Annotated in this window: 104 protein-coding genes, 1 tRNA gene, 1 other RNA gene and 1 pseudogene (2 of these 107 only partly in view); 48 read left to right on the forward strand and 59 right to left on the reverse strand. The window is 53.8% G+C overall.

Features of this window, described 5'->3' with window-relative positions; all coding sequences use genetic code 11:
* From BEQ56_01665 to BEQ56_01700, 8 genes are all read right to left on the reverse strand, one after another.
* Nucleotides 1–1,533: the 5' portion of a hypothetical protein gene (locus tag BEQ56_01665; GenBank protein ID AOH42300.1), read on the reverse strand. The gene continues 201 nt to the left of window position 1, outside the view; only the first 1,533 of its 1,734 coding nucleotides appear in the window; the start codon lies at nt 1,531–1,533; the stop codon falls past the left edge of the window.
* Entirely contained in the window at nt 1,527–3,284 is a 1,758-nt protein-coding gene (locus BEQ56_01670; GenBank protein AOH42301.1) for a hypothetical protein, read from the reverse strand. Before BEQ56_01670 ends, BEQ56_01665 begins: the two co-directional genes overlap by 7 nt.
* A gap of 26 nt (nt 3,285–3,310) precedes the next feature.
* Nucleotides 3,311–4,909, reverse strand: coding sequence for an ABC transporter substrate-binding protein (locus BEQ56_01675; protein ID AOH44353.1), 1,599 nt, complete (start codon nt 4,907–4,909; stop codon nt 3,311–3,313).
* 24 nt (nt 4,910–4,933) lie between these two features.
* On the reverse strand, nt 4,934–5,662 hold the full coding sequence (locus BEQ56_01680; GenBank protein AOH42302.1) for a dipeptide/oligopeptide/nickel ABC transporter ATP-binding protein: 729 nt from the start codon (nt 5,660–5,662) through the stop codon (nt 4,934–4,936).
* Nucleotides 5,650–6,456, reverse strand: coding sequence for a hypothetical protein (locus BEQ56_01685; GenBank protein ID AOH42303.1), 807 nt, complete (start codon nt 6,454–6,456; stop codon nt 5,650–5,652). The genes BEQ56_01680 and BEQ56_01685 overlap by 13 nt, the downstream gene beginning before the upstream one ends.
* Nucleotides 6,446–7,276, reverse strand: coding sequence for a hypothetical protein (locus tag BEQ56_01690; GenBank protein AOH42304.1), 831 nt, complete (start codon nt 7,274–7,276; stop codon nt 6,446–6,448). The genes BEQ56_01685 and BEQ56_01690 overlap by 11 nt, the downstream gene beginning before the upstream one ends.
* A complete protein-coding gene (locus tag BEQ56_01695) occupies nt 7,270–8,208 on the reverse strand; it encodes an ABC transporter permease (protein ID AOH44354.1) in 939 nt (312 codons plus the stop codon). The genes BEQ56_01690 and BEQ56_01695 overlap by 7 nt, the downstream gene beginning before the upstream one ends.
* Before the next feature lie 128 nt (nt 8,209–8,336).
* Nucleotides 8,337–9,335, reverse strand: coding sequence for a hypothetical protein (locus tag BEQ56_01700; GenBank protein ID AOH42305.1), 999 nt, complete (start codon nt 9,333–9,335; stop codon nt 8,337–8,339).
* Between the two features lie 258 nt (nt 9,336–9,593).
* Between BEQ56_01700 and BEQ56_01705 the strand changes: the two are divergent.
* The 3 genes and pseudogenes from BEQ56_01705 (at nt 9,594) to BEQ56_01715 (ending at nt 11,869) form a co-directional block, all read left to right on the forward strand.
* Nucleotides 9,594–9,986 (forward strand): annotated as a pseudogene (locus tag BEQ56_01705) (branched-chain amino acid ABC transporter permease).
* 15 nt (nt 9,987–10,001) lie between these two features.
* Nucleotides 10,002–11,021 carry a hypothetical protein gene (locus BEQ56_01710; protein ID AOH42306.1) on the forward strand — a complete coding sequence of 340 codons (1,020 nt, stop codon included), beginning with the start codon at nt 10,002–10,004 and terminating at the stop codon, nt 11,019–11,021.
* Nucleotides 11,018–11,869 carry an endonuclease gene (locus BEQ56_01715; GenBank protein ID AOH42307.1) on the forward strand — a complete coding sequence of 284 codons (852 nt, stop codon included), beginning with the start codon at nt 11,018–11,020 and terminating at the stop codon, nt 11,867–11,869. The genes BEQ56_01710 and BEQ56_01715 overlap by 4 nt, the downstream gene beginning before the upstream one ends.
* 211 nt (nt 11,870–12,080) lie before the next feature.
* Here the strand turns inward: BEQ56_01715 and BEQ56_01720 are convergent, their stop codons facing one another.
* Nucleotides 12,081–13,067: an AraC family transcriptional regulator gene (locus BEQ56_01720; GenBank protein ID AOH42308.1), complete on the reverse strand. Its 987-nt coding sequence runs from the start codon at nt 13,065–13,067 to the stop codon at nt 12,081–12,083.
* 175 nt (nt 13,068–13,242) lie between these two features.
* On the opposite strand from BEQ56_01720, the gene BEQ56_01725 reads away from it, so the two are divergent.
* Together BEQ56_01725 and BEQ56_01730 are read left to right on the forward strand one after the other, a co-directional pair.
* The gene (locus BEQ56_01725; protein AOH42309.1) at nt 13,243–13,998 is read left to right on the forward strand and encodes a nitroreductase; all 756 of its coding nucleotides are present in this window, start codon (nt 13,243–13,245) and stop codon (nt 13,996–13,998) included.
* Nucleotides 13,999–14,004: 6 nt separating this feature from the next.
* Entirely contained in the window at nt 14,005–14,871 is an 867-nt protein-coding gene (locus BEQ56_01730) for a 4Fe-4S ferredoxin (protein AOH42310.1), read from the forward strand.
* A 247-nt stretch (nt 14,872–15,118) separates the two neighbouring features.
* Here BEQ56_01730 and BEQ56_01735 read toward each other — a convergent pair whose 3' ends face one another.
* The 3 genes from BEQ56_01735 to BEQ56_01745 are packed head-to-tail and all read right to left on the reverse strand — an operon-like array spanning nt 15,119 to nt 18,262.
* A complete protein-coding gene (locus BEQ56_01735; GenBank protein ID AOH42311.1) occupies nt 15,119–16,288 on the reverse strand; it encodes a butanol dehydrogenase in 1,170 nt (389 codons plus the stop codon).
* A gap of 49 nt (nt 16,289–16,337) precedes the next feature.
* Nucleotides 16,338–17,264, reverse strand: coding sequence for an aldo/keto reductase (locus tag BEQ56_01740; protein ID AOH42312.1), 927 nt, complete (start codon nt 17,262–17,264; stop codon nt 16,338–16,340).
* 41 nt (nt 17,265–17,305) lie between these two features.
* Entirely contained in the window at nt 17,306–18,262 is a 957-nt protein-coding gene (locus BEQ56_01745; GenBank protein ID AOH42313.1) for a hypothetical protein, read from the reverse strand.
* A 159-nt stretch (nt 18,263–18,421) separates the two neighbouring features.
* Between BEQ56_01745 and BEQ56_01750 the strand changes: the two genes are divergently transcribed.
* The 5 genes from BEQ56_01750 to BEQ56_01770 are packed head-to-tail and all read left to right on the forward strand — an operon-like array spanning nt 18,422 to nt 24,809.
* On the forward strand, nt 18,422–19,147 hold the full coding sequence (locus BEQ56_01750; protein ID AOH42314.1) for a hypothetical protein: 726 nt from the start codon (nt 18,422–18,424) through the stop codon (nt 19,145–19,147).
* A gap of 36 nt (nt 19,148–19,183) precedes the next feature.
* The gene (locus tag BEQ56_01755) at nt 19,184–20,659 is read left to right on the forward strand and encodes an ABC transporter ATP-binding protein (protein AOH42315.1); all 1,476 of its coding nucleotides are present in this window, start codon (nt 19,184–19,186) and stop codon (nt 20,657–20,659) included.
* 9 nt (nt 20,660–20,668) lie between these two features.
* Nucleotides 20,669–21,262, forward strand: coding sequence for a hypothetical protein (locus BEQ56_01760; GenBank protein AOH42316.1), 594 nt, complete (start codon nt 20,669–20,671; stop codon nt 21,260–21,262).
* A gap of 41 nt (nt 21,263–21,303) precedes the next feature.
* On the forward strand, nt 21,304–23,067 hold the full coding sequence (locus BEQ56_01765; GenBank protein AOH42317.1) for an ABC transporter ATP-binding protein: 1,764 nt from the start codon (nt 21,304–21,306) through the stop codon (nt 23,065–23,067).
* A complete protein-coding gene (locus tag BEQ56_01770) occupies nt 23,061–24,809 on the forward strand; it encodes an ABC transporter ATP-binding protein (GenBank protein AOH42318.1) in 1,749 nt (582 codons plus the stop codon). The genes BEQ56_01765 and BEQ56_01770 overlap by 7 nt, the downstream gene beginning before the upstream one ends.
* A 15-nt stretch (nt 24,810–24,824) precedes the next feature.
* Here BEQ56_01770 and BEQ56_01775 read toward each other — a convergent pair whose 3' ends face one another.
* The 3 genes from BEQ56_01775 to BEQ56_01785 all read right to left on the reverse strand — a co-directional run bounded on the left by BEQ56_01775 (nt 24,825) and on the right by BEQ56_01785 (nt 27,114).
* Nucleotides 24,825–25,349, reverse strand: coding sequence for a hypothetical protein (locus tag BEQ56_01775; protein AOH42319.1), 525 nt, complete (start codon nt 25,347–25,349; stop codon nt 24,825–24,827).
* A 37-nt stretch (nt 25,350–25,386) separates the two neighbouring features.
* Complete coding sequence (locus BEQ56_01780; GenBank protein AOH42320.1) at nt 25,387–25,632, reverse strand: hypothetical protein; 246 nt, start codon at nt 25,630–25,632, stop codon at nt 25,387–25,389.
* Between the two features lie 141 nt (nt 25,633–25,773).
* Nucleotides 25,774–27,114, reverse strand: a complete 1,341-nt coding sequence (locus tag BEQ56_01785; protein ID AOH42321.1) for a transcriptional regulator — start codon at nt 27,112–27,114, stop codon at nt 25,774–25,776.
* Between the two features lie 20 nt (nt 27,115–27,134).
* On the opposite strand from BEQ56_01785, the gene BEQ56_01790 reads away from it, so the two are divergent.
* Nucleotides 27,135–27,356, forward strand: a complete 222-nt coding sequence (locus tag BEQ56_01790; protein AOH42322.1) for a hypothetical protein — start codon at nt 27,135–27,137, stop codon at nt 27,354–27,356.
* A 27-nt stretch (nt 27,357–27,383) separates the two neighbouring features.
* On the opposite strand, the gene BEQ56_01795 is transcribed toward BEQ56_01790, so the two are convergent.
* From BEQ56_01795 to BEQ56_01810, 4 genes are all read right to left on the reverse strand, one after another.
* Nucleotides 27,384–28,310: a thioredoxin-disulfide reductase gene (locus tag BEQ56_01795; protein AOH42323.1), complete on the reverse strand. Its 927-nt coding sequence runs from the start codon at nt 28,308–28,310 to the stop codon at nt 27,384–27,386.
* Between the two features lie 326 nt (nt 28,311–28,636).
* A complete protein-coding gene (locus BEQ56_01800; protein ID AOH42324.1) occupies nt 28,637–29,284 on the reverse strand; it encodes a hypothetical protein in 648 nt (215 codons plus the stop codon).
* Entirely contained in the window at nt 29,281–30,933 is a 1,653-nt protein-coding gene (locus BEQ56_01805) for a hypothetical protein (protein AOH42325.1), read from the reverse strand. Before BEQ56_01805 ends, BEQ56_01800 begins: the two co-directional genes overlap by 4 nt.
* Nucleotides 30,934–30,982: 49 nt before the next feature.
* The gene (locus BEQ56_01810; protein AOH42326.1) at nt 30,983–31,177 is read right to left on the reverse strand and encodes a hypothetical protein; all 195 of its coding nucleotides are present in this window, start codon (nt 31,175–31,177) and stop codon (nt 30,983–30,985) included.
* 215 nt (nt 31,178–31,392) lie between these two features.
* On the opposite strand from BEQ56_01810, the gene BEQ56_01815 reads away from it, so the two are divergent.
* From BEQ56_01815 to BEQ56_01835, 5 genes are all read left to right on the forward strand, one after another.
* Nucleotides 31,393–32,445, forward strand: coding sequence for an isopropanol dehydrogenase (locus BEQ56_01815; protein ID AOH42327.1), 1,053 nt, complete (start codon nt 31,393–31,395; stop codon nt 32,443–32,445).
* A 146-nt stretch (nt 32,446–32,591) separates the two neighbouring features.
* Nucleotides 32,592–32,939, forward strand: coding sequence for a hypothetical protein (locus BEQ56_01820; GenBank protein ID AOH42328.1), 348 nt, complete (start codon nt 32,592–32,594; stop codon nt 32,937–32,939).
* Nucleotides 32,936–33,967 (forward strand): hypothetical protein, encoded by a 1,032-nt coding sequence (locus tag BEQ56_01825; protein ID AOH42329.1) that lies wholly within the window; start codon nt 32,936–32,938, stop codon nt 33,965–33,967. Before BEQ56_01820 ends, BEQ56_01825 begins: the two co-directional genes overlap by 4 nt.
* A gap of 143 nt (nt 33,968–34,110) precedes the next feature.
* Nucleotides 34,111–34,398, forward strand: coding sequence for a hypothetical protein (locus tag BEQ56_01830; protein ID AOH42330.1), 288 nt, complete (start codon nt 34,111–34,113; stop codon nt 34,396–34,398).
* A gap of 126 nt (nt 34,399–34,524) precedes the next feature.
* Nucleotides 34,525–36,099, forward strand: a complete 1,575-nt coding sequence (locus BEQ56_01835) for a hypothetical protein (protein ID AOH42331.1) — start codon at nt 34,525–34,527, stop codon at nt 36,097–36,099.
* A 95-nt stretch (nt 36,100–36,194) separates the two neighbouring features.
* On the opposite strand, the gene BEQ56_01840 is transcribed toward BEQ56_01835, so the two are convergent.
* Together BEQ56_01840 and BEQ56_01845 are read right to left on the reverse strand one after the other, a co-directional pair.
* The gene (locus BEQ56_01840) at nt 36,195–37,367 is read right to left on the reverse strand and encodes a hypothetical protein (protein AOH42332.1); all 1,173 of its coding nucleotides are present in this window, start codon (nt 37,365–37,367) and stop codon (nt 36,195–36,197) included.
* Between the two features lie 49 nt (nt 37,368–37,416).
* A complete protein-coding gene (locus tag BEQ56_01845) occupies nt 37,417–37,749 on the reverse strand; it encodes a hypothetical protein (protein ID AOH42333.1) in 333 nt (110 codons plus the stop codon).
* A gap of 50 nt (nt 37,750–37,799) precedes the next feature.
* Between BEQ56_01845 and BEQ56_01850 the strand changes: the two genes are divergently transcribed.
* Together BEQ56_01850 and BEQ56_01855 are read left to right on the forward strand one after the other, a co-directional pair.
* Nucleotides 37,800–38,768, forward strand: a complete 969-nt coding sequence (locus tag BEQ56_01850; protein AOH42334.1) for a hypothetical protein — start codon at nt 37,800–37,802, stop codon at nt 38,766–38,768.
* A 221-nt stretch (nt 38,769–38,989) separates the two neighbouring features.
* A complete protein-coding gene (locus BEQ56_01855; GenBank protein ID AOH44355.1) occupies nt 38,990–40,297 on the forward strand; it encodes an oxidoreductase in 1,308 nt (435 codons plus the stop codon).
* A gap of 4 nt (nt 40,298–40,301) precedes the next feature.
* Here BEQ56_01855 and BEQ56_01860 read toward each other — a convergent pair whose 3' ends face one another.
* On the reverse strand, nt 40,302–40,583 hold the full coding sequence (locus tag BEQ56_01860; GenBank protein AOH42335.1) for a hypothetical protein: 282 nt from the start codon (nt 40,581–40,583) through the stop codon (nt 40,302–40,304).
* A gap of 182 nt (nt 40,584–40,765) precedes the next feature.
* Here BEQ56_01860 and BEQ56_01865 point away from each other — a divergent pair, with 182 nt between their 5' ends.
* Nucleotides 40,766–42,142, forward strand: coding sequence for a hypothetical protein (locus BEQ56_01865; GenBank protein ID AOH44356.1), 1,377 nt, complete (start codon nt 40,766–40,768; stop codon nt 42,140–42,142).
* A gap of 252 nt (nt 42,143–42,394) precedes the next feature.
* Here the strand turns inward: BEQ56_01865 and BEQ56_01870 are convergent, their stop codons facing one another.
* Nucleotides 42,395–43,324: an integrase gene (locus tag BEQ56_01870; GenBank protein ID AOH42336.1), complete on the reverse strand. Its 930-nt coding sequence runs from the start codon at nt 43,322–43,324 to the stop codon at nt 42,395–42,397.
* Nucleotides 43,325–43,507: 183 nt separating this feature from the next.
* On the opposite strand from BEQ56_01870, the gene ffs reads away from it, so the two are divergent.
* The 7 genes from ffs to BEQ56_01905 all read left to right on the forward strand — a co-directional run bounded on the left by ffs (nt 43,508) and on the right by BEQ56_01905 (nt 50,424).
* An RNA gene (ffs, locus tag BEQ56_01875) (signal recognition particle sRNA small type) lies at nt 43,508–43,607 on the forward strand.
* Between the two features lie 29 nt (nt 43,608–43,636).
* Nucleotides 43,637–44,569 carry a hypothetical protein gene (locus tag BEQ56_01880; GenBank protein ID AOH42337.1) on the forward strand — a complete coding sequence of 311 codons (933 nt, stop codon included), beginning with the start codon at nt 43,637–43,639 and terminating at the stop codon, nt 44,567–44,569.
* An 81-nt stretch (nt 44,570–44,650) separates the two neighbouring features.
* Nucleotides 44,651–45,343, forward strand: a complete 693-nt coding sequence (locus tag BEQ56_01885; protein ID AOH42338.1) for a hypothetical protein — start codon at nt 44,651–44,653, stop codon at nt 45,341–45,343.
* A gap of 181 nt (nt 45,344–45,524) precedes the next feature.
* Nucleotides 45,525–46,094, forward strand: a complete 570-nt coding sequence (locus tag BEQ56_01890) for a TetR family transcriptional regulator (GenBank protein AOH42339.1) — start codon at nt 45,525–45,527, stop codon at nt 46,092–46,094.
* 129 nt (nt 46,095–46,223) lie between these two features.
* The gene (locus BEQ56_01895; GenBank protein AOH42340.1) at nt 46,224–47,960 is read left to right on the forward strand and encodes an ABC transporter ATP-binding protein; all 1,737 of its coding nucleotides are present in this window, start codon (nt 46,224–46,226) and stop codon (nt 47,958–47,960) included.
* Complete coding sequence (locus tag BEQ56_01900; protein ID AOH42341.1) at nt 47,957–49,681, forward strand: ABC transporter; 1,725 nt, start codon at nt 47,957–47,959, stop codon at nt 49,679–49,681. The genes BEQ56_01895 and BEQ56_01900 overlap by 4 nt, the downstream gene beginning before the upstream one ends.
* Before the next feature lie 140 nt (nt 49,682–49,821).
* Entirely contained in the window at nt 49,822–50,424 is a 603-nt protein-coding gene (locus tag BEQ56_01905; GenBank protein AOH42342.1) for a hypothetical protein, read from the forward strand.
* Between the two features lie 162 nt (nt 50,425–50,586).
* Here the strand turns inward: BEQ56_01905 and BEQ56_01910 are convergent, their stop codons facing one another.
* The 3 genes from BEQ56_01910 to BEQ56_01920 are packed head-to-tail and all read right to left on the reverse strand — an operon-like array spanning nt 50,587 to nt 54,389.
* Nucleotides 50,587–52,188 (reverse strand): ATPase, encoded by a 1,602-nt coding sequence (locus tag BEQ56_01910; protein AOH42343.1) that lies wholly within the window; start codon nt 52,186–52,188, stop codon nt 50,587–50,589.
* A 12-nt stretch (nt 52,189–52,200) separates the two neighbouring features.
* Nucleotides 52,201–52,893 (reverse strand): L-ribulose-5-phosphate 4-epimerase, encoded by a 693-nt coding sequence (gene araD / locus BEQ56_01915; GenBank protein AOH42344.1) that lies wholly within the window; start codon nt 52,891–52,893, stop codon nt 52,201–52,203.
* A gap of 23 nt (nt 52,894–52,916) precedes the next feature.
* The gene (locus BEQ56_01920) at nt 52,917–54,389 is read right to left on the reverse strand and encodes an L-arabinose isomerase (protein AOH42345.1); all 1,473 of its coding nucleotides are present in this window, start codon (nt 54,387–54,389) and stop codon (nt 52,917–52,919) included.
* 81 nt (nt 54,390–54,470) lie between these two features.
* Here BEQ56_01920 and BEQ56_01925 point away from each other — a divergent pair, with 81 nt between their 5' ends.
* Nucleotides 54,471–55,508, forward strand: a complete 1,038-nt coding sequence (locus BEQ56_01925) for a hypothetical protein (protein ID AOH42346.1) — start codon at nt 54,471–54,473, stop codon at nt 55,506–55,508.
* A 74-nt stretch (nt 55,509–55,582) separates the two neighbouring features.
* Here BEQ56_01925 and BEQ56_01930 read toward each other — a convergent pair whose 3' ends face one another.
* The 17 genes from BEQ56_01930 to BEQ56_02010 all read right to left on the reverse strand — a co-directional run bounded on the left by BEQ56_01930 (nt 55,583) and on the right by BEQ56_02010 (nt 73,529).
* A complete protein-coding gene (locus tag BEQ56_01930; protein ID AOH44357.1) occupies nt 55,583–56,542 on the reverse strand; it encodes a ribose ABC transporter permease in 960 nt (319 codons plus the stop codon).
* Between the two features lie 23 nt (nt 56,543–56,565).
* Entirely contained in the window at nt 56,566–58,065 is a 1,500-nt protein-coding gene (locus BEQ56_01935) for a ribose ABC transporter (protein AOH42347.1), read from the reverse strand.
* Between the two features lie 13 nt (nt 58,066–58,078).
* Entirely contained in the window at nt 58,079–59,047 is a 969-nt protein-coding gene (locus BEQ56_01940) for a branched-chain amino acid ABC transporter permease (protein AOH42348.1), read from the reverse strand.
* Nucleotides 59,048–59,172: 125 nt separating this feature from the next.
* Nucleotides 59,173–60,297: a hypothetical protein gene (locus tag BEQ56_01945; protein AOH42349.1), complete on the reverse strand. Its 1,125-nt coding sequence runs from the start codon at nt 60,295–60,297 to the stop codon at nt 59,173–59,175.
* A gap of 447 nt (nt 60,298–60,744) precedes the next feature.
* Nucleotides 60,745–61,338 carry an abortive phage infection protein gene (locus BEQ56_01950; GenBank protein ID AOH42350.1) on the reverse strand — a complete coding sequence of 198 codons (594 nt, stop codon included), beginning with the start codon at nt 61,336–61,338 and terminating at the stop codon, nt 60,745–60,747.
* Nucleotides 61,339–61,510: 172 nt separating this feature from the next.
* Nucleotides 61,511–62,497, reverse strand: a complete 987-nt coding sequence (locus tag BEQ56_01955) for a hypothetical protein (GenBank protein ID AOH42351.1) — start codon at nt 62,495–62,497, stop codon at nt 61,511–61,513.
* Nucleotides 62,494–64,599 (reverse strand): hypothetical protein, encoded by a 2,106-nt coding sequence (locus BEQ56_01960; protein AOH42352.1) that lies wholly within the window; start codon nt 64,597–64,599, stop codon nt 62,494–62,496. The genes BEQ56_01955 and BEQ56_01960 overlap by 4 nt, the downstream gene beginning before the upstream one ends.
* An 86-nt stretch (nt 64,600–64,685) precedes the next feature.
* Nucleotides 64,686–66,119, reverse strand: coding sequence for an ABC transporter substrate-binding protein (locus BEQ56_01965; protein ID AOH42353.1), 1,434 nt, complete (start codon nt 66,117–66,119; stop codon nt 64,686–64,688).
* Between the two features lie 37 nt (nt 66,120–66,156).
* Nucleotides 66,157–67,038, reverse strand: coding sequence for an ABC transporter permease (locus BEQ56_01970; protein ID AOH42354.1), 882 nt, complete (start codon nt 67,036–67,038; stop codon nt 66,157–66,159).
* A 2-nt stretch (nt 67,039–67,040) separates the two neighbouring features.
* Nucleotides 67,041–67,964: a protein lplB gene (locus tag BEQ56_01975; protein ID AOH42355.1), complete on the reverse strand. Its 924-nt coding sequence runs from the start codon at nt 67,962–67,964 to the stop codon at nt 67,041–67,043.
* 18 nt (nt 67,965–67,982) lie between these two features.
* Nucleotides 67,983–68,297 carry an acyl-CoA synthetase gene (locus BEQ56_01980; protein ID AOH42356.1) on the reverse strand — a complete coding sequence of 105 codons (315 nt, stop codon included), beginning with the start codon at nt 68,295–68,297 and terminating at the stop codon, nt 67,983–67,985.
* Entirely contained in the window at nt 68,294–69,685 is a 1,392-nt protein-coding gene (locus BEQ56_01985) for a 3-methylaspartate ammonia-lyase (protein AOH42357.1), read from the reverse strand. The genes BEQ56_01980 and BEQ56_01985 overlap by 4 nt, the downstream gene beginning before the upstream one ends.
* Nucleotides 69,675–70,397 carry a hypothetical protein gene (locus tag BEQ56_01990; protein AOH42358.1) on the reverse strand — a complete coding sequence of 241 codons (723 nt, stop codon included), beginning with the start codon at nt 70,395–70,397 and terminating at the stop codon, nt 69,675–69,677. The genes BEQ56_01985 and BEQ56_01990 overlap by 11 nt, the downstream gene beginning before the upstream one ends.
* A gap of 187 nt (nt 70,398–70,584) precedes the next feature.
* Nucleotides 70,585–71,151 (reverse strand): hypothetical protein, encoded by a 567-nt coding sequence (locus tag BEQ56_01995; GenBank protein ID AOH42359.1) that lies wholly within the window; start codon nt 71,149–71,151, stop codon nt 70,585–70,587.
* A gap of 87 nt (nt 71,152–71,238) precedes the next feature.
* Entirely contained in the window at nt 71,239–71,853 is a 615-nt protein-coding gene (locus tag BEQ56_02000) for a transcriptional regulator (GenBank protein ID AOH42360.1), read from the reverse strand.
* Between the two features lie 438 nt (nt 71,854–72,291).
* Nucleotides 72,292–73,284 (reverse strand): hypothetical protein, encoded by a 993-nt coding sequence (locus tag BEQ56_02005; protein AOH42361.1) that lies wholly within the window; start codon nt 73,282–73,284, stop codon nt 72,292–72,294.
* A 44-nt stretch (nt 73,285–73,328) separates the two neighbouring features.
* Nucleotides 73,329–73,529: a hypothetical protein gene (locus BEQ56_02010; GenBank protein AOH42362.1), complete on the reverse strand. Its 201-nt coding sequence runs from the start codon at nt 73,527–73,529 to the stop codon at nt 73,329–73,331.
* Between the two features lie 307 nt (nt 73,530–73,836).
* Here BEQ56_02010 and BEQ56_02015 point away from each other — a divergent pair, with 307 nt between their 5' ends.
* From BEQ56_02015 to rbsC, 4 genes are all read left to right on the forward strand, one after another.
* Complete coding sequence (locus BEQ56_02015; GenBank protein ID AOH42363.1) at nt 73,837–74,601, forward strand: short-chain dehydrogenase; 765 nt, start codon at nt 73,837–73,839, stop codon at nt 74,599–74,601.
* 100 nt (nt 74,602–74,701) lie between these two features.
* A complete protein-coding gene (locus BEQ56_02020) occupies nt 74,702–75,742 on the forward strand; it encodes a hypothetical protein (protein ID AOH42364.1) in 1,041 nt (346 codons plus the stop codon).
* Nucleotides 75,743–75,855: 113 nt separating this feature from the next.
* Nucleotides 75,856–77,361 (forward strand): D-xylose ABC transporter ATP-binding protein, encoded by a 1,506-nt coding sequence (locus BEQ56_02025; GenBank protein AOH44358.1) that lies wholly within the window; start codon nt 75,856–75,858, stop codon nt 77,359–77,361.
* Nucleotides 77,358–78,305, forward strand: a complete 948-nt coding sequence (rbsC, locus tag BEQ56_02030; GenBank protein AOH42365.1) for a ribose ABC transporter permease — start codon at nt 77,358–77,360, stop codon at nt 78,303–78,305. The genes BEQ56_02025 and rbsC overlap by 4 nt, the downstream gene beginning before the upstream one ends.
* Before the next feature lie 199 nt (nt 78,306–78,504).
* Here rbsC and BEQ56_02035 read toward each other — a convergent pair whose 3' ends face one another.
* From BEQ56_02035 to BEQ56_02045, 3 genes are all read right to left on the reverse strand, one after another.
* Entirely contained in the window at nt 78,505–79,530 is a 1,026-nt protein-coding gene (locus BEQ56_02035; GenBank protein ID AOH42366.1) for a hypothetical protein, read from the reverse strand.
* Nucleotides 79,531–79,577: 47 nt separating this feature from the next.
* Entirely contained in the window at nt 79,578–79,769 is a 192-nt protein-coding gene (locus BEQ56_02040; GenBank protein ID AOH42367.1) for a hypothetical protein, read from the reverse strand.
* Between the two features lie 78 nt (nt 79,770–79,847).
* Nucleotides 79,848–80,090, reverse strand: a complete 243-nt coding sequence (locus tag BEQ56_02045) for a hypothetical protein (GenBank protein ID AOH42368.1) — start codon at nt 80,088–80,090, stop codon at nt 79,848–79,850.
* Nucleotides 80,091–81,347: 1,257 nt separating this feature from the next.
* Between BEQ56_02045 and BEQ56_02050 the strand changes: the two genes are divergently transcribed.
* From BEQ56_02050 to BEQ56_02070, 5 genes are all read left to right on the forward strand, one after another.
* The gene (locus tag BEQ56_02050) at nt 81,348–82,331 is read left to right on the forward strand and encodes a hypothetical protein (GenBank protein AOH42369.1); all 984 of its coding nucleotides are present in this window, start codon (nt 81,348–81,350) and stop codon (nt 82,329–82,331) included.
* Nucleotides 82,332–82,409: 78 nt separating this feature from the next.
* On the forward strand, nt 82,410–83,900 hold the full coding sequence (locus tag BEQ56_02055) for a lipase (GenBank protein AOH42370.1): 1,491 nt from the start codon (nt 82,410–82,412) through the stop codon (nt 83,898–83,900).
* Nucleotides 83,901–83,916: 16 nt separating this feature from the next.
* Complete coding sequence (locus BEQ56_02060) at nt 83,917–84,906, forward strand: hypothetical protein (GenBank protein ID AOH42371.1); 990 nt, start codon at nt 83,917–83,919, stop codon at nt 84,904–84,906.
* Between the two features lie 6 nt (nt 84,907–84,912).
* Entirely contained in the window at nt 84,913–85,902 is a 990-nt protein-coding gene (locus BEQ56_02065) for a hypothetical protein (GenBank protein AOH42372.1), read from the forward strand.
* Nucleotides 85,903–85,996: 94 nt separating this feature from the next.
* Nucleotides 85,997–86,869: a dolichol monophosphate mannose synthase gene (locus BEQ56_02070; protein ID AOH42373.1), complete on the forward strand. Its 873-nt coding sequence runs from the start codon at nt 85,997–85,999 to the stop codon at nt 86,867–86,869.
* Between the two features lie 128 nt (nt 86,870–86,997).
* Here BEQ56_02070 and BEQ56_02075 read toward each other — a convergent pair whose 3' ends face one another.
* Nucleotides 86,998–87,207, reverse strand: coding sequence for a cold-shock protein (locus tag BEQ56_02075; GenBank protein ID AOH42374.1), 210 nt, complete (start codon nt 87,205–87,207; stop codon nt 86,998–87,000).
* Between the two features lie 347 nt (nt 87,208–87,554).
* Between BEQ56_02075 and BEQ56_02080 the strand changes: the two genes are divergently transcribed.
* Nucleotides 87,555–88,661 (forward strand): hypothetical protein, encoded by a 1,107-nt coding sequence (locus BEQ56_02080; GenBank protein AOH42375.1) that lies wholly within the window; start codon nt 87,555–87,557, stop codon nt 88,659–88,661.
* A 305-nt stretch (nt 88,662–88,966) separates the two neighbouring features.
* Here the strand turns inward: BEQ56_02080 and BEQ56_02085 are convergent, their stop codons facing one another.
* The 4 genes from BEQ56_02085 to BEQ56_02100 all read right to left on the reverse strand — a co-directional run bounded on the left by BEQ56_02085 (nt 88,967) and on the right by BEQ56_02100 (nt 92,834).
* A complete protein-coding gene (locus BEQ56_02085) occupies nt 88,967–90,538 on the reverse strand; it encodes a hypothetical protein (protein AOH42376.1) in 1,572 nt (523 codons plus the stop codon).
* 54 nt (nt 90,539–90,592) lie between these two features.
* On the reverse strand, nt 90,593–90,886 hold the full coding sequence (locus tag BEQ56_02090) for a hypothetical protein (GenBank protein AOH42377.1): 294 nt from the start codon (nt 90,884–90,886) through the stop codon (nt 90,593–90,595).
* 171 nt (nt 90,887–91,057) lie between these two features.
* The gene (locus BEQ56_02095) at nt 91,058–91,792 is read right to left on the reverse strand and encodes a hypothetical protein (GenBank protein AOH42378.1); all 735 of its coding nucleotides are present in this window, start codon (nt 91,790–91,792) and stop codon (nt 91,058–91,060) included.
* 166 nt (nt 91,793–91,958) lie between these two features.
* Nucleotides 91,959–92,834, reverse strand: coding sequence for a hypothetical protein (locus BEQ56_02100; GenBank protein ID AOH42379.1), 876 nt, complete (start codon nt 92,832–92,834; stop codon nt 91,959–91,961).
* A 128-nt stretch (nt 92,835–92,962) separates the two neighbouring features.
* Here BEQ56_02100 and BEQ56_02105 point away from each other — a divergent pair, with 128 nt between their 5' ends.
* From BEQ56_02105 to BEQ56_02135, 7 genes are all read left to right on the forward strand, one after another.
* Nucleotides 92,963–93,562, forward strand: coding sequence for a hypothetical protein (locus BEQ56_02105; protein AOH44359.1), 600 nt, complete (start codon nt 92,963–92,965; stop codon nt 93,560–93,562).
* The gene (locus BEQ56_02110) at nt 93,559–94,272 is read left to right on the forward strand and encodes a cobalt transporter (GenBank protein AOH42380.1); all 714 of its coding nucleotides are present in this window, start codon (nt 93,559–93,561) and stop codon (nt 94,270–94,272) included. Before BEQ56_02105 ends, BEQ56_02110 begins: the two co-directional genes overlap by 4 nt.
* 6 nt (nt 94,273–94,278) lie before the next feature.
* Entirely contained in the window at nt 94,279–95,769 is a 1,491-nt protein-coding gene (locus BEQ56_02115) for an ABC transporter ATP-binding protein (protein ID AOH42381.1), read from the forward strand.
* 34 nt (nt 95,770–95,803) lie between these two features.
* Nucleotides 95,804–96,058: a hypothetical protein gene (locus BEQ56_02120; GenBank protein ID AOH42382.1), complete on the forward strand. Its 255-nt coding sequence runs from the start codon at nt 95,804–95,806 to the stop codon at nt 96,056–96,058.
* Entirely contained in the window at nt 96,048–100,250 is a 4,203-nt protein-coding gene (locus BEQ56_02125) for a hypothetical protein (GenBank protein ID AOH42383.1), read from the forward strand. Before BEQ56_02120 ends, BEQ56_02125 begins: the two co-directional genes overlap by 11 nt.
* Entirely contained in the window at nt 100,247–101,242 is a 996-nt protein-coding gene (locus tag BEQ56_02130; protein ID AOH42384.1) for a hypothetical protein, read from the forward strand. The genes BEQ56_02125 and BEQ56_02130 overlap by 4 nt, the downstream gene beginning before the upstream one ends.
* A 43-nt stretch (nt 101,243–101,285) precedes the next feature.
* Nucleotides 101,286–101,360, forward strand: a tRNA-Arg gene (locus tag BEQ56_02135).
* Between the two features lie 5 nt (nt 101,361–101,365).
* Here BEQ56_02135 and BEQ56_02140 read toward each other — a convergent pair.
* From BEQ56_02140 to BEQ56_02170, 7 genes are all read right to left on the reverse strand, one after another.
* Complete coding sequence (locus BEQ56_02140; GenBank protein ID AOH42385.1) at nt 101,366–102,208, reverse strand: AraC family transcriptional regulator; 843 nt, start codon at nt 102,206–102,208, stop codon at nt 101,366–101,368.
* 168 nt (nt 102,209–102,376) lie between these two features.
* Nucleotides 102,377–103,858, reverse strand: a complete 1,482-nt coding sequence (locus BEQ56_02145) for a hypothetical protein (protein ID AOH42386.1) — start codon at nt 103,856–103,858, stop codon at nt 102,377–102,379.
* A 12-nt stretch (nt 103,859–103,870) separates the two neighbouring features.
* Nucleotides 103,871–104,695, reverse strand: coding sequence for a hypothetical protein (locus BEQ56_02150; protein ID AOH42387.1), 825 nt, complete (start codon nt 104,693–104,695; stop codon nt 103,871–103,873).
* A 199-nt stretch (nt 104,696–104,894) separates the two neighbouring features.
* Entirely contained in the window at nt 104,895–105,518 is a 624-nt protein-coding gene (locus BEQ56_02155; GenBank protein AOH42388.1) for a hypothetical protein, read from the reverse strand.
* On the reverse strand, nt 105,515–106,444 hold the full coding sequence (locus BEQ56_02160) for a homoserine kinase (protein AOH42389.1): 930 nt from the start codon (nt 106,442–106,444) through the stop codon (nt 105,515–105,517). The genes BEQ56_02155 and BEQ56_02160 overlap by 4 nt, the downstream gene beginning before the upstream one ends.
* Nucleotides 106,445–106,446: 2 nt before the next feature.
* Nucleotides 106,447–107,505, reverse strand: coding sequence for a threonine synthase (locus BEQ56_02165; GenBank protein ID AOH42390.1), 1,059 nt, complete (start codon nt 107,503–107,505; stop codon nt 106,447–106,449).
* 139 nt (nt 107,506–107,644) lie between these two features.
* The gene (locus tag BEQ56_02170) at nt 107,645–108,505 is read right to left on the reverse strand and encodes a phage antirepressor protein (protein AOH44360.1); all 861 of its coding nucleotides are present in this window, start codon (nt 108,503–108,505) and stop codon (nt 107,645–107,647) included.
* 293 nt (nt 108,506–108,798) lie between these two features.
* Between BEQ56_02170 and BEQ56_02175 the strand changes: the two genes are divergently transcribed.
* Nucleotides 108,799–109,716, forward strand: a complete 918-nt coding sequence (locus tag BEQ56_02175; GenBank protein AOH42391.1) for a branched-chain-amino-acid transaminase — start codon at nt 108,799–108,801, stop codon at nt 109,714–109,716.
* A gap of 76 nt (nt 109,717–109,792) precedes the next feature.
* On the opposite strand, the gene BEQ56_02180 is transcribed toward BEQ56_02175, so the two are convergent.
* Nucleotides 109,793–110,896, reverse strand: coding sequence for a hypothetical protein (locus BEQ56_02180; GenBank protein AOH42392.1), 1,104 nt, complete (start codon nt 110,894–110,896; stop codon nt 109,793–109,795).
* Nucleotides 110,897–110,972: 76 nt separating this feature from the next.
* Here BEQ56_02180 and BEQ56_02185 point away from each other — a divergent pair, with 76 nt between their 5' ends.
* The 3 genes from BEQ56_02185 to BEQ56_02195 form a co-directional block, all read left to right on the forward strand.
* Complete coding sequence (locus BEQ56_02185) at nt 110,973–114,416, forward strand: hypothetical protein (protein AOH42393.1); 3,444 nt, start codon at nt 110,973–110,975, stop codon at nt 114,414–114,416.
* A 209-nt stretch (nt 114,417–114,625) separates the two neighbouring features.
* A complete protein-coding gene (locus BEQ56_02190) occupies nt 114,626–115,318 on the forward strand; it encodes a repressor LexA (GenBank protein ID AOH44361.1) in 693 nt (230 codons plus the stop codon).
* A 4-nt stretch (nt 115,319–115,322) separates the two neighbouring features.
* Nucleotides 115,323–115,343, forward strand: the start of a protein-coding gene (locus tag BEQ56_02195; GenBank protein AOH42394.1) for a hypothetical protein. The gene runs 1,140 nt beyond the window's last position; 21 of the gene's 1,161 nt are visible here — the first part of the coding sequence; its start codon is at nt 115,323–115,325; the stop codon falls past the right edge of the window.

The following is a 115,343-nucleotide window of genomic DNA, read 5'->3' on the forward strand; positions in this document are numbered from 1 at the left end:
CGCCTCCTGGATCAGGAGCTCATTTTCCGAATCGATATTCACCGTCGCTTCGTCCAGCAGGATGATCGGCGCGTCCTTGAGCAGCGCACGGGCGATCGCGATCCGTTGGCGTTCCCCGCCGGAGAGCGTTACGCCGCCCTCCCCGATCACTGTCTGGTATCCATTCGCCATTTTTTCGATAAACTCGTGACAGTGCGCTTTTTTGGCTGCTTCCCGGATATCCGCAAAAGCAGCGTTCGGATTTCCAAAACGAAGGTTGGCTTCGATTGTGTTATGGAAAAGATATACCTTCTGAAAAATAAAACTGATATTCCTCAGGACAACATCGCTTCTCATCCTGCGAACGTCCACGCCGCCGATCTCAACAGTTCCACTTTTCGCGTCATGGAAACGGGCGATGAGAGAAAGCAAGGTGCTTTTTCCGCTCCCGGAAGGACCAACAATTGCCGTCAACGTTTTTTCTGGAGCGTAAAAGTCGATTCCCGTCAGGACTTGCTTTTCGCCATAAGAAAACGAGACGTTTCGAAACCTGATATCAAAAGCAGCAGGCGTAATCGATCCCCCTTGTTTGTCCATATCTGGGGTCTCCAATACCGTTTCCATACGATGGATGCATTCGTTCATCAAGCGCAAAATTCCAGAGGTCATGCCTAACGTTTCCATTGGGGCATAAACCGAAAAGGCAATAATCACAAGAAGGAGTGTTTTTTCCAAAGGAAGACTGCCGTCTGAAAAAAAGAACGCGACGGCGAACAGGATCACAGCGGTAAACAAATTGAAAATTACGAAATACAGCGTCATATACGGCATTCCGGCCATTTCAAAATCATAAGAGGTCATTTCCAGATTTTTCAGGACGCCTTCCAATCTTTTTTTCTGGATACCCGTGATTCGGAAAGCCTTAACGACATAGATCCCATGTAGATACTCCAGCATGACGGAGGACGTCGCCGCATGAGCAGTCTGACGTTCTTTTGATTTTCTTTGATAAATCTGTTGTGTCTGATGATGAACCAGGATAGCGAACGGGTAAGCCAAAAGAGCCAACAACGCGATTCGGAAATCCAATATCAACAACGTAAGCATTAAAAGAACGATGCTGATCATTGCGCTGATGATTTTCGAAAGGAAAGACATCGCCATACCTTCTACGAAAACAAGATCATCGTTAACAACGGAAGATAATTCGCCGGCGTCGGTATCATGATAAAAACTCATGGGAAGATGAAGAAGTTTTTCTCCCAGTGCCAAACGTTGGTTGCAGACCATTTCATACCCGGCGCCGCTCTGTAGCCTGTACTCCAGCAACTTGAAAATAAATCTTAAAACGAGAGAACATAGCAGGAAAAGCGCGACCCAGATGATACGCTTCATTCGAATATCTCCTGCCAAATACCAGCGAAAGGAGAAGAACATGAACAGCAAGGAAAGGCTCGGCATGACGCTTTCCAGGAACCCGACCGCAAAGGAAAGAAGCAGCTTGCTCTTCGTTTTCCCCGACAGGCGCAGAATTCTGCGGATGATGTCTAACATTGGACGCCCCTGTTCGTCATTAGCGCCCAGTTTTCTGATTCTTTGTATGCGCTGAACAGCGATTGATAGGTCGGACAGTCTTTCAGCAGTGCTGAATGCGTTTCCTGCGCGATAACCTTGCCGCCGCTGATGACCAGGATGCTGTTGAGATGTATAATCGTGCGGATCCGGTGCGCTATGACAATGAGGGTCTTCCCTTTAGCGAGGGCGCTGATCGCCGCTTGGAGATGCTCCTCGCAATCTGGATCGATATTCGCCGTCGCTTCATCCAGAACAAGAATCGGCGCGTCCTTCAAAATCGCCCGCGCAATCGCGATCCGCTGCCGTTCTCCGCCGGAAAGCCGGCAGCCGTCATCTCCGACCAAGGTGTCGTAGCCCTGTTCTTTCTCCATGATGAAATCATGGCATCTCGCTGCTTTAGCCGCGGCGATAATTTCCGCGTTTGTTGCGTCTTGTTTTCCGATTCGGATATTATCCGCAATAGAAATATTAAAAAGAAAGGTGTCCTGGAAAACGAAGCTGACGATTTTCATCAGAGTATCCATCGAAAAATCATGGATATTCACCCCGCCGATCTGTATACTGCCGCTCCGGACGTCCCAGAACCGGCAGAGCAATTTGGCGATTGTGGATTTTCCGCCTCCGCTTTCGCCAACGATCGCCAATGAGCTTCCTTCTTTGACCGTAAAGGAAACGTCCTTCAATACATCCGTAGCGCCGTCATAGCTGAAAAACACTTGCTGAAACCGAATCTCTTTATCCGCGGGAACGGTCGTTTGCGAACCTTCGGTGAGCTCTGGTTCGGAGAGGATACGGTAGATATTCTGTTCCGCCGTTGCGACCATCGTGATGCTGTCCGCGAATTGCGCCAGCTTGATCAGCGGCGCGGCGAAGCTCAGCGAGACCAGCAAGAACAGGGTAAAGGTAGAAAAGGACAGGCTTTCGCGGTCAATCAGATAAAGTCCGAATGGGAGAACGGTAACGAATGATGACTGGATCAGCACAAAATAGGCGCTCATATATGGCCAGGAAGCTTTGAACCAATCTAGGACGTATTTTTTATAGGCGTAAACCGCCTCGCGGAACCTGATTAGAGAGCTTTCGCCTTGATTAAATGTCTTGATCTCCTTCATCCCGTTGACATACTCGACAACGACCGCGTTCATGAAGTCGACCGAATCATAATATCGGCGCATCTTCTCTTTGCTGCCGCGCATCATCAGAAGATAGAACAACACCGCAAACGAAACGCAGAAAAGCAGCGCCAACGTCATGCGCCAGTCGATCAAAAACAGATATACAGTGACCGCAAACGGAACCAGCGCGCTGGAGACGGTTTCTGGGATATTATGCGCCAGAAACCGTTCCAGTTCCTCGACGTCATTTTCCATAACCTTTTTAATCACTCCAGTATCCCGATCCAGAACGTAGCCAAGTGGCAGTCTCGTCAGCTTATGGGCAAGCCGCATCCGCGTATGATACAGGATCCGATACGCCGCTTTATGCGAAAGAGTCGTCGACGCAATGAACAGCAGCGATTTCGCGCTCAGGCTTATTCCGATGAAGCAGGCATATCGGTAGAGCTTGATCCTTGACGGAGCCTCTGCGATGAGTTGGGTGAGAAAATCTCGGACCAGGAAATAGGGGATGATCCCGGCTGTCACGCTGAAAACAGCCAGTACGATGCACAAAACCATATGCCATTTATACGCGCCGGCTATCGTAAAAAGCCGTTGAATACTTTTATGCATGCCTCATCCCTTTCTGAACGGACTTCTTATTTAAGTACGATCTTGTTGATATAGCAGGTCGACGGATCGTTGGCGAAGACAATGCTTTCGATTTTATCGCTGTTGAAAGCCGCGATCTCGCGCATTCCGGAGACAGGAACGTTGATTGCCGCTTCCTGCAAGGTGGTCAGAATATAGGTATAGGCGTCTTGAATGACGCTTTCGTCCGCTGTTGTCAGCATGGCGCCGATTTTCTCATCAATCTCCGCTTTTTTGTCCAGCCCCTGCTGGGCCGTGTAATCCAGCGCATAGTCCAGCATGGCTGCGATAAAAACCTGGGGATCCTGCGGAAAACCGTAGGTATCGTTTACGGAAATGTCAAATTCTCCGGAATAGCCCAACTCAAACCAGGTATTCGTTTCATACGCCAAAACGTTAACCTCTATGCCGATCTGAGCCATCTGTCCCTTGAAGGCCATTAAGATCTGTTGATCAAGGGCGTGCTCGCTCATGCAGATCGCCTCAAGCGTAAGGCGCTTTCCGTCTTTAACGCGGATCCCATCCTCGCCGATTTCATTCCATCCAGCCTCTTCCAAGAGCTTTACGGCGAGCTCGGGATCATAGGGATAGACTGTCTGCTCAACGTCACAAAAAGGGAGCGTTTTCGGGAAGAGCGTATCCGCTTGACGCTCCATTCCATGGAGAACCGTGCTAACGATCTGTTCCTTATGGGTTCCATGCTGAATCGCTTTTCGCACACGCGCATCCTCCAGGAGATTCCCCGACGTATTGAGCAGCAGGTTTCTCGTTGCGTAAACGGCTTGCGACTGCGTAGTTTCGATCCCCTCCTGAGCCGTAAGCGTTTCGTACATGTCATACGTCAGTTGCGCGCTTCCATACAATAAATCTATTTCCTTATTTTGAAGCGCCAACATGCGAGCGTCTTCATCCTCGATCAGTTTTACGGTGAAATTATCCGGGCCATGGCTCTCCCCCCAGTATTCCGCATTGCGGGAGAATTGATAAGAGACTCTTTCCGTATAGTTTCTCGCTTCGATTTTGTAGGGACCCGTCCCAGCCGTAGCCGTGACCGTCCCGTATGGCGTCGCCCCATTTTCGAACAGTTTCGGCGAAAGAATTCCGAATACCGCGGCGCTGAGCTCTTCCAAAACAGCATAATAAGGCTGGCTATAATGAAAACGGACGGTATATTCATCAACGACTTCGATTTCGGTCATTCGAGAAATCGCGCCATAATACGATATGCTGTCCATCATGTGCGTCTGAAGTCCCTCAAAATTCGTCTTCACCGCTTCTGCGTTAAATGGCTCGCTATCGGTAAATTTCACATTTTTCCGCAGATGAAAGGTCCACGTCTCACCGTCCTTTTCCCAGCTTTCCGCCAGAACCGGAACGGGCTTCCCGTCTTCATAGTCTACCAGCGTTTCATAGACCATCTTATAGTAATGAAGGAATCCTTGCCCTTCAATCGCACCCAACGGATCGAAAGTAGAAAACGTCCCCGATTCCCCAATGATAATGGCCTTCCGATTGCGTTCAGTATTCGATGAACTGCACGCAGTGATCGATAGAATTACCAGAATAGATAGGAACATCGCCCAAAAACATTGAACACTCTTTTTCATGATGATTTTCTCCATATATTTTTTCTAAAAACTATTCCGGATCAGACCGGTCGAAAACGGGTGCGTGAAGCTGAAGCCTGCGGATCCCTTCTTTGCGACTTCGATAATTTTCCCGTCTTTCATCACAGCAATTGTTTTTGACATAAATACAGCGGCCCGGATATCATGTGTAATGAATAGATAAGCGCAGCCGATTTCATTCTGAAGCTCTTTCAGCAGCGATAAAATCCTGAGCATGACCGTTATATCCAATCCGCTGACAGCCTCATCCAACACAATCAGCTTTGGGCGAACGGATAAAGCGCGCGCGATGCAGATTCTTTTTCTCTGTCCTCCGGATAATTCATGAGGATAACGTTCGGCTATGCTTGATTCGAGTCCAACCAAAGAGAGCAGTTCAAGGCTTCTTCTTTCGCGTTCCGGGGCGGACAATCTGAGCAGATTTCGCATCGGTTCCATCAGGCTTTCTCTGATTTTCCTTCGCGGGTTAAAGCAATCGGCGTTCGACTGGAAAACAGGCTGGATATCTCCGTACAAGCTTCTCCGGGGAATACGCCACACATCGTTTCCCCTCCAGAATACTGATCCTTTCGTCGGCTTATCCAGCGCCAGGATCAGGCGGGTGAGCGTGCTCTTTCCGCTGCCGCTCTCGCCGATCAGCGACACGCATTCTCCGTCCCGAATCTGCAGCGATACATCCTCAAGCGCCGCCACCTTCCCATAAAGCTTACTGACATGCTCTACCTGAAGCACTGGATACCCTCTTCCAGCCTGTGGTCGGCGTCAAAAAGCTCGCGCGTATAAGCATGTTTTGGCGACTTCTCTAAAGAAAGATATGGCCCAGTTTCAATGATCCTTCCGTCCCGCATGACGACAATCTCATCCGCCATCTTTTTCAGCACGCCGATATCATGCGAAACGAGCAGCATCGCCGGTTTATATTCCCGCATCACGAATTGCAGGAGGTTGATGATGATATGTCGGCTGCTCGCGTCCAACGCGGCTGTAGGTTCGTCAGCAATGATCAGGACCGGATTCAGCGAAATCGCCAGCGCAATCATGATGCGCTGCAGCATGCCGCCGGAAAGCTGGTGCGCGTAACTGCTCATGACGCGATTTCCGTCAGGAAGCCCAACCTTGGCAAGCATTTCAATCCCATATAGCAAGGCGTTTTTCCTGCCGCAGGAGAGATGCGTACAAAGTGTCTCGATAAAATGCCCGCTGATTCTCATGCACGGATCAAAGGACACAAACGGATCCTGCAGGATGACGCCGATCTCTTTGCCGTTGATTCGGGAACGGTCACTCCAGCTTAGATGGAGGATGTCTTTCTCCGCGAGGCGGATAGATCCTTCGAATGTAGTGGTCTTATCGTTCAATAGCCCGAGGATCGCGTTGCACACAGTCGTTTTCCCACATCCGCTTTCTCCAAGAATACCTGAAACTTGGCCGCGCGCGATTGAGAACTGAATATTCTCAACGCCGAGCCCAGTATTCTGATAATGAACGGTCAGGTTCCGGACTGCTAAGATTTCTTCACGATCCATGGATGACTTCCCCCATGCCTATGGCTTTTCGCATTCCTTCTCCCAGAAGATTGAAGCCGAATACGGAAAAAACAACGCAAATTCCGGGATATACAGTAAATTGTGGCGCTGTGACCAGGACGCTTTTCGCTTCATTCAGCATTGCACCCCATTCGGGCGTTCCGGACGGAAGTCCGATTCCGAGGTACGAATATCCGGAAAGCGTCAGGATCATGTCGCCGATCCCCAGGCAAAACAGAACCAGCAGGTTTGGCGCGATATTAGGAAAAACCTGAATCCCCAGAACAGAAACAGCGGACGCGCCTCCAGTTATCGTGTACGTTACATAGCTCTTGGATAATTCTTCCATGGTGTAGCTTCGAATCATTCGACCATACCAGCCAAAATATGAAAAGAAGCTGCTGAATAGCAGGTTCGCCGCTCCGTTGCCAAGGATGCCGGTCATCGCCAGAACGAGAACGATTGGCGGAAGCGCCATGCTGACGTCGCAGATCCAACAAAAACATTTCTCCGTAAGCCCCTTTTTATAGGCAGCGCCCATGCCCAACGGAATGACGCTGCAGGCAAGTCCAAGCATGACGATCCCCGCTAAACCAAGAGAGTATCTCGCGCCGTATAAGAGGCGGGATAGAATACAGCGTCCAAAGCTATCGGTTCCAAGCGGAAACGTGTCGGAAGGTTCTTCGAAACGATGATCCATATCAATGTGAACCGGGTTCCAGGGCGCCAACGATTCCGATAGTACCGCCGCCAAAACCACAATCAACACCATCGCAAAGCCCAAAATCATGCTCATATTTTTTTGCGGTTTTTTCACGATTTGCTCTCCCGCGTAAGCTTCGGATTCAGCAGCGTGCCAACATGCTCCGCCGCCATGTTAAAAACGGCAAAGCAGAGCGCCATCAGCACGAGATAGCAGTTGATCATCGGGAAATCCCGATTCAGCGCGGCTTCTAAAACGATTTTCCCCACGCCAGGCATCGTGAAAATATTCTCGACGATCGCCGTGCCGGCAAGAAGATAGCCGAGATTCTGCCCGAACAGAATGATGCAGGGAGGAGCGGCGTTGCGAAGCATATGCCATATCATAATTTGACTCGGACTGACCCCGCGGGCCCGGGCATACAGGACGTAAGAACTATACTGATTTTCAAGCAGAAGGGAGCGCAGAACCCGGGAAAGCGATCCGATCATTGGGAACGCTAACACGAAGGACGCGCACAGCGTCGATGCGAGATTTCCATGTCCAATAATCGGAATCGCGCGCAGCCGAATTCCCAAAATCATGAGGATGAGCAGGCCAAGAAAATAGCCCGGGATCGAAACGGACAGGAATGAAAACACGGTAACTATGCGATCGATCCATCCACCTTCTTTCTGCGCGGCGAGGATCCCTAACGGAATCGCAAAAATCAGGATAAGGATAGCGGAAAGACCCGCGAGAAAAAAGGTCGGTGGAGCAACCGATAAAAGCGCCTGCACCACCGGTTTCTTCGTCGCGTATGACTTTCCGAAATCCAGATGAATCGCTCTGCTCAACCACTGAACGTACTGCTCCGGGATTGAGCGATCGAAGCCAAACGCTTCATTATATTTCCTGATAACTTCTTCCGAAGGGGCTTTCGCGATTCGCCGTGCGTAAGCCTCCGCCGGACTGGTGGGCGCGATATTCGCAAGGATAAAGGATAAAACGGAAATCCCGATCCATACAGCCAACAGGTAGATTAATTTTCTGACAATCCGCTTTCCCAGTTCCCTCAAGTTTCCACCGCCAGCGCGAGTTAGACAACTCTGTTTTCTTTAGCTAAAGAAAAGAGCTTTTTCTCTCAGTCCTCATTTTATAAGGATTCTTCGATATCTTCCGCCCCGCACGGGAGTTTTCAGGACCCGATCCGGAATTTTTTCGGATTGATCCCGAATTCATTTCGAAACGCTCTCGCGAAATGGCTTGCGTTCGCATACCCGACCATGGCGGCGACCTGCCCGATACTCATGGAGCGATCTTCGAGCAAATCCCGCGCGTGTTCCATGCGGACGGAGCGGGCGAACTCATGGATACTTTTTCCAAAAGCAAGACGAAATCCCTGTTTCAGAGTATATTCATTCATAGCTACCATGCGTGCCAGTTTATAGATAGTCGGCGGTTCCATGTATCTTTGACATAGGATATTCCGGGCGTTCATCAGCGCCTGCATATCCAGATCCGTTCGATTGATTCTTGAAATAGCGGACAGTCGTTCCACAATGTTTTCCTGCCATATTTCGGCCAGCAGCATTTTTGACGTTGCCTCCAGGTAACTCTGCAGGAGGCTTCCGGTCATGTTATTTTCCAGAATTGAGCGGAACCGATTGTGGATTTTCGCAGTAGCTTTGACTGGTTTGGCCATGCTATAAACCAGCGCCTGAACCGCGGGATCATCAAACTGACTGCATTGCGCGACATGCGGCAGCTGTTGATGGAATTTTCCGTTTGATTCGATGGATACTAAAAAAATTCTTTCGCCGGATGGGAGCATCATCATCCCCCGGCTCCGGGGCATCGCGTAGATTCCGATCTCGTTTTTTCCGAGCTCAGCTTTCGGCAGCCCCGTTTCAGAGTATGCCACGTGCCCGGACAGACAGTAGGTCACTTCGCACGTGTTGGCGTAGCTATCGTAGTAGGCAACCAAAGGTATATTTAGAATGATATCTATGGTCCCGATCGTTATATCGTCGCTTACTTTTTCGATTTTTATGTACCCTGTCCCCAGGTACGAAGGGACCCGGAGGATGATTGCCGTGTTTTGTTCTGTACAGGAAAAACCGAATTGCTGAATCAGCTCAGAAATAAATTCCTGTTTTGTGTTGACCGATATGGCTCGATTTTCAGGACGATGCACCTTCGATTAGTTCCTTCTAACCGGAGTATACCATGAATTCAAGGAGTGGAATAACCCCGCTTGGGCAGGTTCGAGAAACATTGCAAGAATCTTCATCATTAATTCTATAACAGTAGCATTTAAAAAGAAAACACCTTGAAATAGGCGTTTTCTTCACTTGAAACTCCTGACGATATACGGTATCGACCCTATCGTTGTTTACTGGTTCATACGCTTCTGCGGAGTATTTTCCCTCATCCCAATCTATTTTTTCACTTCGGGCGGCGGATCGTCGCGATCGGCGGAAACGAGAAGAACGCCTTCCTTTCCGGGATTAACGTTGACCGGTATAAAATTATGATCTATTCGATCGCCGGTTTTTACTGTTCGGTTGCGGCGGTTATTTTCTCCTCTCGGATCGACTCGATTACCGCGAACGCCGGGATAGGGTACGAAACGAGCGCGCTGACGGCGGCGATTATCGGCGGAGTGACCTTCGACGGCGGGAAGGGAACGGTATTCGGCGCGTTCCTCGGCTGCGTCCTGATGGGCGTTATCAGCAACGCGATGAATATATTGAAGGTTAACTCATACGTTCAGACGATTATTACCGGTCTGATCATCGTTGTCGCCGTCGTTCTCAGCAACGTCAACAATATTCGCAGGAAATAAGGAGGAAAGGCTGACATGGTAAAAATAGCGATTATTGGCGCTGGTTTCATGGGCCAGACGCACGCGGCGGCGTACGCGGAAATTGAAAATGCGGAGCTGACGGCGATCTGCGACCGGTCGCGGGAGAGCCGCGAAGCGTTCGCGGAAAACTTCGGCTGCTCCGCGTTCGCGGATTTTGAGACGATGCTGGCGGGGGCTGAATTCGACGTCGTCGATATTTGCCTGCCGACGTTTCTGCATGAGGAATACGTCGGTCTGGCGGCGCGGGCGAAGAAGGATATTTTCTGTGAAAAGCCGTTTACGCTGAGCGTCGCTTCGATGGACCGCATGCTCGAGACTGTCCGGGAGAATCAGGTCCGGCTCTTCGTCGGTCAGGTCCTGCATTTCTGGCAGGAGTACGTCCTGGCGAAGCGGATGATCGACGGCGGCGAGCTGGGCGAAATTCGCTATGTCTACGCCGCCCGCCTCTCGGAACATCCGAACTGGGGCGACTGGTACCGGCGTCCGGAGAACAGCGGCGGCGGCCTTTTCGATCTGCACCTACATGACGTTGATTTCATGATCTGGACGTTCGGGGAGGTCGAGAGCGTCTACGCGGCCGGGAAAAAGAACGCGGCCGGCTGCTGGAACTATGTCAGCAGTATCCTCAACTTCAGGAACGGGATCTCGGCGACGGTTCAGGGGGTTATCGAAATGGAGAAGGGGTACCCGTTTACGATGGAGCTTCGGCTTGTCGGTTCGGAAAAGACGTTTGATTATGTGATGCGAGCTGGGGATAATCTCCGGAACCGCGATTCCGCGCTTCGGATAACGCGGATTTATGACGACGGAGCTGCGACCGTCCCGTCGTTAGAAACGAGGGACGCGTATACGGTTGAGCTTGAGGATTTTGTCGGCTGCGTCGCGAAAAACCGGGAATCCGGATGGGTCCGGAACGAGGACGTCCGGAAGGTCCTCTGCACGATCGAAGCGCTGCGGCTGTCGCTGGAAAGCGGAGAGAAAGTTCCCGTGAATTACGGAAGGAGAAACGGATGAAAACTGCGGTCAGCATGTTCTCGTTTGCGCAGGACGCCGATCTTCGCGAAAAATTCGCGCTGATCCGGCGCGCGGGGTACGACGGCGTGGAGCCGGTCATGAGCGAGGCGGGCTACCTGACGCATTTGTCAAGCGAGGCCGAGATTCGGAAGATTGGGAAAATCGCGGCGGATAACGGACTGGAAATTCCCAGCGTCGGCGTCTGGTCGCTTTGGGAAAATAACCCGTTGTCCGACGATCCGTCGATCCGGGAAAAAGCGAAGGCGATCCTGATACGGCTTCTTGAGGCGGCGAAGATTCTCGGAGCGGATACCGTCCTGGCCGTTCCGGGGTATGTCGGCTGCGAATTCGCGGCCCGGCCGGAACGGATCCGTTACGATATTGCGTATGAGCGGTGTGTGAAGCTGTTTTCGGATCTGGCGAAGACCGCGGAAGCGCTCGGCGTCTCGATCGGGATCGAGAACGTCTGGAATAAGTTTCTGCTTTCGCCGCTGGAAATGAAGCGGTTTATTTCCGATACCGGTTCGTCGTCTGTCGGCGTATATTTTGACGTCGGAAATATTCTGTATACCGGCTACCCGGAGGATTGGATCCGGATCCTTGGCCCCGCGATTAAGAAAATTCATCTTTCCGATTACCGCAGCGGCCAGGCGGGATTGGGCGCGTTCGTCGATCTTTTCGCCGGCGACGTCGATTTTATGGCGGTAGCGGCCGCGCTGAAGGAAATCGGGTACGACGATTACCTGACGTTGGAGATGCTCCCCAATTATAGGATGTTCCCCGACGTCTCCGTTTTTTCGAATCGGCCGGCGGTCGAAAAAATTCTGGAGCTTTGCCGCGCGGCTTAGCGGAAAGTTCACAATTTGGATGGCTTATCTGACAGCGATTCGGGGGTTTCTGGAAAAAAATTTAATAATTTATAACTGCAACGCTTATTTCATAACACTGTTTAAGTTGTGATTTAGCATATTATATATTAATTTTTTAATGCATTTTGCATTTTTAATGGAAAAGGAGTTATTCATTATTTCTGATTACTCTTGTCGTCAAATAGTTTAATCAATCTTTTATTAGCAATTGCATTTTATCTCTGTATTCGGTAGGCTTCATTCCTGTATGCTGTCTGAACATATTGGATAAACTGCTGATATATTTATAACCTACCATTTTTGCAATTTGAGATATTGGTAAAGCTGTGTCTTTAAGGAGATGCTCAGCATGTGTAATACGGCGCGTAACAATATACTGCTGAATACTCATATGGTACGCATCTTTGAATACATATTTCAGCTTAGCCTGACTCATGTATGCAATTTGAGCAAGGAAATCTATTCTGATATCTTCAGCATAGTGATCATCAATATAATTAGACACGGATATTATGGCATCTAAATCATCATTAGGTATTAAAAAACGCCGTTGACCATGTTCTTTGTTTTGTTTTTTTGCTTTTTCGAGAATTACTGAGAGAGCTTCATTCACCTTGCTTTCATAAAACAGCTTTGCCGATATGCCGTCTCCCATATAATTTTTGAGCTGATTGAAAATCATGACCAGTTCAGGAAAATCGGAACAGCAGTCTATCTGCCTGAATGCTTCTGAAGGATTTTCATAAATGTCAGGGTATTGTTCATTTAAATATTTCTTATAATATTCGGGCATAAGAGTAATACTTACACTATTGATAGGAATATTTTTGTGAAGTATCATACGATATTCACTCTTTTTCCCTAAATATGCCTGGATTGTTCCGGATGTTAAGCGATGATAAGGTGTCAGTATTTCACCGGAGATGGAGTAGAAATAGCCGACACAGATATATTCCGGTTGTTCAAAAACACAACATGTATCCTCATAGTGAATCTGATCCATAATGGTAATGGTCACATATGGATTGCATTGATAAACCCAACAATATCCTTTACCAAACTCAGGATTCATTTTATAAAATTCGCCATTCGGATTAAATCCCGGAACGGGTTTACATGGAATAACGCCCCTGCCCGCAAAAATATCCCTATACATTTTTTCTAACTGTTTGCTCATAAAATTCCATTTTCTCCGTTCGATAAATAATTTATGCTAATAGCTAATCACTGTCATTTTTCATTGACGCTAAAGGTATGAATAAGTAAAATAAAAAACAAGTTAGATAAAACTAACACGATTATACATTAAACAAAATAAGTTTTCAAGATTTTCGTGCGAAGGAGGAGAAAAAATGGAAATCAAAAAGTATCTTTCTGCCATGAAAAAAAGATGCTCCCGCAGGAAGTATATAGATAGGCCGATTGATTTAAAGTATGTAAAAGAACTCGAAGATAGCATCGCTTTGTACAATAGAGAATCCGGACTTAATATGAAATTGATAATTGGAAATGGAGGGAAGCTTTTTGACGGGTTTCGAAAAAGCTATGGTCTGTTTGTAGGCGTTCAGAATTACATTGCCATGATTGGAAGCAAAACCCTTCCCAATCGTTTGGAAAAAGCAGGTCGTTTTGGCGAAAAGCTAATTCTTGAAGCAACTGCAATGGGTCTATCCACATGCTGGGTTGGAACAAGTTATGACAAAAATGCAGCGATGGACTTGTGCGAAAGAGATGAAGTACTGGATTGTGTTATAACTGTTGGGTATTCAGATAAAAAACATTCGCTTAAAGAACGAATGATGGAATATGGTATGCACAGGCAGAATAAAGCTAATAAAACTTTAACAGAAGCAGAAGAGCCTGTGCCAGAGTGGTTTAAGCAAGGGATGGATGCCGTTTATCTTGCCCCTACCGCAAGAAATTTACGGCCATTTGTATTCAAATATAAAGATGGACAGGTGACTGCTTCCATTACCGTACAAACGGAAATTGCGATGATTGATCTTGGAATTGCCAAATTGCATTTTGAATTGGGCGCAGGAACTGAAGGTTGGGATTATGGCGACGGAGGTCATTATTATTTTGGTCGTAAACGGGAAGGAAAGTGATATATAATGAAAGCTGTTTTTATTGTATTCAGTCCATCAGGGCATACACTCATTGCGGCACGAAAATTCATGCATCTGCTTGAAGATAATGGAATTTCCTGTCATATGATTAACATCACAAAAAACGATAAGTATCTTCAGGACTTCACAATTACAAAAACACTGGTTAATGATCTTGGAGAACATCATCTGCTTATTCCATGTGCACCGGTATATGCCGGACACTGTGAACAGAATATGCTCAGGATAATACGGGCGCTCACCCGGGAAAAGGAAAAACAGATACCTGCAATTCCGCTTGTGACATATGGGGGAGTGCACAGTAGCGTTGCGCTGGAAGAAATGGGTAAAGCGCTTAATGACAGAGGCTATATTCCGATTATGGGCATTAAGATTGCTGCAGAGCATACGTTGACCGCTACTTTCAAAAAACAAATCAATCCAGGTCTGCCAGGAAAAGTTGAGGATCAAATCCTTGCAGAAGCAGCAGAAATAACGGAAAAGGTTTTGAACGACAAGATAGCTATGGTTAATGTAGGAAAGAAACTTGCATATGCGCCGTTTTTAAAACGCATTATGTTTCGCAGTTTCAGCCAAGAAAAAATTCATGGAAAATATAAGAAAGTCGCAATCAATACAGAAAAATGTATTGGCTGTGAGCGATGTGTTGCAGCCTGTCCTGTCAATATGTTTGCACATATTGATAACACAATACAAACGGTTCGTGACAATAAACATTGTATTTTATGTGCTGAGTGTTATCATCACTGTCCTGTAAAAGCCATCGTACATCCATATATTGAAGTTGCAAGAAAGAGACTTTCGGACGGTTTTGCAGAGCTTGAAAACCCACAATCTGAAATTTATCGATAAAACTGATATCCGCTAAATATAAAATGAAAAAGTTATACCGCAAATAAATAAACGATAAATTGCTATAATTAACAGAATAAATATTTATGAACAGCTTGCAACACTACCATATCTCTCCGCTTATCAGCAACTGATACAGAGTACCATCGAATTAGATGTATTTTCTAATTTAGCGAGGCCTATCACCACAAAAGAGCTATCTGAAAAAATGAACTGGGACGAAGGTTTGTCGTCTCCACGGCTCGTTTTACAGGCAGGCTTTATAGATTTCTACGATGTCCTCGTTCGTCAGAGCAACGAACGAGTCTTTCAGGTAACCGCCGGCGTTGGCATGCGCCGCCATCTCTTCAAAGTATTCGTCCGTGATCCCCAGCTCGCTCAGCGTCATCGGGATTCCGGTCGAGCGGAAATAGGCTTCGAGCGCGTCGATTCCGGCCATCGCGAGATCCTTCTCGTTCTCCCCAGTCAGTTCCATGACGTTCCGCGCGAAGCGGACGAACCGCGGCGTCGCCGAAGCGTCTTTTTTCAGGATATGGCGCATCCAGCGCGGCGTCAGGATCGCCAGTCCGACCCCATGGGTAATATCGTAGTAAGCGGATAACTCATGCTCCATGCTGTGGCACGGCCAGCCGGTTCCCTGCTTCCCGTATTCCGGGATCCCGGAGCAGGCGACCGATGAATCCGCCATCAGGTTGGCGCGGGCGGCGTAGTTATCCGGCTCTTTCAGCGCGATCGGAACGTTCTTCATGACCGATTTCAGGATCGTTTCTGCGATTCCGTCGGAAAGGTCGCTGTCGTCCGTCCGCGAAAAATAGCCTTCGAAAATATGGCTCATGATATCGGCGGAACCCGCCGCGGTCTGATACGCCGGGACGGTAAACGTATACGTCGGGTCGCAGATTGAAACCGCCGGGTACGTGTACAATCCGCCCAGCTTCTCTCTGGTTTTCATATTACTGATGACGCCGCCGCCGTCAAATTCGCTTCCCGTCGCGCTCAGCGTCAGGACGTCGACGAGCGGCAGCGCTTTGCGGAGGTGATCCGCGGATTTAACCATCGCCCAAAGATCGTCCCCTTCGTAGAAAACGCCCGCGGCGATCGCCTTGCAGCAGTCGATCGTGCTTCCGCCGCCGACGGCCAGGATCACGTCGATTTCGTTTTCTTTACAGAGGCGGACGCCTTCCTCGACCGATTCAATTCGCGGGTTCGGTTCGATCCCGGCGAGCTCGGTCGCCTTAAATCCGCCGCGGTTCAGGATATCCATGACGGTATCGTACAGGCCGGTTTTCCGGATCGAACCGCCGCCGTAGGCGAGGAGGACCTTCTTCCCGAACGGGTCCAGCGCGTCCGCTAAATGACGGATCTGACCTTTGCCGAAGTAGAGCTTCGTTGGAATATTATGTACAAAATCCAGCATAATTTTTCTCCTTTTTTGTTCCAAAACGGGACGATATTCGCGGCGGTCGTCAGGGGAGCTTTTTCCCCGACGCCAGGTACAGCCGGTACCACTCATGATGCGTCAGGCCGACGTTCGTCGCGGCGCAGATATCCTTCAAGTGGCTGGGGTTCATCGTTCCGGCGATCGCCTGTATTTTCGCCGGATGACGCAGGATCCAGGCGATCGCGACGGCAGTTTTCGGAACGCCGTATTTTTCGCCGATCTCGCCCAGCGCTTCGTTAAGCTCCGGGAACGCCGGGTCGTCGACGAAGCAGCCCTTAAAGAAGCCATGCTGGAGCGGCGACCAGGCCTGGATTGTGATATCGTTCAACCGGCAGTAATCCAGAATTCCGCCGTCCCGGTCGATCGAGCGTTCTGTCGTCAGGTTATTCATGTAAAGCGCCTGGTCGATGAGCTGCGACTGCTCGATTGAGAATTGAAGCTGATTGAAGACCAGCGGCTGACGGACGAATTTCTTAAGCAGCTCCAATTGGAAAACCGGGACGTTGCTGACGCCGAAGAAGCGGACCTTCCCGTTTTTCTCCAATTCGTCGAACGCCTCCGCGACCGCTTCCGGTTCGAAAATCAGGTCGGGCCGATGCAGCAGCAGGACGTCCAGATAGTCGAGCTTCATCCGGGTCAGGCTGTCGTCGACGCTGGAGAGGATATTTTCTTTTGTCCAATCGAATTCGTTCCGCTCAAAGCATAACCCGCATTTCGTTTGGATCACGACGTCTTCCCGCCGGAGCCCGGTCCGCTTGAACGCGTCGCCGAATCGGGTTTCCGCTTCCCCGTTTCCATAGCAGGTTGCGTTATCGAAGAAGCTGACGCCGAGCTCCGCCGCCGTCCGGATCATCTCCGCGGCTTTTTCAACCGACAGCGCGGGCATCCTCATGCAGCCGAGAATAATCGCCGACGCGTTTTGCGGTCCGTTTATGACATTGATTGTTTTCATGTGTGTTGCCTCCTTTGATATGAATTTATAATGCTGTTCTTTTAAGCGCTGATTTTATTCAACCTGTAAGCCAGCGGGAGAAGCCCCATGCTTTTTTTGAACTGAGCGGAAAAGCTGCCCGGGTTTTTATATCCGACGAGGCGGGCGATCTCCGCAATGTACAGGCTGCTGTTTGTCAACAGCTCGCAGGCGTATTCCATCCTTTTTTGCGTTACATACTCTGAAAGGGTCTGTCCTGCGACCGCTTTAAACACGTATTTGAATTTGGAAGCGCTCATGCAGGCGTCAGCTGCCAGGATCTTTAACGGCAATCTCTTTGACAAGCTCTGATTTAAGGTTGTCATGACTTCCGAAATCGCATAACGATCCGCGGCAGAGACATTCGCGGATAAACGGCGGAGTTCATCTGCTTTTTGAATCAGATTCGCGGTCAGTTCATCGATCTTACTCCTGAAAAACAGTTTCGCACTGGACTCGTTCCCTTTAAAGCTGCGAATCTGATTAAATATGGAAGATATTTCAGGAATTGAGAAGCCATGAGGAAAAACCTGAAGCTCCGTTTTCAGGTCGATATTTCTGATTCCCACCTCCTTTTTCAAATAAGTTTCGTAATATTCCGACGCCAACTGGACCGCGATAACCTTCGCGGGAACATTCTTTTTGATGACATACCTGCACAGTTCGTTATCGGAAGTGTGACCAATATACTGTAGTCCCGAATAAACGTCGCCCCTGAGATAACTGCGGTCCGAGTCGATGGAATCGTACTGATGTATGCTGATGGACTCATCCGATATGATAGCGTACTCGAAATCCCGATGATATGAATGCTCCGCGATGCAGATACTGGCAAAAGCATTCAGCTCATATATGGAAGTATACCCTGTTCCAGATTCGGAAGAAAATCGATAGGTGCTGAAGCATGTATTCGTTGGAAAACTGTTTTTTGAAAGTCTGCTGCCGGTGTGCTCGATGAAGCTTTGGTACCCTTTGTTCAAGAAAAGCGCTCCTCTCCAGTTCCAATAATTGGAAAAGCCAAAAAATATGGTCCGAAGACAATTATTGGCGCCCGGTTAGATTCTGCTAACAATAATATGCTAGTATATCATGGCGTCTGGCGCAAAAACAGGCTTGTCTGCCTGCCAGGAATACTGATCATGAAAGGACATCTGGAACCGGTGATTGAAAAGCGTAAAACCCTGGATTTCAGGACAATCCTTTATCTGAATATATTGTTGATTCTCTTCCTGATTATTTCGGGAAAGCAGGAAGTTCTGCTGCTGTCCTTTCTGATTGCGATTGCGGCGGTGGCGGATATGAAAGATTTCGAGCTCATGGCGAAATTGGTCGTCGGGTTCATTCTTCTGCAGATCGTTCACTACGGCTTAATCAGGGTTTATCAGGCGCGATGGCAGGCTTCATTTATCCTACTGCTGGAGATTGTTATTTTCCTGGCGCAGCGGATTTATCCTTTTATTGTTCTGGGGATGGTACTGAAAAGAAGCAAAAATCTCGGCGAAATTACAACATCCTTATGCGAGCTGCGTCTTCACAAAGGGGTAATCCTGAGTCTTATCGTTATGATCCGTTACCTTCCGGCCATAAAAGACGATTTTTATGTCATCACGGCGGCAATGCGGATCAAAGGAATTCCCATTTCTTTTGGATATGCAATCTCTCATCCCATAAAAGCGATAGAGTATTTCATTGTTCCATTGCTGTTTCGAAGCATGCGGACAACCGAAGAATTTTCGGGAGCCGCGCTGGTGAAAGGATATGCGTTTAACGGGAAGCGCACCTCTTATTTTGATGTACGAATGACGGAGAAAGACATTGTCATGATCGTTCTTTCCACGTTCTCGCTGGCCTTCTGCGCCATGTAACTTGAAAATAGCTCCGCGAAGTAAAGAGCTGGCAGAATGATAGATTTGCAAAAAGCAGGTTTCCAATATGAAAAGAGCGAACGGAAAAGCATCCATGCGATTTCCTGTTCTGTTCGCAAAGGGGAAATCATTGTTGTTACGGGGGAGAGTGGCTGCGGAAAATCGACCTTATTACGCTGCATCAATGGCCTTTGTCCCGGTTTTTATGAAGGACTTGTCGACGGGAATATTTTTATCATGAACAGAAATTGTTCCGACATGAGCGTCGGGGATATTTCCCGGCTCGTCGGGACGGTATTTCAGAATCCCGAAAATCAGTTTTTTACATTGGATGTTCTGTCGGATTTGGTTTTCGGCTGTGAAAACTTCGGTATTGCAAAGGCGGAGATCGAACGCAAACTGGATTATGTCGTGAATCTGCTGAAAATAAAGCCTTTTTTAGGCAGAAAATTGGCGGAGCTTTCCGGTGGGGAAAAACAGAAAATTGCGATCGCTTCGGCTCTGATGATGGAGACGGAAATTCTTTTAATGGACGAGCCGTCGGCGAACCTGGATTATCAATCCATCCAGCTGTTGCGTGAAACAATCGCTGTCCTGAAATCCCGCGGGTACACACTTCTGATTGCGGAGCACCGCCTGTATTATCTCAATGATCTTATTGACAGGCTTTTGATTATGGCGGACGGAACGATCAGGCAAACCTGTTCCCGGAAGCAGCTGAAATCTCTTGGCGACAGTATGCTGCATGCGCAGGGAATACGCGGGATAAACCTTTTTCAGCATGGGGCGCCCTTAATTCCTTTGAATAAAAAGCGCGATCAGGGAACAGTATTGTTGTCGCTGCAAAATATATCATTCGGGTATGACCGGAAAAAGAAAATATTGCATGATATCAGCCTCGATATAAGAAATGGCGATCAGGTAGCGCTGTTAGGGAAAAATGGATGCGGAAAGAGCACTCTTGCAAAAGTGCTTTGCGGTCTTCTTAACGAAAACGGCGGAAAGATTGTTTTTCAAGGCGAAAACCAGCCGGCGAAGAAAAGAACTCAGCAGATAAGCTACGTTATGCAAAATGTGGATTTTCAGCTCTTCGGATGCAGTTTATACGATGATCTTTTATTAGGAAGCGAAAATATTCCAAACGTTGATATGAAAATAAAGGAGGCGCTTGCAAAACTTAACTTATTGAATATGATAGACGATCACCCTATGACGTTGTCGATGGGTCAGAAACAGCGATTGATTATTGCGTCATCCTATATCTTGAGGAAGAGGATCAGCATATTTGATGAACCTACCAGCGGTCTGGATTATCGGAGTATGAAGACCGTCTGTTCGCTGATCAGTAGCTTCGCCGGTGATCAAAACGCATCGATCGTTATTTCTCATGACTATGAGTTCATCATGAACTCCTGTAATCGAGTTGTTCTTTTGGAGAACGGACGGATAGCCGAAGATTTTCAACTGAGCAACAGGATGCAATTAGAGCATATTTTCAAAGAAAGGTTATAAGGCGGCAAAATGGAAAGCGAAAAATGGAAAATCAGTGATTTTGTAATGATCGGAATTCTTTCGGCGGTGTACGGGGCGGTAACTTTAGGTATCGGGATGCTTACGGCGACAGTGAATCCGTTTCTGCATTTATTCAGTCCTGCAATTATCGCGATCATTCTCGGAACGGTCGTTTTGTTTGTTGTGAAAAAAATCAATAAGTTTGGCGCGCTGACCCTGTTTATTACCGTCAGCATTGTGTTGTTCTCAGGCTTTTCCGGGATGTTTTACCTGCCCTTAGTCGGCGTGGTCGCGGCGACGGCGCTTGTCCTGGAAATTATTATAAAGCAGATGAAATACAGCATATTCGCATTGGCCATCGGATATGGGGTAATTCAGAGCTCCTATATCTTTGGCGGTTGTATCCCGGTCCTTTTCTTCCTGGACCAGAATATCCTGCATTGGCAGGAAGCGGGCATGGATGCGCAGACAATCGAGAATTTTGTGAAATACAGCAGCGGCTGGTATCTGGCGATTGGGATGCTTGGCTGTTTTATTGCCGGGATCATTGGGATTTATATCGGAAAAGGTATTTTGAAAAAACATATCAAAGAGATTTCCTGAACCTGAAACGATCAGGATTTAGCAAAGGAGCGTGAAAAAATATGGAGCAGTTTCGAAAAAAACGTTTCGCGGATTTCGTAAAACCGCAAGCTCCGGCATATTTCGTTTCCGTATTTCTGGCAATCGTCGGCGTATTTTTTGGATTGTTGCCATATGATATGGTTTATCGAATGCTGATCAGTATTTCTGAGGCCGGAGATGTCAGGGCGGTTTTTATCTATGCCGCTCTGATTTTGCTTTCTTTTGCGCTCCAGATCCTGATGCATAGCCTTTCTACCGCAATCTCGCATAAGACAGCATTTTCTATTTTAGAAAAGGTAAGGCTTTCCATTATGGAAAAAATGATGCGCATGCCGCTTGGGTATACGCAGGCCAAAGGAAGTGGTTTTTTTCATAACATGCTGGTCGACAGTATCGAGCGGCTCGAATTTCCGCTCGCTCACGCTATCCCTGAAACGACGTCTAACGTGCTGCTGCCGTTAGGCATTATCGGGCTGCTTTTTGCGGCTGATTGGAGAATGGGGCTGTCGGTCCTCGTTCCCGCGTCGCTGACGTTGATCTTTTATTTGCCTATGTACGTCGGGATCATGAATGAATTTGCCGATACGTACTATAAAATGCTTGAGAAGATGGACGGCCGGGTTATCGAGTACATTCGCGGGAACAAGGAAATCAAAATTTTCGGAAGAGAAGACGCGGCGTTTTCAAAGTATGAAGCGTCTATTGACGATTATGAAACGGCCACGTTGAAACTGTATAACCGGATGCATTTCGCCGTTTCTCCGGCGACCGTTATTTTATCCTCGCTTTTAGTTGGCGTACTTTGCGTTGGCGGGTTGCTATACTGTAAGGGAGAGCTCCCGGCGTATCTATACCTGTTTTCCATGTTGATTTCCATGGGTATTGGAAACTCACTTTTGAAATTCGCCGAATTTATGGATAATTTTTATCATATCAGGAACGGAGCTCGGCTTATTAACGAAGTGCTCTCTGCTCCGGAGCTGCGGGAGCCTGATAAAGATCTGAACGAAATACCGGATAACGAAATTATTTTGCAAAGGGTATCTTTTGCTTATGAAGAGACACAGGTTCTGAAGGATATTTCGCTTGTTTTTCCGGAAAAAACGAAAACGGCGATTGTCGGACCTTCCGGATCCGGGAAAACAACCATCGCCAACCTGATCTCCAGGTTTTGGGATATCGACGAAGGAAGAATTATGATCGGCGGGATCGAGTATCAGAACCTGTCGTTAGCGCAGCTCACGCAACGTGTCAACTATGTGACGCAGGATACTTTCCTGTTCAACCTGTCGATCATGGAAAATATACGGCTGGGGAAGCCCGACGCGGACGATCCTGAAATTATAGAAGCGGCAAAAAAGGCGCAATGCCATGAGTTTATTCTTGCCCTGGAAAAGGGATATGAGACGGTTGTCGGAGACGAAGGATCAAAGTTGTCCGGAGGTCAGCGGCAGCGTATTATCATTGCGCGCGCAATCCTGCGTAATGCGCCTGTGTTGATTCTTGACGAAGCCACCGCCTACACGGACATGGAGAACCAGCAGAAGCTCCAGCGTTCGCTGCAGGAGCTCTGCAAAGATAAGACATTGATTTTAATCGCGCATAGATTGTCTACGGTTACAGACTGCGATCAGATTATCGTGATGCAAAACGGGAAAGCAGACGCAGTCGGAACGCATGAAGAGCTGCTGAAAAAATCGCCTTTATATTTGCAGATGTGGGAAACGCACGAAAAAAGCCGGAACTGGAAGTTACAGAAAAGCAGCGAGGCGTCGTTATGCTGAAGACGGTAAAAAACTTAATCGACCTGATGGGCGAGCAAAAAAGACCGCTCTATATTTCCCTTGTTTTAAGCGTTTTTGACGGCGGCCTGATGATAATTCCGCTCCTTGCGGCGTATCAGATTACCGCGCGAATGCCGGAGTTTAATCATGCTGTCAAAACTCCGCTGACGTCGCGGGAAATCATGGCGTATACGGCGATGATGATCGGATGCATTATTATTCGTATAATTCTACGGTACTTTACTTTGCGTTTTCGCGGCGGCGCCGGGTATAAGTGCATGTGCAGCGAGCGCAAGGCGTTGGGGAAAGAACTCCGGAAGGTTTCTCTGGGATTTTTGAACGAGAAGAATTCAGGCGATCTGGTTTCGACGATTACGTCCGACGCGGCTTTTTTGGAAATAGAAGGGATGGGCGTCGTTGAAAAGATCGCGGTCGGCATTCCTACATTCATTATAGGGCTTATGATATGCCTCTCTTTTGATTACCGGATTTTCCTGCTGGTGGCGGCGCTGCTGCTTCCGACCTGGTTTGCTTATCGTTATCTTTCAACGCGTCAGGATAAATTGAATATTAACAGGCAGGAATTTATCGGGCAGGTTGCGGAGGCCACGCTTGAATTTATCAAGGGACTGCATGTACTGAAATCCTGTAACATGGCGGATAAGCAGTTTTATAAAACGCAGGAGATATATGAAGAACTTCGCAGATTTTCCATAAGAGCAGAATTTGCGCATATACCGCCCGCCGGAACTTATCAGTTCTGTTTTCGCCTGATGACTACGGGGATCATATTCCTTTCCGGGATTTTTGTCCTGAACGCGGATTTTACTTTCCCTCAGGCGTTTTTATTGATGCTCGCTTCCTTCAGCCTTTTTACAGGCGCGGAAGCCATGGGTATCTTCAGTATTTTCGCCAAAATGACGCAGCAGTCGATTGACCGGATGAACCGGATCAGGGACATTCCCGAAATGCAGGATATTTCGGGGATGGATACCCTTGATCGTTATGATATTTGTTTTGAACATGTGAGCTTTGCATATGACCAGACGTCCGTATTAAAAGACGTCAGCTTTCGCGTGCCGGAGCGGACAACGGCGGCGCTTGTCGGTTTATCCGGAAGCGGAAAAACGACAATTACAAATTTAACGGTTCGCTTCTGGGATATCGAGCAGGGAGCTATCGACATTGGCGGGAAAGCGGTAAAAACTTTATCTTATGGAAATCTGCTGAAAAATGTCAGCTGCGTTTTTCAGGACGTTTTCCTTTTCAACGATACGGTTCTGAATAATATTCGATTAGGACGGCCGGAAGCAGCTTTGGACGAAGTATACGAAGCGTCCCGAAAGGCGGGCTGCCACGATTTTATTCTGGCGTTGGAAAAAGGCTATGATACGGTTATTGGAGAAGCGGGGTCGAGACTTTCCGGCGGCGAAAAACAAAGAATCGCGATTGCCCGGGCATTGATTAAAGACGCTCCGATTGTGCTTTTAGACGAAGTTACCGCAAACGTAGACGTGGAAAACGAACTCATGATCCAGCGGGCGATCCAGGAGCTGTTGAGCGATAAGACTGTCATTATGATTGCGCATAAACTTGCGACAATCCAGAACGTGGATCAGATCCTTGTGATCGAAGCGGGCAGGATCCGTCAGCGCGGATCGCACGATGACCTGATCCGGCAGGACGGGCTATATAAAAAACTCTGGGAGATTCAGTATCAGGCGGAAAAATGGAAAGTATGACGTTGGAGAATTGAATCAGTCCTTGTTCAGTATCCGGATCAGGAGGTCGTAGCCGGCTCTCGTTTCTTTGGCGACCGGGAAAAACGGGTAACAATGGAACAGTCCCTCGCCGACGATCGTTTCATGCGCCGCGCCGTATCGATTCAGCGCGGCTTCAATCGACGGCGCGATTCCGCAGAACGTCTCGTTGCCCCCGTAAATCAGCGTCGCCTTCGGGCAATTCGTGAAATCGCCGCGCTGCAAATAGATCATGTAATCCGGGACGGTATCGTCCCCATGGCGCAGGGCCGCTTCAGTCTCCCGCATGAACAGAGCCGGAATGAAGACGTCCTTTTCCGATCGCGGACGCATTCGCAGCACCGGACAACCGCAGACCTCGGTCCGGGTGACTTTGATTTCGAGGTCGCGGATTTCCGGAATGTGGTTCTTTGCGTTGAACCGCCTGGCGATGGCGATAATCTCGTCCGCGCTTCCGGAAAGCATTTTCCGGATTCCTGACGCGAGGATCGATTTCCTGATGAGCTCAATTCGAATCGACATGACGCCTCCTTCCGCGCGATTCCTGCGCTGATCATGGTTAGGCGTTAACGTTGGCGTTGTCGAAACGCGGACGTACGCTCCGGGCGGGGGTGAAGCCCGAAAGCAGCTGGAAGTAGATTTCGTCGCGAATTTGGGCGGGAAAACGGTTTATATTCAATCGGCATGGCGCATGGAGAATCCTGCGAAGCGGGATCAGGAAATCCGGCCGCTCGTTCGGATCCCGGATTCGTTTAAAAAAAATCATTGTCGTCAGGGACCATATCGTAACCTGGTATGACGACAATGGGATTTTATATATCGGAATCCGCGATTTCCTGCTGGACGCTGCGGGTCTGGACTGAGAATAGCCGCTGGCGGCGATAAAAAGCGTGCATCCTGATTTCGTTCTATGACTGACGTATAATCAGCGCAAGCCTATCCCGCATCATTTTATCTTCCAGTAACCTTTCCGATCTGAACCGATACGCTCAATGATGTTTTTTTCTTTAAGCTTTTTCAGCCATAATGCGATCGTTTTTCTGCTCAGTGATAGTTTCTCTGCAAGAACCGAAGAAGTATAGGCAGGATCTTCTTCGATAAGTCCCAGGATTTGCAGTTCGGTGTCGGTCAATTGATCTGTCACCTTTTCTGTCACCTCACGGGTAACAGAATGGACGATCCTGTCCTTTGGCGCCTTGAAAAGAATCATAATGTCGCCGGGATTGATCGTGTAATCTGGCAGCGGAAGGCCCTCCCTTTCACAGGAAGAACAGATCTTTTCGATGCCCCGTCCCCAGCTTTCAATAAATCCGGCCAGATATAATACGTGGGCAATATTCGGATTATAAGGTCTGGAAGCATGCTTTTGCATCAGATTTTCCTGTGTCCAGTTCTCTGGAAGACACCCGCAGTTTGCAATATACAGCCTGTCTTCATATATGCTGATCTGAACTGGAACGCCGGATTGATATTGTTTGTGGCAAATCGCGTTTAGAATTGCTTCGCGCAGCGCCTCTTCAGGAACAAAGTAACGTTCGATCCTCTGCATTCCCACATAGGAGATTTTTGCTTTCATGTACTTCAGATGAACCAGCTCAACAACTTTATCGATTTGTTCTAAGATGGATCCGTGGATTTCGTCCTGATATAGAAGGTCAGCATCGGTCTCAAAATATCCGAGCTTGATATAAGCGCCAAGTTGCCATTTTTCGGGCTCTTTACTAAACAAGAGCATAGCGGCATTTGTCAGATAAGAACCATTCATCAGATGGAGCTTTTCCATCAGGATATTTTTCGGTTCATCAAGCACACTTTGATCGATACGACCTTTTTTTATCCCCCATTGTTTAAAGCGGTCCAGGAGTTCATCATTCACATCTTCGAGGGAAAAAGCAGGCAGAGGCAGGTTATCCCATGTAGCGCCGCGTTTTCGCATCAGGAAGGCTTCAAGTGCGGGGCCGGTCAGTACTTGCCTTGTGCTCCCGCTACGGTAATAGTAGATTCCTTTACAGGAAATGCCAATGGGATATGGGGGTACGTCAATTTCAATGTATTCCTTATCTTTATCATTCAGAAGATTCACTCCAACAACGATACCCAATGCGTCACGAATCTTGTTTGGAATATCTTCCAGAAGTTTATGTGAGTTGGGTGTGCCGATCGCATTGCCGCTGTCATCGCAACCAATATAAATTTTTCCGCCCTGTGCATTGGCATAACCGCAGATCCATTCCAAATATTCATCTTTCCACTTACTTTTCCATTCTGTGTTCTGGTTTTCAGGCATGGTCTTTACTTTCTTGTTTCTTGTCCTTTGTCCGCTTCTTGCAGACATTATATCGATTCTTACATTGGGCGCTGTATAAGACGAAGCGGGATCAGGAAATCCGGCCGCTCGTTCAGATCCCGGATTCGTTTAAAAAAATCATTGTCGTCAGGGACCATATCGTACCCTGGTATGACGACAATGGGATTTTATATATCGGAATCCGCGATTTCCTGCTGGACGCTGCGGGTCTGGACGGATAGCCGGTTTTTCCCGTTCGGCGCTCGCGGTTATTCCCCTCGATCTTTAATCAGCGTCATCGCGGCCTGCGCCCCGGAAGCGGCTGACACGATCAGCTGACGATAGTCGCCGTCAACGGTTTCCCCGGCGGCGTAGACGCCCGGAATTTCCGTCCGCATGCGCGCGTCGATCGGGATCAGCCCGTTTTTAAGCGAGAGCTTCCCTTCATACAGCTCGGAAACCGGCTTATGCCCGATGAAAACAAAGACGCCGTCGAACGGGAGCCGCCGCTCTTCACCGCTCTTGACGTTTTTTACGTTCAACGCTTCAACGAAGTCCTTCCCGACGACCTCGGTCACGACCGAGTCCCAGAGGAAATCAATTTTCGGGTTGGCCTTGGCTTTCTTCTGCGCTGATGCGTCCGCGCGCAGCTGGTCCCGGCGATGAATAATCGTGACTTTATTCACGAAACGCGTCAGGAAGACCGCTTCCTCGACCGCGGCCGTTCCGCCGCCGACGACCGCGACGTTCTTTCCGCGGTAAAACGCCCCGTCGCAGGTCGCGCAGTAGGAGACCCCCGCGCCGGTCAGCTCTTTCTCGCCCGGGACGTTCATCAGGACGGCTTTCGATCCGGTCGCCAGGATCAGGCTTTCGGCATGGTAGATTTTTCCTTCCGTCTCGACGACGAACGGACGTCGGGCGAAGTCGATCGATTCAGCGCTCGTGTAATCGATTTTCGCGCCGAATTTTTCCGCCTGATCGGCGAATTTCATGATTAATTCGGTCCCGGAGATTCGTTCTGGAACGCCGGGATAGTTTTCGACGTCCGCCGTCAGCGTGATCTGGCCGCCGAGCGTCGGCCCGGTCAGGACGACCGGCTCCAGCTCGGCCCGCGCGGTATAAATCGCGGCGGAAAGCCCCGCCGCGCCGCTGCCGACGATTAAGACTTTGGTGTCAAGATGTTTTTTTTCGCTCATGTGCTTTTCCTGTTTCTTTTCTTACAATCGTACTTTTTATATTGTTCGGTTGAAGCTTTTCGTCTTAACGAGGACGATTCTTCCGCCGTTGGATTCATTTTACCGTGACGTATTCCTGGTTCCCGCGGGTCGGTTCATCCGGGATCGTTATCGCGATCCGCCTTTCGTTCAGGCGGGCCCGGACGATCCGTCTGGCGCTTTTCCGTTCTTTATAGCCGAGATATTCCCGAGTCTCGGTCAGGCTTTTCGGCTCCAGGCACAACACAACTTAAGAAGACTGCCCCGTTAAAAGCGTTTCTCCGCGCCTGGGCAGCGGTGGATATCGTCTATGGCGTTATTCGCCGCGCGTTTTCCTCCAGGTTCCCCGAAAATGCGTCCGCTGTACTTTGATTGTACACGACTTTAACCGCAGCTTCGTCCGAGTCAGGGCCGTTTTCCAGCGCGAACGTTACCAGCAGGAAAGAGGTTTCTTTCGGAAGCGGTTCGAGCGACAGGAGCGCATGGTAAATTTTCGCCAGATCCGCGTCGGCCTCGCTGTCCGTGATGCGTTCGGTCGTTTTATTGAAGATTTGATCATATTCGATCATGGCGCGCGCCATGATCTTCGCCGTGTCGAGCGTTTCGATCTCGACCTCGCGGACCGGCGAACCGTCGAATCCGGGTCCGGCGATCGATACGAGACGAAGCGATTCGGCGATTTTCCGCCCGAATTCGTTCGCCGGGATCCGAAATGGGACTTCCTCGACGATCAGCGCCCGCGCCCGTTCCTCATCGCCGGAATTCAGCGCGGCGATCAGGCTGCGGAGGGCGGCTTCCTGATCCGCGGATGTCATCAGCGGCTTTTCGTCCGGCGCGGGCGTCCAGGCGTTGGTCAGCCGGTACGCGATCCAGAACGCGGCGGCGAAAAGAAGCGCGGCGGCAATCAGGGCGATTTTCTTTAAAGCTTTGCCTTGGAGGTTAACGGGAAGGTTCATGGTTTAAACGTCCGATTAAAATAGGAGTAGGAGAAGACGGTTTTCAGCAGTTTCGCTCGCTCGGCGCCGCTCAGGAACTCGATCTTCATGTCGTCGTTTCGTCGGATCGTTTCGATTCGCACGCCGAGATATTTCCCGTCGTAGAAATAATGCCGGTCGAAGAAGGAATCGCGTTCGATAGACGAGGTCTGGTCGAAAAGGAAATTCCCCAGCCCGAAATGCATAAAATGGTCGCCGATAAAGCCGAACCCCTGCGGGATATGCGCCTGCGAGCCGGAGACGATCGTCGCGCCGGCCTGAGCTAAATGATAAAACGCGGCGAATTGGATCGTTGGCACGGAATAATAATCATGCTCAACCTGCTGGAAGGTGACGATTGGGAAATAACCCTCCTGAATCAGCTTTTTCACTTCCGCGATCAGCTCGTCATAGTCGCAGAGCGCAGCGCCGGGGGTTTCTTCGGTTGCCCATACGCTTTCCGGCCCGACCGAGTTGCAGCCTGAAAAGGCAAATCGGTTGCCGTTATGCTCAACGAGGAGCGGCGCGCGCGCGTCGGAAAGCGTCAGCCCGCCGCCGTAGGTTTTCATTCCCGCGCGCTGGAATAATCCGTATGCGTCGATAAACGCCTGCGCGCCCCAGTCCAGATTATGGTTCCCGGTCAGCTCGACGATATCGACGCCGAGCGCGGTCAGAACCCTGAAATACGCAGGCCGGGCGCAGAATTTCGGATCATGGCGCAGCGGGATTCCCGAAGGGCAGCCGCTGAAAAAAGACGCTTCGCTGCTGACATGCGCCAGATCGGACTTCCGGATCGATTCCGCGATTTCGCTGATCGGGAAATCGGTCCCCTCGGTTTCGAGCTGGGCCGCGAGGCGGCGCGACAGCGCGGTCGTCCCGGTCAGCGTCACGGTTGTCAGGCGCGACGGATCATAATTCGTCGTCAGCTTCAGCGTTCCCGGACAGCCGCCTTTCCGCAGCTCAGTTACCCGGTAGCGGATTTTCAGCGGATAAGCCTCGGGGTCAAAATCGATCGCGAACGGATCGCTGACGTCCTCCTCGCTCAGGCGAAGTCCTAAAACCTTCCAGCGCGGATCGAGGTCGTCGAACGGGACGATCGCGACCGTATTCGCCGCGCCCCAGGTCGCTTTCAGCAGCTCCCCGCCGTCGATCGCGCGGACGGTCTGGCTCGGCGGTCCGCCGAAGAGCGCGGTCAGCGTCTTCCGATAAGCTTTCGGGTAAAAAACGGATTGGCAGCCGTTCTCCGGGCAGAGCCCCAGCCAACTCTGGCGGATGCCTTCGAAGTAGATTTCGTCGCTGATCGTTGGAAACGGCGCGGCGGCGGCGAAGAGCCGCGTTCCCTCGCCGATTTTCCCCGCGCTGTCGGTGGGCGCGATCTCAACGCTGCAGCTGGCCCGGTCGCGCGCGTAAACGCGTTCGCAGCCGTTCGGGATCTTCTCGACCAGCCCGATCGGGGCGGAACGATCGATCCACACGCTGCATCCGGCTTTGGACGCCGCCGCGGCCCGCGCAGCGCCGCCGAAAAGAAGCGCACACAGCGATAAGGCGAAAAGAATAGCGAGGCGCGAGGCTGCGCTCCGGAAGGCGGAGAATTTCTTCCTGGAAATGGATATGGGATCATAAAGTTTCATTCGGTTAATCGATCCGGGCCGCGATATTCCGCGGCAACTCCTCCTGAAATTATAGCAGGTCGCGCGGGTCCATAGCCGCGTACGGCCCCGAAAGAATCACGCGCGAACGGTACTGCGGGAAAAATCGATCGGCGGCGGACCCCGGCGCGGTTTTGCCCCGCGGATAAACGAATCTTTTCGCCTGTTCACCGACGATATTAAGATGTGTATGCTTTACATGGGAATCTGGGCGTTGTAAAAACAACGTAGCGACGGCTTATCCGCCGGCCCATTTACCTCCATTTGTCGGACAAACGCCGCTGGGTAAGATGAAATCAGTTTAATAGTTGATCTATTGTATAGTCTTAAATTTCAATTAAGCTCCGGCAGAAATTGTGAAGAGCTATTACAATCTAAGTTGGGTTCGGCTAACGGTCGGATCTCAACAACATATTATTTACTCTAATAGGAGATGAAAAGATGAAAGCTTTTGCGATGTTGAGTATTGGAAAAGTTGGATGGATTGATAAGCCGATGCCAGTCTGCGGACCGTTGGACGCGATTGTGAAACCGATTGCGCTGGCTCCCTGCACCTCCGACGTACATACCGTTTGGGCGGGCGCGATCGGCGATCGCCATAACCTGACGCTGGGCCATGAGGCCGTCGGCGAAATCGTCGAAGTCGGTTCCCTCGTTAAAGATTTCAAGGTCGGCGATAAAGTCATCGCCCCGGCGATTACGCCGGATTGGAATTCGCTCGAAGCTCAGGCCGGGTACTCGATGCATTCGGGCGGCATGCTCGCGGGCTGGAAATTCTCGAATATTAAAGACGGCGTTTTTGCTGAATATTTCCATGTCAATGACGCTGACGGCAACCTGGCGCTGATTCCCGAGGGAATGGATCCTGCCGCCGCGGTGATGTTCTGCGATATGGTCCCGACCGGGTTCCATGGCGTCGAGCTTGCCGGCGTTGAATTCGGCGATACGGTCGTTGTTGTCGGGATCGGTCCTGTCGGCCTGATGTCGGTTGCGGGCGCTGCGCTGCATGGCGCCGGGCGTCTTTTCGCGGTCGGTTCCCGTCCGAAATGTATTGAAGTCGCGAAAGCCTATGGCGCGACGGATATTATCAATTATCGCAACGGTGATATCGTTGAGCAGATTCTTAACCTCAACCATGGTCCGGTCGATAAAGTCGTCGTTGCCGGCGGCGATGTCGATACCTTTGATCAGGCGCTTGCGATGCTCAAGCCGGGCGGCGCGATCGGCAACGTCAACTATTTAGGCGAGGGCGACTATATTAAGCTTGGCCGTCTGAACTGGGGCGTCGGCATGGGACACAAACGCATCAACGGCGGTCTGATGCCCGGCGGGCGGCTGCGCATGCAGAAACTGACGTCGATGATGACGTCCGGACGCATGGACACCGGATTAATGGTGACGCATCGCTTCAACGGCCTTGCCAGCGTTGAAACCTGCCTGGATATGATGAAGGATAAAGCGGCTGAATTGATTAAGCCGGTCGTTATCGCGTAATTTTCTTCTCCTTTCTCTGCAGCCTGAATCCCTTCGCTTCCTCCTTTCGGCGGAGGGATTCATTTTTCCGACGCCGGGCATTCGGGCCCGGCGTCGACGCTTGCGTTACAATAATAGATGAATTTCATGAAGCGGAGGACTTGATCATGTACATGGTATTTTTAGTTTTACACGACCGGAAGCATACCGACGCGGTATTGGCGGAATGGACCAGGGTGGGCGTTAACGGGGCGACGCTGATGGATTCGGTCGGCGCGTATCGCCTTCGCAAGCGCATTCCCGGCCGTTACGCTTATACGACCGCGAGTACGGAAGAAATCAACCAGTCGATCTTCGCGATCGTTCCGGACGAGGCGATGGCGCTCAACGCGTTAGCCGCGACCGAGGCCGTTATCGGCGACCTGAGCCGCCCGGAGACAGGCGTCTTCTCGTATTGGCCGCTGACCAGCGTCAAGGGCATTTCAAAAGCTCCGCAGGGAGGTAAGGGGGAATGAGCGCGACGATTCTGGACTTCTTCTTAGCGGGGAATCGCTTTTGGGCAACCTTTATCCTGAGCGCAGGATTGATTGTCGCCGCGGCCATGCAGCTGGCGCGGTCAGGCGACGTTCTGGCGGCGCGGACCGGCATCGGCGGGATGTTTATCGGCGTGCTGCTGCTGGCCGGGGCGACGTCGCTGCCGGAGATGCTGACCGGGATCAACGCCGTGCTGATCGGTTCGCCGGATATCGCCGCCGGGAACTTCTTCGGTTCCTCGGCGTTTAACATGCTGATTCTCGCTATTCTCGATATTCTCAGCCGTGATCGCCGGATTTTACGCGAAGCCGCGTATCGTCACGTTCTTTCCGGCGGACTGGGGATCTTTATCTGCACGATTGTCCTTTTCTTCATTGGCGCAAATCCGATCATTGAGACGTTCGGATTTAAGGTCGGCTGGATCGGGCTCGATTCGCTGATCATCGTCGCAGTTTATGTCTACTCGATTCGCCTGATCGATCAGGAGGGAAAGGAACAGGTTTCGGCAGAAATGAGCGCGGAGGAATTAGCCTCGGTCCCGTCGCTTCGGAGCGGGATTCTCAGCTTTGTCGGCGCGTCGCTCGTTCTGGTTATCGTTTCGCCGCTGATGGTCAACGCGGCGGATAAGATTGCGGTGGTAACGCAGCTGGGCGAGTCGTTTGTCGGTTCGACACTCGTCGCGATGATTACGTCGCTTCCGGAGTTGGTAACGTCGATCGCCGCGCTGTCGATCGGCGCGCCGGAAATGGCGATGGGGAACCTGTTCGGCTCGAATATGTTTAACATGCTGGCGATTTCGATTACCGACCTGTTCTACGTTCCGGGACGGCTCCTGGGAGCCGTGAGCCCTGCGTTTATCGTGACCGGGATGCTGGGGGTCATGATGATGGCGCTGGCGGTCATCGGAAACGTCGCAAAGCTGCGCCGCTTTAAATTCATGGAACTGGATTCGATTTTGATGGTGATGCTGTACCTCGGCGGGATGTACATTCTGTATCAGATACGATAAGCCGGGAGATTTTTTCCGGTTTTAAGCTTTCAATAAATTGGCGTTATACCGTTTTTAAACCGCGTTCGATTTTTATCCGGGTATCCTTATCTCTGCCGGGCGGAAACGAAATTGCCTGGAAGAAGAGGAGATAGGAAATACATATGAACATGAGCGCAACGAAGATCAGGTTTTTCGCCCTGCTGCTCGGGATCGCGCTGACGGTCATCGTCGGGATTGCCGCGGTCAGCGTTTACGCTTTCGAATGCAGGCTGTCCCTTCTCAGTGCTGGACCCGGGGAGGCGGCTGCGGAGCTGTCGGCTGAATGCGGAGAGGCTGATCGGGGCGGGGTCGAGAGTGAGGAGGATGCGGGATGTCCGCCGTTCACGAACGGTTCGGACGCGGCGCCTGAGAGCCGGGCGGGCCGTTCCATGGATTGGACAAGTTTTTAAGGCGCGGTTAAGTTGGGTTTAAATGAAAAATTAACCATTTTCAAATAAAACAGGCGTATTCTTTTTTCGAAGAAATGAATGGGAGCAATCACCGAAGACCAGATACAGTGTAAGGAGAAAGAGATTATGAAAAAAATTTATGTCGTGTTCAGCCTGATTTTCGCGTTCGTTTTGGCGGCCGGGAGCGTTCCGACGGCGGCCGTGTTCGCCGACAGCACTTCCGCGCGGGAAGAGATCCTTGAAGCGTCGACCGAGCTGGGGCGGTTATACAATCAGATTAATCCGTCGGTCGTTTATATCGCGGTTAAGTCGACCGCCGACTCGTCCAATGGCCTGGACATGGAGCAGTTTCAGGAGCTGATCCCGTTCTTCCGGCAGTATTTCAATACGCCGGAACAGGATTATCAGCGCTCCGAGCCGGAGAAAGAACGCTATACTTACGGATCGGGGACGGGGTTCGTCTGGGACGACGAGGGACATATCGTCACCAATTATCACGTTATTGAAAACGCCGTCGAAGTGACGGTGACCTATCATGACGGGATCGTCCGCGACGCGGTCGTTGTCGGCGAGGACCCGGATTCCGATCTGGCGGTACTGGAGGTTGAGGATTATGAAACCGGGCTGACGCCGGTCAGGATGGGCGATTCGAACGCGATCGAAGTCGGCGAATTCGTCGCCGCGATCGGGAACCCGTTCGGGAATACCGGGACGATTACGACCGGGATTGTCTCGGCGCTGGGGCGGTCGTTTGATCTTGAAGACGGATCGACGTCCAGCGGCCATTATCAGATCCCGGACATGATTCAGACCGACGCGGCGATCAATCCGGGAAACTCCGGCGGCGTCCTGATCAATTTGGACGGCGAAGTCATCGGCGTCGTGAATTCGTTCTCGTCGACGACGTACGCTTCGGCGGGGATCGGTTACGCGATTCCGGCGAATCTGGCGAAGCGGGTCATCCCCAGCCTGATCGCGACGGGATCCTATGAGCATCCCTGGATCGGGTTCAGCGGCATTGCGCTGAATCGGGAGCTGAGCGAGTCGCTGGGATTTGACCGGGACCAGCGCGGCGCGTTGATCCAGCAGGTGATCAAAGGCAGTCCTGCGGAAAAAGCGGGTATTCACGGCGGAAGCGAGCCGTTCTCGGAAAATTCGAAGGTTTTCGTCGACGGAGACGTCATTACGAAAATCAACGGTGAACCCGTTTCGGGCATGGACGATATTATTGCCTATCTGGCGTCGAATACGAGCGTCGGCGAAACGATTACGCTGAAAGCGATTCGCGGCGGCCGGGAAATTTCGTTCGACGTAACGCTGGCGGCGCGGCCGACGGCCGCCGAACGCAGCGGCGAAACGGCACGGAACGGCGCGGAGATCAATCGGGCCGTGGCGGGAAAACCCTGGCTTGGGACGTCGGTCCGCAATCTCGATATCCGGACGCGGGACGAGCTCGGCCTTAACGACGAAGTTCGCGGCGTTCTTGTGACGTCGGTCAGCGACGACAGTCCGGCTTCCGACGCCGATATCCGGGCCAACGACGTGATCCTGGCGTTTGACGGCGTCGAGGTGAAGACGGTTGAAGAATTGAAGACGCTCCTGGAGGATTACCTTCCAGGCGACCGGGTGTCGCTGACGATTCAGCGCGATGACGAAGAAATCGAGCTGCGCCTGACGCTGGGGAACCAACCGGGGCTGTAGAAAAGCGGGGCGCGCGGTAAGCCTGAGCGGCAAAAAAGGATTCGGGGATTTATCCGAATCCTTTTTTTATCGCTTCCGTCCAGTTTCAATCCGTCCTACGCTAAAATCAGCGGCACGAGCATTTCCTCCGCGGTCAGCCCGGCATGATGGCCGATAAATTCCGCCGCGGGCTTGCCGCCTTCCGGTACGTACAGGAGGTCCCATTCGCCGACGCCAAGGGCGAGGAAATCGCCCAGAAAGCCTTTCGCGCGCGGATGGATTTCCGTATCGCCGAAAAGACCGTTCGCGATCGCTTCGTCGGTATCGATTAACCGGTATTGATCGTTGGGGACGAGCGCTTCGAAGCGGGCTGCGAAAAGGTCTTTTTTCCCCGGTTTGATATAAAACGCTTTGCAGCGCGGATCGCCGCCCGGATAAGAACGCATCAGCTCCGTCAGGCCCGGTTCCCGATTGATATGGAAATGCCGGCGCATGTCCGTCAGACCGTGGTCGGCGCTGATAAAGGTCGTCGCGTCGGCGAGATTCGGGAGCGTCCGTTCGAAAAGATCGTTCGTCTCCTGAAGGAACGAGCGGACCTCCGGCGCGGTCATTCCGTACGGATGGATCAGCGCGTCGGGGCTTTTCCAGTAGGCGATGATGAAATGGTTCCCGGGCTCAGCGCATTTTGCCTCAACCGCCCCGACCAGCTCGGACATGGCGCCACAGAGCTGGTAGCGGTCCCCCGCCAGTTCAAGGATCCGCGGCCGCGCGCTCTGCGTCAGGAAGAGGTCGATCGAAACGCTCTTTTCCGTTGCGGCGTCGATCTTGTCGAAAACGCGCGGCGTTTCCATGAAGCTGAGAACGTTGTGCGTCTGATAGTTGAGCTTCTCGCCGGTAAAGGTATCGCGGAATGGGAACATGTCGATACACATATCCCAGTCAGAAAAGTATAGCGTCCAGCCCAGCCAGGCATGTGAAATGGGTTGAACGCCGGAGAAGAACGACGTCATGACGGCTGTCGTCGTGCAGGGAAAAACCGCGGTCAGGTCCTGACGCTTCCGGCGAAGGAGCCAGCTTTCCGCCGGCAGGTTCTTTTCCAGGACGCGGGAGCCCATTCCGTCCATGATAAACCAGACGGTATTCCGCGACCGGCGGCGGTCGAGCTCGGCGTCGAGCGCCGCGATCGGTTTTGTCGGGATCCTTGCGCCGTAGTATTTAACGATCGACGACAGGATGCCCAGGTTGCAGTTTCTGTAATCGGGTAAGACGATCGGATTTTCAGGATTCATCATTTTTCCTTTCAGAACTCAAGTAAAAAGCCTTGCCGTCAGCCCGTGATCAGGTTGGCTGCCTGCTTCGCGAGCAGCGCGAGGACGACGACGATAAACAGGACGCGGAATAAAGTCCGATCCTTTCAGAGTCGCTGATTTTACCCCAAAAAACGCCCTGGTTAAAGATAGCCATCGTTAACCCCAGCGCGACGTAAACGGTTACGGCGATTCCGAAAAGATCAGTCATCATCGCCGTCCGAATGAAAAGTCGTTGGCAGCTCTGGATCCGGCCGCGAATCCGCTGGAAATTATAAGGTTGCGGCGCGGCGGGGCGGTCCGATTCGCGTTCAGATGTATGACCGGCGGGCGCGAATTCGCTTTTCGCGCTTTTTTTCCTCACAACCGCAGTAAAACGGTTAAGATCGGTTGTCGTTCGGTTAGAATTTGGGCATGGGGAAAAAAAATTCGCTGATCCGATTCCGGGACCCTGACGGCGGGCTGGATTCCCTGTTCGCCTCGCTCTTTCCGTCGGAAGGCGGCGCTGGATTCGAAACGATCCGAACGATCGATCGCGATCCCGAAGGAGAGGCGGGAAAGTTGACGGATCGGGAAACGGCGCGTTTGGGCGAAGCGCTGCGCGAAAATGAGATGCGCCCGGTCTGGATCGTGCTGGATCATCCGGACCTGAAACCGTCGGACGTTGCCGCGATTTCCGCGGATATTGAAGAGGATCCGGAGCGGATCGCCGCGTTGGCGCTGCGCGTTCCGGTTCCTGAAGGCGAGTCCGTCGTGCATCGCGCGCTGCGGGGGCTGGTTGAGAAATCGACGCTGCCAAGGGTCATGGTCTGGTACCTGCCCGCGGGCGCGCTGGGCTGTCTCCGCGAGGACCAGATGTTCGCGTCCGTTTTCCCGCTGCGCTGGCTGATCGGCTGCCGCTGCGCCGGGAAGAAGGCATGCCTGCGGGTTCGGCGGAAGAATTGGAACCGAACGTACAGATCTCAGAAATTCAGTTTTCCCGCGCTCCTCTGGTATTACTTCCACCGGTTAGTGCGTTATTCGACCGCGTCGCTGTTCTCGGTCCTGTTGGATTATGTGGTCTTCATGACGGTTTTATTTTTCGGCGCGCCGTCGCTGGCGGCGCTGATCGTAGGGCGCGCCTTTTCAATGGCGGTGAATTTTACGCTGCTCCGGAAGTTCGTCTACCGCGACCGCCCGGAGCTCGCGCGCGCCTGGCTCCGCTATCTTGGGTTGACGCTTTTTTCTTCCGCGGCTGCGTTTTTCGCGATCGAAACGCTCCGGCGCGTGGTTCCGCTGCCGGTCGTAATCGTCAAGGCGCTCGTTGAAACGACGCTCTTCTTTTTTAATTACACGATGTCGCGCGAATGGGTTTTCCGGAAGAAATCGGAAGCTGACGGCTGATTTCAGGCGGAGCATAATCAACTTAAATATCGCTTTAAAATCAGGCAATATAAAAAGATACACTCCCCCTAATATGAATCAAATGCAATTTCTGTGCTAAAATTTTGGAAAATCATGACGCGCTTCCGTTGCGGCGAAACGCGGACGCCGGAATTCCGTCCGTCGGTTTCACTGGCGGGCGGATGAGCAGGCGCAAGACGAAGGATAGAAGGGACGAGGGCATGAGGACAGCGATTATCGGCGCGGGATTTACCGGGCTGACCACCGCGTTGGCGTTAGCGGATCGGGGTCATGACGTCGTTATTTTCGAACGCGGCGCGATCGCCGGCGGCCTGGCGGCGGGGTTTAAAGCTCCCGGCTGGGAAGATTCGGTCGAGATGTTCTATCATCACTGGTTCGCGGGCGACGAGGCGATGAAGCGGCTCGTCCGCCGTCTCCAATTCGAGGATCAGGTCCGCTTTTCCAAGCCGAAATCGGTGATGTTCCATGCGGGAAAGTTTTATCCGTTCGACTCGATTCCCGCCGCGCTGGCGTATCCGGGTCTGGGATATGGGCTGAATAAGATTCGCTTCGGCTTTATCGGACTTTATTTACGGTTGACGAAGAACTGGCGCGCGCTTGAAAAAGTCACGGCGCAGGATTGGATGAACCGATGGGCGGGGAATTTCGTTTATCGGACGATGTGGGAGCCGATGATGATCGGGAAGTTCGGCGAACGCTATGCCGCGCGCGTGAATATGGCGTGGCTTTGGGCGCGGATATCGGCGCGGACGACCGCGCTGGGAACGTTTAGCGGCGGATTTCAGGCGCTGATCGATCGGCTGGTCGAAGAGCTGCGTTCGATGGGCGTAACGATCCGATTTAAAACCGACGTGAAAACGGTATCGCGCGCGGCGGACGGGAGCTTTTTGCTCGATGTTTTGACGGACGGCGAAGAGGCCTTGGAAACGCTGACGGCGGACCGCGTGCTGGCGACCTGTTCTCCGGCTGCGTTCGGGGAACTCGTTCCCGCGCTCCCGCCTGATTTCAGGGCTTCGCTGGAAGGGCTCGAAAGTATCGGCGCCGTCGTTCTGGTCCTGGCGCTGCGGCGGCCGCTTTCGAAGGAGGGCTATTACTGGTACAACCTGCCGAAGAGCGAAGGCTATCCCTGTCTGGCGTTGGTTGAGCATACGAATTTTGTCCCGCGGGAACGCTTCGGCGGTCAGACAATTGTCTACGCCGGCGATTACCTGGAACCGGGTCATCCGAATTTCGCGCTGTCGAAGGAGGCTTTACTCGAAAAGATGATCCCGGGCCTGAAGAAAATCAACCCTGATTTTACCGGGGATTGGGTGATCGACTGCTGGAAGTTCTCGACCAGATATGCGCAGCCGATTCCATTCGTGAACCATTCGCAGCGGGTCCCTTCGATCGAAACGCCGATCCCGGGCCTGTATTTCGCATCGATGAGTCATGTGTATCCGTACGATCGCGGCACGAATTATGCGATTGAATTGGGGGAAAAAGCGGCGCGGAAAATCATGGGTTAACCTGTTACAGCAAATTCGGAATTCCCGTTATTTTTAAGCTTGTGAAAGATTTCACCTGTTCTTTTCCTGATTCATCGAACTTTAAATCTAACCGGTATGCGAAATTTTCGCCGCGGGTTAAGGTCCCGGGGTCGGTTCTTCGGGACGAGCTCCCGCCTGCGTTCAGACATTTAATCAACAGAAAACGCGAAATCTTAACCGATTCGCCGTTCTTTTTAAGATTTCCGCACCTTAAAGAACTTCCTTTTTTTAGGCGCTTAAAAACGCTTCCCCGATTTTTTCCCATGTTAGAATAGGGCAAGTTTGATCAATACGGAGGTGCGTCCTCCGATAATACGCCCGAAACGTGCGATTAACGATATGCGGATAGGGACTCTGGTCCGGGTTTATTCCTATTAAAGCTGATAGGGTGTATTTGCTATGGGAACGGTTACGATAGCGGGTAAAAAAGGATGCGAGATGAACGGGATGATGAACACGATGACAGCTGAAGAAATCTGGGACGCGACGCTTGCGCAGGTGAAAGCCACGGTCGATAAGCAGACGTTTTCCACATGGTTTAGCAAAACCTCGTTCGCTTCGACGGAAGAACGCGCCTTTATTGTCCACGTTGAGAACGCGTTTATCCGCGACATGCTCGAAAAAAGGCTGACCGGGATGGTCGAGCGGCTTCTTCAGGCGCAGACCGGCGATCCGGCCAGCACGGTTGAATTCAGGATCGCCTCGTCCCAGCCAGACGAAGCGGAAACGGCTGTTCGCCGCGAGACGGCCGATTTCGGAGCGAAAACGACGGGGCCCGAACGCGGTCCGGTTTCCGCTTCCCGTTATACGTTCGCGAATTTTATTACCGGCGGGTCGAATGAATTCGCCTGTTCCGCCTGCAAGGCGGTCGCGCGTGGAAATAACGCATCGTTTAATCCGCTTTTTATTTACAGCGGCGTCGGCCTCGGCAAGACGCATCTGCTCCGCGCGATCGGCAACGAGATCGAGGCGACGACGGATAAAAAGGTTTTATACGTGACATCGGAAGAGTTCACCAACGATTTTATTTCGTCTCTTCAGAATCATGAAGCGGTCGCGTTCCGGGAAAAATACCGGACGGCGGATGTCCTGCTGATCGACGATATTCAATTCATTATTGGGAAGGAAAGCACGCAGGAAGCGTTTTTCCATACGTTCAACGCGCTCTATCTTCAGGATAAGCAAATCGTTATTACGTCGGATCGTCCGGCTCGTGAGATGATTACGTTGACGGAGCGGATGCGCTCCCGTTTCGAATCTGGGCTGGCGGTCGATATTCAGGCGCCGCCTCTCGAGCTTCGGATCGCAATCCTGAAATCCAAAGCGGAGAAAACCGGGCGGAACGTTCCGATGGAGGTCCTGAATCTCATCGCGCAGCGGGTCCAGACGAATATCCGCGAGCTGGAAGGGGCGTTGACCCGGGTTCTCGCGCTGTCGGACCTCTGCGGGATTGCGCTCGACCGCGATATCGTGAACGCGGCGCTCGGCGAAATGGAGCTGAGTTCGGACGTCCGGCCGGTCGACGAGATCCTCGGCGTCGTCGGTTCGGTTTTCGGGGCGGAGCCGGAGGCGATTTTATCGCGGAACCGCTCGAAAACGGTCGCGCTTGCGCGTCAGGTGGTGATGTATATTCTGCGAACCGAAGAAAACTACTCCTATCCACAGATCGGCGAGTTCCTCGGCGGCCGGGACCATTCGACGATTATCCATGGGATTGAAAAGGTAACCGGGCTGCTGAATCGCGATCTCCGCTTTCAGAAGCAGTATGAGCGCGTCTTCACCCGCCTTTTTGGGACGGATGCGAAGGCTGCCGCGTTGAACTGAATATAATAGCGTCATGTCGGCGTTCCTTTGCTGTTAATATTTATATAAGAAATTAGCAGCAAAGTTTGAGTTTGGCTATGAGCCGCTTTTCGTTTTTGAATCGTATCTGAGGAAAATCGTTGCTGATGCCGCGAACGCCGCGCACAGGCTGCGATCAGGGGACGGATGCCTTTTTTTATTGTCGACCGGGCGCGGCAGGATGGTGAACAATGCGCGTAGTTCGCGATCCCCTGTTGGTTTGTCAATGATGCGTTACAAGTTTGAAAGATGAATCTTAAGGAACTGAGAAGGGGAAAGCCAGGCGAGAGGACGCATCGGGAAATTGTTGTACCAATGGTTATGAACCTTCAGTTGTTTCTTAAAATCGTTTAGCGAATAGAAGGGATGAGTTGCGTAAAAGTACTCATTATCTTTACGGTGTGAACGTTCGACCTTACCGTTATGACGAGGGGTATAGGGACGAATGAGTTTGTGGACGATGCCACGCTGTTTGAGCAGCTGCTCAAACAGCGTGGGGCGATCGCGATTCGAGGTAAATCGGTTTGTGAATTCGGTACCGTTATCGGTTTGAACGCATTCAACCTTGAATTTGAAGGCTTTAAGCATATTCTCCAGGAAGACAGCAGAGGAAAAGGTACTCAGCTCATCGAAGCCTTCAACGTAACGAAAGCGAGAATATTCATCGATAGCAGTATATTGGTAGTATTTCTTACTTCCGAATGAATTAGAAGCAATACAAGCGGCAGGAACGTGCTTGACATCAATTTGAACGCGTTGTCCCGGATATTGCATCGCTTCGTATGTCTTAGGAATATATTTTGGATTTTTGACCTTGATCGCCATTTTTCCACTTTTACAGAGGATGCGGTACAAACCTGTAATGGTGCGGGTATATCCTCGCTGGCGCAGTTTTACCCAGAATACGACTAATCCGGCATGAGGATTCCGTTTTCGCATGTTATGAATCAGCTTGAGCTCTTCTTCTGTATGCTGATTCGGATGACTTTTAGGTTTATGAGAGAAATCCCGCAAAGAATCCTGTGTCCCGTCATACCGTTTCATCCATCTGTATACAGTTGGGCGGCTGACCTTGTATTTTCTTGCTGTTTCACTAACTCCATGCTTTTCACAATACTTTACCATGGACTCCCTGAATCTAAGAATTTGTGTTATCGTCTTCATAGCGAATGGGTATCTCCTTTTCTTTGGTTTTCGCAGACTCAACTATAAACGAGATTTCTTCATTCGCTTTTCTTTTTCTCTAATTTGTAACGGATCAATGGTAATCCTACAAACAATGCGCGTAGTTCGCGATCCCCACATTTGACGAGCGGCGCACCCTTATGATATGATTAATCTGCGTTCGGGCGGGACCGACGCGGCGGATACCAGCGAACCTCGTCAGGTCCGAGAGGAAGCAGCGATAAGGTGGACCATTCGGGCGCCGTCGGGAATCCTGTCCGACGTTTTTTCTTTAAATCAGTGGAGTTTCGCATGACTAAAAGACAACCGCAAAATCAGACCCCGGCCTTTTGCAACTATGATAATTCGACCTATCAGGAGGATTTCTGGGGCGGCGGCAAGCGGGCATACGAAGACGCGGCGGAAGCGATGGCGCTCGCGCGGCTTCTCCCCAAAAGCGGAAAGCTCATGCTCGAGATCGGCGCTGGCGCCGGCCGGAATACGCTCCGCTACGAAGGCTACGAGCGGATCGTCGTCCTGGATTACGCGCTGACGCAGGTTCAGCAGGCGCGGCAGCGTTTAGGCGCTTCTCCTCGTTTTATCTACGTCGCTGCCGACGTCTACCGGCTCCCCTTTGTCAACGAGCTTTTCGATGGCGCGACCATGATCCGCGTCGTACATCATCTCAGTCAGCTCGATCCCGCCTTCGCCGAAATTCAGCGCGTCATGCAAACGCATTCGACCCTGATCCTCGAATACGCCAATAAACGCAACCTGAAAGCCATTCTGCGTTGGCTGACCGGGAAACAGAAATGGAACCCGTTTTCCCGCGAGATGGTCGAGTTCGCGACGCTCAATTTTGATAACCATCCGGGAACGGTCGAAGCTGTGCTCAGGAAGAACGCATTCGCCGTCGAAAAAGCGTTATCTGTATCGAGCCTTCGCGTCAGCGGGCTGAAATCCAATCCCGCGAATTTGAATTGGATGATGAAGCTTGAATCGATCCTGCAATACCTTGGCGCAGGAGTTAAGCTCAGTCCATCCGTTTTTCTGCGCTGCAGGTCGATCGAAACGAAAACCAAATCGCGTTTTGATCAGTTTTTTATCTGCCCGAACTGCCGAAGTTATTCTCTGACGCACCTGCTGAATAAGGAGGTTTGCCAAAGCTGCGGCTACGAATATCCGATCGTCGACGGCGTATATGATTTTCGCGTCATCCCCGCCGATCAGAATCGCGCCGCCTGATTCTTCGGCGCGGTTTAACGTTATGATTAAGAAAATCGTTTGAGGTAAAAAGAATTAAACGTCATTCAGGAGGAATTCAAAATGAAAAAAGGTTTCGTTCTTCTCGTCTTTATCGCGGCGCTCTCGATCGTTCTGATTGCGCCTGCGTCCGCGCAGATCGAGTTTATTGAACCAACTGCCTCGGCCGCTGACGAGACGGCTCGCGATGTCTCGCCTGAATTCGCCGGGATCGTCGCCGATTTAGCCGCGAGCGGAAAAATTCCCGGTACGAACGGCGAATATTACTATTTGGATAATTTCTCTGACGAATGGGCGCAGCTGCAATGGTATCAATGGATTCGCCGCTCGGGGATCACGATGACGAATTTTGTCCTGCGTTCGAAGATTCAGTATGAATCCGCGTCGGATACGCCGAATTGGGGGGACTCTGGCTGCGGATGGTACTTCCGTGGAAAAGACACCAACAATCACCTGACCGCCTATTACGCAATGGATGGGAACGTTCGCGTCATTGGGTACAAGGAGGGCAGGCTTCTTTCATATGGTCAGAAATCCGTCGGAGCGAGCGCCGTTCGCGGCGATATTGATTTCGTCCTTTACGCGAATGGGAAAAATGTTGGCGTCCTGATCAACGGCGCGCCGGCGCTCGAACGGGACGACGTCGTGGTCGATGATATTGAATCCGCGCTTTTTTCGGTGACGTTCTCCGGAACGAATAAAGACTTTGGGATCCGTTGCAAATATTCCGAAGTCGAGTTTCTGGTTCTTCCGTAGATCCGGACGCTGCGCGCGTAGAGAATATCGGGAAACGGCATGTTGGATGGGCATGTCGTTTCTTCGTTTTTGCGATCGGCAGGCGCTTCTCAGCCGGGAAATGGACCAGGAATGATCAGGATTATAATAGGATTGTCTTAAAGCTGAATATAGATTCTATTTCAAAGGGAAGGAGATGCGCATGCCGCAGGTTCTGAAGGAAGAAATCTACGAGCGGATTTTTCAGGCCGGTATCGATGTCTTTTATGAAAAGGACTACCGAAGCGCGAAGATGCAGGATATCGCGGATAAAGCTCAAATTCCTGTCGGGCTGATTTACACGTACTTCAAAAACAAAGAACAGCTCTTTACGGAAATTGTTTCATCTGTCTCGATTGACTTTGAGCGGATTGTCCGCGAAGAGGAAGCGGAAACCGGACTGCCTTCCGCGAAATATAAAAGGATTGCCGAGGGATATTTATTCGAACTCTTGAAGCAGCATAAAATTTTCGTGATTCTTATGGATAAAAGTCATGGGACGCGTTACGAAAACGCAAAGGAGGACCTGATCGCGTCGTTGGGCGCGCATATCCAGCGGGAACTCTCCAGAACCGCTCCGGCCGTTTATCATCCGACTTTGATTCATATTTTGGCGAGCAACTTTGCGGAAAGCCTCCTGGAAGTCGCGCGGCATTACGAAAGTCAGGCGCTCGCGAAAGAGCTTCTCGGGCTCGTTGCGAAATGCTACTATGAAGGGGTTAATTCGTTGTAATCGCCGATTTTTTCGTTTTGCTTAATACTGAATTTTAATTCAACATTCATTGGCGGGAAATTAACCGGGTAAACTATTCGCAGGCTAATATTGAATTTAGATTCAATTTATACGCCCAGGAGGATTTACATGAAAAATCGAATGGACCTGATCGCCGAAGTCAGGTCAAAAAATACGATGACAAATCTGCTCATCTGCTTAAAAGTTCTGTTCGATCTCGTTCCGCAGCTGCTCGTTGTTCATATGATTAGCTCTGTCTTTACGGGCGGAACCGCTCCGAGTCGGGTCGCGATCGACGCCGGCCTGATACTGGCCTGTTTTATCCTGAAAGCGGCCTGCGGCGGTGCGGCTGTCTGGAAGGCGCATGAAGCCGCGTATAACGCGCTGACCGATCTCCGTCTTCAAATCATCGCGCACCTGAAAAAGCTTCCGCTGGGTTTCTTTCAGGAACGCAAAGTCGGCGACCTGACCAATATCGTTCAACATGACGTCGAGCAGGTCGAAATCTATCTCGCGCATGGGCTTCCTGAAATCATGGCGGCGAAGATCCTTCCTTCCGCTATCTTTGGGATCATGCTGATTCTTGATTGGCGGCTCGCGGGGCTCATGATTATCGGACTTCCGTTCATGTGGCTGACGAAGACAGTTTCCGCGCCGCTCTGGAAAAAGAATTTCAAAATCTTCGCGGACAGTACGAAAGAAATGCAGGAAAATCTGATGGAATACATTGCCGCGATCACCGTTATCAAAGCGTTCTCCAAAGAAGAGCGGAAAACGGAAAAGACGCTTCGCTCAGCCAAAGACTATGTCTATTGGGTAAAAAAATCCATGGCGGGTATCAGCGTTCCGATGGGATTCATTGACCTGTTCATGGAATCGGGCGTTGTTCTGGTTATGATCTTCGGGATCCGCTTTTTAGCTTCCGGCGAAATATCGACCGAAAGATTCATCCTGTCCGCGATTTCAGGCGTGGCTTTCACTTCGTCGATCGCGAAAACCGCAACCTATCAGCATTATGAAATTGTCTTCAATCAGGCGATGTCTGGGATTGGGTCAATCCTGAACGTCCCCGCGCCCGAAAAAAACGACGCGGCCACCCCTGTTTCAAGCGGTGATATCCGGTTGTCAGAGCTGAGCTTCGCCTACGCCGGCCGGAGGGAAGCAATCGCCGGGGTTAATATCGTTTTCAAGCAAGGGAGCAAAAACGCGCTCGTCGGCGCTTCCGGCTCCGGAAAAAGCACGCTCGCGAACCTGATGATGAGGTTCTGGCGGCCGGACGAGGGCGTTATCGCTATCGCTGGAAGGAATATTCAGGAACTTTCCGAGCGTCAGGTCAACTCGCTTTTTTCAATCGTTCAGCAAGACGTTTTTCTGTTTAACCTGAGCATGGAAGAGAATATTCGAATTGGGAAACCGTCCGCGACACGCGAGGAAATTATCGACGCGGCGAAAAAAGCGCGGATTCACGATTTCATTCTGTCACTCCCGAACGGTTATGAAACGCTCGCCGGAGAAGCCGGGGTCAGGTTCTCCGGCGGCGAGAAACAGCGCATCTCGATTGCGCGCATGATCCTTAAAGACGCGCCGATCCTGATCCTTGACGAAGCGACCGCGGCCGTGGACGCTGAAAACGAGGTGCATATCCAGGCTGCGATCGAAACGCTCAGCCGTGACAAGACGCTTATTGTCATTGCGCATCGCATGAATACGATCCAAACCGCGGATCAGATCGTCGTCATGGACCGGGGAACCGTGATTCGGAGCGGAACGCACGAATCGCTTCTGGGATGCTGCGAGTTGTATCGGGCGATGATCCAGGCGCAGCGCAAAGTCGACCGTTGGACGATTCAGGAGGGAGCCGCATGATCCGGGAAATCTGGGATACGCTTACAAAAGAAGGAAAGCGTTCGCTTCTTCGCAGCGTTGCCGGCTTCGTACTTTACGCGCTGTTCGGGGCGGCGATGATACTGCTCATGCTGAACGGGCTGATGGCGGTTTTCGTCGAGGGCGTCGTTCCGCGCGCTTATCCCTGGCTGCTTTGTTGCTGCCTGCTCCTTAAAGGGAGCGCGAACATGCTCGCCGATCGGCAAAAGCATTTCGCCGGGTTCGATCTCGTCTATGAAATTCGGGCGAAAATAATCCGACGGCTGAAAACTTTTTCGCTCGGCTTTTACACGAACGAGCGTCTCGGCGAAATCAGCACCATGATTCATAAAGATGTCGACAACATGGAAATGGTTGTGGGCCACATGTGGACGCGGATGGCTGCCGATTTTATCGTTTCGCTTGTTTTGCTGATCTTCCTGCTTTTCGTCAGCGCGAAAATGACGCTGATCCTGATCGCGCCGCTTCCCGCCGCGCTGATATACCTGGCGAGCGGATTAGGAAAAGCGTCCCGCCTCGAAGCGGAATCCGGGGACAGTCTGGCCGACATGGTCAGTCTCTTCGTCGAATACGTCAAGGGGATTCCGCTCCTGAAAGCGTTCTCGGAAAGCCGGAAATTCGATCAAAAGCTTTCGTCCGCGGCGGCGGATTTCGGCGAACGCAGTAAATTCAGCGCAAAGTATAAGGCCTCGGTCCTTTCGCGGTATGCCCTCTGGATCGATCTGACCTGGGCGGCCGTCGTAGTCAGCGGAATCGGATTCATGATTCGCGGGACGCTCTCTGCTACGGGCTGCCTGATCTTCGTGATTCTTGGACGGGAATTCTTTAAGCCGTTTATCGCGATGGAAGCGCATTGGATGAACTGGCTGAAAGTTACGGATAGCTTCCGCCGAATCCGGAAAATCACGGCTGCGCCGTCGATCGTCGAGCCAGCGCGGACTTCGGTTCCGGAAACGTTTTCGATCACGTTTGAAAACGTCGGTTTCGCATACGAGGCGGGAGGCTTTAAGCTGGACGGTATCTCGTTTCAGGTCCCGAACCGAACGCTGACGGCCCTCGTCGGCGAATCCGGTTCGGGGAAGACGACGGTAACGAACCTGCTGCTTCGCTTCTGGGACGTGGACTGCGGGAAAATCCGGATCGGGAATGTCGATGTCCGCGACATGCGATACGATGATCTGCTGGGGTGCGTCAGTATCGTGATGCAGGATGTTCGCCTGTTCGCCGATACGATCGAGGGCAATATTCGAATTGGAAAAGCCGGCGCGACGCGGACGGAAATTATCGAAGCGGCGAAAAAAGCGCGGATCCACGATTTCATCCTCACGCTTCCAGAGGGTTATCAGACAGTTGTCGGGGAAAACGGCGTCGGCCTGTCCGGCGGCCAGAAACAGCGGATCTCGATTGCGCGCGCCTTCCTGAAAGATACGCCGATCCTGCTTCTGGACGAGATGACCAGCAACGTTGATCCTGTCAACGAGGCGCTGATCCAGGAGGCTGTCTCCGAGCTCGCAAGGGATCGGACTGTCCTTGTCATAGCGCATCATCTCAGTACGATTCGTTCGGCGGACCAGATTCTCGTTTTCAAAAAAGGAACGATCGTTCAGGCGGGAAAGCACGAAGACCTCCTCTCCGATCCCGAAGGAACCTACCGGAAGCTCTGGCTCAACGGGATTGGGGCGCTTACATCGGAAGGAGGATGACGGGGGAAATCACGGCTGATCTGAAGCCCAGGGCATGCATGTATGACCTTTGGGCAGCGTTGGCGCTTGCTCGTGTATCGTCCGATTGCCGTAAGCGCTTTCTTTCAAAACCAACAGAATAAATCAGGAGAAATATAGAAATGAAAACAGAATATCAAAACAATATGAATACCCGCGACCTGATTGCCATCGGTGTTTTTGCCGCGATTTCGCTGGCGATCTTTTTCGTTGTCGGCGGAATCGCGGCGTTTACCGTGGTCGGGACGGTCGCTAATATCCCGATTGTCTGCTTTTTTACGTCGATCGCGTACATGCTATTAGTTTCCAGAGTTCGAAAACCGGGAACGTTCCTGATCATGGGCCTGCTGAACGTTCTTCCCGGCCTGATGGCGGCCAACGCAGTTGGCGTCGCGTTATCCGTGTTCGGCTGGGGAATCGCCGACCTGATTGCGTCGTTCGGAAAATATACCGGACGGAAGCTCGTGGCAATCGCCTATGTCGTCGGCTGCACACTGCAATCCGCGCTTTATACGCTCCCAATGTACGCGTCCGGCGGAGCGTACCTGATCGAGCGGCAGGGAATTCTTCGGTTGAGCGACATAGTGTTAGAAACGTACCTGCGTTGTTTTACCTGGCCGCTTTACGGCAGTATGATTGCGCTGACCGCGCTGACGAGCTTTGCCGGCGCGATGATCTCGATTCGGATCCTGCGGAAACATTTTGAAAAAGCGGGGCTGGTCTGACGCGCCGGGTGGAATCGAAAACGCGGGGGACGCCCCATTTTTCAGCGACGTCCCCCATGCCGTTTTTCACGCCCGCCGATCTGACCCAGGCCCGGCGGCCCTTGGAAAATCGCGGGCAGGTCCCGGGCGAGCAGCGGGTTTACACTGCCGGCTCCTGTCGGTTCAGCGCAGGCTTTCGATCGCCGCGCGCTCGATTTTCAGCCCGGCCTGATACGCCGCCATGAATCGCGCGAATGCTTCAACGTCGGCGGGATCCGGTTCTTGCGTCGTCGCCGCCATCGTGGCAAAGACCTCCTGATTCAGGAACTGATCCAGCGCGACGCCGGATCCGGCCCGGCGGAGATACCCCGCCAGGAGCGCCATTCCCCACGCGCCGCCCTCGCCCGCCGTTTCCATGACGGAGACGGGCGCTTCTAAAGCGGCGGCGGCATAGCGCTGACCGACTTCTTTCGTCTTGAAGAATCCGCCATGTCCGTAGAGACGGTCGATTTTAACGTTTTCCTTCCGAAGCGTCTCCATGCCAATTTTCAGCGTTCCCAACGCTGAGAAAATCAGGGAGCGCATGAAGTTCGGCAGCGTGAAACGGCTATCCGGAGCGCGGACGACGAGCGGACGTCCCTCGTCGAACCCGGTGATCGGCTCGCCGGACAGGTAGTTATACGTCAGAATCCGACCGCAGTCCGGATCTCCGGACAGCGCCGCGCTGTAAAGCGTCGTAAAGAGCCGGCCCGGATCGATTTCCAGCTCCAGCGCCGTCGTAAACTCGCCGAAAATCCGGCTCCAGGCGTCGATGTCAGACGTGCAGTTGTTGCAGTGGACCATTGCTACGGGCGAACCCGCGGGGGTCGTCACGATATCGATCTCCGGATAGACGCGCGAAAGCTCCCGTTCTAATACGACCATGGCGAAAATCGACGTTCCTGCTGAAATGTTCCCGGTGCGCTCGGCGACGCTGTTCGTAGCGGTCATCCCGGTTCCCGCGTCTCCCTCCGGCGGGCAGAACGGGATCCCGGCTCGAAGCTTTCCGCTCGGATCGATCAGCCGCGCTCCCGCTTCGGTCAGGAATCCGGCGTTTTCGCCGGCGCGGAGAACCTTCGGGAGGATTTCGCCGAGTTTCCAGGCATAGCTCTTCCCGGCGATCAGCGCGTCGAACGACGCGATATCATCTTCGTCGTAGTCTCTCGACGCGCCGCGGATCGGGAACATTCCTGAAGCGTCGCCGACGCCGAGAACTTTCTCCCCGGTCAGGAGCCAGTGAACGTACCCTGAAAGCGTCGTCAGGAACGCGATATCCGAAACGTGCGGTTCCTGATTCAGGATCGCCTGGTAGAGATGCGCGACGCTCCAGCGCAGCGGAATATTAAAATTGAAGCGCTTCGTCAGGATCTCCGCGGCCGCTTCCGTCGTCGTATTGCGCCAGGTCCGGAACGGCGCCAGGAGCCGCCCGTCCCGGTCGAACGCGAGATATCCATGCATCATCGCGGAAATGCCGATCGAGCCAACCGTCGTCAGCTCAACGCCATACTTCGTCATGACCTCAGCGCAGAGCGCCCGATAGCAGGACTGAAGCCCTGCGGCGACATCCGTCATCGCGTACGTCCAAACCCCATCAACGTAAGCGTTCTCCCAGCCGAAACTGCCGGAGGCTAACGGCTGGTAATCCGAACCGATCAAAACTGCCTTGATCCGCGTCGAGCCGAACTCAATCCCAAGCGCGGTCGATCCGCGCTCGATTTCGTTTTTTACCTTCGAAATGTCTATCATAGTCCTCTTCCTCTAATTCTGTCCGTAATACGCGTTCGCGCCGTGCTTTCGAAAGTAATGTTTATCGAGAATATGCTGCGGCGTGCGCGGGCAATCTTCCCTCAATAATACCGTTGAAAGCGCGATTTCGGCGACAGTTTCAAGAACGACTGCATGATAAACCGATTCCGCCGCTGTCTTTCCCCAGGCGAACGGGCCGTGATTCCTGACAAGGATTCCGGGATTCGAAAGCGGGTCGCCGACGCCGATCGTCTCGGCGATAACTTTTCCTGTATTCAGTTCATAGGCGGATTCGACCTCTTCAGCCGTCAGTTCGCGCGTACAGGGAATATCGCCGTAAAAGTAATCGGCGTGCGTCGTCCCAAGGGCGGGGATCGGGAGTCCGGCTTGCGCGAAAGCGGTCGCGGTCTTCGAATGCGTATGCGTGATCCCGCCGATTGTCGGGAACCTTCGATAGAGCTCCAGGTGTGTCGGAGTATCGGAGGAAGGCTTGAGTCTGCCCTCGACGCGTTCGCCGCTTAAGAGATCGACGACGGCCATGTCCTCCGCTTTCATTTCCGCGTAGGAAACGCCGCTCGGTTTAATCACGATCAGATTTCGCTCCCGATCGATTCCGCTGACGTTGCCCCAGGTATAAATAACGACGCCGCGCGCCTGAAGCTCAAGATTCGCTTCCAACACGTCCTGCTTAAGTCGTTCCAGCATATCTACCGCCTTATTTCCTTAATCTATCGCAGCTTCCAGGCAAGATCCATTAAAAACAACTGATTTTTCAAGCCTTCGACCGTCGTATCTTTATCAATATGAACGAATTCGATCCCCATCAGCTCCGCCCAATCTCGCATCATCTCCGCCGTCGCGTCATACGATAAAACCGAATGATGCGCGCCGCCGGATAAAATCCAGCAGTGCGTCCCGTCGATCAGGTTCGGTTCAGGCCGCCACATGACGCGGGCTACCGGTAGATTCGGCATATCCATGCCCGGATCGACCGCTTCAACGTCATGAACGATCAGGCGGAAGCGCCCGCCCATATCGACGAGCGTTACCAGAATTGCCTTCCCGACGCGTCCCTCGAAAACCAGTCTCGCGGGCGGGTTCCGGTCGCCAATCCCGAGCGGATGGACCTCGATACGGGGTTTGCCGGCGGCGATCGTGGGGCAGACCTCGAGCATATGCGCGCCTAAGCATCGTTCTTTTCCCGGTTCGAGATCATAGGTATAGTCTTCGATGAAGGAGGAGCCCCCTTTCCCGTCGGTCATCTGCTTGATAATATGCGTCATCGCGGACGTTTTCCAGTCTCCCTCCGCGCCGAAACCGTACCCCTGCGCCATGAGGTGCTGCGTCGCTAACCCGGGCAGCTGGTCTATCCCGTAAAGGTCCTGAAACGTATCCGTGTAAGCGCCAGCGCCTTCACGATCCAGAATGCGCTTGATCGCGATTTCCTCGCGCGCCTGGTAGCGGACTGCTTCAAGATCCTCCGTGGCAATTTCGTAAATCTGGGCGTACGTGCGCATGAGATTGTCGACGTCCCCGTCGTTCACGTTCGCGATCTCTTCCGCGAGCGCGCCGACGGGCCAGGTATTCACCTGCCAGCCAAACTTCAGCTGTGCTTCGATCTTATCGCCTTCGGTGACGGCGACCTCGCGCATATTATCGCCAAAACGGACAACTTTAAGGGCCTTGCTGACGCAAAAGCCGATCGCGGAACGCATCCAGCTGGCGATTTTCGCCTGGACCGGCGCGTCCTGCCAATAACCTGCCACGACCTTGCGGGCGGATCGCATCCGCGCGTCGATAAAACCATGCTCGCGGTCGCCGTGCGCTGACTGGTGCAAATTCATGAAGTCCATATCGATTTCCAGGTTCGGGATCCTGCGTTCGAACTGCGTATGCAGGTGCAGATATGGTTTCTGGAGCAGGGACAGCCCGTTAATCCACATTTTTGAGGGGCTGAAGGTATGCATCCAGACGATAACCCCGGCGCAATCGTCGCGGTAATTGGCTTCTTTCACGATCCGCGTAATTTCTTCCGCGGTTTTAACTGTGTCTTTATAAACGATTTTGCAATTCGCCGGGATCGATTCGGAAGACTCGAGCTTTTTCGTAATGACGCGGGCGTTCTCCGCAACCTGCCGTAGCGTTTCCGCGCCGTATAAAAATTGCGACCCGACGACAAACCAAAATTCATAATTATTCATGATTATTTCTCCGATTATTTCCTTCATAAATCATTACTTGACCGACAAATCAAGTATAATACTTCCAAGAGAATGACAGCCATGCAACAACGCTCAAAACCTAAAATAACGATTCGCGATATTGCCAAAGGCTGCGACGTTTCAGTTCAGACCGTATCCCGCGTTATCAACAATCGGCCGGACGTTTCTCCCGCGACGCGTCAGAAAATCGAGAGCTTCATCTCAAAATCGGGGTACCGGCCGAACGCCGTCGCCCGCTCCCTCGTTTCCCGCCGGAGCCAGACGCTCGGGGTCATCATCGGCGGCCTTCGCTATATCAGCGTCGGTTACACACTGAACGGCATTAATGAAGCCTGCAAAAAAGCCGGATATTCGCTGATGATAACCGAGTTCCTCGAAACGGAATCCTCGGATATTTCCCCGCTGATTCTGACAATGGTCGAGAACCAGGTCGAAGGGATTATCTACGCGGCGCCCGACCTGAACGACAACGTCGCTTTCTTTCAGGCGCACCTGCCCGTCGCCTGTCCGCCGATTATCTTTATCAAAAGTCAGCCGAACGAAAAATTCACAACCATCAGTATCGACAATTATGGCGGCGGCTGCAAGGCCGTTGAACATTTGATCGAAGTCGGCTGCCGGCATATCGGGCATATTTCCGGTCCGCTTTCCTGGCTCGAAGCCCGGGAACGAAAGCAGGGGTGGAAAGATACGCTGCGGAAGCATGGACTCAAGCTGCATGACGCCAGCTGCTTCGAGGGCGACTGGACGGGCGAGAGCGGGATCGAGCTTTTCCCGCGCCTTCTTCAGCGTTACCCGAATCTTGACGGCCTTTTCGTCAGCAATGACGAGATGGCGATGGGCGTGATCCGGTACGCGCATTCGAACGGAGTCCGGATCCCTGAAGACGTCGCTATCGCGGGCTTCGATAATCAGAAGGAAGGCGCGTTCCTGACTCCGTCGCTTACAACCGTGTCGCATCCGCTGCGCGAGATGGGGAAGTTAGCGACCAATACGATTATTTCCATCATCGAAAACGAGGATGAACTTTACCAACCGATTCAAATCACGTTGGAAACGAATTTGATCGTTCGGGAAAGTTCGTCCCGACCGCGGTAGCGATTCGTTATTTTTATTCGGTTTTCAAGGTGCTTTGAGCGTTCAAGCCTGAAAACAGGCGGATCAGTTTCTCCTTACTTGATAACCCGAATCGCCTTTCGATCGATCGTCAGCGCGACGACCGCTAAGAAAATGACGCCTTTGATAAGCTGCTGAATTGCCGTGTCGTAGCGCATCATAACCAACCCGTTATTCAGAATTGCGTAAATCAGGGAGCCGACGATAATATTTGAAAAGCGGACTTTCGCTCCGCCGGAGATCGGCATCCCGCCTAAAACGAGCGAGATCAGAATTTGCGTTTCGAGCTGGTTACCGGCCGTCGCCGTGATCGAGCCGACGCGGATAACGTTCAGGAATGCGGCGATCCCTGTAATTGCGCCTGCGGACATGAAAACCATGAACTTCGTCAGGTCAGTCCGGATTCCAGCGAACCGGGCCGCTTTTTCGCCCGCGCCGATCGCTTTCAGGTTGATTCCGACTTTTGTAAAGGTAAAGATGAAAAAAAGGATGAGGAGAACGACGATAACCGTCGCAATTTTCAGTCCATCCAGATTCAGATCCGTTATCTCGCGCGAAGCCGCGACCGGGGCGTTCGTCGTAAAATAGGCGCAGAAGCCGCGAAACAGGAACATCGAACACATCGTGACGATAAACGACGGGATCTTAAACCGGACATGGAACAAACCGTTGAACGCGCCGATCGCCGCGCCGGTCGCGACGCCGGCGATAACCGCAAGGGGGATCGAGTAGAACGATAGATAACTGATAACAATGGAGACGATCCCGAGAAGCGATCCCTGAGAAAAATCTAAACCGCCGACGGTCATGATCAGGAAGACGCCGGACGAGGCGATCATGGGGACATAGACCTGGCTCAGGATTAATTTCGCCGCCGCCGGCTTCAGGATCCGACCGTTCGTAAAGATCGCGAAAAAGATAAAAATAACGATCAACCCAATGAGTGGGAAGAGCTCCCGAACCAGCGCCGCCCGATTCGCGCTGCGCCGTTGAGCGTTTTCGCTCGCTTTTGAAATGGAATTCTCTGCCATATCTGCCCCTACACCATTTTCGCGATCAGGTCTTCTTCGTTCAGCTCCGGTCTCCGGAGAAACTCGCCGCTGAGCGAACCGTTCCTCATAATTAAAATCCGATCGCACATTCCAATCAGCTCCAGAATTTCCTCGGAAATCATGATGATCGATTTTCCCTGATTCCGAAGTTCCGTCATTAAGCTGTAAATATCCGCTTTGACCTTGACGTCGATTCCGCGCGTCGGGCTGTCTAAGATCATGATATCGGAACCTTTTCCCAGCCAGCGCGCAAGAACGACTTTCTGCTTATTGCCGCCGGAGAGTTCCGAGACGGATTGCGCAATGCCGGTCATTTTGACGCTGATCCGGCTTGCGTTATCATCGGCGAATTTATCGAGGTTCTTTTTGAAAATCAAGCCGTTTAACGATAAATCTTCGATGGACGGGAGGCAGATATTGTCGCGAATGCTCGTGTTGCTGACGAGCGATTCGCTGTCGCGGTCCTTGGACGCGTAGGCGACGCTGCGCGAAATCGCGGTCGGGATTGAATTAATTTCCGTCCCGTCCGCGAGCGTTACCTTTCCGGTCCGGCCGTAGGAGCCCGCGAAAAGCGCTTTCCCGAGCTCATGCATCCCGCATTCGCTTAAACCGCCGAACCCGATGATTTCGCCTTGATGCAGGTCGAACGATACGTTCGAAAACGCTTTGGGAACGCTCAGGTTCCGAACGCGTAGAACGACGTCGGACGGTTTCGCCTCGTCATAATCGGTCCGATAATAATGCGTTCCCAGCTCGCGTCCGACCATGAGACGGCGAAGGTCGTCCTCCGTAACGTTTTTCGTCTCGACCGTATCGATATACGCTCCATCGCGGAGCACCGAGATTCGATCTGTATGCGCGATGACTTCGGCGAGGTCATGCGAAATAAAGATCACGGTCCGCCCGTCCGCGCGGATTTTATCCATCAGGTCGTATAGTTCGAGACGCCCTTCCTGGCTCAGCGCGGTTGTCGTCTCGTCGACGACGACGAGCTTCGGGTTGAAATAGGTCGCCTTGACCATTTCGATCAGTTTTCGATCCTCAAAGTTATAGTGATCGATGACGACTTCCGCCTTGATCCGGTCATACCCATATTCCCTGAGGAGCCGCTGTGCCTCATGGTTCATCCATGTGGTATTCTTGACGCCGAATTTTACGAACTGATCTTCCTTTCCAAGAAAGATATTCTCCGCGACGGTCAAACTGTCAACCGTCCCGGTTTCCTGGACGATAATCGAAACGCCTTTGCGGTTGGCTTCGATCTGGTTCCCGGCGCGGTATTCCGCGCCGTCTAAAATAAATCGTCCGGAGTCGATCGTGTAAATTCCGGTCAGCATCGCGGAGAACGTCGATTTTCCGGATCCATTTTCGCCGATGAGCCCATGAATCTCGCCCTTCCGGATCGAGAATGAAACGTCTCGTACCGCTCTCGTAATTCCGAAGGATTTACATAAATTTTCAGAAGTCAGAAGAATAGAATCGGTCATGTCTGCCTCCCGCTTACTTGACGACCGCGCCCTTTTCGGGACGGGCGGTCAGGGTCACGATGATCAGGAGCGCGGCGCCGGTTACAACGTTCTGGATCGTCGTCGGCGCTCCGATCGCGATAAATCCATTGAAGATGATCGAGATGATAAACTCGCCGATGATAATCGCCAATACCGGAATGCCATATTTTCGGAAAGCGAGCCCGAGGAACGTCCCCATTAGCGGCGTGAAGTTCCGTCCCATGGATTCCATTCCGGTAATCGCCGTCATCGACCAGCCGTAGCTGACCGTCAGAACCGCCATGATTCCGACGAAGAAATGGGTCAGGACAAAACCGATCAGCTTGTATTTATCGACGTTGATGCCCATATTTTTAGTGATGTACTCGTTGCTTCCGATCGCGCAGCAATAAGTTCCGATTTTCGTGTTGCGCAGGATAAAATTCATCAGGAGAAACGCGAAAATGGCGAGGATAAGGCTCGCCGGCGCTTTCCCGAACGCACGGAGCGCCGTATCGAGCGTCTGCTTTTTTCCGCCTGCGACGAAGTACGCTGTACTCTCGAAAATCAGCATCAGGCCGACCGTGACGATCATGGAAGGGATCCGCAGCTTGATATAGAGAAAACCGTTCAGGAACCCGATCAGCGTTCCGCAGGCAATACAGCCAACCAATAACCCCGGATAGCCGAAACAGGTCGAGGCGATAACGCCGACGATCGAGGACAGAATGACGTTCGCTCCGATACTGAAATCGAACATTCCCATGACGACGATAAAAAACAACCCGCAGCCGCCGACGGAGTAAATGATGCTGGACAGGAAGTAATTCACCAGCGCCGACGTGCTGCCAAAATTTTCAGGGGTGATAATCTTGAATACGCCCCAGAAAAAGACCGCAAGGAACAACAAGATCATAACGCCGTACGCTGGCCCGACCGTTAATCTCTTTCGTAAGGTTTCGAACCTTTGGCTTAGACTCATAAGGGACTCCCTGATCGCTTTTCGCGGATCGCGAATTCAGACGGATCATGTACGACCGCAAGACTGAGCTACAGGACTTCTTTTCAGCCTTGCGGTCCTTCGTTTATAAAATCAGCTTGAAATTATTAATTGCTGTGGCGGGAGACGACATCCTCAACCGATAAGGATTCGCAGGCTTCATTCAGCTCTTCATAGCTGTAATCCGCCATCGCCCGGATTTCATCCGCGTTATACGGAAGCGCGTCGCCGGTAAAATATTCGGCGTATTTGGCGTAGTCCTCTGTCGAGGCCACGTACATGTACGGGAAGACCATATCATGGAAGCTATCTTCCGGCGTTTCATATTTTCCCTTAATCGTATTATAGATCATCATGAACGCGAAGAACGGATCGGCGTAGTGACCGCCGGATTCGACCGACATTGCGCCTTTCGCCAGCTGTTCGTCGAGATCGGGGAGGAAATCCGTCGAGGCGACCTGAATCTTACCGGTTAAGCCGAGCCCGTCGATCGCCGCTAATCCGCCGATCAGCGTATCGCCCCCGCCGCCTGCAGCGATTAAGGCGTCGATGTCCGGGTTGGCGTTGATAATCGCTTCGGCGGTTGCGCGGCCGGTATCGGAGGTCGTCCCGCCGTACTGCGGTTCAAGAAGTTCGACCGGATCGTCCGGGTGCGCGGCGTTCCAGGCTTCGACGCCCGCCTGATACCCTTCCCAACGGCCGAGGAACGTCGCGTCGCCCGCTTCCCAGCCCATCAGGCCGATCTTGCGCGCGCCCTTCTCGGCGAGAATCGTAACCAGGCGCATCCCATTGTCAACTTCCGATTCATGAACCGTGCCGACGTAATATTTCGACTTTTTGGCTAATTCATATTCGTTCGGGTTCGCTTCCGGGTTAATCGCGCGGAAGAACTGCGCGAGGTAGACCCCGTATTCGTCCGCCGTGTTAATCGCCGCGTTCATCTCAGCGGTGGCGGAGTTGCAGAGAATAATCCCATCCATGCCAGCCAGCGCCAGCTGCTCAACGGAATCGGTGACTTTTTCGGAGATATGGCCCTGATCGACGTAAGTTACGTTCACGTCGCCCAGCGCTTCGGCGGCCGCGTCGATCATGCGCTTGACTTCGCTGCCGAGGGTATCGGTCGAGCTCCAAATCGAGACGCCGATGTTGATTTCAGCCTGCGCGGAGACCGCGAACGTCGCGGCGGTCAACGCAAAAACGAGAACGACCAAACTCAAAACAATCTTCTTCATGGTAATCCTTTCTTGATAATCCTTTGTTACTCATCAGCGGAAATTCCGCAAAAACACCTGAATTTTTTTCGATAACGTTCACGGGATCGTTATCATTAGTGTATCATGGGCGTGAACCGACGTAAATATGATTTAAGTCATATTCTGTTAAGCTTAAGTTCATTGAAATTGAGTTGGAACATATATCCATGCTCTATGATTCGTGGGAAAGCTGGGAATATATTGACAGGTGGATGATGAGGGGATTAAAAAAAAGAGGGGGACGTCGCTGAGAATAGTGTGACGTCCCCCTTTTTTTCAGCGGATCAGCTCCGCCAGCATGCGAATCGCGCCGATCGTCATTTCCCAAGTCACCTTATCGGCATAGGTATATTTCTTACGGTACTTCCCCCAAAGGTCAATCATTACAGGACTTCCGTACGAGCGCTTTCAACTGCGTCGACGTTTTCATAAAAGCACCTCCAAATAGCTTCTTAAGCGCCTGTCGACGTTGAACGTCTCCGCCATCTGCATGAGCGTATTCAGATCCTTATCCTTGCGTCCGGCATAACGTTTTATAGCGTCGGTCATGACCGCAATATCCATCCGGTTCTGACTTCGCAGGATATCGCAGATCGTGCGCTCCAAGCCATAAGCTTTGACCGTATGTCCGAAAAGTGTGATAAGTCCTGTGGCTCCCAGATCGTGCAATTCCCGTTTGATCGTGAACACCGTGAAACCATCGCGACGCAGATTTCTGGCGTTGTATCCGGTAGGAACGGTCACTGTGTAGTGGATTGGATCACGGTCGGTCAGGTCATGTAGAAACAGCGCTGTTTCATGTGAGTAGATCATTTTCGGCCGCCTTAACTGCGCGGCGTACATCTTGTCTGCGAATTCGTCAGGGAGAACGTAAACGCCATAGGCTGCCCGGTTAAGATTGCCGGACTTCACCAGCAGACGCAGACGTTCGTTGGAGACGCCGGCAGCGTTCGCTTGCGCGGAGGTGACCATACCGCCATACTGCATCAGAACAGATTGGAGTTTAACGGGTATTGTCATGTCTTAAGCTTTCTGTTGACAGTCATGCTCTTTTTGTAACCGAAATGAGCATGTTTGTCAACAGGCGATCCTCTCGACTCGGATCCTCAGGAAACATTTAAAAAAAGCCGGCCTAGCCTGACGCGCATGCGGGGCGTCCCCATGACGGCGGACGCCCCTGCGCAATTCATCCTCAGCGGATCAGCTCCGCCAGCCGCTCGCCGATCTCGATCAGATCAATACCCTTCGTGAACTGGAGGCAGGTCCCGGACGGATAGCGCGTTTTTTCGACCCAGTCCGCCGGAATCGCGCTGACCCCATACTTCGCTCCTAAAATCGCGCCGCAGACCGCGCCGATCGTATCGGCGTCGCGTCCGAAATTCGCCGCCAGCGTTACGCCTTTCCGGAAATCCGCGCCCGCCAGCCGCAAGCAGGCGAATGCCGACGGGATCGCTTCTGCCGTTGTCGCCCATTTCGTGGTCCGCAGACGGTCATGCAGCTTCATCCAGGCTGCAGCAACGTCATAATTCGCCGCTTCGACGATTTCGAAGGCTGCCGTCAGGTTCGCATACAGCCATGAATCCTCCGGAACACAGTCCATCGCGGTAGCCAGGATTTCATCGATCGTCCCGTCGACCATCGCGACCGAAACCGCCGCCGCTACTGCCTGCGCGCCCCAGATCCCATCCATCGAATGGCTGATCGAGGCGTCAATCTCTGCCATCCGGGCGGCGGCTTTTGGATCCCCGGCAGCGGCGATGCCGATCGGCGCAATCCGCATCGCCGCTCCATCGCTCAGGTGATACGTATTGAACATGCCCGATTGCGGCGGGCGCAGTCCGCGCCGCAGGTTATTCGCCGCTTCAACCTCGCTGTCGCCGCCGCGTTTAAATTCGTCCTGAACCGCGACGTTTTCAAGCCAGGCGGCTGTAACCGCTTCCTGCGTGAGTTCCCCGCCGCAGCGGATCATCGTCTGCGCCGTGAGGAGCGCAAATTCGGTGTCGTCCGTGCTCCAGACCGCGCCTCCCGAGAAATCGGTGATGAATCCGTAGTTCGCCCGATTCTCCTGCGTCCGCGCGGCGTCGCCGAGCGAATCGCCGATCGCCAATCCACAGATTGCTCCGACTGCCTTCTCGCGGCGGAACGCACTGTTTTTCGCTAAATCTTCCCGTGTAATCATGCGTTTTCTAATTCCTTTACCCGAAAATTTCCAAACGAGCTCCTTCCCCCTTCGCAGCTCGCCAATCCGACCATGCCATATTGAAGCGTATCGTCGGTAACCGATAATTCATCCCGTCCATCGACCGAGAGCGTCAAACGCTCGGCTTCGGCTCGAAATCCAAGTTTTATCTCGCGATCGAACGTCCAGTCACAGGCCTTCTCGGCCAGCTCAATCCAGCGACCCGCTGTCTTTCGATAAATCGCCAGCCCGCCTTTTTTCAGCCCGGCGTAATAGCCGCGCTGCGCGCCCTGGACCCGGAGGGAAATCAGGTGGCTGTACCCGTAGCAGGGAATAACCGAAGCTTCGAGCTGAACGTTCCGGGTAAAATAATTTCCGGTCATCGCCTCGCCGCCGTTCAGGCTGAACGTTTCGAGCCGCCCGTCGACGAGGTTCCAGGCGCCGTGATCGTGGGAAAACGGGATGATTGAGTCGAACTCTTTCACGCACTGCGAAAAGTCGATCCGGTAGTTCGCGGGACCGAAGATCTCAAAGTCATCGAGATAGACGCTTCGGAAATCGCGATTTTTCCGGGATGAATTCGACTCGATCCAAAACCCGATCTCGTCGGCTACCGCTCCGCCCAGATCCGGAATCTGGAAAATGACGTGGCGCCAGCCTGGTTTTTCGAGCGAAAATCCGCTGATTAAGACGTCGCGCCCGGTCGCCGTGTTTCGGACGTACGGACTGATCAGGAGGTCTTCGCCGCCGTGTTTCTCGGCCATGAGCCAAAACGAGACCGTTTGGCCCGGATACGCCGTCGGAGAAAAGACGGGACTGTAGCGGGTGTCGTTAAAGTCGTCTCGTCGATAAAAAGGCTTATAGAAGACTTTCCCTGACTGTCCGCGCTGAAGGCGGTCGACGAGTATTTCGAGCGATCCGCTGCCCGAATGTGAGAAACGGGTCGACTGTCGAAGGCTGAAAGCGTTCGGGTCCGAGAGGCGGAAATTATGCGTCGACCCAGGCAGTTCAAAATCGAAATGAATCAAACCGGATTTGTTCAGATCGATTGGGACCGGCGTTTCCTCATCCTCGCGGAGGAACTGGCTGATCTGATACAGTTCTTTCGCGAACGACGGAATATCCAGAATATTCAGATAGCCGGAGATCCCCGAAAGGACGATTGCGTCGTTAATTGGGTCGCGGTAATGGGTTGGGATACCGGCGAGGCCGTCGGCAACGCCCATGATTGTACCGACATTTCCAGCGTTGCAATCGGTGTCCCAGCCCGCCATCGTCGCAATTTCAACCGCGCGCGCAAAGTTTCGTCCGTAAACTAACGCCATGGCGCAGACGCCGGCGTTCGGAATAATATGGCAGACGCCGGGGAACTTATCGTATCCCCAGGTCTGCTGTAAGTACGCTATGCAGGACCGCCAGTCGTCCGGCTCTTCGTTTCGAAAGCGGACGACATCCCGGACGACGCGCGCGTAATCGCTCTCTTCCGGGATCAGGCTGAGGCCAATCTCGATTATCCGATCCACGTCGGACGTCTCAAACGCGGCGGCAATGCAGCCGGCGATAAACGCCGCCCCGTATAAGCCGTTGCGGTCATGCGAAACGGAAGCGGCTGTCGTCGCATAAGCCGCCGCTTTTTCCGGCCGGCCGGGGAAAATCAGCCCCCAGGTATCGATAAAGATCTGGCCGCCAATCTGTTCCGCGATCGTCATCCCGTTGACCTTCGCCGAGCCGGATTCCGGCGCGCTCATTCCATTTTTCAGGTTCAGGTATGCGGTATGCTCCGTGCTGACTCCGTATCCGCCCCACCAGAACATGCCAACGCCTTCGCGGGCATAATTCAGCCATGCTTCCGCAACATCGTTCGCGGTCATTCTCCCGTTCCCGGCGCGATCCTTCAGCGCCCGCAGGAAGTAAACGGGGCCGTTCGCGTCGTCATCCGCCGCGAAGTTCTTGAACGATTTTACATAATCGGTAATTTCTCCGTAATAATGCCGAATTCGCTCATAGGTCCAGACCGTCGGTTCTACCGGCGCGCCCAGGCGAATCCCGATATTCATTCCAAGAAATCCAGCGTAAATTTTTTCTAAAATTGATTGTGTCATAAATGCGTACCGCGTGGTTCCTCCTCCGGTTTAAAAAAATCCCGGACGCGCTGAAAAAAAGCGGCGTCCGGGTCAAATTAGAATCTTTAGTTCAAAACACTGTTCAGATATTCGGTAATCTGCGTTCCTCCGGCTTCGTTCCATTTCGCAACGAATTCGTCGAAGTCTTCGATCGGGCGGACCCCGCGGATAATATCGGTCGAATACTCAGTGTACAGCATATCCATCGCATCTTTGAGCGGAAGCAGGTCCTCAGGCAGAATCACGTTGACGTCGGCGGCGAAATACTGATCGGCCTTGGCGAGCGAATCCAGCGCCGGTGCGGTCAGGACTTCACCATCAACCTTGCTCAGGTCAAGTCCATTCATCGTTGGCCAGAAGCGCGCCCACCATTCCGGAAATTTATCGGTCAAAACATATCGATCGCCGTCCATCGTATAATGAACGTCCTTGAGTCCGAGTTTATCAAAAATACGTCCCTCCGGGCTGGCCATGAAGTCGAGAACCGCCCAGGCCGCATCTTTGACTTCTGAATAGGCGTTGATCGCAAAGCCGCGCGGTTCTTTGGAAACGTCGAGTGACTTGTACGCCTGTGAGATACCCTTCGCTGGCGGAAGCGCGATCAGTTCGGTCGCGTCGCCGTTCGTCTGGATCATTTTGTTATTGTAGACGTTGACGACGTCGCCCGCTGTCCCGGCGACCATACAGGATTTCCCTTCGTAAAACGCCTGCTCCATCGTGTCCCACTGTTTCGTGACGTATTCGTTATCAAGAAGCCCTTCGGCGTACAGCTTCGCGTAAAATTCAAGCTTATTCTTCTCGGCTTCGGTCGCGGCGGCGTAGACCCAGTTTTCACCGTCTTTGACGATCGTCGCCGTGACGCCGAACGCATGGTTGAATATATTATCCAGCCTGATAATCCCGCCGTCGGTCGTAATCGCGTAGTCGCAAAGGCCCTTCTCTTTCATTTCCTTGAACATCGCGTAATAATTTTCCGTCGTTGGATCTTCGGCGACTTTCTTCGCGCTGTCCAGCTGCTCATAGTGGTCCTTGCGGATAACCGGGATCTGGACCCGGCCGGGGGCGAGCCAGAGCAGGTACGGATACGATTTAATTGCCGCGCGGTTATGGTCGCCCATCAGCGCCTGAACATTTTCTGAGCCGGCGATAAAATCGGTTAGATCTTCGAGGAGGCCTTCCTGCGAAATCGGGAGATCGCCGCCCTGAAAATAGATAATATCGGGGTTGATTTGCTCCGTGCGGAACGCGATCGGTACAACGTCCGCATATTTCCCAGCTGGAGCTTCGAGGACTTCAATATCAACATAATTCCCCATCTTCGCCATCGCGGCTTCAACCTGATCGATCAGCTGAATCACGGACTCTTCGGTCGGGACGACGTCTTTGCATAAATACGTCACCTTAACCGGGCTTTCCGGACTTCCGATTCCCTGCGCCGCGGCAGAACCAACTACGCAAAGGACCGCCAATACAACGAACAACCACATACTTTTCTTCATTGTCTTACTCCTTTATAAACAGATAAAAATAAACTTATTATTCTTTGACTCCGCCTGCCATGACGTCTTTCGCGTAATAGCGCAGGACAATCGGGTACAGCAGGAGGATCGGAATAATCGAGACGACGATCGTTGCGCAGCGCAGCGCGTTGTAGTCTATCCGCGCTAATTCGTTGTAGTTGTACAGATTCTGCTGTCCAACGATCGAGGTCGTATCGCCAAGAATAACGAACTGGCGGAGGATAACCTGAAGCGTCGTGTCCTTCGTTTTCGTCAGGTAGATACCAGCTCGAAAATATTCGTTCCAGCGGATCACCGCGTAGAACATCGTGATTGTCGCGATTCCGGACTTCGCCAGCGGAAATACGACCCGGAAGAGCGTTGTCCAATGCCCCGCCCCGTCGATCTCCGCCGCTTCGTAAATTTCCGACGGAATCGCCTGATAATAGCGCATCAGGATAATCAGGTAGTAGACGTTTACCGCCATGACCAGAATAACGGACCATCGGCTTCCCATCAGCCCGATATCCTTAATGACGAGGTATTCGGGGACCATTCCGGGATCGAAGAGCATCATGAAAATCAGGAAGACCATCAGCGGCTTTTTCAGCGTTAATCCGCGTCGGGTCAGGACGTATGCCGCCGAGCAGGTCAGCAGGATATTGATCGCCAACCCGACGATGGTAATAAAAATTGAATTCATCAGCGCCCCCATCAGCGCCGGATGATTGAAGACGATTCGATAGTTAATCAGGTCGAAGCTGCGCGGGAGGATCGCCAACCCGCCCATGCGAGCCGATTCTTCCGGGGAGGAAAATGATTTTGCGATGATGTTTAGGATCGGAACGATCATCGTCAGCGTGACCAGGAAGAGAATCGCGATCAGGAAAAGCTGTGAAAGGGAGAGTTTTCGCTTCATTATTACCAGACTCCTTCTCCGGTAAAGCGCTTGGAAAGGAAATGGGTAACCAGGACGAGGACGGTCCCGGTTATGCCTTTGAGGAGGCCGACAGCGCTTGCCAGCGAATACTGGCCGTTTTCGATTCCGATCCGATAAATATACGTATCTAAAATATCGATCGTGCTCAGGATCGCGTTATTCGAAAAATTCAGGACCTGATCGAAGCCGGCGTTCAGGAAAAAGCCGAGATTCATGATAAACACGGTCAGCATCGGTGCGACGAGCGCCGGCAGGATTATCCTGCCGATGACCTGAAGCCGGGTCGCGCCGTCGATTTCAGCCGCTTCGAACAGGTGAGCCGGAATGCTTAGAATCGCAGTAAAGTAGAAAATTGAGTCCCAGCCGATGCTGCGCCACGCTTCGGAGAACATCAGAATCCAGCGGATCGATCCCCGGTCGGTCATGAAGTCGACGCGCGGCAGGTTGAAAATCCCGAGAATCTGGTTGACGCTGCCGTCGAGCGAAAGCGCGAGGATCCAGATTCCGGCGATCACAACCCAGGATAAAAAGTGCGGCAGGTAGGTAACGATCTGGACGTATTTTCGGAAGCCGGACGAGCGGAGTTCGTTTAATAAAATTGCAAACAGGACAGTAAACGGGAAAAGCAGAACGTACTTCATGAAGCTGATGATCAGCGTATTCTGGAGGATGCTCATGAAGCCGGGCGTGCTGAAAATCAGGTTGATATATTTCATGCCGACAAATTTCCACGCGCTGCGGGAACTGTAGCTGTAAAACGCCAGGCGCATATTCCAAATCGGCCAAAGCCGGAACAATATAAAAAAGATCAGCGTCGGGAGGATCATCAGGTACAGGATCCGCTCGTCGTAGATTCGACGAAAGAAGCCGCGTTCGTTCAATCTTCGAGGCAGGTTATCTTTCATGCCAGTTCCCCTTTCTTTTCATGGAATTTCGATATTCAGAAGCGGGGCGTGCTGCTGCGCGCCGTAGACGTCGCGCTCGCCGACCGCTCCGGACGACGGCCCCGTCCGGTCGTAGGTAATCTTGATTCCCAGCATGGGCTCGAAGAAAACGAGTTCGGCGATATCTTCGACCCGGATCCGGTAAAGCGACGCGATCCGTTCTCGCGTCAGAGCGCCGCTCCGGACGACGCGGCGATAATCTTCGGCGTTCTCGAAAAGGACGTCCAGCGTGATCTGAAACGGGCCGCTGTTCTTGCTTCGGAGAACTTTCGCGATATCGTACAGCTTTGTCATTTTGTCCCGCCGATCTCCCGGTAAACGATCGGGAAAGGCGCTTTTGGATCGTCAATTTCCATCAGGTGGTACACTGAAAATTCGTAGACAGCGCCGAATTCGACGTCGCTTGGCGCGAAGGGAAAAGCGAGGTTGCCGGCGGTTGACTTGCGTCCGGAATAGCCGTAGTGTAAAAAAGTTGAACGCACTGAAGCGCAGACGGTTGAAGCGATTTCCTGCGTTTCGGCGACGACTTCGAAGAGAACGCCGAGCTCATGCGCCGGGGTATCGGCCGGTTCCGCCTCGCCCATGACCGCGTTTTTCCCGTAATTATAAAAATTGACCTGATAAGCTTCCGGATTGAGATCAGCATATTGAGCGCGGATACTTTCGCGGACAAGCGTTTCGACTTTCTCAATTTCTCCAACCAGAAGCGGGTCGCGGACACCGGCGATCGTGAACGTCCGATATGCTATCCGACGTGCGCCTTCGAGCTTAATCCGATACGGAGAAACGGGATGGAGACGGCTGCCGCTGACGCGGATAACGCCGGGACGGACTTCGCTGAATTCGCAGCGTTCCAAATCAAGCAGTTCGCCGGGGCCGGGGAGGAGGTATGGGTGGGCTTTTTCGTAAAACGTATGCGCTGCGACGGAGGTTTTCGTACAGCGGAGCTCGGGATTCAGCGAATGTACCTCGAAACAATCCTGTTTTATCTCGCCGAGAATGCAATCTTTTGCTGTTCCCGGATCGGCGCAAAGCGCTCCGCATTCGAGAATTTTTCCCATATGATACGCCAGCCCCGGATCGAAGCCGGCTCGAATCGCGGCGGCGGCGAACGGCGCCGGATCGTACGCACGGCCGCAGATCACGATATCCGCTCCATTTTCAAGCGCTTCCAGAATCGGTTCGTGACCCATCTGCGCAACGATGCCGGTTGTTTCAGCGATAGCCTCTTTTGTCAGGATCGGGACGGTCCGGCTCATCGGTGTAATTTTTCCTTCCGCAAGCTTTTCTCTAACGAGCTTCTTGGGGATATCCGCGGAGATCACGGCGATTTTGACGCGGAGATGTGATTCGCTATTGTTAAGGTCTTCAAGAATTTCATCGAGAATCGAGAGCGTCCAATCGACATGCGCTTTCGCGCCGCTCCCTCCCGCCGAACCGACGATAACTGGTATTTTGTGGGCGAATCCCGCATGAATCAAGCGTGATAAGTCTTTTTTATATGCGCGGCGGCTGACGATCGCGACGTTCGCGCCTAACTTATGCGGCCCAGCGTCGGTCGATCCGGCGTCGACGATAATTGCGTCCGGATTTTCAGAGAGGCCCCTGTCGAATGATGCGTCCGGGAAACCGTACCCTAATATCCCGCAGGGCGATAAGATCCTGAACGACTCAGCTTTCATCCGCGCCGCCTTTTTTCATCCTCCGGGCCGTCGACGCTTTCAGCCGGCGCATGTGATTCTGGACCGCTTCGCCGGTCCCGCGCCGGTCGCGACGGCGGATCGCGGTCGCGATCGCCAAATGTTCCTGCATGATCTCGATTCGGCGGACCTGGTTCGTATGTCCCATTTCAGCGATTTCGCTGATCAGGTCGTAATACGTATCGATAAAATTCATGAAGAAGTTATTCTTCGTCAGCTCCGCCATCCGATAATGAAAATAATGATCGATTGTGCGCTGTGTCCGGTCGTCCTCAGCCAGATCCTCCGCCGCGGCGACCAGCCCGGCGATTTCTTCGTCAGTTGCGCGCTCAATAACGAGTTCCGCGATTTTCAGCTCCATCGCTTCGCGGAACTCGATCAGGTCAAAATAGGTTGCGTCGCGGAGAATTTCGCCAATCGGGAGAGTGACCGTTTTGGATGGAAGCGTTTCTTCGATAAAGGTGCCTTCCTTCGGGCGTCGACGGATATAGCCCTGCGCCTGAAGAATCGTCAGCGCTTCGCGAATGACCCCGCGGCTGATTTCGAGCTGATCCGCAAGTTCGGTTTCGCTCGGAAGGCGGCTCCCTGGGGCTAATTCGCCGGAGTGAATTTTTTCCAGCAGCTGCTCAGCGACTTTATCGGAAAGCCGGTCGCTGCGAATCGGCCTGAACTTCAGTCGTGTCTCCGTCGTCATTCCAAATCGTCCAATCCTTTATTTGTCCTACAATAAGACTATTGTACCTGAGAACCACGATGCCTGGGGGCATGGTTGTCATGAGTCTTGTCATAGAATTTGGGTGACGATTGACGTTGACTGCAAATCCGCTGGCTGGCGAAACGGCGCAGGCGAGGATTATTATCGCGGATGCATTCCTTTCGTTTTACGCTCTGTCAAGCTTGAACAGCTTTGCGGTAATATTTGCAATTGCTATCGATAAAGCAATGCCGATAATCAGAACCACAGGGAGGGTCCATGCCGGGCTGTACGACATCAAGGTATCCGCATAACCCGCGGGCATATCTTCAACAGCAACTTCATAAGTATAAGCACGATGGAACCATATCTGGCTATAATATCCGAAAGTAGAAAAAGTCATTATCACGGTTCCCGCAAGATTTCCCGTCCAGTTATACTTGAATGCACAGCGAAAAAGTTCTGCAGCGAGCGCAATGATAATCACAGGAATAAGATGCCAGCGCGTCGCATCCTGGATAATGAAAAGCATGATCACTAGTCCTGCCGATAAGAACGCCGCAGCTCCCGGCGCTTTTACTCTGTCAAAGGCTTTAAGAACGATACCGGTAAGCAGTATTCCCGCTGTAGCCTGGTATAAAACGAAAAAAACCGGATGTATCATTCCCGTCACGCACACAAGCGCTGTGCCGATACCATACAATATCGTGTAGAGAAGCATCCACAATACATTCTTTAAGTTCCACTTGTTCATGGTATTTTCCTCTTTCCGCCAGATGAGTCTGACTTATGATGATTTTTTATAGCGGCAGCGCCGCTATCGTTTAAAACTGATCTGCAATCAATAGCCAAAAAACGCCTTCCAGCTGGGGGTAAAAAATTTATCGAGCGTTTCGGCATAATGAAATGCCTCGTCTCTTGTGAAATTGTGCCGTACCGCCTGAAAAATCGCGTCTACATAGGTCGTTGTTAACAGATGAAATTCTTTCATGCTGAAATCGTTCAACTTTATCCCCATGGACATAAGCTGCTCCATGAGGTTCAGCGTACTTTCTTCCCCCATCTTTGCCATGTTATGCAGAAAATTCTCATACCGGGTCCCTTCAGCTTTGCAGACAATCAGGCTGAAAGCGTCGAAATGTTCATAGATATACTTCATGACTCGCGTAATCTCGTCAGAATGCTCCCAGATATGGGAGGGATCCGTCGTATTCAAGGTCCGGTGCGTTTCATCAGCGGCTTTACGGTACAGTTCGACAAAACCGTCATACACAGGCTCTACCAGGGCAGCAAACATGCTCTCCTTGCTGGGGAAATGCTTGTACAGGCCGGACACGCTCATCCCGGAATCCGATGCGATCCGCCGCATAGAAGCATCTTTAAAGCCATAAATCATAAATTCCTTCTTTGCGGCTGTAATTATCTTTTCATGATTCTCAATTTTATCTTTTGGCATCAATCGCTCCTTACAGCCGAAAGCGAACAGTGTACGCTAACGATTAATAGAATACACTGTTCGCTTTCATTTGTCAAGGCCATACAGGAATCCGGACCAGCAGGATTTACAGGATTCCCATGGATGCGTTACAGGGCGCAGGAAAAAACAGCGGATGGAGAAATCTCGTTTATCGTTGAGTCTGCGAAACCCAGAGAAAAAGAGATATCCATTCGCGACGAAGACAATAACGCAGAAAATCGGGTTTCGGAAAGCAATGCTAAAGTATTGTGAAACATAATTTAAAACGGCTCGTGAATCGTTCGTTCGAGATCAGAAGCGAGAATATTTCCCAATTCAGGGGAACGTCGGGCGATATCGCGGACTTCTTTGTCCCTGCCAATCCGCCTGCCGGGGTATCGTGCCAGCGATCGAAGCGCTGACCTTTTTTGGACGACGCTAACGCGTCGTGCCGCGCCCGACGAATTCTACCGGCAGGATTGTTTTCTGATTTGTCGGGTCCCCGGCGATCATCCGGATCATGGACTCCCCCGCGATTCGCCCCATCTGTGGGATGTCCTGACGGATGGTCGACAGCGACGGAACGGTCAGCTCGCCTAATTCAATCCCGTCGAAGCCGATAATCTGGACGTCGTCCGGGACGCGCACGCCGATATCGTTAAAGCCTTTGATCGCGCCGATCGCGAGCAGGTCGGTTCCGCAGAATACAGCGTCGAACGGTCCTTCTGCCCAGACCTGACGGACGGTTTCACGCGCTGCGGCCGCGGAAATCGGGAGCAGGATTTCATGGTAATCGCTGCCTGGAATGCCGTTTTGAAAGAGCGTCTCAGAAAAACCGATCCGCCGGCGCCGCATGGCGCGCATGTTGCGATGATCCCCCATGAAAAGGAAGCGCCGCGCGCCGCGCCGGAGGAACGCTTCGGCGGCGATTTCTCCGCCTTTGCGGTTGTCGCTCTCGATCATGACGCAGCCCGTTTGGCCGGGATCATGGCTTAACCGGTCGATCAGGACGATCGGGATATTCGCAGTAAGAAGGTCGTCTTCCGGCGGGTTCCCGGCGGAGACGATAATAATTCCGCGGACCTGATTCCCCATCAGCGATTCGATATAGCGGTTCTCGATTTCCTGATTCTCAGTCGAGTTGCAGAGGAAAAGGCTGTATCCCTGCTGACGAATCGTTTTTTCGATCGTACTCGCGAGCGACGCGAAAAATTCGTTCGCAACGTCGGGAACGATCAGCCCGATATAATTCGATTCCCGGCTGCGCAGGGAATGCGCGATGCGGTTCTGCCGGTAGCCGAGTTCTTCCATCGCAGCGTTGACTTTTTCCCGCGTTGCGCCGCTGACGTACCTTGAGTTATTCAATACGCGCGAGACTGTGGATATTGAGACGTCGGCTTTTTTCGCTACTTCATGAATTGTTGTTGCCATATTGATATTCTGAGCGTGCTCCGATTTGATGAATATGATAAAGTTTACCATATAAATGGCTCTAATCTGAAAAGGAGCGGCGTATTTTCCAGCCGTTTCGCGGGAATCCGATTCCAGATCAGTCCGGCCAAAATCGTTTTCCGAAACGAGCCTTGAGCCTGGATTAAAACATCAGCGGAAGCCGAAAATCTCTCAACTAAAACGAGATTTCTCCATTCGCCTTTTTTTTGTGACCTGTAACGCATCAATGGTAACCCTACAGGTAAACTCGCCAATACATACCCTTGACATTCAAATTCTATGCAAGTATATTTGTACTTAACAAGATGTACCAAAGCGATAGCTTGTCGGATTAATCGTATATTCAATCGCTGAATTATGTCGTTTTAGATTAATTTCAAAGCAGAGCGGCTGATAATACGTAAGGTTATCTTTTTTGTCGGCTTTATTTATTTGACTTTAATTTAAATAAAACAAATCAATATGTTGGCTTTCAAAAGCCGTTTTTGTATTGAAAAATTGTTATTCATTTTGACAAGGAGGTCAATTCAAATGAAACATGATATCTTCTCCCTGAAGAACAAAGTATGTATTGTCACCGGCGGATATCAAGGGATCGGTGAAATTGTCGCGGGGTATATCGCCGACGCAGGAGCCGACATTGCGATTTTCGATATGAATGACGCTCGCGAAGTCGCGGATCGGATATCTAATGAATATGGAGTCAAGGCGAAAGCGTACGTCTGCAACGTGACAGATCCTGAAATGGTAAAGAATTGCATAGATCAGGCCGCCAGGGATTTCGGGACGCTCGATCTTCTATTCAACAACGCCGGAATCTGTTTACATAAGCCCGCGCTTGAATGCGATCCGCAAGATTGGCTCAAAGTTATCGACGTCAACTTAAACGGCGTCTTCTACGTTGCACAAGCTTTCGCAAGATTCCTCGTCGCTCATAACAAAACCGGCAATATCGTCAATACGGCGTCCATGTCCGCAACGATCGTCAATATCCCGCAAGGGCAAGCGTCCTATAACGCCAGTAAAGCCGCGGTAAAACATCTGACAAGTTCATTGGCAGTCGAATGGGTCGATAAAGGGATCCGCGTTAACAGCATCAGCCCCGGTTACATCCGAACCGCAATCACCGGGAATTCGAACCCGGATTGGCAGAAACTTTGGATTGAATCAATTCCGTCTAAGCGCATGGGAACGCCGGAAGAATTAGCCGGAGCGGTCATCTATCTTCTCTCCGACGCGTCGACCTATACGTCCGGCGCCGACCTGATTATCGACGGCTGTTTCACCAACGTCTAAATCTAAAAGGGAAGATTCATATCCGGAATAGCCGTTTTTTCAGTTTGAGACAACAGGAATTCGCCTGTGCGTCGTTATGAAAATAGACAAAGGACATACTATGAAAAAATACTTAATTCTGTTTTTATCAGTTTTAGTCATTATTGGTGTCTTTACGGGCTGCGCAACTTCCGAACCGGCCAAAGATACCAAGACAGACGCCGCTGAACCGGCAATGGAAAACGACGGCGCAGGAAAAGGCGAAATGAGCGATAAGAAATTTAAAGTCGGGATTACGATCCAATCGCTCGAAAACAGTTTTTGGGCCGGCGTTTTCGGCGAAGTTGAAAAGCTGATCAAGGAGAAAGGTTGGGATTATACGATTCTGTCCTGCGAAGATAATTCCGCGAAACAGATTTCGCAAATCGAGAATTTCATTACTAACGAAGTCGATCTCATCATGGTTCATCCGTCCGATCCTCAAGCGTTGGAAGATTACCTGAAATCGGCTCGGGACGCGGGTATTAAAGTCATGTGCTGGGATGACCGGATGCAAAATACGGACCTGAACTGGGTTCTCGACAATACGAAACTCGGCTACGCGATCGGCGAAGTTGCGGCCAACTTCATCAACGAACACTACAGCGCGGAGAAGAAGGCGCAGGTTGCCGTCATGAACTATCCGCAGACGCCGATTCTTCTCGAGCGGGAAAACGGAATTCTTGACGCGTTAAAGACAATCGCGGACGGCAAATACGATATCGTCGCGCAGCAGCCGGCGCTTGACGCACAGACGGCTCTCTCGCACATGGAAACGATTTTCCAGGCCAACCCGGACGTTAAAGTCGTTTGCTCCATCGGGGCCGGCGGCGACATCGGCGCGAACGAAGCGTTCATGTCGGCAACAGGCGGAAACATTCCCGACGATATGGGAGTTTTCTCGGCTGACGCAACGCTCCAACAGCTGGAAGCGATTAAAAAGGGGCAAGCCTCACGCGCTTCCATCGGATTCGAAGGCTCGAGCAAACGGACTGCGGCCGCGGTCGTGGACTTATATGAAAAACTGCTGACCGGATACAAATTTGAGGATCAGAATCTTGTGCGTCCGCTGCTGGTAATCGACGCAACCAATGTAGATACCTATCTGGCTGACTATCAATAGAATCGCGTATCCGAACCTTTCCGGAAGGATCGTAAAAAGCAGTTTCTGACAAAAATGCGGGATGGTTCATCGTGTAATCCCGCATTATTTATTGAAAGCAGGCGGTTGTAATGATGAATGAAGAATACGTTTTACAATTACAACATATCCGCAAAGAATATCCGGGCGTCATAGCGTTAAAAGACGTTTCAATCGAAGTAAAGCCGGGAGAAATTTTAGGATTAATCGGTGAGAACGGCGCCGGTAAATCGACCTTGATCAAATGCTGTTCAGGCGCGGTTATTCCGACTTCCGGAAAAATCCTTGTGAACGGGAAGGAATTTACCAGCATGACGCCGCAGTTAGCGGCGGAAAACGGGATCGCAATTATTTACCAGGAATTCAACAATGTCAAAGGACTGTCCGCAGCTGAAAACCTTTTTCTCGGAAATCCGATTCGGAACGGGATCGTCGTTGACCAAAAAGCAATGGAGAAAAAAGCGAAAGAAGTCTTTGCGCAGCTGAACATCAATATCAATCCCAAAACGCTCGTCGGGGATCTTACCGTCGGATATCAGCAGATGGTAGAAATTGCCAAAGCAATTAAGCAGGACGCCAAAGTTTTAATCATGGACGAGCCTTCGGCCCCGTTAACGAGCGCTGAGGTGGAAAGCATGTTTAAAATCTGCCGCCTCCTGCAATCGAAAGGCGTATCGATTATCTACATCTCGCACCGGCTCGAGGAAATTTTCGAACTGACGGGTCGGATCGTCGTTCTTCGCGACGGGAATTATATTACGACGCTTGAGACAGCCAAATCCAACGTGAACGAATTGATTCGTCACATGGTCGGGCGTGACCTGACAGAGTCGTTTCCGCCGCGCAAAGATTGTATCGAAAAAGATCAGGTCATCCTGGAACTCCGGAACCTTAACGGAAACGGCGATCAAAATATCAGCCTGAAACTTCGTAAAGGGGAAATCCTCGGACTGGGCGGATTGGTAGGAGCCGGACGAACGGAGTTAGCGCAAATGATTTTCGGCTGCGCCGCGGTCGAATCGGGAAAAATCTTTTTTCATGGTAAAGAAATCCTGCCCAAAACGCCGCGGGAGGCGATCGATTTGGGGATCGCGCTCGTACCGGAAGATCGGAAACGGCATGGCGCACTATTGGAAATGTGCGTGAAAAATAATATCAACATGCCGATTTATCCGCGGATTTCAAAATTTTCGGTAATCGATTCAAAGACGGAAAAGAAAACCGCGGAAAAGTATAAAGATGACTTGCGAATCAAAACGCCGACGTTGGACCAGCAGGTCAAAAACCTCAGCGGAGGAAATCAACAGAAAGTCATCTTAGGAAAATGGCTGGCCGCGAACTCCGAATTGATTATTTTCGACGAACCGACGCGCGGGATCGACGTCGGCGCGAAATTCGAAATATACAAGTTAATGAATGATCTTGTCGAGAGCGGGAAAACGATCCTTCTGATTTCTTCCGAGCTGGAAGAACTGATGGGAATGTCCGACCGGATCGTCGTCCTTTCGCAGGGAAAAATAACCGGAGAACTCCAAAAAGAAGAATTTGACCAAGACGCGATTATGAAACTGGCGTTTTCGGTGAAGGAGGAAGTCGAATGAAATCAACTGTAATGAATACGATCAAAAGTAAAGCGATCTGGTTTGTCTTAGCTTTCCTTTTTATCGGCTTTACGATCGCGAATCCGAGATTCATCTCAACAAAAAACTTGTTCACAATCGCGCGCCAAGTATCTATGTACGGGATCGCTGCCGTCGGGATGACTTTCGTTATTCTAATTGCGGGAATCGACCTCTCGGCCGGATCCGTAATTACGCTGGTCAACATTGTTTGCGCTTATTTAATGGTTAAAGCCGGGTTTGGCATGGCGACCGCGGTTATTTTGTCCGTCCTGATGGCGACGCTGATCGGCGTTTTAAACGGTTTTTTCGTCTCGACGATTGGAATCCCGGCAATTATCGCGACCTTCGCGTCGCAAATTATCTTCGAGGGCGCGGCTTATCTGATCAGCGGCGGTATTCCGATTTACGGTTTCGACGAACGGTTCAAGGTCATCGGACAAGGTTTTATCGGTCCGGTCCCGGTGCCGGTTATCATCATGATCATTTGCTTTGGGATTGGTTCCTTTATCTTAAATAAGTCATATTTCGGCCGGAATTTTTACGCGGTCGGCGGAAACGAGGAAGCGGCCAAATTATCCGGGATCCAGGTCGGAAGAATTAAATATATGATTTATTCGCTGTCTGGATTTTTCGCCGGATTGGCCGGAATCGTTATGCTGTCCAGAACGAATTCCGCTCAGCCGACGGCGGGAAGCGGTTATGAATTCGACGTGATTACCTGCGTCGTTCTTGGCGGCGTTTCGGTCGCGGGCGGTCATGGCTTCATGTCGAACGTCGTCGCCGGAGTCATGATTATCGGATGCCTTACGAACGGTATGATCCTGATGAATGTGAGCAGCTATACGCAAATGATCATTAAAGGTCTCGTTCTGCTTTTCGCGGTCGGATTTGACTGTCTCCAAAAAAGAAAAACACACTACTAACAGGAATCCTTCAGAACGATTCGCCCGTTCCAATTAAAGACAGATTGGAACGGGCGATAAAAGGTTCGGAATCGCGGACGGCAGATTTCTCAACGCAAATTAGACTCGCAAAAACAATCAATTTACGGATATGCTTGAAGAGCTCAGCGATCGAAGCCTGGGAAAAGGCGCCCGCTATTCGAAAGCGCCCTGCTCTCGGCTATACGCCCGGGGTCACAATAATTTTTCCCCGTTTTCGATAGGAAGAATCCGTAAAAATTTTTACGCTTTCGGATAACGGGATCCGATCCGTAATAACCTGATCCATATTAATCGCGTCAGCTTGCAACAAACGAATCACCCGGCTGGCGACAAACGGATTAATAAACGACGCGGTTAACGTCAGCTCTTTTTTAAACAAATCGTCGAACGGGAATATATCCATGCGTTCTCCTTGCGGCGCTAAACCAAAAAGCATAATCGTCGCCTGTCGGGAAGCCAGCCGCAGCGCCAATTCCATTGTGACCTTTTTCCCCACGCACTCGATGACGCTCGATACCGGTTCCGGATGGTCTTTCCGATAATTGGCTAACGACGCTTCGTCCGTCCCGTACGCCGCGGCGGCGCCTGACGAAACGGCTTTTTCCCGTTTAGCGGCATCCAGTTCAAAAACGACGACCTTTGCCGCGCCGGCTTTCAACGCCAGCATCAGCATCATTTGTCCTATTGAACCCGCTCCGATCACTAAAACAACGGATCCCGGCTGAATACCGGAACGGTCTATCCCATGCAAACAACACGAAACAGGCTCCATCATCGCTGCGACCTCAAACGGCAGAGAATCGGGAACCTTATATACCGCACGCGCGTTCACAAGCGATTTTTCAGCGAAACCGCCCGGTTTCGTCGTTCCGTATCCAGTCATCCGCTCGCAGAAATGAACGCTGCCTTCGCGGCAGGGTTCGCAAACGCCGCAATAAAGATTGGGATCGATACTGACATGATCGCCGATTGAAACATGACGGACATTCTCGCCGGCAGCGGAAACGATCCCGGCGTATTCATGCCCCATAATCAGCGGGTATTCGTTCGCGAACGCGCCGCCCTGCCCTTCGAACAGATGAATATCCGTTCCGCAGACACCGCAAGCCTTCACGTCGACGACAACTTCGTCCGGACCGGGAACCGGATTCGGCAGATCCCGAATTTCCAATTTTCGTGGTCCCGTTAAAACTAAAGCTTTCATAAAACACCTCAATTCATTTCACGATTAGATAAGAACGCATTTCTCTATTAGCGCTTCCGCCAGACTTCGAATTTTTCCGCCGCGCGAACTAATTCCTCCCGAAAGTCCGGATAACTGATCGAAATTAACGCTTCGGCGCGTCCCCATGGACTCAGTCCTTTCAACTTCGCTTTCCCATATTCCGTAACGACATAGTGAACTGCCGTTCGCGTATCGGTCACAATCGATCCCAGCCGCAATATCGGCACGATTTGGGAATGAATCCGCCCGGATTTATCGCAATCAGTCGAAGAGAGGCAAATAAAACTCTTCCCGTTTCACGAATGACTCGCGCCGATTACAAAATCGAGCTGACCACCCGGGCCGCTGATCTGGCGTCCGGCCATCGATTCAGCGTTAACCTGACCGAATAAATCGATCTTGATCGCGTTATTGATCGAGATAAACTGATCGTTTTGAGCGATAACGTACGGATCGTTGGCATAATCGACCGGCGCAATCATCAGCTCCGGGTTATTATTGATAAACGAATAGGGTTCATCCGAACCGGCGGCAAACATATAAACCTGCTTTCCTGGGTCGGTCGTTTTTCTTCTTCCGTTGATCTTTCCCGCTAATGTTAATTCTATCAAACTATCGACATACATTTTTCGAATGGACCCCTAAATCGGTCAAACCGGAATCAGCAGGCATCAGCCGACTGCGTTCGGCATGTTGCCGATGCCCCGTCCGAAATTTCAGTCCTGATTTCCGCCGCAATTTCCCGATCAATCTCCATCGGTTCTTTCTTCCCCAGCGTCGAAAGCGCCCTAACCTTTTATACGGCAAAACAGGAGAGAATCGAAGCGGAAGTGTTATATGGCGGATCAAACGGCGTGTTCATTCGTTTGCAAAAGGACACGGCGGGGAAAAGCAAGCGGAAATATGGACAGCGATCGCGTATACGGGCAAAGTCTGGTTATCCGGAAACAGAAAGCGGTTAGAAGATAAGCTGACGCTTGCCGCAATCGATGTTTCAACCTTGGAATGGCAGGAAATGGTTCGCAATCACCTGTATGTGCGCTATGATATGGGCGCGGTCAAACTGATGACGGTCGGCGGAGACGGGGGATCATGGGTCGGTTCATCGTTTGACTTTGGGGCGTCAGAAGGATCGAAAGGGTCTTAGCTCCCGTTCCATATCAGGAAGTATGTTCGGAGCGCCTTTAGCGTTGAATTAGCTGTATGACGTCCTGTTTCAGGAAGGGTTTGACGCTGTTTCCGACCAAGTCTTGCCGTTGACATCAAAAGGAAAAGCGTCCGCCCCATTTTATCACTTCTTTAAGAATATAATCAACCCGAAGAAACTTCCTTAAAATTCCATGGAAATTTGAAACAGGCATGTGGCGCGCTGGTAAGATCTGACAGAGCCGTCATAAATCGGTACCCGCCGTTCTGTCAGCGCAAAAGCGGCAGGCGGTCGGGCTGGCTGCGGAGGACACTGCTGAATTGCCTGAATTGATATGACGAACGTCATGTTCTTTCCGCTGTGAAGCGCCAGCGGGCGGCCGCGCAGGGTAGAAATCGTGTGGAATTGAGCCAAAAAAGGGAGCTTTCTATAAGGAATTTCGGCCTTAGCGCGGAGGCCTGAAAAAGCTTGACAATCCAAAAATCTGTCCTTATCATTACAACCGTAACGTGAGCGGTTTTTTGTTATCCATAATATGAAAACGTTTTCATCCATCGTTATGCAGGAGGTGCTTTTTCGAACCATACTATACGTTTGTGTTTATTAACTTGTAAAAGTGGACAGGCTAAAAAATAAAAGAGGAGAAATTATGAAGAAAGTTCGTTTTGTTTTGGTTTTTGTCGTTCTGGCGATGGCGCTGGCCGCGATCGTTCCCGCGTTTGCCGCTGATCCGTATGAGATTATTTTTGTTCCGAAGCTGATCGGGATTCCCTGGTTTACGACGATGGAAAAAGGGTTCGTTGACTATGGCGAGAAGGACGGTACGCTGAACGTTACGACGATGGGCGCGACGGACGCGGACCCGGCGGCGCAGGCGCGTATGCTTGAGGACGCGATCGCGAAATCGCCGGACGCGATAGTCGTCGTCCCGAACGATACCGCGACGCTCGAACCGCTCCTCCGGAAGGGGAAAGAGGCGGGGATCCTGATGATTACGCAGGAAGCGCCGACGGTTAAAAACGCCGATCTTGATATTGAATTCCTGCTTCTGGATCAGGAGGGCAAGGACGTTATCGAGCTGCTGGCTAAAAATATGGGGACCGAGGGCGGTTACGCGATTATGGTCGGCGGCCTGACGGTCGAGGGTCATAACAACCGCGCCGACGCGATGGTCAAATATCAGGAAGAGAAATATCCGGATATGTATCAGGTGACGACCCGCGTCGAAGGCGGCGAGAACGTTCAGGTCGCTCATGATAAGCTGCTTGAATTGAGCACGGCGTATCCGGACATGAAAGGCCTGATCACGATCGGAAGTTTGGGCGGGATCGGCGCGAGCCAGGCGGTTCGCGAGAAGAATCTGATTGGAAAATTCTATGTGATCGGCTGCACGACGCCGTCGGAAGCCAAGGCGTATCTCGAGGATAAATCGATGGCCGCGAACTATATCGGCAATCCGTATCGCATCGGTCTCGATTCGGCTTATATCGTCGAACAGATTCTCCAGGGTAAGAAGCTTGAAGAGCTGACGGAGCTCCCGGAATACGGAGAACCGATGATTGAAGACGGGATCATTACGTTCCATGCGGATTCCGAGGTTACGGTCGAGAACGCGGATTCGTTCGGGTTCTGACTTGATGCGGAAAGAGATGGATCCTTCCGAGAGGGGATCCGTCTCTTTTTTTCGTCTCTGGTACGGGGGAGGGAAACCGTGGCAAATTACATCACAATGAAGAATATCTGCAAAAATTATATCGGCGTCCAGGCTTTGAAGAATGTGGATTTCTCCCTCGAAAAAGGCGAGATTCATTGTCTTGTCGGCGGCAACGGTTCCGGAAAATCAACGCTGATTAAGGTCCTGTCCGGCGTGAATCGGCCGGAACCGGGCGGCGAGATTGTCATCGACGGAAAGTCGTTCGCGTCGTTGAGCGTTCAGGAGTCGATTCAGCAGGGGATCCGCGTTATTTATCAGGATCTCGCTTTATTTCCGAATTTATCGATTCAGGAGAATATCGCTTTTCAGCTTTACGGCGAAACGAAATCGCCGATTGTCGATTGGCGCGCGGTCGAAAAACGGGCGAAAGCCGCGATGGAGATTATCGGGCTGAAAATGGATCCGGATCGGCTCGTCGGGTCGCTTTCCATCGCGGAACAGCAGCTCGTCGAAATTACGCGGGCGCTGGTCGGGGAGTTGAAGCTGCTGATCCTGGACGAGCCGACGGCGTCGTTGACGCGGAAGGAGGTTAACGCGCTGTTTGCGGCGATTCGCCGGCTTCAGGCTCGCGGCGTGACGACGATGTTCGTGAGTCATAAGATGAACGAGATTTTTGAAATCGCCGAACGCGTGACCGTGATCCGCGACGGCGAGATCATCGGCGCGTATCCCCCGTCTGAACTCGACGACGACAAGCTTGTGTACCTGATGACCGGGAAGACGTTCAAGACGGAGGCGCCGGACCCGGTCGACCCGAACGCCGCCCTGATTCTGGAGACGAAGAACCTGACGAAGGCGAACGACTTCGAAGACGTTTCGATCCAGCTCCGTAAAGGCGAAATCCTCGGGATCACCGGCCTTCTCGGCTCGGGGCGGACCGAGCTCGCGCTTTCGATTTTCGGAATGAATCCGCCGGACTCCGGCGAAATCTGGATCGACGGTAAAAAGACAGAGATCCGAACGAACGTTCAGGCGCAGAAGCTTCATATCGCGTATGTCCCCGAGGATCGTCTTTCTCAGGGCGTTATTCTCGATCAGCCGATTCTTGAGAATCTGACGGTTACGGTTTTCGAACAGTTCCTCGATCGATTCGGGCTGATGAACCTGACGAAGCGGCGGTCCGAGTCGGAAAAAATGGTCAGGGATTTATTGATGAAGATATCTTCGCTGGATGCGCCGATGCGAACGTTATCCGGCGGGAACCAGCAGAAAGGCGTTCTGGCGAAATGGCTGGCGACGCGGCCGCGGCTCCTGATCCTGGACGAGCCGACGGTCGGGATCGACGTTTACGCGAAGAACAGTATTTATGAGCTGATCAAGCGTCTGGCGAAGGAGGGCATGGGAATTATCCTGATTTCTGATGAGATCCTCGAAGTCTTATCGAACTGCCATCGCGTTCTGGTCATGGAAAACGGTAAGATCGTGCATGAGCTGACGCCGGACGAGAACTCGGCTTCGGAACTGCTTGAAAAATTCAACCTGGCGTAGGCGGAGGAAGGGGCTCATGTCAAAAGCAAAATCATTCCTTACCAGCAGCAACGCGTTCCTGGTATACCTCCTGGTCGTGATGATCGCCGTCGTGACCGCGATCAATCCGAATTTCCTGAGCGCTGAAAATTTTCTGACGATCCTGCGGAGCTCGGCGTATTCAGGGATTTTCGCGATCGGCTTCCTGTTTGTCCTGATTTGCGGCGGGCTGGACGTTTCGTTCGCGGCGGTTGCGACCGTCGGGCAGTATATTGCGGGGACGGTCATGATCCGGGCCCCGGAGGCGCCCTGGATTTTCGTCGTGATCATTCCGCCGCTGACCGGCGTCATCCTGGCGAGCCTGAACGCGTATATGATTCAGAAGCTGAACGCGCCGCCGTTGATTATTACGATCGCGGTTCAGAATATCCTGTTCGGCATCCTGCAATTTATTACCGACGGACGCTGGCTTTCGAATTTCCCGAAATGGTTCAACGAGTTCCCATTGAAGCTGGTTATCTCGGCGGAGAACCGCAACGGCGTCCTGTATGGACTGTCGGTTCTGACCGTGATCTGGTTCGCGGTCGCGATTCTCGGCGATTTTATTTTGAAGAAGACGGTCCATGGACGGCGGCTTTACGCGATGGGCGGGAATATTGAAGCGGCGCGGCGCGCCGGGATCGATATCCTGAAGTATCAGGTCTTCGCGTACGGGTTCCTGGGCTTCTGTTCCGGGCTGGCGGGTCTGGTTCATACGATGGTGACGCAGACGGTCGCTCCGAATACGCTGATCGGGAACGAATTTTATACGATCGCGGCGGTCGTCCTCGGCGGGGCGAGTATCTTCGGCGGATCCGGATCGGTTTTCGGGACGGTCATGGGGGTCGTTATTATGGCGGTCCTGTCGAACGCGCTGACGATCATGCGCGTTCCAGCCTACTGGCACCAGGTTTTCACCGGCGCGATTCTGATCGCCAGCATGGCGGTTACGGCCGCGCACGCGCGGCGGGCGTTAAAGAAAGGATAAGCTGACATGATAGATAAATTGCGCGACTGGAGTCAGAAAAATCCCGATATCGCCTCGCTCCCGTTTATTCTTCTTGCGGTAATTTTGCTGATGACGCTGGCGACGTCCGGTAAGTTCCTTTCTAAAGGAAATCTGAACGCGTTCGCGTCGCAGATTCCCGAGCTGGGGCTATTGTCGCTTGCGACGATGGTCGTCATGATTACCAACGGGATTAACCTGTCGATTATCAGCAGCGCGAATCTCGTCGGCGTGACGATGGCGTTGATGATGACGAACTGGGCGAGCGACGGGATGGGATCGGGAATGATCGTCCTGATCGTTCTCGTTACGTTGGCGGTCGGGTTGCTCCTGTCTGTATTTTTGGGCTGGATCAATGGCGCGCTGATCGCGTACGTCGGGCTGCCGCCGATGCTGGCGACGCTGGGGACGATGCTCCTCTACGAAGGGGTTACGCTGACGATCACGAAGGGCTTCGTGATTTCCGGAATGCCCGATATTTTCGTTGAGTATAACTACGCTAAGGTCTTCGGAGTCCCGCTGCCGCTGCTGACGATGATCCTGGCGCTGGCCGTGGTCGCGGTGATCCTGATCCGGCGCCCGTTCGGGCGGACGCTGTACATGATCGGGTCGAGCGAAACGGTGACGCAGTTCTCGGCGATCGATACGCGGAAAGCGATCGTCAAGGCGTATATCCTGTCGGGGATTCTCTGCGGGATCGCCGGGATGATCATGCTGGCGCGGTTCAATTCCGCGAACGCGCGCTCCGGCTCGTCGTTGCTGCTGCTGACGATCCTGATTTCTGTTCTCGGCGGGACCGACCCGAACGGGGGTTTCGGCCGCGTGATCGGATTGACGCTGGCGTTGTTTATCCTGCAGCTGCTGACGAGCGGGCTGAACCTGCTTGGCGTTACGCAGTTCATCACGCTGGCGCTGTGGGGCGTGCTGCTGATTGCCGTGATCGCCTATCGGCGTTACAGCGAAAGCCGGCGTCATTGAGCGGCGGGTCGGGCCCGGCGCGGCGGTTTCACGTTGAAGACCGGGCGTTTTTAAAAGGATGGCGGATTTATAAAAGACTTTACGGAGATAAAAGATGAAATTCGGTATTTATTTTGCGTTTTGGGAAAAGGAATGGAAAGTATCGTACGAGAAATATATTAAGAAGGTAGCGGGCTTGGGGTTCGATATTCTGGAGATCAGCTGCGCCCCGCTTCCGGGTCTCTCGGACGAGGAGCTGTACCGGCTCCGCGACATAGCGAAGGACCATGGTATTATCCTGACGGCGGGGTATGGCCCGACCGCGGACCAGAACCTTTCGTCTCCCGATCCGGCGATTGTCAAAAATGCGAAAGCGTATTTTACCGATCTGCTGAAACGGTTGGAAAAGATGGAAATCCGGTCGATCGGCGGCGGACTGAACAGCTACTGGCCGGTTGATTACTCGAAGCCGATCGATAAAAAGCGCGACTGGGAAATCGGGGTCCGGAACGTTCGCGATATCGGGAAGGTCGCGGCGGACTGCGGCGTCGATTATTGTCTGGAATGCTTGAATCGGTTCGAGGGGTACCTGCTGAATACGGCGGCGGAGGGGGTCGCTTTCTGTGAAGAGGTCGGCCTTCCGAACGTGAAGCTGCTGCTGGATACGTTCCACATGAATATCGAAGAGGATTCGTTTTATGACGCGATCGTCACGGCGGGCGCAAGGCTGCGCCGGCTGCATACGGGCGAGACGAACCGCAAGGTTCCGGGCAAGGGACGGATGCCCTGGCGCGAAATCGGGGACGCTCTGGCGAAGATTGGATTCGACGGCGACGTGGTGATGGAGCCGTTCGTGAAGCAGGGGGGGACGATCGGGAGCGAAATTAAAGTCTGGCGCGATTTGTCGGATAACGCCGACGAGGCGAAGATGGACGCGGACGCGAAAAACGCATTGCTGTTCTCTCGGTACGTGATTGGGAAAATGTAAGCGACGGGAACGGCCGCGGGATTGAAAAAAGCCTCGTGAATTTTTTTTCACGAGGCTTTCATAATTAATCTACCTAAGTACAGATTTGGAAGCTTCCGCTCCAAGTCCTCTTTGGGTATTGACGCGGCTCAGAGGACGGTGACGTTGCTGGCCTGAAGGCCCTTCGGACCGTTTTCGACGACGAATTCAACTTCGCTGCCTTCCTTCAACGTGCGAAAACCGGTTCCCTGAATCGCGGTGTAATGGACGAAAATATCGTCGCCTTCGGGCTGGGAAAGGAAACCGTAACCTTTTGATTCATTGAACCACTTGACTGTACCTTTTACTTTTTCACTCATTTCAGAAAATCTCCTAAAAACCCCTGTCGGGGGCTACTGAATATTGAGATGCTGCCATCTCACTGAATCAAGAAGATAGCCATAAAAAAACCGCCTTCAAGAAAATTTCCGAAAACGGTCCTCGTTCCTGCAATCTTCTTACGAACAGTTAATACTATATCACAATTTCCGGTTTTGACAAGTTTTTCGGGGAAAACTGGATGGAATTCCACGGCGGGCCGATTGGGTAAATTCACAGTGAATTAACAGAAAAATTCCGAAAAAGTTTGATATGATTAAGGTTACCTTCCCGGAATTCCCGGGGAAAATTCCAAATTTAACGAATTCAGAGCAAAAGGAGCGGAAGGATGACGGACGGGAGTATCAAAACGATCGGGCGGTACGAAATCGAGCGGGAGATCGGGCGCGGCGGCATGGCGGTGGCGGGACGGCCGGCGAAGCCGTCGGGAACGACAACGACAGGAGAGATCCGGACGGAGCTCAGGAGCGGACCGGGAACGGACAGCTCGATCCGCTTCGGCAGGACGGATCTTCAGAAGGTCCGCGCCGGCGTCGCGGGAGCGGAGCCGGCCGGGGGAGAGCGGTCAGCGGGTAAAGCTCCGGACGCCGCGGCGGCCGGAGCGTCGGCCATTCCGCCGGAGCGAAAGAAACGATGGGGGTACGCGATTTTCGCGGCGCTGGCGATCTTCGCCGCGGCGATCGGGATCCGGATGGCGGCGACGCAGCGCGCGGGGACGGCGGTCGGGACGGCGGAGGCAGCGAAGACGATTGAAGCCGGGCTGGGCGAGCCGCAGACCGTTTTGGCGGGGCTCAGGGCGGCGTCGACGGAAACGGCCGAAGCCCGGAACCCGTACGTGAACCTGAAAACAGGAGACCGGATCACGTTCGGATCATACGAGCAGGATAATAAGCTCTCGAACGGACCGGAGCCGATCGAGTGGCGGGTGCTGGAGGTGAGTGACGGGAGCGCGCTGGCAGTCAGCGAATACGCGCTGGACGCGAGAGCGTACAACGAGGATTACGAATCGGTAACGTGGGCGGAATGTACGCTGCGGGAATGGCTGAACGGAGAATTTTACGATACGGCGTTTAATGAAGAAGAGAAGGGACGGATCGCGCTGACGGAGGTGGAGAACGCGGATAATCCGGAATATGGGACGGAGGGCGGGGAGGATACGGAGGACCGGATATTCCTGCTGAGCTTAGGAGAAGCGGAGAGATATTTTGAAGACGACGAGGACCGGCGGGCCTTTCCGACGGAGTACGCGATCGCGAGAAACGTTTGGGTTAGGGAAAAGACGGGAACGGTGTGGTGGTGGCTTCGTTCGCCGGGCTACAATGGTTTTGGCGCTGCGGGGGTCGCTTCCGGCGGCTCGCTCGACTTCCGCGGTTTCAATGTCGGCTACTACGGGTACGCAGTCCGTCCCGCTCTCCGGCTTAAAATGACGCCGTAATAGATCCGGGGCGCGGGAGAACGCCTCGCTTTGCGTCTGATAATAGAAAATTAGATCTATTTACTTTGCGGGCGCATCTGCCCTCCGGCCTCTTCACATCCGTCCCGCGAAGGCGGGACAGGCCCGACCGGAAGGGAGGGGCCGGGGAGGAAATCCCGCTTGCGGGACGAAAATTTTTTGCAGGTTGAAACGCGGGCAGATTTTTCCCGGGATGTCTGCGACAAAGCGGAATAGCCTGCGAATCCCCCCATAAAAAAAACCGCCGTTCTCTCGAGGGAGGACGGCGGTTCGTTTTACCTCTTTCCCTACCGCAGCGGAAAATACACCTCGCAGAACGGCGCGCCGTTATTTTCCAGCCGGAATTTTGACCAGATCGGTTCCGTTGAAGCGGGGTCTTTGACGTTTACCGTAAACGAGACGCGCGTTTCTTCGCCCGGCGCGGTCGGCTGCAGCGCGATATCGGCGGCTACCGACTCGACGTTGGGACTGTTTTCCAGATTCACGATCGCGTACGCAGCCGGGTTCCAGGCGCTCGTCCCCGTGTTCGTCAGGTACCAGTTGACTTCGTAGACATCCGGGGCGATGAGGTTGATTTCGGAATGCTGATCGCCGCAGGCGTTCTCACCCGGGGCCCCGACTATGACCGTTTTCGCGTCCGTCTCTTCCATCAGCAGCGGCGCTTCGATCGCTTCGCCAGCGCCTGCCTCGAGCACGGAAGAGACAAGCCCCGAAGTGGCGAGCGGCCCGGGCTCGTCTTCGATCAGGACCGTCGCGTCAGATTTCGACGCCGTTCCGCCCTGAACGACGATATCGACCCAGAACGCGCTGTTCGCGTAAGAGCCGTACCCGAACGTGTAGCCGAGGCTGTCCTGAACCATGTAATAGCCGCGGTAGCGGCCCGGGATCGACGGCGCCTGAAGATCGATACTGATTTCGACGCGTTCTCCCGGATAGACCGTTCGCGGGAGATTGACCATGCGTTTTCCGCCCATCGCGTCCCCACCGGTGAAAATCAGCGTATATCCCTGGTCCCAGATACAGGTCCCGCCGTTCTTAAACGACCAGGTTTTCCGGAAAATTTCGTTCGGCGCTAATTTCGTCCCGTCCGGAATGGTCAGGTCGTTGATCGAGCGGATCTTATTGTTGCAGTACGGATTCCGCGTGTTTCCCTGCGGAACAGTCAGGCCTGTCCCGTAGGGCTGTTTCTGCGCGGACCCGTACCCGTAAGAATACGCCGGCTGCACCGGCTGGCAGGCCGTCTGGCAGATGGGGAGGCAGTTCGGCTGAACGGCGACCGGATTGCAGCAGCCGGAACAGGACGTATACGCCGTCGCCGTTATAATACTTGCCCAGACCGGAACCTGCCCGCTGCAGCCGACGCCGAAGAGCTGACCGTTCGCCGAGCGCAGCATCCAATTCGATTTGAACGCGCCCGCGCTCATTGGGGCGACCATGCTCACGGAGATATCAACGTACTTTCCGGGTGCGACGGCATGCGGAAGGCGGACCGCCTGAACCGAACCCAGCGCGGTTCCGGAAACGTAAACGAGCGCGAAATCCGTCGTCCAGGTACAGCTTCCCGCGTTACGGATTCGCCAGGTTTTCGTGAACGCTTTCCCCGGGCTGATAAACGATCCGTCGGGAATCGTGACGTCACGGACGAATTCCGCGCGGATACATGCGTTGAACGCGCACCCGGGCCCGTATCCGGTCCCATACCAGGAGCCCCAGGTTACCGGCGGCTTTTTCCCCAGCTCGCCGAACGGGACGAACCAATCCGATTGACGGCCCGGCGCGGCTTCGGCTGCCGCGCTGATCGTCAGCGTCAGAATCAGCGTTAAGACTGCTGTTATCCAAAAACGACGCATGCGTTTCATTCTCAACCTCCTGATTTCGTCGGGCCCATGAGCCGTCCGAATCTTTTCGCTCTATCACATTCGGTATCGTGCAAGAAATGCGCCGGATTGGCGCGCCGGGTGGATCCCATTCAGCGGCGCATGGGCCGGTGCGAACGGAAAGAACGTTGAAGAGGCTGTCTCAAAACGAAGTTTGTTATAATAAAATTCACCTTCTTGATCGTCAGTATATCGAATGACCCCCGTTCGGCCAAAGGTCTCTCGCTGCGCGCTAGGCCAGGAGGGGACCTCAATGCACTTGACTTTGGGTATTTTTTTGTGGAAACCGGGGTTTTCCCCGGTTTCCACGCCAATTGCCCCTGTTTTCATCTCTGTTTTCTGCGCCATTCGCAAAAGCGGCGGCTATTCTCCAATCAGAAGAACACTTGGACAATATTCACACTGAAAATTTAGAGATTCCGACTTTTGGGACACTCTCTTCCTCATAAAATTCGATTTGCGGCACGCTCGTTTCATACGTTTCTTCCAACGAAGACGGTTTTACCACCAGGGCGTGAAGTCCTGCCAGCCGTTTCCCCAGTTCCAATATGGATCCGACCAGTTCCAGTATGGGCCGTAATACCAGCCGCAGTATGGATCATACGGGTACCAGCCGCAGGAATAATCCGGGTACAACGGCTGCGAGACGGCGTAGGTCCGGATATCGGCGTAAAACGCGACGGCGCAGTTCGATCCGACGCCGAAGGTCTGGCCGTTTTCCGCCTGAAGCTTGAAATTCGCGCGGTATGAACCCGAGGCCGACGGCGCGGTCAGTGTGACGGTGATATCGACCGTCTGGCCGGGCGCGACTGCGTGCGGAAGCGCGAACCAGCTTGGCGCGCCCATCTGCGTCCCGCCGGAAAAGATCACCTTATAATTCGTCGTCCAGACGGTCGTCCCATTGTTGCGAAGGCGCCAGGTTTTCGTAAACGAAGTGCCCGGCGCGACGTAGGATCCGTCCGGAATCGTCAGGTCGGCGACGAACGACGCGCAGTTCGCCGAATAGCAGTAGGACGGTACGGTGCAGTTCTGCCACCCGTAGCAGTTGGGCTGGCAGCTCGCCGGCGCCTGAACCGTTCCGGGGTACATCGGCGAAGTATTAACGAAAGGGTTCCCGGTATTGCTCGGGAGATTGTTCCAGGGATTGTTCCAGTAGTTCTGCGCGGAGACGATCCCCGCCGTCATGAGACTGACAGATACCAGGAGCATCAATAAAACGAAAAAACGCTTAGTCATAAGAATTTCTCTCCTTTCTGATAGATTTCCGCCCGATGACCGGTTCGGATCATGGATTAACTCGTGCAAGTTTTATACTCAGATCCCGTTCCCCGCGTTCGCCGGATGACAGAAAGTTCTATTCAAAATACGAAATCCGCGCGAAAAAAGTTCCCGGATGGCCGGATTATCGCTGATTCAGCAGTCGGGTCGTCAGATCGAGCGCGGCGAGCGCGGTTAAATTCCGGACCGGCCAGCCGTACGCTCGGAGCTCGTCCGCGACAAAGTCGCAGAATCGCGGCGAGCTCGCGCTTGGATGGGCGTTGTCGCCGCGCAGCCCATGATTCGGGAGCGGGCGGAAAACTTTCCAGAGATTGACGAGCGGAGCTTCAAACTCCGCCGCGATCCGCGCGATCGCGCGGTTGAACCCGTCGTCCTGATTTAAATCGTCCGCCTTCGTGAACAGGACCGGGACCGCGCCGGCGTCGATAACGGCCCGAACGACCGACCGGAGCGACGTTTCGAACGCGGGCAGTCCCCGGTAAACGTCGTTCGTCCCCACCGCGATCAGAACGATCGACGGCCGCCACAGGCGCAGCTCGCAGGCCGCCGCCGATTCGTCTTCAAGGCATTCGCCGTCCCCGTCCCAGCCCGGGCCGATCAGGTCGCCCGCGACGAGCCCGTTTCGGGCAGCCTGCGAGCTACGCGCGAAGGAGCCCTGATAACGCTCGACCGTCCGTGCCAGGATCGGATACGCCCCGAGGTCGTACGCGTCCGCGCCTGAATCGAAACAGCCGAGGAAATACGTATGGATACTGTTGCTGTCGCCGAATTTCGAAAAGCGGGCCGGGTCGTTCCCGTTTTCGATCCCGGCGCGGTACAGCTCTTTCATCGCCGCGCTGATCTCCGTCGGAAAGAGCGGCGCGCTCCGCCAATCTTCCGCTTCAGGAACGATCGGCGGGACCAGCGTTCCGTCGGGCTCGTTCCGTGCGGCCGCCGCGCGCGAGACGCAGGCGGCGAAGGTGCAAACGACCCAGAAAAATCCGATTCCCTGAAGCTTCATGATGCGATTTTACCTGATTGCAGGGGTAAAAGGAAATTTCCGATCCGCGGGTTTGTTATAATTGGCTCGGTTAGATTCGTCTAATAAAAAATCTGAATCCAGTTGCGGAGGAAAGAATGCAGAATCATATCTATGAAGAATCGCGCGGATTAACGATCCGGGATCTAATTACGATCGGAATCTTCAGCGCGCTCTATTTCGTCTTTAACATGATCGGCGGGATGCCGTTTGGGATCAATCCCGTGCTGACGTTTTACCTGCCGATGGGCTGCGCGCTGCTCTGCGGCCCGGTTTACATGCTGCTGGTCGCCAAAGTGCATAAGCGCTGGTGTATTACGTTTTTAGGCCTGCTGATGGCGCTGATCGTTTTCGTAACAGGGATGCACTGGGGCATGGTCGTCGGTTCGATCGTCATGGGCGTTCTGGCCGATCTCGTCGCCGGCGCGGGCGGTTACCGGAGTATCCGGCTTGATATCCTGTCGTACGCGGTTTTTTCGCTCGGTTATACCGGAACGTACGTCGTCTATTTCCTGAATCGCGAATCCTGGATCGGCAGCATGCTGGATGGCGGGACGGAGCAGGCGTATATCGATACGATGAACGCGTCGGCGCAGCCCTGGACGCTGCCGGTGATCCTGCTGGGGACGGCGGCGGTCGCGTTGCTGAGCGGCTGGCTCGGGAGCCTGCTGCTCAGGAAGCAGTTTGAGAAGGCCGGGATCGTCGGATGAGCCGGCGGGTCTGGGCGTCAGGGCTGATCCGGCCGGACCCTCGGACGAAGTTCGCCCTGATCCTGATCTGCGTGATCGCCGCGACGATTGCGCCGTCGCTGAAGTATGAGCTGCTGGTCGTGGCCGCGGTCGCGGTCTTCGGCGCGCTGATCGGGAAATGGCGTTCGGCGCTGACGGGGCTGGCAGCTTACGCGTTGATTTACGCGCTGACGCTTTGGACCGTGGGAAACGTGTCGGGGCTTGCGCGCGGATTCCTGATGGCGTTTTTCGGGATCCTTCATAAGGTTTACCCTTGCGGGATGATCGCCGGGCTGGTGATCCGGACGACGAGGGTCAACGAGTTCCTGGCGGCGATGAACCGGTCGCGCGTTCCGAAGAAGATCGTCATTCCGATCGCAGTGATGCTCCGGTACCTGCCGGCGATCCGCGAGGACTGGGTCTCGATTCATGATGCGATGCGGCTGCGCGACGTGAACCCGTCTCTGGCTGGGCTGATAACGAGGCCGCTGCTGACGGCGCAGTGCGTCTATGTTCCGCTTATGATGGCGGCGTCGAAAGCGGCGGACGAGCTGGCGATCGCGTCGCTGACGCGCGGGATCGAAAACCCGTCGCCGCGGACGAGCCTGATCGAGATTCGAATGGGAGCGGCGGATATCGCGCTGATCGGCGCGTTCGCCGCGGTTCTCGCCGTCGCGGCGGTCTGGAAATAACGCGGCATGATTGAATTTGACAACGTTTCATTTTCTTATCCCGGTCAGCGGGAAGGCGGGCTGGATCGAATTAACCTGACCGTCGGCGCGGGCGAATGCGTTCTGCTCTGCGGAAGGAGCGGCTGCGGGAAGACGACGCTGACGAGGCTCGTTAACGGCGTTATCCCCGGATTCTATCGCGGCGAGTTCAGCGGGAGCGTCCGGATCGACGGGCGCGAGGTTTTTAAGACGCCGATGTTCGAGCTGGCGAAGCGGGTCGGCTCGGTCTTCCAGAATCCGCGGACGCAGTTTTTCAGCGTCGATACCGACAGCGAGATCGTCTTTGGGCTGGAAAACGAAGGGCTCGCGCGGCCGGAACTGCGGGAGCGATTGGAACGGACGAGCCGGGATTTACAGCTCGCCCCCCTTCGCGGGAGAAGTATTTTTGAACTTTCGGGCGGCGAGAAACAGAAAATTGCGTTCGCCTCGGTTTACGCGATGAATCCCGACGTTTTCGTTTTGGACGAACCGTCGTCTAACCTCGATCTCCGTTCGATTTACGAGCTCAGGGAGCGGCTGCGCCGGGTCAAGGCGCAGGGAAAAACGATCCTGATCGCGGAACATCGGCTTTTCTACCTGCTCGATCTGGCGGATCGGATTGTTTATCTCGATCAGGGAAAGATCCGCTCGATTTTCAGCCCGTCCGCTTTTCGCGCGCTTTCGGCGGAGGCCCGGGCGGAAAAAGGACTGCGCGCGGTCGATTTATCCGAGGAGGGCCCCGCCGCGGTTCCGCAGGATACCGGGACGGGAGCAGGCGAAAAAGCGGCGCTGACGCTTCGCGGCGTTGGCGTCTCGTTTCAGGACCGTCCGCTTCTCGATCGGATTAACGCGGAGGTCGGCCGCGGCGAGATCGTCGCGATCTGCGGCGAGAACGGGGCCGGGAAAACGACGTTCTCGCGCTGCCTTTGCGGGCTGTACCCGCTCCGGACGGGACGCGACGATGGTATTTTCCGGGAGGGGCGGCGGGCGGACGAGCGCGAGCGGCTGAAACGCTCGTTTTTCGTGATGCAGGACGTGAATTATGAGCTGTTTGCGGAGAGCGTCGAAGCGGAATGCAGCTTTGGGATCCGGAATGCCGACGCGGCCGAGGTCGCGCTGACGCTGGAGAAGATCGGGCTCGCTTCTTTTAAGGATCGTCACCCGAATACGCTTTCCGGCGGCCAGAAGCAGCGCCTCGCGGTCGCGGTCAGCCGGATCAGCCGCAAAGAGCTTCTCGTCTTCGACGAACCGACCGCCGGGCTGGACTACGACGGCATGCGCCGGGTTTCGGCGCTGATCCGCGAGCTGGCCGGCGAGGGGAAGATCGTTTTCGTCGTGACGCACGATTACGAGCTGATCTGTCATGCCTGCACCCGCGTTTTCCATTTCCAGTCCGGAACGCTGGCCGCCGATCTTCCGGTGACCCCCGGAACCGCGGCCCCGATCCGCGCGCTGCTGGGGATCGAGCGGGGGGAATAAAAAACGATCGGAATCAGTGTCGAGACGGCTCGGAATGAACGGGGCCGTCTTTTTTCGTCCTTCGCGTTCGATTTTCAGGAAAGCGTTCCTTACTGTGCGTTTCAGAATTTCTTTAATTTCCGGACGATCCGGCGTGACGGATCCTCAAAATGGGTCGCAAAGTGGTAAGATTCTATCCGATAGACAGGATCCGATCGATCATTCAGGCGGCGATCGCGGGACGGGAGCCGTTCCGCGGCTGGAAGCGGCCTCCGCGGAGAGAGAGAAATACAGGCAGCATGTTCAATAAAATCAAGACAGCTTTGGGCTTAGACCCCATCCAGAAGAAACTCGACGATTTAATCGGAAAGGTTCCGGCGATTAACGCGCTGGAGGAAGCGTTCGAAAGGCTGAGCGACGAAGAGCTCAGCGCCAAAACGGCGGAATTCCGTTCGCGTCTCGCGGACGGGGAAACGCTCGACGAGCTGCTCCCCGAGGCGTTCGCGACGATCCGCGAAACGTCGAAGCGGGTCCTCGGGATGCGCCCCTACGACGTGCAGCTGATCGGCGGTATGGCGCTGCACGATAAATCGATCGCCGAAATGCGGACCGGCGAGGGGAAAACGCTCTCCGCGACGCTTCCGGTCTACCTGAACGCGCTGGCGGGAAAAGGGGTCCACCTGATTACCGTTAACGATTATCTGGCGCGGCGCGACGCGCGCTGGATGGCGCCTGTTTATAACTTCCTGAACCTTTCCGTCGGCGTTTTGCAGATGGCGGCGCGGACGGAGAACGGGAAGAAGGCGTTCCTGGTCGACCTGACGGTTTCGTCGGTCAAGGAAGATCAGGACCGGCTGCGCATGGTCCCGCGGCGCGAAGCGTACCTCGCCGATATTACGTATGGGACAAACGCTGAATTCGGGTTCGATTACCTTCGCGATAATATGACGATGAACTACGACGACCGCGTCCAGCGCGGCCACGCTTTCGCGCTGATCGACGAGGTCGACAACGTCCTGATCGACGAGGCGCGGACGCCGCTGATTATCTCCGGGCCGGCCTCCGACGACGTTGAAATGTATCATCGGATGGCGGCGATTATCCGGGAGCTGACCCCCGACGAATATGAGGTCAGCGAAAAGGATCATCAGGTCTATATCAACGACGCCGGGCTGGATCATGTCGAGGCGCTGCTGGGAATGACGCTCCGCGATCCGGCGCGGCCAGAGGAAATTACGCTGTGTCAGGAAGCGATCATGGGCTATATCGACCAGGCGCTGAAGGCTGAATTCCTGTATCATCGCAATAAAGAGTATCTCGTTCAGGGCGGGAAAGTCGTTATCGTCGACAGCTTTACCGGCCGGCTCATGCCCGGGCGGCGCTGGTCGAACGGGCTGCATCAGGCGATAGAAGCCAAGGAAGGCGTGAAAGTCGAGCCCGAAAACGTGACCTACGCGACGATCACGCTTCAGAATTATTACCGCATGTACGATAAAATCTGCGGAATGACCGGGACGGCGCTGACCGAAAAAGAGGAATTTTATAAAATATACGGGCTGGACGTGATTCCCGTTCCGACGAACCTTGAATTCAGCGCGCGTCAGAAGAATTCCGAGCTGATCGAGCGGACGGCCAAAGACGAAACCGGCTTCAAATATACCTTCTACGCGCTGCGTTCCGATCCGGAGACGCCGGTATATTTCAAGCGAAAGGATTACGAGGACGTTATTTATCAGAGCGAAGAGGCGAAATTCCGCGCGATAACGGTTGAGATTCTGCGCAACTATATTCTCGGCCGTCCGCAGCTGATCGGGACGGCCTCGGTCGAGCATTCCGAATATCTGGCGTCGCGGCTGAAACCGGAGCCGCTGCGCCGGCTGATCCAGCTGAACATGCTACGGCGGGTATGGATGATCAGGAATAAGATCGAATATGTGGAGTCGCCGATTAAGCAGTTCGACCCCTTCCGCAAGGCGATCGAAACGATCGGCGCGAACGATATCCGGCCGTTCGCGCGCGAGCTGGGCGTCTCGCTGAACCCGGACGATCCGGAAAATAAGGCGTTTCTCCTTGCCGAATTCGAGCTGACCGAGAGCGAGTACCCGCGCTTCCTGGCGACGGTCGAAAGCGGTATCCGGCCGCAGGTCCTCAACGCGCGCAAGCATGACGAAGAAGGCATGATTATCGCGCAGGCGGGCGCGTTCGGCGCCGTGACAATCGCGACGAACATGGCGGGGCGGGGCGTCGATATCAAGCTCGGCGGCGAGCTGGACGAGGCGACGCTGCGCGACGTGAACCGCGTTCTCGTTCATAGCGGCGTCGATCCGTATAACCTGACCAACGATGGGCGCTACGAGGAATTGAGCCGGTTGGACGAAGCCGATTTCGGCGTTTACGAGGAGTCGGTCGCGCGCTTCCGGACTTATATTGAGAACATGCATAAGGTTCGCGAGCTGGGCGGGCTCCACGTGATCGGATCGGAACGGCATGAGTCGCGGCGGATCGATAATCAGCTCCGCGGCCGCGCCGCGCGCCAGGGCGACCCGGGATCGTCGCGCTTCTTCCTCTCGCTTCAGGACGAAATCGTCCGTCTTTTCGGCGGCGCGCAGGTGGAGAACCTGCTCAATCGCGTAAATCTTCTGGACGAGAGCGTCCCGATGGAGCATGGCATGTTCTCCCGGCTCATCGAGCAGTCGCAGGAACGCGTCGAAGGGTCCAACTTCGACGTCCGGAAGCATACGCTGGAGTATGACGACGTCCTCAACAGTCAGCGGAAACGGATCTACGATCAGCGCGATCAGGCGTTCCTGAAAAAGGATCTCAGCGAAGATATTTACGATATTCTCGAAACCGATCTGGACGCGCGGCTCGAGAAATATGGCGAAGAAGAAAACTGGCAGCTGGCCGCTTATTTCGACTCGGTTCAGCCGCCTTTCGAAATCGACGGGAATTTCCTCCCGGCCTTCACGACGCGGCTCCTGATTAACGAGCTGTGCCGGACGATCGCGTTTGACGGCTCCGAGGCGGACGTTCCTGTCACGCCGGAGCGCGAGGAAGCGCGCCGTGAAGCGATCCTTGAGGAGCTTCTGGCGCTGAGCCGGAAAGCGTTCGAGGCGGAAAATAAAATCGGCCTGGATCAGGCGGAGGACCTGATCGCGAACGCGCGCGCCGGTTTCGACGCGCAGTCAGACGAACGCCGCGCTAATTTCGAGTTGTTTGCCGAAGCGCTGGCGGACCGGCTGAAGAGCCGCGCCGAGAGCGAACGGGACGGCGAGATTCAAACTCCGCTGCGCGGCCAGGACCTGCTCGCGGAGGCGGGGAGCTTCGCGCGGATCAACTTCCGCCTTTCTTCCGAGGATCAGCGCCTGCTGACAGATGGGGACGAAACGGTTCTCGATAAACTTCGCGGGCAGATCGAATCGACGTTATTCACGGTTTTCACCGCCCGGACGCATCAGGCTTTTTTGAAGCGGCTGGGCGACGATTACGTCCCGCCGGCGGAAACCCCCGAAAACTGGGAAGATTTCGGCGACGCGGTGATGAACGCCGTATCAGAAGGCTTCCTGAAGCGCGCCGATCGGCTTTTCGGGGAGCAGGATCAAATCCGCGCCGACCTGAACGCCGCGCTGCGGTCGATCCCGGGTGAAGCGCTGAGGTATGGGCTGAACGACAGGCAGTGGAACGCGCTGCTGCGCGCCGCGGGGCAGGGAAAGCGGATCGCTTTCGACGCTAAAACGCATCGGAAAACGTCGGTCGCCTATACGCGCCTGAACTTTTTGTACTACAGCGGGACGCTTCTCGACGGAAAATCGCGGCAGGAAATCCGCGATCTCGTCTGGGACCATTACCTGACGACGCTCGAACGGCTCCGCGCCGTCTTCGGCGAAATTGACTGGAAACGGCTCCGGAACCATTCGATCCCGCTGGATCAGCTCCGCGCGGAAACGCAGGCGCAGCTCAAAACGCTTCTCGGGGCGGACGTTTACGGCGGAATCGCCGCCCTCCCGCCGGCCGAGATTGACGAGGACTGCGTCGAAAAAATCAAGGATCATTCAGGCGGCCGGATCCAGAACGAAATCTGCCGGATGGTTATCCTGCGCGCGATTACCGATCAATGGGTCCATTACCTGACCGAGATTGAATCGCTCCGTGTCCGGATTTCGATGGAAGCCTACGCACAGCGGAATCCGCTCGTCGTGTATAAGACGCGGGCGGCGGAGCTGTTCAGCGAGCTGCTGAAAAATATCCGCCGCGCGGTTGTTGAACGGATCTTTATTACCGCGCCGACGCTGGGAATGCTGACCGCCAGCGAACGTGTCAGCCTGAACGAGCTCCGAAAGGATCAGGAGCGCGCGCTGCCGGCGGAGGAAGACCTGACGAAGGCTGAAGCGGACGAAGCGGAGGCCCGTCCGGAACCGGGCGGAAAACCGGAGGGCGGCGACGCGGAGGAGAAGCCGTCAACGGCAGCGCTGAAAAAGAAAAAGAAGAAGATGAAACGATGAGTTTTGACGTTTACGGTCAGGATAACGCGCTTTCCGTTCTCCGCGGGCATCTCCGCCGCGGGGAAACCCGGCATGCCTACCTTTTTCACGGCGCGCCGGGAACGGGCCGCCGGACGTTGGCGCTGCGGATGGCGATGGTTTTGAATTGCCTGAACCCGCCCGCGCCGGACGACTGCTGCGGGAGCTGCCGGATGTGCCGCCAGATTGCGGATATGCGTCATCCGGACCTGACGGTCGTTTCGACCGATACGCCCGGCGATATCCTGAAAATCGATGCGATCCGCGATTTGCAGCATACGCTGACGCTAACGCCGTACGAGGCGAATTACCGGATCGCGATCCTGCTTCGTTTCGAGGAGGCGAATCCAGCTGCGCAGAATGCGCTGTTGAAAACGCTGGAGGAGCCGCCGGAACGGGTGAAGCTGTTTTTAACGGCGTCGGCGGAATCGGCCGTGCTCCCGACCGTTCTGTCCCGCTGCGAGCCGGTCCGCGTTCGTCCGATGCGCGTGGGGGCGCTGATGGCGGCGCTGGGCGAGGCGGCGGACGGCGCTGACCCGGACGTCGTACGCCGCGCGGCGCATCTTTCCGGCGGACGGGTCGGCTTTGCGAGAACGCTGATCGCTGATTCGGAACGGCTGGAAAAGTATGAGGCGGAGGCGAACGATTTTCTGGGCCTCTTCGCGCTGAATACGCGGGAGAGGTTCGCGTTTGCCGCCGCGTTCCGCGATACGCGGCGGCGGAGCGAGCTGCGCGCGCTGTTCCAGGTGTGGGAAACGGCGCTGCGCGATTTATTGCTTACTGCGGCGGAGGCTGACGAGCGGGAAGTCCCGCTGTCGTTTATCGCGCTGCGGGAGAGGATTCGGACCGCTGCGGCGGGGAAAACGCCTGAGTTTTATCGGGCGCGGCTGGAGGCGCTGCGCCGTGCGGCGCTGAACCTGAACGCGAACGTCAGCCCGCAGCTGGCGTTAGAGAATTTCCTGCTGCGGTTATGACGGGCGGCGCGGAAGCCGTGGTATAATCTTTCCGTCGTACCCTGCCTCGGTAGCTCAATTTGGACAGAGCAAAGCACTCCTAACGCTTAGGTTGAGAGTTCGAGTCTCTCCCGGGGTACTTTTTTATCCTTTCTCGATCGGTACCCAGAGTTCCATTTTATAATCGCCGGCGTACATGTCGCCGTTTCCGTAGACCTCGAAATCAGGCGCGCCCGAATGACGATAGCCATGTTCCGGGAGGAACTCCTTCATGATAAACGCCCATCCCGCATGGATACAATCCGGAATTTTTCCCATCAATTCGACGACGGCGTATTCGGTCTCCGGGACGCTGAGGATTTCCAGCCCCAGCGCTTTCGCGCGCTTCTCGTCCCGAACGTCGTATCCCGCCAGGTAATTCAGGCTGCTCGGGTCTTCAATTTCATAGCAGGCGCCGTAGCTCTGGCCGCTGCCGAGCGCTTCGAGCGTTTCTTTCGTGGCTTTCTCGAAGAGCCGGCCCCAGATTTTCGGGCATTCGCTCGATTCAATTCCTTTTGCTCCGATTCCGGCGATTTTGAAACCGGATTTCCGTTGAATTTTTACGTTCATTTCATTTCCTCCATTGACGGTTAGTGATAATTTGAGTTTTGAATAGACTTTACCGTTCTTTCCTTTTCGAATTTCGGAAGGCGCGCAGCCATGGACCGCTTTGAACGCGACGGTAAACGCGTCGGCGGCGTCATATCCATACTTAACCGCGATATCAATGACCTTTTGATCTGTAGACAGGAGATCGAGCGCGGCCATTGTCATTTTCCGCCGCCGGATATACTCGCTGAGCGGGACCCCGGTCAGGATCGAAAAAATCCTGCTGAACATTGCGGCGGAATAGCCCGACAGCTCCGCGATCTTTTTCGACTCGATTTCTCCGTCTAACGCTGCGTCGATGTAATCGATCGTCCGGTTAAAGGATTGGATAAGGTTCATGTGCGTCTCCTTCCGTTTTTATGGGACCTCCTTATGCCTGTAGTTTAGCGGATGCATCGTAAACGTTCCCGAGATTCTTTGTACGGGTTTTATCGGGTTGGCCCGTTTCAGGAGGAAACAGATATCTTGTTGTTTTTCAGCGCGGATCGCTTCCTGGCGCTGTACAGTTTATTTCAGGCTGCGGACGCGCTCGCCGCTGACGACGCCGATCCCGATCGGAACGCCGTTCCGATCCGTCAGGAACAGGTTCGTTCCCTTGGTTCGGACGCGATCGCCGCGTTGGAGCTCCTGTCCGCCCAGCCAGCGCTCGACTTCCGGCGGATCGAGCGCGATTTTTTCCGCGCCGATCTGTCCCCAGACATGCGTCGTCCAGTCGAAGTCGGCGACCCAGCCGACCGATCGCCGGGACGCGATCCGCATCCCCATCGATTTCGCCGGCAGCTCGGCAAATTCGCTCAGGACCCGGTTCGGAACCGCCCAGACTTCTTCGTCCCGAAAAACCAGCGTGCCTTCCTTCGCCGCGACGTCGGCGGCCGCGTCATATCCGAACAGGTCCTCCAACGCCGCCGCGGTCTCGCGTTCTTCCGCCGCCGTTGGGAGGCGGCAGCCGCTTTTTGTAAACGGACGGAACGCGGGCGGAGACGAAGCGTCCGGCGCGGATTCCTTTTTTATCAGCAGCGCGGCGAAAAAACCCGCCGTTTTAAAGCGATGCGGCCAGAGACGGACGGCGCGTTCCGTTCTTTGATCGAGCGTCGTACTGCCGAACGCGCTGATTCCCGGCGCGGGGCGCGGAAGACGGCGATGAACGTCAAGAATATCGATCGTCCTTCCAAACCGTTTGAGCGCGCTGTCGACGACGGCCTCGTCCTCCAGCGGGGACAGCGTACAGGTAGAATAAACGAGCTGCCCTCCCGGACGAAGCGCGTTCAGCGCCGCCGTCAGGAGCCGCGACTGACGTTCCGCCAGTGCCGCTTCTTCCCGTTCGCTGATCGGACGCATCGGATGCGAATCGATCGAGATCAGGCTTTGCATGCTGCATGGGGCGTCAAGCAGGATAAAATCGAACCGTTCGGGGAACCATTCGCCGATCCAGTCGCCCGAAAAATTCGTAACCAGCTGGTTCCTGGCTCCGTAATTCTTTAAGACTTTCCGGAGCGCCCCGATCCGTCCCGCGCTGGAATCGTTCGCGAGAATCAGCCCGCGGTCGCCGCTGGCGCTGACGAGGTGGGTCGTTTTTCCGCCCGGCGACGCCGCCATGTCCAGGATCAGCGGCTTTCCCGCGAAGACGGAATCCTCGACGAGCGAAACGGGGAGCATCGACGCGCTGTCCATGATATAAAACGCTCCTGCGCGATGTTCCACGGTCGTTCCCGGCGCAACCGCCGCCTCTGTTAACCGATAGCCGGAGGCGCAGAATTCAACCGGGGCCGCGGTCCAGCCATAGCGCGCGGATAGATTGTCGATCGTCCCGAACGCGCTCTTCGCGGGGTTCAGCCGGATCGCGGGCGGAAGCGTCAGCGTCCGAGCCGCTTCACTCGCCGCCGCCCGCTCGTCTTCCGGGATCAGCCGCTCAAAGCGCGCGAGCATCGTTTCGGAAAGCGGCTCAGTCGGCGCGGCGCGGCGGGACGATCGTTTCGATTTTTCAGCCATGCGGATCGCGGGTTATCGTTTCAGGACGTAAACAATTTCGTTTGGGTAACGGAGCTTCGTCGAATCCCAGCCGGACGCGCTCAGGATTGCGTCGTACTCAGTCTCGAAATCGACGCTGGAGGCCGCGCTTCCGGAACGTTTCGCTTTCGCGGCGGGAGCTGGAAACGAGACGACCGCGAACGGGCTGCGGATTTCGTCGAAGACGCGCCGTCCCGCTCCCGTTTCGGAGCGCTCTAAAACCGGAATGATCTTCTGGATCAGGGTTAAATCAGCGTCGATATCCGGGGCCCCGTTCAGCAGGTTCCCCTGCAGCGCGGTTCCGGAAAGATCCAGGAACTGGAAAAAATCGTTGAGAAAATCGACGAGATCGAGCGGAAGATCGACCGCGGTGTAGTGAAGATCGCGGCCGTTGGGAATAAACGAAACGGCCGCGATCGGATTCAGGCCGCAGCCCAAATCCAGGATCGAACGAATCGGCGGGAGGCCGCTGAAAATTTCCTGATAATAGCGGCGGATAAACGGAAGCCGCTCTTTCGACGAAGCGTGGCGGCGGAGGAAATCGGCGGCGTAAAGCTGCCGTTCCTCGACCGGGCGATCATGAATCGCGTGGTCGCCTAACTGGATCGCGAGGTCGCGATACGAGTCTTCCCCGACGCGGAACGCGTTGACGGCCTGATGAATGGCATGTTTAACCGATTTAAGGATTTCCTTTTCGTCCGAGCTGGCTTTCGCCGCGTTGGAGACGAGCCGCTCGATGAAGCTGAGATCGAGCTCGCGATAATTCTTCGTATGGGTAAGCCGCTCGACGAGTTCGGAGAAGTCCTGCGTGGGTTCCATTTTTTCCTTTCTTAGCAGCAATATTTTTTAACAGCAAAGAGCCCGCGGCGGGCGGGCCATGAATCGTATGGCCTGAAATAATTCGGGCGATAATAAAGGCGGTTCCGCCGGTTCGTCCGCGGAGGTTTCGGCGGTTCTGCCGTTTTCTGATTTTTTCAGGATGCTGATAGCGGAGGTTGGTTTTTCCATGTCCGTTTTTCTATGGAATTGAAAGCGTCATTCCCGGAACGACCTGATCCGCGGAGGTCAGTCCATTCTGAACCGCGATCGCTTCGGGGGTAACGTCGCCGTAAACGCAGGCGATACTGTAAAGCGTCTCGCCCGCGACGACCGGGTGCTGCGCCGGATGCGGCGCGGAAACGCGCTCGCCGTACCGGTCGCTTAGCCAATGGCTGTTCTGCGGCAGGATCAGGTTCTTTCCCGTCCCGATCAGCGCTTCGTTTTCATACGTGATTCCGTTCATTGAATACAGCTTGATCCAGTCCAGGTCATACCGGCGCGCGATGCATTTCGCCGTTTCGCCTTCCTGAAGCGTATAGAAACCTGGCGAAGCGGCGCCTGATCCGAGCGTGGGGCTGGGGGCGGACGTTTCGCTTTCCGGCTCGTTCGCGGCTGGAAGAAGCGCGGGAGGAATGACGCCCGGTTCCGGGGCGACGTTATAGCGGATCCAGACCTCTTTTGTCTCCTCAAACATGACCAACCGTTCGGTATTCGGCGTTGCGTTGGAAAGGGATTGGATTGGATCGGGGGTTGGCGCCGCTCCGCAGCCGCTCCCGATGAGCGCCAATCCGATCAGGAGACATCTCAGCTTCCGTGTCTTCATTTCGTCTCCTTGTCCGCAACGATCGCCGCGCCTTTGGCTGTTGGACTTAGAATAAACGTCTCGGCTTCTGTTCCGGTTTTGGTGCAGGCCTCCGCCATCGCTTCGAGAACCGGCTCGATCGGCTGCATACTGAACGCGATCAGGGATGGCCCCGCTCCCGACACGGCGCAGCCGGCCGCTCCGGCCTTTTTCGCGGCGGCGAGGATCTCGCGTCCTCCCGGGATCAGCGCCAGGCGGTACGGCTGGTGAAGCCTGTCGCGCATCGCGAATTCAAGCGTCGTTTCGTCGCCGCCGCAAAGCGCGGACAGCAGGAACGGAATCCTCTGGAGATTGAAAACGGCGTCGGCGAGCTCGACCCGCTTCGGGAGCGCGTTCCGCGCGTCCTCCGTCAGGATCGTCATCTTCGGCTTCAATATCGCGATTTTCCAGTTCTCGATCGGGTATGAAACGATCAATGTCCCTTCGCCTTCGCCGCCCACCGCGCCGACCGTCAGTCCGCCTATCAGCGCCGCGGCGATATTATCCGGATGACCTTCGAGGCGGGTCCCAGGATCGACGAGTTCCGGCTGAGGAAGATGAATCCCCATCGCTTCGTTTGCCGCGACCAGTCCGCAGGCGATCGCCGCCGCGCTCGACCCCAGCCCGGACGCGGGCGGGATCCGGTTCCGGAGATGGAGCCGGACGGCGGAAGGCGCGGTTTTCCCGTTCTCTTCGCAAAGCAGCCTGAAACTTTTCAGGACCAGGTTCTCCTCTGGCGACGCGCTCAATGGAACCGCGTACCCCTCCTGCGTCACGGTCGTTTCCGAAACGTCGAACGAAAACTCGACCTCGTTCCAGAGATCGAGCGCCAGCCCGAAGGCGTCGAAGCCGGGGCCTAAATTCGCCGTTGTCGCCGGCGCGCGGACGGTAAAGGCCCTTCTGTCCACGGTCAGAGTCCCTTCATGATAAATTGGTAAATCCGATCGAAGTCAACCGGGAGCCGAGTCGGCGCGGGGGCGCGCTGCGTAATAATATCGGGGTCCTTCATGCCGTGCCCCGTGCAGATTACGACGACGCGTTTCCCGCTGACGTTCAGCGATCCGGATTCAAGCTGCGCCCTGAGCCCGGCTAATCCGGCGGCGGACGCGGGTTCGACCCAGATCCCGGCGGCGGCGAGCGCCTTCTGTGCGGCGAGAATCTGGTCGTCGCTGACGGCGATAATCTTCCCGCCGGATTCTTCGGCGGCGGCGAGCGCCTGCTCTCCGCGGGCGGGGTTCCCGATCCGGATCGCGGTCGCGATCGTTTCCGGATTCTCGACGACGTGGCCTAAAACGAGCGGAGCGGCCCCGGCCGCCTGAACGCCCAGGATTTCCGGGAGTCCGGTTTTCCGTTCCGCGTTGTACTGACGGAAACCGGCCCAGTATGCGGTAATGTTTCCTGCGTTCCCGACCGGAAGGCAGAGTAAATCCGGAGCGCCCTCCAGCGTGTCGCAGATCTCAAACGCTGATGATTTCTGGCCTTCGATCCGATACGGGTTCAGCGAATTGACGAGTTCAATATCGCTTTTCTGGCTGATTTCAACGACGAACGAAAGCGCGTCGTCGAACGAGCCGGGAATTTGAATAATTTCAGCGCCGTAAGCGAGCGCGCCGGCGAGCTTTCCGGTCGCGACCTTCCCGTCGGGGATCATGACGATTGCGCGCAGCCCGGCGCGGTTCGCGTAAGCGGCCGCCGACGCGGACGTATTTCCCGTCGAGGCGCAGATCACCGTCTTTTTCCCATTCGCTTTCGCCATCGTCAGCGCGACCGTCATACCGCGGTCCTTGAACGATCCGGTCGGGTTCATCCCGTCGAATTTAACGAAAAGCTCGAAGCCGCCGCCGAGACGCGCGGCGATTTCAGGAACGGGAATCAGCGGCGTATCGCCCTCCAGCAGCGTTACCGGCTCGATCTGCGTTGGAAGGTCTAAATATTTTCGATAACGATGAATGATTCCGCGGTAGGTCATGATTCAATACTCCAGCTTCCTGCAAGGTCAAAACACGGGAATCGGTTGGATTCGCGCGTTTCAGTTTAGTCTATTCTACTCGAAAAACGAGGGGAATCCGCTTTGACCCGGCGAAGGCCTGCGGGATGGCTGGCGCGGCTCATGAATCTTCGGCGCGGGCGTCGGCCCTGCTGGCGACGTCCTCAATCAGTCTTGAAAGGTCAACCGCGTTTTTGGGGGTGATAACCGGTTTCCCCGTTTCTTTCTCCAGCGTTTCTTTCGCTACCTTCGCTACGTTGCCGCCGCGTTTCGCGACCTGAATATGTTCCTCGATTTTTTCCGGATGATCCGCGTTCGTGATATCTTTCGTCGCGGCCTCTGCAAGCATGTTCAAAATCAACTCTGTGGTCGACATATTGTCCCGCAGATTTTCTTTTTTCAGGTTTTTGAATTCTTTATACTCTCTCGTTGTCATTCCACTCCAGGCTCTCGATATTTCGTTTGTCAGGATTGCGTATTCTTTGCCTTCTTTTACGCCGTGATCCTGCCATGCGTCGGTCAGCTCTTTCCGGACCTGAATCGCCTGGAGCCGCTGATTGATCCACTCCCGGGAATAACCTTTTTCGAGATATGTCTGCAAAGCCCGTTCAATCGTTATCTCCGGATCGATGATTTCGTCGATGCGTTCTTTCCCGACCTCCGCCAGCCACATTTTGAATGGTTCCGCTTTCGGCGAGGGAATGGATTGGATGATTCGAAAGATCCCTTGCATGTCCGCGACGTCGGTACGATACAGCTTTCCGTCTTTACGTGATTTCAGTTTCAGTTGGCTACAATTTGTAGCCGACTCATTCCCTTCTTTTTTCAGGCGCGTTTTCAGGACGCTCCAATATTTCCTTGGGTTAGCGCTTTCGGTTAATATTTCAATAATATCAACGACGCTGAAAAACCATTCCTCTTTTTCCCGGTCCCAGACTGAACGGATGCTCTTGCCTTCAAAGTGTTTAATTTCGTTATCCATCTGACTGCCTCCCTTTTTTTTGTATGGATTGTTTCCTGCCAGACGTATCAGGTCCGAAGAGTTTTCGACGCCGGTTGGGAACGTCATCCCTCCGATCGATTCATGATTTGCCGCTGCGGATTGGGGCAGGGTTTGCGGGTTCTGCCGTGCTGTCGGTTAATTTTACAGTATTTTTATCCATGCCGCGCCGGGTCATCAGCCGGCGGCCGCGTTTGAGCGCAGTCCGGTTGAACGCGGTATGATTGATCTGACGGCAGGGACCTGGCGCGATTATCTTTCAAGGAAAATGATTCATGCTGAACGAGAATAACGAAATTTGGATGAATGGGGAGTTCGTCCCGGCGGAGCGGGCGGTCGTCCCGTTCTTAAATAACACGCTGCATTACGGAATCGGTTTTTTCGAAGGCCTCCGCGCTTATCAGACTGATCGCGGCGTTCAGATTTTCCGTCTCCGCGACCATATCCGCCGCTTATTCGAGAGTATTAAAATCGGCGGCGTCGTTCCGCTCCGCTTCAGCGAAGACGAAATTTCCGAGGCAACTCGGGAAACCGTGCGGCGGAACCGGCTGGGGGACGCGTATATACGGCCGCTCGCTTATTTCCAGGGCGATCATTTGGGAATGAGTATCACGCAGGGCGAGCTCAAAATCGGGATCGCGGCGTGGAACTGGCCGTCGTTATTCGACGAAGCGGCGATTCGCCGCGGCTTATCCGTCTGCGTCTCGTCGTTTTCGCGCATGTCGCATAACGCTTTCCTTTTAAAAGCGAAAGCCTGTGGGAACTATGTCAATTCGCTCTACGCGCACCATGAAGCCGTAACGAACGGGTATGACGAAACGGTTCTTCTCGACGGGCAGGGGTATGTTTCCGAATGTTCCGGGGAAAATATTTTCATCGTTAAAAACGGCGCGATCCTGACGCCTCCGCCGGCGACGATCCTCGAAGGGATTACCCGCGACAGCGTCATGACGATCGCCCGGGACTTTGGCTATTCGGTAAACGAAGGCATGATCGCTCGCGACATGCTCTACACTGCCGACGAGGTATTCCTGACCGGGTCCGCGGCCGAGGTCAACGCGATCACGTCGGTCGACCGGCGGACGATCGGTTCCGGCATGATCGGCCCGGTCACTGCGGAGCTGCGCGCCGCGTTTATCCGGACGATTCGCGGAAAAGGGACCCGTTCCGTGGAATGGTGCGACTATATATAGGAAAGGCTTCGCAACCGACTGTCGCCGGATATTAGAATTCGGAATTTAAATATACATCAGATATTCTGACTCCCTTTTATTGCGCGTACGCCGGTTGGGGGACCGGATCGGTCGTCAGGATCATCCCCGCCGCCATCGTTTCGTACAGCTGCCCGATCAGGTATTTTTTTCCTTCGAAAAACGTCCCGCCCTGATTCCCGATCAGGATTTCCAGCGGCGGAACGATCACGTTCGCGGCGCTTCCCGCGCTGATATCGGTGAACGCCGTTCGCAGCGTCGTTTCCAGGTCGATCCGGACGCCGCCGAGCCAGTTCCCGTTCCAGTCGGCAGGCTTATCGCCTGCCGTCAGGACGCTGTAGCCGAGGTCGTTCGCCGCGGTCAGGAGCTCGGTCGATTTCGCGGCGTCGGAAACGAAGAGCGTATTAATCGGTCCGACGGAAAATTCGGATAAGCGTCCGATCCAGTCGGACGGCGCGGCCGCGCCCGGAAGCGTTATCGTCAGCGGGTAAACCGTATACGGCGCGATGATCGCCTTGCACGGGCCGCAGAAATAGCGCATCCCGTTTCGAAAGATTTCGGCGCTGCGTTCTCCAAGGAACGGATCGTCCGAAGGGAGAAGCGCTCCCCCGCGCCAATCGCGGGCGGTCAGGCCGACCGCGAATCCGGCGAGGTAGGTTTCAAACGTCGGGTCATAGCGGATCGAATAAACGTTAGCGCCCGTTTCGGCGGGTTTCCCAAGGACGGCGATCCTGAGAGACGGATGCGCCGCGGCGATATCCGCTAATCCCTCCGGCGGCGCCGGGAAGAATAAGAGCGAATCGCTGTCGTTAAGGCTCGACGACGCGGAAAACGCGTCGGTTTCATGAACGAGAAATGGGAAATCCGCTTCATTAAATATCGCGCGCAGCTTCTCCAGCAGCGCCTCGTGGATCCCGCCGGTAACGAAAGTCAGTTCATGCCGTTCCGGAACGGCGGTCGCGGTCGGATCGGGCGTAATCGCCGCCGCGGTTGCGGCCGCGGCGGCGAATTCGGCGGTTATGGTCTGCTGCGCTGACTGCACGGGGTCCGGCGCGGTTGGCGTGTTGCAGCTCGCCATGAAAATCAATCCGATCAGCGCAATCATCCCGCGGAATAGAACGGCGGTTCGGCGGTTCGGTTGGCGGTTTTCTTCGGTTTGCATGCAGATTCCCTGTTCTTTGAAAGTAATGATCGTACTGTGACCTGCCCTCAGGGAGCGGTCAATCTGCACGATTATCTTGTATTATAATTTAGCGCAGGTCTTTGGACCGGGTCTGTCTGATGGGAATGATACCCGACATGCGCTGGAAACTGTCGGGTTTTGGTTTGCGAAGGGGTCTGACTTGAACGAAACAGAATTTGATTCCAAGGCGCGCGAACGCTATCGCCGGAGGGGGATTTTCGGTAATCCGGATACGCCGAAAAAGGTCTATTTAAACGAACTGGCGCATCGGCTCACGCCTTCGATCGGCGATTTTGCGCTGATTTTGTTTTGCGGTGTTTTGATGTCGGTTGCGATCTGGTTCAACGTTCCGGTTCTCCTGGTTCCGGTTCTCGCCTTCTTCCCGTTTATGGGTTCGTTTTTTGGTTTCCTGCTGGGGTTGACGGCGGGATCGTTTCGCTTCGCCGCGAAGGCGTTCGCGAACCTGCTGATTCTGATGGCGCTGTATTTTGTCGGGTTGTACCTGATCGGGACGGCGGCGAAGGGGTTCAATCTCTCCGCATCGCCGTTCTTCGGCGCGTTTTTGCAGCCGTCCGCGCTCCTGCTGTTCGCCTGCGCTGTTTGCGTCTTCTTTTCAGTGACGCGGCTTGTCGTCTGGAAGGAGCGGATCCCCGAGTCCTTCTCGACGGCGGCGTTTGCGTCGGTCTGGCTTCCGGCAGGCGTCGCGGGGTTCATGTTCGGATCAGGGAGCGTCGAAATGGCGACGGGCGCGCTGCGGACCGCTTTGATGGGGTTTGCGGTGAATCTCGCGGTGACGCTGATCGCGCTGTACCTGCATCGGTTATTTACAGCCAAACCGGCCGCGATCGTTCTTTCGCTGACGCTGTTGGCCCTGTCGGCTGGATGGGTCTTCCTCTGGCGTGGGCCCGTTCTCGTCAGCGCGGGAGATACGATCGCTGCGATCCGCGCCCGCCTGAAAGCCGGGTCGGTCGAACTCGTCCCGGACGTTTCGCCGAATTCGATTGTGGATTTGAACGGCGTGGGAACGTTGTCCGCCGCGGCGGGGGACGCAACGCTTCAGCCCGCTGGCACGGATCGTGAATCCGATTCTATGGCGGAAGCGACGGCGCGGCCGACCGTCGAAACGACGACAACGACGGTTTCCCCGTTCCCGACCGACGCTCCGGCGACGTTAGCCCCGCCGGAAAAAACGGTCGATTCGACGACGTATGAAATGACGCGGTCGAGCGTTCAGGAAAAATTCGGGATTAAATTCCCGACGGGTTCAGGGAGCGGCGAAACGCAGGCCCCTGCGGCGAGCGAGACTTCGGCTCCATCGGCGACCGTCACAAAACTGGCGACGCTGACGAAGGAGCCGACCGTAACGGCGACGGCCGAACCGAGCGCAACCGCGACAGCGACCGCGACCGCGACCGGTACGGCGACGCCTGTTCCGACGGCGACGCCGGTTCCGCCGACGCGCGCGTTCGTTCCGACGATTACGCCAACGCTGACGCGGACGCTGCGCCCGACGGCGACGGCGACGGTAACGTTTACCGCAGCGCCGCCGGTCAACTACGCGGTTGTGCATGTTGAAAACGACGTCGGCGTTCTCGTTCGGCTCAGCCCGGAATTTAACGCCGTGGTGATGAAATCGGTCCTGAATGGATCGCTGTTGGAGCTGATGGGCGAGGAACGCGAGCTGCCTTATAACGCGTTTACCTGGGTCAGGGTCAGGACGAACGACGGTTACGTCGGATGGGTTGGGAAAAATAACCTGATTTACCCGGACGGAGGGACGATTACGCCGACGGTCGTTTCGCGCGCGACGCCCGATCCGGCGACGGAGTTCCCGAAAGCTGATCTGGCTCCGTCGCTCCCAGAGATTTCCAGGACGAAGTCGCCGATTCAGACTCCGGAGCGGACGGTCAGCGCCGTGGAAGGGAAGTACGCGATCGTTCAGTCTCAATCGGAGATCGGCGTCCTGCTTCGCGTCAACCCTGAACGGAGCGCCGACGTGATGAAATCGATCCTGAACGGGAGCCGGATTGAATTAACCGGGCGCGAGCGGACGACGGAGTCGGGCGATTATATCTGGGTTCAGGTTCGGACCGAGGATGGGTTCGTCGGCTGGGTCGGGAGGGAAGGACTGACCTTCCTGAGCGACTCGATCGAGCCGGCCGCGGTCGTCGCCTCAACCAGGCCGACCGCCGCGCTGACGCTCCTCCAACCGGAGATTACTTCTACGGTGGAGCCCCTTGAAGAAGAAACAACAACGACCGCGATCGCTTCGGGAAAGTACGCGGTCGTTCAGTCTCAGACGGAAATCGGCGTTCTCCTTCGCGTCAGCCCGGATCATCAGGCTCAGACCATGAAGTCGATCCTGAACGGGAACCGGGTTGAGCTGACTGGCGAGGAACGGCGGGCGACGGTGCGAAACGTCGCCTGGGCTCAGGTCCGGACTGAAGACGGGTATGTCGGCTGGGTTCCGAAGGAGGGCCTGACCTTCCCGGATCAGGCGGACGCGCGACCGGCGGCGACCGCTCTTATTGTCCGGGCGTTATCGCCGACTCCTGCTCTGTCTTTGGATAACGCAGGCAAAACGACCGCGGTTGCTTCAGGGAAGTACGCGGTCGTTCAGTCTCAGACGGAGATCGGCGTCCTCCTCCGCGTCAGTCCGGATCGCGGCGCTCAGGTCATGAAATCGATTTTAAATGGGACGCGGATCGAATTAACCGGAGAAGAACGCGCCGCGACGGCGCGGAACGTCGCCTGGGTTCAGGTTCGGACCGAGGACGGTTACGTTGGCTGGGTCGCGAGAGAGGGCCTGATCCTTCCGGGCGGCGCGGTCGCGTTCGTTCCGACGGTCGTCCCGAGTCCGGTCGTTTCGCCGCGTCCGACGATCGTTCCGACGGTCGTTCCGGACCCGGTTGTTTCGGAGCTTCCGACGGCGGTTCCGACGTTCCTGGCGACGGAATCGACGCGGCCGTCGCCGACGTTCCCGGCAACCGTCGAATATGCGACCGTTCGGAACGAGCTGGACGTTGGTACGCTGATCCGAGAGGGGCCGGATTGGAATTCGGTGGTGAAAATGTCGGTTCTAAACGGGGATCAGGTGGCGCTGACCGGGGTCGAACGGAAGAGCCGCTCCGAGAGGACGTATTGGATCCAGGTTCGAACGGTCGATGGATATGTGGGCTGGGTCCCGCGGGAGGTGCTGCGCTTCGCGAACGAGCCTGTCCCGACGGTTGTTCCGACGCGCGTACCGGTCGCGATCTTTTCCGGCGAGTTGGTCGATTACGTCATTGTCAACGCCTCGGATCAGCCGGGCGTTTACGTCCGCCTTGATCCGACGATGTTCGGAACGGTTCGGAAGGCTATTCTGAATGGGTCGCTGGTCGAGCTGGTTCGGGGCGAGGACGAACTGACGGCTGAGGGCCTGACCTGGGTTAAAGTCAGGACGACGGACGGACTGGTCGGGTGGGTCGGGAAAGAGACCCTGATCTATCCGGAACGATAGAAAAAAGGAAATAAAAAATCCAAATGGAGCGTTCAGCGCCCAATTTGGATTTTTTTGATCCGTATTTCGGTGGGATCAGGAGAACGACGCGGTTTTCGGATTTTCCGGAAAGCCCGGGTTTTCCCTTGACGGCGAACAGTTGTTCTGATATAGTTTTAGAAACAGACGATGGATTCCGCTGTCCATGGCGGGGTCGAATGGAGAGGATTATGCCACGACACAGTAAGCTCATGAGCGATCGTCATCGCAGGATTATGGAGTTTCTTGAAGCGTATCAGAACAAGAATCAGTACGCGCCGTCGATTCGCGAAATCGGCAACTATATTAACGTCAATTCAACGTCGCTGGTCGATTACTACCTGCGTCAGCTGATTGATATGGGCTATCTCGAACGCGATAACCGGATTTCACGTTCAATTCGCATGATCAAGCCGTATCGCGAGGAAGGCGGGCCTCGCCCGGTTCTCTCCTACTCGAAACAGGACGTGCTGCGTTTCCAGATTCTGGGGCGGATCGTCGCCAGCGCGCCGATCCCGGTTCCGGGGTCGGATCTGGCCTATTTCGACGAGGAATCGTACGTCGAGATCCCGCGGCGGATGCTCCCTGCGAACGAGAAAGAAAGCGAGCTTTTCGTTCTCGAGGTCTCCGGCGATTCGATGGTCGACGCGATGATTAACGATGGCGATAAGGTCGTCTTCCGTCATACGAATAAAGCCAATAACGGCGATATGGTCGCGGTCTGGCTGACGAAAAACGATGAAACAACGCTGAAATATTATTATCGCGAGGCAGGCCGGATCCGGCTTCAGCCGGCGAATCCGACGATGGGGCCGATTTATATCGACGATCCGGAACAGGTTCAGATCATGGGGAAAGTTGTGATGGTCATCCGCAGTGTCTGATCCGATGGACGCGGATCGGGCGCTG

This window comes from Anaerolineaceae bacterium oral taxon 439 (assembly GCA_001717545.1).
Classification (GTDB): Bacteria; Chloroflexota; Anaerolineae; order Anaerolineales; family Anaerolineaceae; genus Flexilinea.

What these genes read in the sequence shown, in the direction of transcription:
- BEQ56_01670 (AOH42301.1), bottom strand. Translation starts at nt 3,284, where the DNA reads ATGCATAAAAGTATTCAACGGCTTTTTACGATAGCCGGCGCGTATAAA.
- BEQ56_01675 (AOH44353.1), bottom strand. Translation starts at nt 4,909, where the DNA reads ATGAAAAAGAGTGTTCAATGTTTTTGGGCGATGTTCCTATCTATTCTG.
- BEQ56_01685 (AOH42303.1), bottom strand. Translation starts at nt 6,456, where the DNA reads ATGGATCGTGAAGAAATCTTAGCAGTCCGGAACCTGACCGTTCATTAT.
- BEQ56_01710 (AOH42306.1), top strand. Translation starts at nt 10,002, where the DNA reads ATGGTAAAAATAGCGATTATTGGCGCTGGTTTCATGGGCCAGACGCAC.
- BEQ56_01715 (AOH42307.1), top strand. Translation starts at nt 11,018, where the DNA reads ATGAAAACTGCGGTCAGCATGTTCTCGTTTGCGCAGGACGCCGATCTT.
- BEQ56_01720 (AOH42308.1), bottom strand. Translation starts at nt 13,067, where the DNA reads ATGAGCAAACAGTTAGAAAAAATGTATAGGGATATTTTTGCGGGCAGG.
- BEQ56_01725 (AOH42309.1), top strand. Translation starts at nt 13,243, where the DNA reads ATGGAAATCAAAAAGTATCTTTCTGCCATGAAAAAAAGATGCTCCCGC.
- BEQ56_01730 (AOH42310.1), top strand. Translation starts at nt 14,005, where the DNA reads ATGAAAGCTGTTTTTATTGTATTCAGTCCATCAGGGCATACACTCATT.
- BEQ56_01735 (AOH42311.1), bottom strand. Translation starts at nt 16,288, where the DNA reads ATGCTGGATTTTGTACATAATATTCCAACGAAGCTCTACTTCGGCAAA.
- BEQ56_01740 (AOH42312.1), bottom strand. Translation starts at nt 17,264, where the DNA reads ATGAAAACAATCAATGTCATAAACGGACCGCAAAACGCGTCGGCGATT.
- BEQ56_01750 (AOH42314.1), top strand. Translation starts at nt 18,422, where the DNA reads ATGAAAGGACATCTGGAACCGGTGATTGAAAAGCGTAAAACCCTGGAT.
- BEQ56_01755 (AOH42315.1), top strand. Translation starts at nt 19,184, where the DNA reads ATGATAGATTTGCAAAAAGCAGGTTTCCAATATGAAAAGAGCGAACGG.
- BEQ56_01760 (AOH42316.1), top strand. Translation starts at nt 20,669, where the DNA reads ATGGAAAGCGAAAAATGGAAAATCAGTGATTTTGTAATGATCGGAATT.
- BEQ56_01765 (AOH42317.1), top strand. Translation starts at nt 21,304, where the DNA reads ATGGAGCAGTTTCGAAAAAAACGTTTCGCGGATTTCGTAAAACCGCAA.
- BEQ56_01770 (AOH42318.1), top strand. Translation starts at nt 23,061, where the DNA reads ATGCTGAAGACGGTAAAAAACTTAATCGACCTGATGGGCGAGCAAAAA.
- BEQ56_01775 (AOH42319.1), bottom strand. Translation starts at nt 25,349, where the DNA reads ATGTCGATTCGAATTGAGCTCATCAGGAAATCGATCCTCGCGTCAGGA.
- BEQ56_01785 (AOH42321.1), bottom strand. Translation starts at nt 27,114, where the DNA reads ATGCCTGAAAACCAGAACACAGAATGGAAAAGTAAGTGGAAAGATGAA.
- BEQ56_01795 (AOH42323.1), bottom strand. Translation starts at nt 28,310, where the DNA reads ATGAGCGAAAAAAAACATCTTGACACCAAAGTCTTAATCGTCGGCAGC.
- BEQ56_01800 (AOH42324.1), bottom strand. Translation starts at nt 29,284, where the DNA reads ATGAACCTTCCCGTTAACCTCCAAGGCAAAGCTTTAAAGAAAATCGCC.
- BEQ56_01805 (AOH42325.1), bottom strand. Translation starts at nt 30,933, where the DNA reads ATGAAACTTTATGATCCCATATCCATTTCCAGGAAGAAATTCTCCGCC.
- BEQ56_01815 (AOH42327.1), top strand. Translation starts at nt 31,393, where the DNA reads ATGAAAGCTTTTGCGATGTTGAGTATTGGAAAAGTTGGATGGATTGAT.
- BEQ56_01820 (AOH42328.1), top strand. Translation starts at nt 32,592, where the DNA reads ATGTACATGGTATTTTTAGTTTTACACGACCGGAAGCATACCGACGCG.
- BEQ56_01825 (AOH42329.1), top strand. Translation starts at nt 32,936, where the DNA reads ATGAGCGCGACGATTCTGGACTTCTTCTTAGCGGGGAATCGCTTTTGG.
- BEQ56_01830 (AOH42330.1), top strand. Translation starts at nt 34,111, where the DNA reads ATGAACATGAGCGCAACGAAGATCAGGTTTTTCGCCCTGCTGCTCGGG.
- BEQ56_01835 (AOH42331.1), top strand. Translation starts at nt 34,525, where the DNA reads ATGAAAAAAATTTATGTCGTGTTCAGCCTGATTTTCGCGTTCGTTTTG.
- BEQ56_01840 (AOH42332.1), bottom strand. Translation starts at nt 37,367, where the DNA reads ATGAATCCTGAAAATCCGATCGTCTTACCCGATTACAGAAACTGCAAC.
- BEQ56_01850 (AOH42334.1), top strand. Translation starts at nt 37,800, where the DNA reads ATGGGGAAAAAAAATTCGCTGATCCGATTCCGGGACCCTGACGGCGGG.
- BEQ56_01855 (AOH44355.1), top strand. Translation starts at nt 38,990, where the DNA reads ATGAGGACAGCGATTATCGGCGCGGGATTTACCGGGCTGACCACCGCG.
- BEQ56_01860 (AOH42335.1), bottom strand. Translation starts at nt 40,583, where the DNA reads ATGGGAAAAAATCGGGGAAGCGTTTTTAAGCGCCTAAAAAAAGGAAGT.
- BEQ56_01865 (AOH44356.1), top strand. Translation starts at nt 40,766, where the DNA reads ATGATGAACACGATGACAGCTGAAGAAATCTGGGACGCGACGCTTGCG.
- BEQ56_01870 (AOH42336.1), bottom strand. Translation starts at nt 43,324, where the DNA reads ATGAAGACGATAACACAAATTCTTAGATTCAGGGAGTCCATGGTAAAG.
- BEQ56_01880 (AOH42337.1), top strand. Translation starts at nt 43,637, where the DNA reads ATGACTAAAAGACAACCGCAAAATCAGACCCCGGCCTTTTGCAACTAT.
- BEQ56_01885 (AOH42338.1), top strand. Translation starts at nt 44,651, where the DNA reads ATGAAAAAAGGTTTCGTTCTTCTCGTCTTTATCGCGGCGCTCTCGATC.
- BEQ56_01890 (AOH42339.1), top strand. Translation starts at nt 45,525, where the DNA reads ATGCCGCAGGTTCTGAAGGAAGAAATCTACGAGCGGATTTTTCAGGCC.
- BEQ56_01895 (AOH42340.1), top strand. Translation starts at nt 46,224, where the DNA reads ATGAAAAATCGAATGGACCTGATCGCCGAAGTCAGGTCAAAAAATACG.
- BEQ56_01900 (AOH42341.1), top strand. Translation starts at nt 47,957, where the DNA reads ATGATCCGGGAAATCTGGGATACGCTTACAAAAGAAGGAAAGCGTTCG.
- BEQ56_01905 (AOH42342.1), top strand. Translation starts at nt 49,822, where the DNA reads ATGAAAACAGAATATCAAAACAATATGAATACCCGCGACCTGATTGCC.
- BEQ56_01910 (AOH42343.1), bottom strand. Translation starts at nt 52,188, where the DNA reads ATGATAGACATTTCGAAGGTAAAAAACGAAATCGAGCGCGGATCGACC.
- araD (AOH42344.1), bottom strand. Translation starts at nt 52,893, where the DNA reads ATGCTGGAACGACTTAAGCAGGACGTGTTGGAAGCGAATCTTGAGCTT.
- BEQ56_01920 (AOH42345.1), bottom strand. Translation starts at nt 54,389, where the DNA reads ATGAATAATTATGAATTTTGGTTTGTCGTCGGGTCGCAATTTTTATAC.
- BEQ56_01925 (AOH42346.1), top strand. Translation starts at nt 54,471, where the DNA reads ATGCAACAACGCTCAAAACCTAAAATAACGATTCGCGATATTGCCAAA.
- BEQ56_01935 (AOH42347.1), bottom strand. Translation starts at nt 58,065, where the DNA reads ATGACCGATTCTATTCTTCTGACTTCTGAAAATTTATGTAAATCCTTC.
- BEQ56_01940 (AOH42348.1), bottom strand. Translation starts at nt 59,047, where the DNA reads ATGAGTCTAAGCCAAAGGTTCGAAACCTTACGAAAGAGATTAACGGTC.
- BEQ56_01945 (AOH42349.1), bottom strand. Translation starts at nt 60,297, where the DNA reads ATGAAGAAGATTGTTTTGAGTTTGGTCGTTCTCGTTTTTGCGTTGACC.
- BEQ56_01950 (AOH42350.1), bottom strand. Translation starts at nt 61,338, where the DNA reads ATGACAATACCCGTTAAACTCCAATCTGTTCTGATGCAGTATGGCGGT.
- BEQ56_01955 (AOH42351.1), bottom strand. Translation starts at nt 62,497, where the DNA reads ATGATTACACGGGAAGATTTAGCGAAAAACAGTGCGTTCCGCCGCGAG.
- BEQ56_01960 (AOH42352.1), bottom strand. Translation starts at nt 64,599, where the DNA reads ATGACACAATCAATTTTAGAAAAAATTTACGCTGGATTTCTTGGAATG.
- BEQ56_01965 (AOH42353.1), bottom strand. Translation starts at nt 66,119, where the DNA reads ATGAAGAAAAGTATGTGGTTGTTCGTTGTATTGGCGGTCCTTTGCGTA.
- BEQ56_01970 (AOH42354.1), bottom strand. Translation starts at nt 67,038, where the DNA reads ATGAAGCGAAAACTCTCCCTTTCACAGCTTTTCCTGATCGCGATTCTC.
- BEQ56_01975 (AOH42355.1), bottom strand. Translation starts at nt 67,964, where the DNA reads ATGAAAGATAACCTGCCTCGAAGATTGAACGAACGCGGCTTCTTTCGT.
- BEQ56_01980 (AOH42356.1), bottom strand. Translation starts at nt 68,297, where the DNA reads ATGACAAAGCTGTACGATATCGCGAAAGTTCTCCGAAGCAAGAACAGC.
- BEQ56_01985 (AOH42357.1), bottom strand. Translation starts at nt 69,685, where the DNA reads ATGAAAGCTGAGTCGTTCAGGATCTTATCGCCCTGCGGGATATTAGGG.
- BEQ56_01990 (AOH42358.1), bottom strand. Translation starts at nt 70,397, where the DNA reads ATGACGACGGAGACACGACTGAAGTTCAGGCCGATTCGCAGCGACCGG.
- BEQ56_01995 (AOH42359.1), bottom strand. Translation starts at nt 71,151, where the DNA reads ATGAACAAGTGGAACTTAAAGAATGTATTGTGGATGCTTCTCTACACG.
- BEQ56_02000 (AOH42360.1), bottom strand. Translation starts at nt 71,853, where the DNA reads ATGCCAAAAGATAAAATTGAGAATCATGAAAAGATAATTACAGCCGCA.
- BEQ56_02005 (AOH42361.1), bottom strand. Translation starts at nt 73,284, where the DNA reads ATGGCAACAACAATTCATGAAGTAGCGAAAAAAGCCGACGTCTCAATA.
- BEQ56_02010 (AOH42362.1), bottom strand. Translation starts at nt 73,529, where the DNA reads ATGCGTTACAGGTCACAAAAAAAAGGCGAATGGAGAAATCTCGTTTTA.
- BEQ56_02015 (AOH42363.1), top strand. Translation starts at nt 73,837, where the DNA reads ATGAAACATGATATCTTCTCCCTGAAGAACAAAGTATGTATTGTCACC.
- BEQ56_02020 (AOH42364.1), top strand. Translation starts at nt 74,702, where the DNA reads ATGAAAAAATACTTAATTCTGTTTTTATCAGTTTTAGTCATTATTGGT.
- BEQ56_02025 (AOH44358.1), top strand. Translation starts at nt 75,856, where the DNA reads ATGAATGAAGAATACGTTTTACAATTACAACATATCCGCAAAGAATAT.
- rbsC (AOH42365.1), top strand. Translation starts at nt 77,358, where the DNA reads ATGAAATCAACTGTAATGAATACGATCAAAAGTAAAGCGATCTGGTTT.
- BEQ56_02035 (AOH42366.1), bottom strand. Translation starts at nt 79,530, where the DNA reads ATGAAAGCTTTAGTTTTAACGGGACCACGAAAATTGGAAATTCGGGAT.
- BEQ56_02045 (AOH42368.1), bottom strand. Translation starts at nt 80,090, where the DNA reads ATGTTTGCCGCCGGTTCGGATGAACCCTATTCGTTTATCAATAATAAC.
- BEQ56_02050 (AOH42369.1), top strand. Translation starts at nt 81,348, where the DNA reads ATGAAGAAAGTTCGTTTTGTTTTGGTTTTTGTCGTTCTGGCGATGGCG.
- BEQ56_02060 (AOH42371.1), top strand. Translation starts at nt 83,917, where the DNA reads ATGTCAAAAGCAAAATCATTCCTTACCAGCAGCAACGCGTTCCTGGTA.
- BEQ56_02065 (AOH42372.1), top strand. Translation starts at nt 84,913, where the DNA reads ATGATAGATAAATTGCGCGACTGGAGTCAGAAAAATCCCGATATCGCC.
- BEQ56_02070 (AOH42373.1), top strand. Translation starts at nt 85,997, where the DNA reads ATGAAATTCGGTATTTATTTTGCGTTTTGGGAAAAGGAATGGAAAGTA.
- BEQ56_02075 (AOH42374.1), bottom strand. Translation starts at nt 87,207, where the DNA reads ATGAGTGAAAAAGTAAAAGGTACAGTCAAGTGGTTCAATGAATCAAAA.
- BEQ56_02080 (AOH42375.1), top strand. Translation starts at nt 87,555, where the DNA reads ATGACGGACGGGAGTATCAAAACGATCGGGCGGTACGAAATCGAGCGG.
- BEQ56_02085 (AOH42376.1), bottom strand. Translation starts at nt 90,538, where the DNA reads ATGAAACGCATGCGTCGTTTTTGGATAACAGCAGTCTTAACGCTGATT.
- BEQ56_02090 (AOH42377.1), bottom strand. Translation starts at nt 90,886, where the DNA reads ATGAAAACAGGGGCAATTGGCGTGGAAACCGGGGAAAACCCCGGTTTC.
- BEQ56_02095 (AOH42378.1), bottom strand. Translation starts at nt 91,792, where the DNA reads ATGACTAAGCGTTTTTTCGTTTTATTGATGCTCCTGGTATCTGTCAGT.
- BEQ56_02100 (AOH42379.1), bottom strand. Translation starts at nt 92,834, where the DNA reads ATGAAGCTTCAGGGAATCGGATTTTTCTGGGTCGTTTGCACCTTCGCC.
- BEQ56_02110 (AOH42380.1), top strand. Translation starts at nt 93,559, where the DNA reads ATGAGCCGGCGGGTCTGGGCGTCAGGGCTGATCCGGCCGGACCCTCGG.
- BEQ56_02115 (AOH42381.1), top strand. Translation starts at nt 94,279, where the DNA reads ATGATTGAATTTGACAACGTTTCATTTTCTTATCCCGGTCAGCGGGAA.
- BEQ56_02120 (AOH42382.1), top strand. Translation starts at nt 95,804, where the DNA reads ATGAACGGGGCCGTCTTTTTTCGTCCTTCGCGTTCGATTTTCAGGAAA.
- BEQ56_02125 (AOH42383.1), top strand. Translation starts at nt 96,048, where the DNA reads ATGTTCAATAAAATCAAGACAGCTTTGGGCTTAGACCCCATCCAGAAG.
- BEQ56_02130 (AOH42384.1), top strand. Translation starts at nt 100,247, where the DNA reads ATGAGTTTTGACGTTTACGGTCAGGATAACGCGCTTTCCGTTCTCCGC.
- BEQ56_02140 (AOH42385.1), bottom strand. Translation starts at nt 102,208, where the DNA reads ATGAACCTTATCCAATCCTTTAACCGGACGATCGATTACATCGACGCA.
- BEQ56_02145 (AOH42386.1), bottom strand. Translation starts at nt 103,858, where the DNA reads ATGGCTGAAAAATCGAAACGATCGTCCCGCCGCGCCGCGCCGACTGAG.
- BEQ56_02150 (AOH42387.1), bottom strand. Translation starts at nt 104,695, where the DNA reads ATGGAACCCACGCAGGACTTCTCCGAACTCGTCGAGCGGCTTACCCAT.
- BEQ56_02155 (AOH42388.1), bottom strand. Translation starts at nt 105,518, where the DNA reads ATGAAGACACGGAAGCTGAGATGTCTCCTGATCGGATTGGCGCTCATC.
- BEQ56_02165 (AOH42390.1), bottom strand. Translation starts at nt 107,505, where the DNA reads ATGACCTACCGCGGAATCATTCATCGTTATCGAAAATATTTAGACCTT.
- BEQ56_02170 (AOH44360.1), bottom strand. Translation starts at nt 108,505, where the DNA reads ATGGATAACGAAATTAAACACTTTGAAGGCAAGAGCATCCGTTCAGTC.
- BEQ56_02175 (AOH42391.1), top strand. Translation starts at nt 108,799, where the DNA reads ATGCTGAACGAGAATAACGAAATTTGGATGAATGGGGAGTTCGTCCCG.
- BEQ56_02180 (AOH42392.1), bottom strand. Translation starts at nt 110,896, where the DNA reads ATGCAAACCGAAGAAAACCGCCAACCGAACCGCCGAACCGCCGTTCTA.
- BEQ56_02190 (AOH44361.1), top strand. Translation starts at nt 114,626, where the DNA reads ATGCCACGACACAGTAAGCTCATGAGCGATCGTCATCGCAGGATTATG.